Raw genomic sequence first — 81167 nt, forward strand, 5'->3', positions numbered from 1 at the left:
TTGAGCTCAATATAGCGGTGGCTTCTAACCATGGTGAAGCCTCGTAACGTTGCTCCTCCAAAGAATAGATGGTGTCATCAATGCGCCAAAATGACCCGTCAGAGATGATGAAATTTTTGAAGAACTCGACGCCGATGTCTTCCGTTAGCATGATATAGGCAGTTTTTGCGCCTCCAAATGAATGTCCAGCCAGTGTGCGTTCATTTGGATCAATATCGTATTCGGCTTCAACAATTGGGATGAGTTCTTGGGTTAAGAAAAGGTAGAAGTCATCGACGCCTGGTGGCAAATAATCAATGTTTCTGCGTCCAGGAGGACCTTCATGAATGGCGATTAGGATGACATCGAGTTCGGCATTGGCGATGAGGTTACCAAACCCCTGACCTGTCCCATTACCGTCGGAAACGTAGATGACGGGCAAAGATGTCGTGCGCTCTTCATAGTTTTCTGGCAAGTAGATGTCGTGCGCTCTTCATAGTTTTCTGGCAAGTAGATGTCGTAGGGATAACTAACGCCAGTGATATTGGAAAAAATATTGTCTTGTATTTTTTCCGCAGGAACATATGCGGAGCTGCTGTCTACAGAGGAGCCATCACCACCTCCGCATGCCGATAACACTAGCCCTAAAGAAAGGGCGATGAACCAACGCTTCAAAACTTCCATGTTTTACCTTTATTTTTGATTTAAAGAACAAAAATAACTGTATAAGATTTGAGCAATCAAAAAGCCCCGCGTTATCAACAAATGAAAAGGCGGGGCGGATGGATTTGTAACTCTTCGAGTCAATTATCGAATGCGGTGGTACGTTATTGTTTTACCTGTCATTAATTACTGTTTTACTTGTTATTAATTAATGCTTTTCAGACCAGACCGCGAACTCATTGCCACTTGGTTCGGTAAAATGGAAACGACAACCTCCCGGGAATTCGAAGATAGGGTGGATTATTTGCCCCCCGAACTGTTCGACTTTGGCTAAAGTTGCGTGAATATCTGAGCTATAGAACACCAATAATGCTGCCCCATTTGTTGTTTGGCTGACTTGCTCTGCTGCATAAAAGCCACCGTCCAAACCTTGACCTGAAAAGGCGCTGTACTCAGGACCATAATCAACGAAACTCCATCCAAAGGCTTGCTCGAAAAACTGTTTAGTCGCATTGATGTCTCGCGTGCCAAACTCAACGTAATTTAACTTTTCATGTTGGTGCATTCTGGTGTCCTTTTCATCGCTGTGCTTTTCTGTCAGTGTATTAACTCTTCGGTCTAGTTTCTCAGCCCGAGTCTAGGTTTTATTAATCAAACTGATAAAACCTCAAAAATTTCATTGGTTATCCCTATTAAATCTATCGTTATTTCCCATTAAACAAATGTAATCATTGAAGATATATTCTTCGTGGGCAGAAAAGAGCTTTTGAGTATCCATTGACCACTCGACTGGTTAAATGGTTAGCACGCATTGGAGAGCAACCATGCAGATGTCAAAAAGCTTTTTATTAATTACAGTTGGCTTAGCCAGCACATCTCTACAGGCGCAAACCCTGACAAGAGACAACGGTGCACCAGTCGGTGACAACCAGAATTCAATCACAGCAGGTGAAAACGGCAGCGTATTACTGCAAGACGTTCACCTGATTCAAAAATTGCAGCGTTTTGCCAGAGAGCGAATTCCTGAGCGTGTGGTACATGCTCGTGGTACGGGTGCTCATGGTGAGTTTGTTGCATCGGGTGATTTTAGTGACTTAACGGTTTCCGCTCCTTTTACTAACAAAGGAAAGGTAACCCCTGTTTTTGTTCGTTTTTCGACCGTTATTCACTCAAAAGGATCACCTGAGACACTTCGCGATCCTCGTGGTTTCGCCACTAAATTTTATACTGAACAGGGTAACTGGGATCTGGTAGGGAACAACCTGCCTGTGTTCTTCATCCGCGATTCAATTAAGTTTCCGGATATGGTGCACTCTCTAAAACCGTCTCCTGTTACCAACGTTCAGGACCCAAACCGATTCTTTGATTTCTTCAGTCATGAGCCGAGTGCGACCAACATGCTGACTTGGGTTTATAGCAACCTAGGTACGCCAGCAAGCTATCGCACGATGGACGGCTTTGGTGTGCACGCTTATAAGTGGATTAATAAGCAAGGCGATGTGAACTATGTGAAGTTCCAATGGAAGAGCCAACAAGGTATCGAAAGCCTGCGTCCTGATGAAGTAACCGCAATGCAGGGTAAAGATTTCAATCATTTAACCAATGATCTGTATAAAGAAATTGGGCGTGGTAACTACCCTAAGTGGGATCTCTACGTGAAGGTGCTGTCACCAGAAGCTCTGAGCAAACTGGATTACAACGGGTTGGATGCGACCAAAGTATGGCTGAATGTACCGGATCAAAAAGTCGGCACTATGACGTTGAACCGCCTACCAGAAAATTTCTTTTTAGACACTGAACAGTCGGCATTTGCGCCTTCGAATTTGATTCCTGGTATCGAGCCATCGGAAGACCGTTTGCTACAAGGCCGTTTGTTCGCTTATGCAGATACACAGCTGTACCGCGTGGGTGTGAACTTGTTCCAGCTGCCAGTAAACCGTCCTCTAGCATCAGTGAACAACCATAACCAAGATGGATTGAGCAACAACGCGAAGCAAGGCAATGGTGATGTGAACTACGAACCAAGCCGTAAACTGGCACTGGCAGAAGACACGCAATTTAAAGCGGTTGAAACCAAGTTGGTTGGTACTGTTCAACAAAAAGCGATCAGCAATCCTCGTAACTTCTACCAAGCGGGTGTGTTGTTCCGCAGCATGAACGAGCAAGACCAGAGTGATTTGATTGCCAACTTAGCGGGTGACCTGAACAAGGTGATGGATAAAGACGTTAAGGAAACCATGGTGAGCTATTTCTACCGCGCAGACAAAGAGTACGGTACGCGTCTGGCTGAGGCGACAGATACCAATCTCAAGCAAGTGAAAAACAAAGCGATGATGTAAGCAATAAGTTTTGACCTGCGGGAGATTTATCTGCTCTTTTCTGCCCGAAAATCAGGGCTCCCGTGGGTCATTCTCCAATTTTGTTAATGAGGGTGAGTAAATGAAAACCGTGTTTTTGCTCAGTGCCGTTCTGTTCTCTTTGAGCTTTTCGCTGAGCTTATTGGCCGCCGAAGACAAGCTGGAAGAGGAATACCAATCTCTGGTTGAACTGTTCTTCGATGCTGCGCGAATTGGTAATAACGAAGTGGTCGATACATTTGTTTCTCAAGGCTTCCCGATCGACCAACGCAATAACCAAAGTTATACCGCATTGATGGTGGCCGCATATCAAGGACATAGAGAAACCGTTCGCTTGCTGCTCGACTCCGGAGCCAACGCCTGCCTACAAGATAAGCGTGGTAACACTGCATTAATGGGGGCACTCATCAAACGTGAAATAGGCATAGCTAAAGACCTGTATCAAGCGGATTGTTCACCAGAGCTGCGCAATAAAGCTGGGCTAAATTTGAAAGAATTTGCCGAGATCTATGGTCAATCCAATGTGTTGAAATCGCTTCAACACTGATAAATAACAATAAATAGGACCCACAGTATGAATAAAACAACATGGCTTGCTGCACTAACGCTTCTCTCTTCCCCAACTTTTGCCGAGACAGTAAGCGTAGAAATGATTGACCTTGGCTCTGGGCAATCAACTGGTACCGTGATGATCAGCGACAGTGATTACGGCACCGTTTTTACACCGAAACTACAGGGTTTACCCGCTGGTACGCATGGCTTCCATTTACACGCTAACGGCTCGTGTGACAGCATTACCAAAGAAGGTAAAACCATTCTTGGCGGTGCTGCTGGAGGGCATTATGACCCAGAAAAAACAGGCAAGCATGGCTTCCCTTGGACGGACGACAATCATCTTGGCGATTTACCGGCGCTTTACGTGAATGCTCATGGAATGGCGGATCAGCCAGTATTGGCACCACGAGTGAAACTTGATGACGTAAAAGGTCGTGCTTTGATGGTTCATGCTGGTAGTGATAACCACTCTGACCATCCGGCGAAACTTGGCGGCGGCGGTGCTCGCATTGTGTGTGGTGTGATTAAGTAATCCCCTTCTTAGACGCCACAAACAAAAAACGGTCCAGATAAGCTGGACCGTTTTCTTTTTAAGCAAAAGCTGATGGGCTTAGATTTAAATCGACATATATTACGCGAAGTTCTCAACGATGATGTCATCCGCCTTGTCGACAAATATCGCACCTTTCTCTTTCATCTCTGCAATTACCGCATCGACGGTATCTGGCAAGACCGCACGGCTAGAAGCTAGGTTCACAATTACTTTGAAGCCTAAGTCGAGTGCTTGAGTGACGGATTTTTTTACACAAAAATCGAGCGCTAAGCCGCCGACAACAACTGTATCGATGTTGTTGAACTTGAGGAACTCATTCGCACCTGTGGTTTTGGTATCAGCCACGTCGTGGAAAAAGATACCGTAAGGATGTGCGTCTGGGTCCATGCCTTTGTTCACTTGGAAATCGTACTCCAGAACAGGAGGTAGGCCGTCCAACAGTTCAACGCCCGTAGTGCCAAGCACACAATGGCGGTTCCACTTAATATCCACGTTAGGTAAGCCTACTGGTTCAAGCATATTCGCTGGCGTTTCTGCGTCCCACGCCGCTTTTGGTGGATGCAAATCACGGCTGACGAGCTTTAAGCGACCTTTCGCGTGGTTCTTTAGTAGTTCTGGAACGATTTCTAATGCGCCAGTGACTGGCAGTTCGTCAGGGCAAAGTTCGGTGAAACCTTTCTCAGGATCCACGTCGATCACTGCTGTGGTTTGGTAATTAACTCGAACTGTCATGGCAGACTCCTTGTCTGTCTTTATGCTTGCGTTAGCCACGCAAACAGTTTTGGAAAAAGGTTACTTCGTCGCTTGCTAGGGTGTAGACCATCGCTGGTTTGCCGCCTTTACCTTTGTTAGTGGAAGCGACTTTGTTGGTTGGCTTGAGTACACCTGAATCAATCAAGCGTCGTTTGATCGTCATGCGACTGATGTCGATACCGAACTCTTGATAGGCGGCAATGATGTCGGCAACCAGAAACTCTTTATCAAGTGCGAACAATAGGACCGAGGTGTATTCGATAGAGGCGCGCAACTTCTGCCATGCCTTTTCAATCATCTTTTGGTGATCAAAAGCGAGGGTCTCTTCGCCATCAAGGATTGCTTGTAGTGGGAACCACTTTAGATGACATTCTGGAACGCCAGCGTTGTCGATTTGCTCTTTGTTGTTACGGTCAACCAAGGCGTAGTGAGTGATGTTCAGACTCCAATCTTCAGGATCGCGTTTTGGGTCGCCATCGACAAAGGCTTCACTAAAGTGACGAGGGTAGGTATGGATTTTTTCGCGGCAGATACGGCGTCGTGCTGCTTCAAAGTTCTCGTCTGCCGGGCGTCCACCTTCGTGGGTCATGTCTTTATCAAACACAAAACCGCCGGGTAGGGCCCATACACCGTGGTACGGACGTTCCGGGTTCGAACGCTTGATCAGCAACACTTCCAACCCCTTATCGGCGCAGCCAGATAGTCTGAATGGAATAATGTCGACGGTTACGATCATGATTTGGTCCTGAGAATAATTTGTAAGTAATCTAGCGCATAACAAGTAGTCAATCAATGGGTAAGTAACCGATTGTTAGAAACGTGTTCATTGTTGTCTAGCGTTCCTCTTTAAGCAAAGGTGTGCTTATCTGCTCAGGTTATCCACAATAACTGTCCGAATTTTGTGCGTAAAAACCTTATAAAAATGAGTGGTTAGTAACAAAAGTTGACAAACCCTAAGTGGGTGTTTATTGTTTACGCAATTAAGTTAGTAACAACAAGTTATATACCCAAGTTTGCCTTGTTGAGAACTTTCCCCCAACTTTGTCGGGAAAACAATAAGATGCGGTTTGTACCGTGCTGAGGGAATTTGGGTATAAACGAAAAAGGGCGTGTAGAAGGGCTCCGAATGACCACCAATTTATTTTCGTCTCGCATCATCCAAAGTGCGTTAGATTTTGACGTATACAAAGTGAACATGATGAGTGCTGTTGCAGCGCTTTATCCCGATGCGATGGTGTCTTATAAATTCATCGTGCGCAGTGAAGAAGACCTATCTGAATTGCTGCCAGAGGTGAAAGCTGAAGTACTTAAACTGCAAGATATTACCTTCTCTGCAGAAGAAATTGAGTACATGAAAGGTGTTGCGCCTTATCTAAGTCCTGAATTCGTTAATTCACTGCATGCGTTTCGTTTTAACCCTCAACGCGATGTTTCTTTCAATACGAAAACCATGGCTGATGGCACAAGCCAATTACGCATTACCATCAATGGTCTTTGGAAAGAAACCATTCTTTACGAAACCATCATCATGAGTATTGTGTCCGAAGTGCGTAGCCGTGCACGTTGGGCAGAGATCCCAGTCGAGCAGTTCCAATCGGTTTTAGAAGAGAAGGTTCGTCTCCTTAAAGCAGAGCTGAAACGTCGTAATATCACCAACTTTAAGTTTGCTGATATGTCGACTCGTCGTCGTTTCTCGTTCCAAGCTCAGCGATCAATGTTGCAGTATCTGAGCGAAGAGTTGCCTGACAGTCTAACTGGAACCAGTAACTACCATTTGGCGAAAGAGCTCGATCTCACGCCAATCGGTACAGTGGCACACGAATGGTTTATGGGGCACCAAGCGCTCGTGAATGTTCGTGATTCACAAAAGGTAGCACTGCAGCGTTGGCAAAAGATGTTTAATGGCGCGTTAGGCATTGCATTAACGGACACCATTGGTATTGATGCGTTCTTAAAAGACTTTGATGAAGAACTCAGTAATGCTTATGTGGGAGTGCGTCATGATAGTGGCTGCCCTTACACATGGGGCGAAAAGATGATTATGCATTATCAATCGCTTGGCATCGATCCAATGACGAAAACCTTGGTGTTTACCGATGGTTTGAACTTCGATCAAGCGCTAGATATTTGTGAGCACTTCCAAGGTCGTGTTCAAGTGAGTTTTGGCATTGGTACGTCGCTTGCGAACGATATGGGTGATTACGTGAACGCACAAGGTGTTGCGTACAAACCTTTGTCTATCGTTATTAAAATGGTGTCATGCAACGGCTCACCTGTTGCGAAAATCAGCGATGAGCCAGAGAAAGCGATGTGCGAAGACATCTTCTTTTTGATGAATTTGAAGCGTCGTTTTGAGCAGCCGCTTGATCTCGATGAGTGTCGCGTACTGATCGATCGCCTAGAAAACGAAGGCGATAACTACCTTATTGACGCGTAGTCCGGTAAGAACGGTGTTTATCGGCGGTAAAGTTGAAATACTGAGAAAAGGGTGGTGCAGAATCATCACTCTTTTTGACTGTCGCACACTTCGTTGTACTTGATTTCACACAGTGCGCCACACTTCGTTCGATATGGGAGTCTCTTACTGCCTGTATTCGCTCGTATTCTTTTAACAATAAGCCCTTCTAAGTTGGCACTCTTTAAGTGCTTTTCACGAACCTTCTTCCAATAGTCATCAAAAGCCATACGTCACCTTATTGTTGTCGTTATTTTTATAAATATGACGCCATTCTATGCAACAGAAGTTGTTTTATATTGTCAGAAAAATCCTAAAATTAGTTAAGGAAAAGGCGAATTGTTGTAAAGCTCCCGTTTCTTGATTTTTATCTTCTATGGTTTCGACAAATTAAAATCGGCAAACCGAGAAGGCGATTTGGTTATAGTACAAACAAAGGTCAACTCGGGAATGAGCGATGAATTTGGTTGTGCATTTACAGAAAAAAGCGATTAACAAACACGGTTATGAGTGGGCAACGCGCCAAGCATGGAAGTGCGGAATAAAAGCGAACCTTGTTAAACGTGTAATTGGCATTTTTAAAGGGCAAATCGTCTGTGTAGTTGAAGGATGCCGCGCTGAATTGTCGACACCAATCAATAACCCTTTGCATGATGATGAAAAGCAAGGCCGCTACGTTTTCGTGGGTGGCATCTTCTGGGAGCCAAACAACGTCATTGCTCCAGGTTTTCCTGACTTTATGTTTATGCACTTACGCAGTCTAAGCCATCGTCATAAATATCTGACAGATGATGAGCTGTTTTTGAGTTTAGCTTAGACGGTTTGATAGATATTGATGACCAGTCTTTTTCTCAAATCGTTACTCGGTGCGGTGGCAGTACTCGTCATTGCCATGCTCTCTAAATCAAAAAGCTTCTATATTGCAGGTTTGGTGCCTTTGTTTCCGACCTTCGCATTGATTGCGCACTTTATTGTGGGCAGCGAGCGAGATATGGAGGCACTGCGCCAAACCGCACTGTTCGGTATCTACTCTCTAATACCTTATGCGGCGTATCTGATCTCCGTCTTTTACTTTAGCTACCGCTTGAGCTTGGTGGGTACACTGACAGCCGCGACGCTGGTTTGGGTCATGTTTGCATCGATTTTGCTCGCCTTTTGGACTCGATGGATGGTGGTTGCTTAAAGTTTGCTCAATCTGACTTAGTAGTTGCTGGGCGATTCATAGTCAGTATTGATGTGATCTGGCTCCGATTGACCTTTTCAAGATTACCTCCTGACATTCCGTTTATAAAACGCCGTTTTTTAACCTGCTAATGACCTCGGGCTTGTTTTTACCTGATGTGAATTACAGTTCACGATTTACTATACCGCCAATCAAAGATAACTGTACTGGGAAGTAATCCATGAATATGAAATCTATCGCAATCGCGACGGCAGTTGTTGCTGTACTGGCAGGCTGTAAAGACAAAACGCCACCTGCACCAACTGAAGCAAACATTACGCTTGTTGAAGCGGTAACTGAAACCGTGAAGAACCCACATCAAGTGTGTAAAGATGTCGTAGTGACGCATCAAGTTGCACCTAAAGACAACAACAAGATCCTTGGCACGGTTGGCGGTGCGGCGGCGGGTGCTGCATTAGGTAACCAAATCGGTGGTGGTTCAGGTAAAGTGATTGCAACGGCGGCAGGAACCATCGCCGGTGCAATGGCGGGGCGTGAAATTCAAGACAATGTGCAGAAGGGCGATGTTGTGACTTCAACAGAGAAACAATGCCACACTGAATACACCACTTCAGAAAAAGTAGTAGGTTACGATGTCACTTATGAAGTTGCAGGTGCACCAACGACTGTGCGCATGAAGAGCAAACCTGCAGGCAAAACTTTCCCAATTCAAGATGGTAAAGTGGTTCTACCGCAATAATCGCCAACTAGATTGAATACATAAGCCCTTTTGTTCATTGAACTTAAGGGCTTTTTTCGTTTTAGAAGATAGTGGTGAATACTACTTGTCTGCGAAATAGTCGACCAACGTTTTACGCCACTTTCGTGATTCACGGATTTGTAACAGCGCGCGGTTAATCTCTTCCTCATAACGGTTGTTCTCTGTGATGATGAAGCCGTAGTTCTGTTTTTCTAGTTGGTACGGCAACACTTCTAAATCCTCAAATTGCCCAGATAGTCTGCTACTGCCAATCATGTATTTGAGCACAACATCATCCGCGACAATCGCCTCGACTTCACCTTTGTCTAAGGCAGTTAAAAGCGCCGTCATGTCTGCATAGTCTTTGTGGCGAATGCCAAAGCTAGTGAGTAACAAGGAAGAGGTGGTAGCCGTTTTGGTACCGACTTCAACATTGGCAAGATCATTGATACCTTTGATTTGGGAATAACCTTGGCTAAGGGTGAGTTTGCTAGCCAAAACTGCAGTAATACTGGCGATAAAAAGCATGCTGAAAACACCAATGAATACCGTCACAATTCGCCCAGTTAAGCTTTTAAATTCAAAGTAGTTAAACGGTCCTCGGGTAATAAACAGCAAGCCAAGAATAAAGCTTTCAACCCAGCGACCGCTTCTGTTTTTCATTGAATATAACTTTTCGTTTTTCCCTTCTTCTAACGCATAGAAAAATGCTCCGACTAAGCCAGCTACCAATATGATGGCACCAACGATGAGCCACAAAGCTGGGTTCAAAAAGATAGATTGCAAGGTATGCAGGTAGCCTTGGTTTTTTACCGCAATCGCGAGATGGGTTTCGTAGAAAGAATGAGAAAAATCAGCGAACAGTTCGCGTTCTGGAGTGATAGAAATACATGAAACACCTATATCTATTTGTTCTGTTTCTATCGCGTTGAGTAGATCGTCTAAAGGTTGGTTTTCAAAACGAAACTCGACGCTCATTTCTTTGGCAATTTGCTCCCATAATTCAATGCTGAGACCGTTCAAATCACGGTCAACAGAACCAATAACAAAAGGAGGACATGGGTAAGTCCCGACCTTAAGCGGAGAAGCGTTAGAGGAACTAGTCAGTAAAAAAAGAAGCAAAAATGTTGTAATTACAAGGAATTGAAGTGTGGTTTTCAAACCAATTTGCATGCGCAGACCCTCAAAAAAGTGGCAGCGCTGAATTGAATCAAGAGCGATTTCTTGCACAAAAAAGCCCGAGTGTTGAGAGTTTCCGAGAGGTAATGATGAATTCAATGCGACCTTAATTTTGTTATTTACTGTTTTAACTATAGCAGGCAACGCTTCATTGAATTTCAAGTTCGATGACGTTAACAGCGAGACGAGCGTTGGGAGAGTCTGTAAGCGTATGTAAGCATCGATAGAAGAGGCTGTTTTTTTGTTTAAAATTTGTCTCTTTATTGAATGATGTTTTATTGGAGTAGTGATGAAGAAACAAACATTGACGATGATTATTTTGATTGCGTTGACAGGCTGTGGTATCGAGGGACAAAGCCATTCTTCTACTCCAGCTAATGCACCTAATTTGTTTGTATCACAATGTGGAGATCAACTGTTTCCAGATGAACCTAGTCTATCCTTTGCAGTTAAGGGGGATGTGGCAGAATTACAAGGGGTCGTTTGTAAAGGGTCACCTGCTGCATTTGAACGTATGATGAAAAAGCACCCAGAGATTAAACTACTTAAGTTTATTAGTATTGATGGCTCTGCTGATGATGATGCAAACCTAGAGCTCGCTTACCAAGTACGTGCAAGCCATTTAGATTCTTACATTGCTGCTGATGGAGAAATAGCCTCTGGTGGTACAGATTTGTTTGTAGCTGGCGTGAATAGAACGATAGAAAGTGGGGCAACGATCGGAGTGCATTCTTGGGGAGCTGGGGATGACGTTGCCACAGACTTTCCTGTTGGTCACGAATATCATCAGCCATACATTGATTACTACAGAAAAATGGGATTACCCGACCCAGAAGGCTTTTACTACTTCACTATAAACGCAGCATCGGCTGACAATATCTACAATATGAATGAGCGAGAAATCACGCTGTACGGGCTAGGTAAGCTCACCTCTTCTACAAGTAATTAAGGGCAACGACAATTCGGGTGTTGTGTTGATGTCTGTGCATAGACCGAATTTCAGAAGCGAGCATGAATATCGGATACTAAAATACAAAAGCCGAGCGATGAACGCTCGGCTTTTTAAATACTTACGCTGCAGGGGCTCGGTGATGTTGCTCTTCTGCAAGTTTGGCGGCTTGTGCTTGCTTTTGTTTGCGGCGTTCTCGTTTTGATAGCCAAATCAGAGGCACGACAATCATTACTGTACCAATTGCCATAAAAATATCTGGCACTTCACCGAACCAAATCAAACCAACGATCACGGCACCAATCAAGCCGCTGTATTCTGCGCTAGCAATTTTGTTGCTATCGATAGAGCGATAAGCCAACACGCAGGTTGCTGCATAAATCATGATGAATAAGCTTGAACCTGCTGCTACAGGGAATGAGCTCCAATCCCATGCTTCGCCCTCGATAAACACCAACAAGAGTGATACAGGCATACCGGCTAGATTCGTCATCAAAAGTGTGTGTGGTACGGATTGGTTCTTCGGTAACTTCCGAATTAGCAGGTTGTTGATCGCCAAAGTGACTGCGACAACCAATGCCGATAGCGCCGCCCAATCAATCTGATCAGGACGAATAATCACAAGTACACCTGCAAAGCCCATCACTGCCGCTGCAATAGATTGTGCAGAAAGCTTCTCTCCAAAGAAGATCGCTGCCAGTGGCAACATGATCAAAGGAGCTGCATAAAAGATCGCATTTGCCGTAGCGAGTGGCATTGATGAGATGGCAAACACCATAAAAATCGCACCAGTTAACCAAACGTGCGCACGAACCGCATGCCATTTAAAGCCTTCCATTAATGGGGCTTGTTTAGTGAGTAGGTACACGGGTAATAACATCATCACAGCTGACAATTGTCGGTAAAACACAAACTGAAAAACCGGCACCTCATTACCGACGCTTTTGATCAAAGCGTCTGAGAGCACCGCAATTAGGTTACCAACAATTAATAGTAGCATGGCTGCGCCGACAGATGTGACTTTCACGTTATTCCTCTCCTCATTCTTTGCCAAAGAGTAGGTGATGTCATAGGATGAAGTGAAATGATATTTATTAGTTTAAGTATGAGATTTTTAGATAATGAAATTGCCACCTCTTAGAGCGGTTCACTGTTTCGAATCCGTTGCTCGTAATTTGAGCTTTTCCCTTGCAGCAGAGGAGCTCAACGTGACGCAAAGTGCGGTGAGTCATCAGATTCGCATATTAGAAGACTACCTTGGTGAAGCCCTGTTCATTCGTCAGGGGCGTAAGTTATCGCTCTCGGATACTGGCTTTCGTTATCTTGAAGATATCAGTCCTGCTATTAGTGCCATTGCGATGGCGAGCCAAAAAGTGCGTGAAGGCGAAAAGGGCAGTCTACGCTTGGCAATTTACAGCTCGCTGGCGGTGAAATGGTTAATCCCACGATTGGCGGACTTCAAGCGTCAGCATCCGGAAATTGATCTTACGCTCAACATGGTTGCAGGAGATCCAGAACAAACCGACAGCGTTGGTGACTGTTTTATCACAGTGCAGAAGCCTAAGCGTAATTACATGGCTGTGCGTTTATATGATGAGACTTTGTATCCGGTATGTAGCCTCAATATCTGGAAAGAAATTCAAGACCAACCAATGCCGAATGCACTCTGGCACTATCCGATTCTTTCGACTGATTCTATCTATCGTGAGCGCGGTAAGGATTGGTCAGAGTGGTGCAAAGCCGGTGGGTTTGAGTTGCCAAAAGATATTGATATGCAGCACTTCAGTCACATGCTGCTGGCTATCGAAGCTGCTCGCTATGACCAAGGCATTACGTTTGCCAATGACTTTATGTTGAATGAACGGGATAAGGCTCAAGACTTGGTTTATATCCCCTCTCACGGCTTAGAAACTGGGGATAGCTTTTACTTTGTACATAAGAAGAATCGTGCTCGCCAGCCTGAAATCATCAAGTTGACTAACTGGCTTAAACAGCAGTGTTTGTAAGTATTGAATTATGAAAAGTAGAAAAAAAGCGGGTAATTATTTCGTGTTTTATTGATTTTTTATTCACTAATATCGACTTGGTTTTCAAACCTAACGAAATGGATAGCATAATTTGCTTAAGGAAGGGCTGAACATAATCTACATAATTAAACAGGCAGTGAAGTAAAATGTTAAAAAAAACATGGTTAATGACCGCTCTCCTTGCAACATGTTCTGTTGCAAACGCAGCTTCATACATTGGTGCATCAGTAGGTCAAGCATCATTTGGTGATGTTCATGGATCAATCAGTGAGGGAGGACAGAATGCCAGCATGAAGCTTAAACCGGAAGATGATAGTAGTCTTTCGGGTAAGGTATTTGGCGGATACAAGTTCAACGAATACATCTCTCTGGAAGGGGCTATTGGTGGTTATGACGCATTAGACGGTAAGGTTGTGACAGTTGGTGATATGAAGTTTTTATCTATCCAACCAAAAGCGACATTACCAATTGGAGATCGTTTCAACCTTTTTGCTAAAGCGGGCCTTTCTTATTTTAACGCAGAGCTTAAAGTAAGTAATTCTGTTATTAATGGTAGCTCAGGGTACACTACCTTATCTGATAGTACTGTCACTGGTATGTATGGCTTAGGGGCTGAGTTTGCGATTACGAAAAATTTCGCATTACAGGTTGAATGGGAGTACATGAGACCAGAGCTTGAAATTGCAAAAGCTGGAAACGATAAAGCCACCGTTGAGGCCGACATTAGTGTTTTCTCTGTAGGTATGAACTACCGTTTTTAATAGTGCTTATTGTTATCGCCATTAGCGTAATGGTTAGTAATTCTAATTTTAGAAATGCATTAGCTTAGACCTAGCGTAGGAAGTTTTCTGGTTAAACTTCCTACGCTATTTTTATTTATTTTGAATAACGTTTCGGGAAGCCTTGTGGTCGATGTAAATCTTAGATATTTAGAGCTGCTTTTAAAACACTTTGAGCCATATCAACAGTATCGAGTTACGTTGGCTGAGTTGGAAGTTGTGATTTTTACCTCCAGACGCAATGTTTCAATTGTGATGAAAAAACTTGCAATGTACGGTTGGGTTGAGTGGCAGCCTGCGATTGGAAGAGGCAATCAGAATAGCTTAAATATCATTGTTTCACTTCAACAAGCAATCACCGAATTTTTGGTTGAGGAGCTTGGTAAGGGGAAGGTGAGCTCCATAACCAAACTCATTGATTGGTTTGGTCAGACTGCAGTTAGAGCGTTAACCATAGCATCTGAAAAAGTGAACCAACTAAATGAGTCAAAGAATGCAGTTCTTATCTCTTCATACCCTTGGGTTTCAACCATCGATCCTACTCGCACATATAGACACACTGAATTGCACATCGTTAAGAGTGTTTATGATGTTTTGTTGACGCAAGACTCCGACGGTGTTGTTGAGCCTTCCTTAGCACATGCCTGGAAAATGGAAGGCACGGTGATGACGCTATGGCTGAGACCTGGTATCTATCGTCATGACGGTGAGCTTCTTAATATCCAAGATGTCGTTTGGAGCTTGAATAGGCTTAAGGAAGCCGATGGACCAGTTAAAGAACTTTGGCAATGCATTGACCGCGTGGTCGCGGAGACATCAAGTTGTTTAAAAATACACCTAAAATATCCAAACAAGCTATTTCCTTACATGCTTACCACCCCTCATGCTTCCATATTGTGTCGAGATGTTTCTTTTTTCGAGTCTGGTAAAAGTTATCACATTGGTACAGGAAGGTTTAATATCAGTGCTTGGAATAAGCAAAGTATCACTCTCCAAGTTCATAAAGAATATTTCTCAGTTCGAGCACTTTTGGATCAAATTACATTATCTCATGGTGATTCTAATACATGGAATATGTTGAGTTTTAACCAAACCTCTGATCTTGTTGAAGTTGAGAAGATCAATGCATTTTCATATTTAACTTACCGTAAGCGAGCTGATTCTAAACTCACGCAAAAAGATTGGCATCAACTCGCTGATTATATTGGCATGCAAAAGCGAATTTATGATCCTGATAGCTCTGTTGGTAGCATTTGCTTAGATGTTGAAGAGCATGAACCGATATCAAGCTCTGTAATTACACCGCCGTTGCTACAAGGAAAAGTAGTGCTTGCTGAACCGGTGTGGACAATACCCAGCTTGATTCAACATTCTAGATGGCTACACAAGGTTATTCAAACGACAGGCTTAGAGTTGGAGGTTATTGTTATCGATGATATTAGCTTTCCGGAATCAGTTTCTCACCGAGCTGATTTGCTGCTTATTGAAGAAGTTATAGAAGCGCCGTTTGAATATGGTGTATTTGAGTGGCTTTTGATAGCAACAGGTCTACGTTTTAGTTTTGATGAAAGTCAAATGTGTAGTTTGAGGAGTAAAGTTAATGAGGCTATAGCCAGTGAACAAGTTTTACAATCTCTACTAAACGTAGAAAAAGAGTTGCGCGAGCAATATGTTTGTTTGCCTCTATTTGTTGGCTACGAAGAAGTGACGAAAACGCAACAAGTGCACGGTGTGCAAGTAAAAAATACTGGTTATAGCGACTTACACAGGCTTTGGATTACTCATAGTAGCTAGCTGATAATATTAATAGTTGTTCTGAAATTAGCGAGTCATAGTGTCAATATTCTGCTGATTTAACGTGGCGTGCGTTAACAATTTCAGTCATCAATGGTAGCTTTAAAAAACAAAATCCGAGCGGGGGATGCTCGGATTTGGTCTTTATCAGGACTAGATTAAATGGTTATACCGTATTAAGGCATCTTGCTCAGGTTGTAAAATGAAGCCAGTTCGCCAGTCGCTTTTTCGCCGTTCATATCCAACTTCATTAGCATGTTTTCACCAACGAAGTACTGGTTTGGACCAGACTCATCAACCAATGTAATGGTGTTGCCTGATTCATTCCAAGTGAACTTACCTTCTGATTTGATTGGGTCGCCTTCTTTGCCTTCATACAGCTCTACTAATGTATAAGTGCCGTCTTCGTTAAGGGTTAACGTTGTATCGATACCCGCGCAATCTGCACAAGGAAGTTTGCCTTTGTAAATGCCGTTCCAATCCAACGAATTTTGCGCATTGTGACCAGAATCTACAAAGGTATCTGTCGTGATCATTTGCTCTTCTTCAATCGGTGTTGCATCAACGGTGCTTTCAACTTCTGAGGCCTGAGGAATGTCAACCGCAGTTGTCTCTGCTGGTTTCTCATCCTGACAGCCTGCTAGAATAACGACCGCACCAGTGAGTGCTAATAGTGTCTTTTTCATTTTATTCCTCTCTAAATCAACAAGTTGATATACCAAAGTAATCTCGTTGCATGTATGCTAAGGTCACTTAGGTATACCGTGATAATAATAGACTTGTTTCCTAAACCTGCGTCAGAACAAAGCAAACCATTGAACGACCTCTGTAAGAAAAAATCTTTAACGTCAGTGATTTGCAAATAAAAGGGATAGGAGAAGAAAATGGAAGAATTGGTTACAGTCGTTCTTCGAGCAATTGTTCGTTCTATTATTATCGAAATTTTCCTGTGGAGATTGAGTTATTGCACCGGTTATATCGGGCTGTCGATTATCACTTTAGGCAAGCGTCCGCACAAACCAATGTCGAAAGCGATGCGAATACGCATCAGCTATTTTGGTATTTTTCTGTTGGTTGTGTTCCTTGTGTTTATGTTTTGACTTTCGTAGCGCAATTTTTAAACCGCCACCAGATAAAAAAGGCTCATCAGATGATGAGCCTTTTGCGTATTAGGATGCTTTATCCATTGCGGGTGGTGTTTTGACCTCCTTTGACGGAGACTCCTCTTCGGTATTATCAGTAAAGATTTCAGCCACGGCGCTACGTTCTAGTTCACCTTGCAGATTACCTTCGTCATCCACAACCGGCAGTGAGTAGTCACAAGACATGGTGTCTGGAAGTACTTCTTCAATTACGGAATCAGGAGAGACAACAGGCACTTCTTCGTAGATCTCTTCTGCCAGCTCTTGTGCTGCATCGGTTTTCGCAGCATCTAGCAAGCTCTCTTTGGTAACCACTCCTTGATAGCCATCATCGGTCACGTGGTACGCGTAGTCTTGTTTCACGCGTTTCATCTCAACAAGGGCTTCTTCAATGGTTGTTGCTGCAATGCGATACGCTGGTGGCTGCATCACGGTTTCAACCGTCAGAGCGCGTGCTCGGTTTACGTCCTTCACGAAGGCCTCTACATATTCATCGGCAGGGTGTAGCAGAATCTCGTCTGGAGAACCTTGTTGTACTAACTCGCCATCTTTCAAAATAGCGATACGGTCACCCAAGCGAAGCGCTTCATCCAAATCGTGAGTGATAAAGATAATGGTCTTATGTAGCTTCTCTTGCAGTTCAATCAGCTGATCTTGCATTTCGCTACGGATCAGAGGATCGAGTGCCGAGAACGCTTCATCCATCAATAGGATCTCGGCGTCAGTCGCCAGTGCACGAGCCAAGCCTACACGTTGTTGCTGACCACCAGAAAGCTGCGCAGGGTATTGGTTCTCGTAACCTTTCAGACCAACTGTCTCCAACCATTCATTGGCTTTCGCAAGACGCGCTTCTTTTTTGATGCCTTGGATTTCCAAGCCGTAAGCTACGTTGTCAACCACAGTACGATGGGGCAAAAGACCGAAGCGTTGAAATACCATCGACATTTTATGGCGGCGAAACTCTTCTAGCTCTTTTGGTGACAGCTGCATTACGTCGACGCCTTCAACTAAGATTTGCCCCATGGTTGGGTCAATTAAACGGTTGAAGTGGCGAATCATGGTCGACTTACCAGAGCCAGATAGCCCCATAATAACGAAGATTTCGCCTTTGTTAATTTGCAGATTGATGTCTTTTAAACCAACGGTATGACCCGTATCAGCCAGAATTTGGTCTTTGCTCTGGCCTTGTTTTACTCGCTCAATCACTGTTTTTGGCTTTGGTCCGAAGATCTTATACAGCCCGCTAATTTCAATAAGTGGCTTAGTCATGTTTCAGATCTCCTAAGTGTGCTTGGGTTCGCTTCGCGTAAGCTTGCGACGCTCGGTCAAACAAAATCGCCAGTGCCACAATTGCTAGGCCGTTAAGCAGACCAAGGGTGAAATACTGGTTGGTGATTGATTTTAATACTGGCTGACCTAAGCCTTTAACGCCAATCATAGAAGCGATAACAACCATAGAAAGTGCCATCATGATGGTTTGGTTGATACCAGCCATAATGGTTGGCATTGCCAAAGGTAATTGTACGCCGATTAAGCGTTGCTTGTTACTTGCACCAAAGGCGGTGGCGGCTTCAAGAACTTCCTTATCTACGAGTCGAATGCCTAAGTTGGTTAAACGAATGACTGGTGGAATCGCGTAGATCACAACAGCAATCAAACCTGGGATCTTACCGATACCAAGGAGCATAACGACCGGAATCAGATAGACGAACGCGGGCATGGTTTGCATCACGTCGAGCAGTGGTGTCACGACGGATTGCACGCGATTGGAGCGTGCCATGGCAATACCGATAGGAATGCCGAGCGCAATGGCGAGCATGGTACACACCGTGATGATGCTGAGCGTCCGCATCGTGTCTTCCCACATGCCAAAGTACCCAATCAGGATTAATGACACGAAACACGCGACAGCCAGTTTCCACGATCGGCTTGCGGCATAAACCAACGCGGTACATACACCAAGGATGATCATCCATGGTGTAGAAATGAGGAGTTTTTCGAACCAAACGAGAAATGAGAGAAGAGGATCGAAGAATGATTCAATAAGGTCGCCGTATTCGCGAGAGAAATCGCGGTAGGCACCATCTAGGGTTTTGCGGATAGCTCTGAGATCTGAGCGATCCATTTCTGGGAATTCGCTAAGCCAATTCGAGTCAGACATGTTTACTTCCTTTTCTTGCCGAGACCCAAGTGAGCCTCGGCATACAACAATTTTGGTATTCCTATACCATTTACGAAACGTCTAAGTCTTACAGTGCACCTTGCACTTTTTTAGCTACGTCTTGAGGAACCCATGCGGTCCAGATCTGTGGGTAGTTTTCTAGGAAATGGAACATGGTTTCTTCACCGTCCGCTTGGTTGTCTTCCATCCAAGCCAGCAATTGGTTCATGTCTGCATTGGTGAAACCACGTTTAGTGAAGTAGTTGTATGCAGCCGGAGAGCGTGAAGCAAACTCTTCAGTCGTAATGGTGTGAACCGGTGAAGGTGGGTACATGGTTGGTTTTGGATTTTCGCAATCAGCTTGTGTCGTACAGCTGACAAATTCTTTCTCATCAACGCCGCTACCGAAATCCACTTTCACCATATCGTACTTACCGAGAACTGCAGTTGGTGCCCAGTAGTAACCAAACCAGGCTTCTTCACGTTCGTAGGCTTTTGCTATTGAACCAGACAGACCTGCACTTGACCCTGGGTCGATAATATCAAAGCCTGATCCGGCAAGGTCCATCGCTTTGAAAAGGTTACCGGCGCTGATTTGACAGTTCCAACCAGCTGGGCAGCTGTAAAATGCCGATTTTGCTTTGTCTTCTGGATGAGAGAACAGCTTCGCGTGTTTTTTCACACCTTCGATGGTTTTCATTTCAGGGTATTGTTTAACAAGGTAGGCAGGGATCCAGAAACCTTCTTCACCGCCATCGACGAGTGCTTTACCAGCATAGCGTAGGCGCTTTTCTTCAACACCTTTATCTAGTGCATCTTTAAGGCTGTTACTCCAAAGCTCTGGTGCCACATCGGGCTGTCCTTTTTCGATCATTGAGGTGCCAGTTGGCATGGTGTCGCCAGGGATGAGTTCGGCATCACAGCCGTAGCCGTGCTCAAGAATAAAACGGTCCACGTTGGCAATCAGTGTTGCAGAGTTCCAGTTCATATCTGCAATGGTAACCGTTCCACACTCACTTGCGTTTGCGTTGGTCGCTGCTAGCGCACCAATCGCTAGTAGTAAGGGAGTTTTGTACGTCATATTGAGTTTCCTTTCTCTAAATTGCTCACTTAGGGTAACTAATTAATCATTAGTGTTCAAACTAATGTGTTAGGTGAATTATAGCTTTGTTTGTTAATGAGCGTGAAAGTGTTGGTGAATTTTTGATGAAAATAGCCACAGAAATGAAAGGTTTTTTATCGACTCATGTCAATGAATCGTATGGTGGTTTGTATGTGCTGTTGCATTATTATTAGATGTCTAACGAATATTTCGCTATGAATACGATTTTTGCAAACTAAGATATTGGTATATGCTAAAAACTATAATTGGCATATGCCATAAACGAGCGTAAGGTTAAGGCGTTTTGTAGAGAGGATGTGATGGCGAGACCAAAAATAGAAAGACGCATATGTGGACGTGCAGCACACCATTGTTTTAAGCCCAATGGCGTACCGTTTTATGAGCTGGAGAAAGTCAACATATTGCCAGAAGAACTAGAGGCATTGCGATTAGCCGATCTGGAAGGATTGAGCCAGCAGCAAGCTGCCGACCAAATGGGAGTCTCTCGCCAGACCTTTGGTAATACGGTTAAAAGCGCGCGTTTTAAAGTCGCGAAAAGCCTAGTTGAGGGTCATGCACTTGTTTTTCCTGACCAGGAGTCAAACTCATGATTTACGCTATTCCGAATGACGGCGAACGCGTCGCCAATCATTTTGTTAAAGCCCCATACATTGCGATTTATTCCGACACGGAAGGGCTGTTGAAAAACCTAGCTAATATTGCTTCTATGCCACAAGCTGGCTGTAAAGCAAAATCTCAACTTATTCAATCTTTGCAAGAATATCATGTGGATGCAGTGTTGGTTCGCAACATTGGGGAACGTGTGCTTGGTAAGCTTTTGAGCAGTGGTAAACAAGTCTTTAAGCTATCGACTCGCAGCTCACTGGATGATGTAATGGGTGTGCCTCGATCGCCATTAACGGTTGCGACGCAAGGTCGCCCTTCGACCAATCACGTCAAAAAAGGTGGTTGCGGTGGCTGTGGTAGCAAAAAAGCGCCTTCGCTATTGATCAATCCTCAATCTCAATCAAAAAACACACTCATGACGTTGCGCCCAACTAAACTTAAAGCATTGGTTTCTTCTTACGTGAAAGAGGTGAAGTAATGGTTTGGTTGTTCACTTTTCTTGGGTTCTTAGCCATCATTTTGTTGATGTCACTGGGCGTGATCTTTCACAATAAACGTATTCAAGGCAGTTGCGGTGGCTTGAATAACGTCGGCGTTGACAAAGTGTGTAACTGTGAGACTACTTGCGCAGAGAATGAACGCCGCCTCTATCAGATCCAAGAGCCAAGTTCGAAAGGTCAATAGATCCTAATATTGTCTAGAAGATCAAATTTTTAATGATGAGTTTTTGCGCATTTTTTGTTCAGTTCTACGTTTAAGATTCGTCTTAATAAAGGAGAACCAAAATGGCATTTATGAAGCAGGATATCCCAAACCGTGTAACGGTGTACCATGACAATGTCGATCAGGAACAAGAACTCAAGAACGCGATGTTGCCAGAAAAGCCGCGCTATTTTAACGGTTCTCCTACCTATAAAGCCGACAGTGTTGAACAGTTCCAATCCAAGCTTGAACATATTGGTATGTCGTTAGACAAATAGACCTCAACTGAATACAACAACGCCCTCAAGTTTCGAGGGCGTTTTTTGTTGGTGAGGTTAAACGTATTAAGCCTTAGCTTTGCTGCGTCGCTTCGTTGCAGACCTGTTTTTGCACAGCTGGTGGCGCTGGTTCGTAGTGGCTGAGTGTCATGTTAAAGCTACCTTCACCGCCAGTAATTGAGCGCAGACGACGAGCATAATCTTGCAGTTCGTTGACTGGAGACTTGGCTCTTAACATTGTGAAGTTTGCGTCGATAGGCTCTGTTCCTTCAATTAGCCCGCGATTACCGGATAAGTCGCCGGATACATCACCCACGTTTGCGGTTGGAATATGAAGCTCCATTTGTACAATCGGTTCGAGCACTATCGGGTCTGCATTGTTGATCGCATCTAAGAAGGCTTTCTTACCTGCGATGACAAACGCGATTTCTTTCGAGTCAACCGAGTGGTATTTACCATCGTAAACGGTCACTTCGACATCTTTGATTGGGTTGCCAGAAATCGCCCCTTCTTCCAATGCCTGAACAATGCCTTTTTCCACTGCAGGGATGAGTGCAGTAGGAATCGCGCCGCCAACCACTTTATTAATGAACTTGAAGCCCGCACCGCGTTCGAGTGGGCGTACTTTTAATTGCACCTCACCAAATTGACCCGCGCCGCCGCTTTGTTTCTTATGACGATAGTGGCCTTCTGCTGGTTTGGTTATGGTCTCAAAGTATTCGACGCTTGGCTGGCTGGTTTCCACTTCCAGTTTGTAGACTGCAGACATTTTCTCAAGCGCTACTTTGAGGTGGAATTCACCCTGACCGCTGATGATGGTTTCATTGGTGCGTGCACGATGTTCGATTCGAAGAGAAGGATCTTCGCTGGCGATTTTATTCAGCACATCCCCAAGCTTTTGCTCGTCGCCACGCTTAACGGGCTTGAGGCACAGTGAGTACATCGAATCTGGGAAGTTGAGGGTTTTGAGTTGTACGCCATCTTCTTCATGAGAGTCATGAACAATGGAATCAAATTCCAACTCATCCACTTTGGCGAGCACACAGAAATCGCCGGCAAGCGCCCTTGGGATCTCCGTTCTGTCTTTGCCTTGCAACTGGTAAAGATGACCAACTTTGAACGCTTTGTTGCTTTCACCAATGTAGAGTTGGCTGCCTGCGTTGATTTCACCTTGGTAAACACGCAAATAGGCGAGTTTACCCATGTAAGGATCGACGCTGATCTTGTACACATGCGCCACGCTGTGCTCAAGTGCTTCACAGTTTACTTTGACCTTCTTGCCGTTTTTCTCCAACAGCGGTGGGTTGCCTTCATTTGGCATCGGCATGATTTCCGCAAGAGTTCTCAGCAGCAGTTCTACCCCCGCGCCTGTTTCGGACGACACAAAGCAGATTGGAATTACGTGTCCGGTTCTCAATGCTTCTTCAAACGGATCATGCAGCTGTTCTGCTGCCAGTTCTGAGCCTTGTTCGAGATACAGTTCCATCAGCTCTTCATCGACTTCAATCACTTGGTCTATCAAGGTTTCATGCGCTTCTTCGACTTTAGCGAGCAAAGTGTCGCGTTCGATCTCTGGTTCGAAATAGCAATCCACCACCGATTGAGCATCGGCTGAAGGTAAGTTGATTGGTAAGCAATTATCACCAAAGTGCTCGATGATATTTTCCATCACGGCTTCAAGTTGGTTGCCGTGATTGTCGAGCTTGTTGATGATGATCATCTGGCACTTTTGCTGCTCTTTAGCAAAGGCGAACAAGCGGTCAGAAGTTTGGTTGATAGGCATTTGTGGGTCGATGATCAACGCGGAAGTTTCAACGGCAGGGAACACGCTGAGTGTGCGTCCGAGTAATTCACTTTGTCCGGGGGTGTCGATGATATTGAGGCGGTGTTTGTTCCAACTTAGTGCGACTGGTGTGGCTTCGATACTGTGTTGATATTGGATGGATTGTTGGTCGAAATCGGTCACCGTATCGCCTTTTTCCACACTCCCTAAATGGCTAGTGGCTTGGCAGGTGTAGAGCAGTTTTTCTATCAGTGTGGTTTTGCCGGTACCCGTTTGACCGACAAAGGCGACGTTGCGGATCTTATTGATAGGCATAGAGCCTCCTTGCAAATGACGTGCGAAACCGAGTGAGCCGTTATCGGCAAATCAACGGTTCCAAAGCAAACCTGATATCAGGTACGAACTGCATTGGAGTAGGGCGGGTTTACCGCCTGTTCGTCTTCCATGTCATTTTTCGGATGACTCTATACATACAACCACCACCTTGCTGAAAAAGCGCATTAGAGGTTACTACCGTGTTAGCATGCCGTAATAACCTCGTAATTTATGTGACTTATTTCATGCTGATGGTGATTGTTTTTTAATCTAGGTCATGAAATCGGTGATGGAGTTATCATCGCTTCTTTACAGAACGATTTCACCTTCTCGATATACCAAAGCGGGCTCAATATCCTGACCCAGTAAAATCGGACCATCTAAATCAACCACTTTCGATTGGACCGCGATGGGTAGCGCTGCACGCATCGCCAATGAAGTGCCTAACATGCAACCGGACATCAAGGTAAAACCAAGGTGTTTCGCTTCTTCTGCAAGCAATAAGGCTTCGGTAAGACCACCCGTCTTGTCGAGTTTGATGTTGACCATTTCGTATTTGCCTACCAATTCATGCAATTGTTGGCGTGTATGGCAACTTTCATCGGCACAAAGTGGAATTGGGTGCGAAATGTCTTTTAGCTTGTCATCGTCATTCGAGGGTAAAGGCTGCTCAATCATCGCAATATTCAGTGGCGCTAGCGCGGCAAAGGTGGCGTCTAAGTCCAGTTCTTGCCATGCTTCGTTCGCATCCAGCACGATCATCGCATCGCCTGCCGCTTCACGAACAGCGCGAACGCGTTCAATCACTTGTTCGCCATCGAGCTTCACTTTAAGTAGTTTTGCGCCTTGTTCGATGTAACTACGGGTCTGGTTTGCCATTGCCTCTGGCGTGTTAATCGACACGGTCATCGCAGTGACAATCGATGCCGGCAATTCAAATAGATCTTGGGCATGTTGCTTGCCTGCGAGTTTGGCTTGTAAGTTCCACATCGCGCAGTCGAGCGCATTACGTGCCGCACCGGCAGGGAGAAGAGTTTGTAGTTTTTCTCTGAGGGAGACTATGTTCGCGTCACCTTTGGCAAACAAACTTTGCAGTTCATGAGCGGCTTGAGAAATGGCTTTGATTACCGATTCCACCGACTCGCCGTAACGAGGGTAAGGCGTACATTCACCTTGGGCACTGATGCCACTTTGTTCTACGGTTACGCGCACCACGTGACATTCGGTTCGGCTGCCACGGGATATACGAAAAGGCGTCGCCATCGCAATGGTGACGGGCTCTACATGGATTTTCATCGCATCTACAATCCTTAAATCGCAATAATCTGTTGAGCAATTTGCTCTACGCCAAAACGCACAGGATCGGTTACGGACACTTGGTATTTCTCCGTCCATTCTTGGCAAAGCTGTGCGGCATCATCTTCACTGATTGCAGAGGTATTCAAGCAGATTCCAACAAGTTGTGTGTCAGGGTTTGTTAAACGTGCTGCTTGTAAATTTGCCTCGATGGTTTGTTCAATCGTTGGCAATTTCGCATGGGGAAGGTTGCGAATGTGTGGGCGACCGATCTCGTGACACAATACCAAAGCGTCCGCTTGTGCGCCGTGAAGCAAGCCTAAACTTACGCCCGCAAAAGAAGGATTGAACAACGAGCCTTGTCCTTCAATGATGTCCCATTCATGGTCTGTGAACTCAGGGCTGATGGCTTCCACCGCACCAGAGATAAAGTCCGCGACAACAGCATCAATCGAAATACCACTGCCCGCGACTAAGATGCCCGTTTGACCTGTGGCTTTGAACTCAGCGTTACAACCAGATTGCTGTAAAGCTTTCTCAATCGCGAGGGCAGAGAACATCTTGCCAACCGAGCAGTCGGTGCCAACCGTTAGTAAGCGTTTCCCCGAGCGCGCTTTACCATTACCCACTTTGAGCGAGGCATCGTAATGGCGTACATCGTGTAACTTGGTTAAGCCACGTTGTTGTAAGTCATCTAAAGGAGCGAATTCAGAAAGACGTTGGTGCATACCTGAGGCTATTTCAAACCCCATTTCCGCCGCTTCTAGTAACGTCGCTTGCCATGATTCAGGAATAACACCACCAGGGTTTGCTGTGCCGATGACGAGCGTTTTTGCGCCTTGCTGCTGAGCCTGTTGCAGCGTCATATCGGTTAAACCTAATGAAACGGTTTCTGACGTAAGACGAAGCTGCCCTAAGCAAATCTCTGGGCGCCATTGATGGATACCGCGCGCAGTTTTTGCGGCTAATGGATCGGTGACGTCACCAAGAAAAAGTAAGTAAGGTTGAGCAATTTGCATGATGGTTCCCTCTGTCATTCTGTATGTTTTTAAACAGTACGTTTTCAAACAAGACGTTTTTAACCAATACGTTCAAGTAATGGCGTTTTCAAACAATGTAGCCAGTTTGAAGAGGGAAGCCGAATGCCTATTTGTTGTGCGTCTATAACTTGAGGTTATAGGGTAAGGTGAGTACTAACTTACTGATTCACATGTCGCTTAAGTGAATCAATAAAAAGCTTGGTCGAAATGGATTGCGGTGTATGTTCCGCAAACATGATAGAGATTGAAAATGACAGCGCAGGAGAAAGTGAGCACACGCTTACCGATTCATCATCTTGATACTGTTTTGATGTCCATGGGTCGACAATCGCAAAGCCGGCATGGTGTTTGACCAGTTCAGCAGCAGCGGCGTAACTGCGTACTGAGATAGCGTGGTGATAATGTTCGTCGCGTGCCGAGAGTGTTTGATGAAGCAACAAACCGAGTGGGTCTCGACTGTCCAAGCCGATGATTGGCAATTCGTGCTGAATCAAATCATCAAACGATACCGAGTCCTCAGTTGAACTGAGCGCTTCTTTTGGCGCAATCAGAACAAGTTGTTGCTTGAGTAACACCTCACTCAAAATTGCGGGTGGCGCTTCTTCACCGAAGGCAATCGCCACATCCAATTCGTGCTTAAGTAAGCCTGAACACAGCTCATCACGGTTTGCCGTTAATAGTTCAAATGAGATGCCTTGTTGCTTCGACAGTGCAGCAACCGTTGGAGCAAGCAGTTGGGAAGCTAAGACAGGAGGTGCTCCGACTCTCAAGTGCTGAGTGCCTTGTTTCACTTTACTGGTGAGGGAACGAAATTGCCCAAGCTGTTGGTAGACTTTCTCGGCTTCTGGTAATAGGGCTTTGGCTTCTTGGGTCGGTACTAAGCGGCCTTTGACGCGCTCAAACAGGGCAAAGCTAAGTTGTTGTTCCGTGTGGGCAAGTACCCGAGTGACATTGGGTTGCGATACATGCAATAAGCGCGCGGCACCAGAAACGGTTCCGGTTTGCATGATGGCGTAAAAGACTTCCAATTGTCTTAAATTCACTGCGCTGTCCTGTTCATTCGTTTGAGCTTGAAGCTAGCTTATCCAATTCCTACGCTTTTTAACAATAGTTGCTCGAACTTGTCCTATAGATAAAAAGAAAGCCCCAGCATAACGTCCGGGGCTTGGTCCTTATTCGATAAGCCATCGTTAGATGACGGCAGTCTGCATCGCTAGTAGCCTTGCTCTTCTTGAGCTTGTGCTTTCGCCATTTGAATTGGATCGAGTTTGAGCGTTTGAGTTGGGAATGCGATGTCCGCTTCGTGTTCTTTAATGATCGCCATTACTTGCAGTAACACATCTTGCTTCACTTCATGGTAACGCACCCAGTTCACCGTTTTAGTGAAGGTGTAAATGAAGAAGTTTAGTGAGGAAGCTCCAAACGAATCAAAGTTCACAATCAGAGTTTGGCGCGTATCAATATCTTTGTGGTTTTGTAGCATTTCACGTACTGCATCGATGATGACGGGTACTTTTTCTGCATCATCATAACGTAATCCTATCGTTTCAAAGATGCGTCGGTTTAGCATTCGCGATGGGTTTTCTACGACGATATTGCTGAACACTGAGTTTGGTACATAGAGCGGTCTTTTATCGAAAGTACGGATACTGGTCATGCGCCATCCAATACGTTCAACAGTGCCTTCGATTTTACGATCTGGCGAGCGAATCCAATCGCCAACTTTAAATGGGCGATCGAAGTAAATCATTAAGCCGCCAAAGAAGTTGGACAGTAAGTCTTTTGCTGCTAAACCGACAATCAAACCACCGACGCCACCAAAGGTTAGCAAACCAGAAAGGCTAAGCCCGAATGCTTGCATGACGGTAAGCACACCAATCACGATGAAGAACAGGCGTGCGACTTTGGCGATCGCTTGCACCGTGGTTTCATCACGAGTTTTCTGTTCCAGCACATAGTCCTCAACATTAGTGATAAGACGCATCACTATCCAAACTAATATGCTGATCACTAGGATGAGTTTGAGTGTGCTAAGCCAGTTGAACTCGTTGCCTAACTCACTTTGCAAAACAATGCCGATTGATACCGTAGCGGGCCAACACCAAATGAGTGTGCTGACGGGGGTTTTTAACGCTTCTAATAAAAGGTCATCCCAATGGAAGGGGGTTTTCTCTACAAGAATCGCGAGGCGCGAATGCAAGACACGCCAAGCAATCCAAGCAAAGAAGCTGGCTATCGTGATAAATAAAACGCTGCTGCTCCAATCTTGGTGGTTAGCCATGACGTAAGTTTGAAGTTCTGTAAACCACTGTGGCATAAGTAAAGTTTCTTTTTATAGAACAATGGGGGAAAGGTAGCAGAATTTACCAATTCGCCCTAGAAAAATGATGAGGCGGAACGAAAGTGACAAAGTCTCGTTGTGTTGTAACAGGGATGTTTTGCTGTTTACATTGCCATTAATGACTTTTATATTAATTCAAGATGATGATAGGTATGACGAAATGTAAAGTATGAGTAAATCAACCTATGAGATGTGATAGAACTCGTAGATTGAAAGATAAGCACTACCATACGAACCATCAATTGTAGGTTCTTTGACTCATCGCTAACATTTATCACATTTAAATATGAGACTTTAAGGTCACTTTGAAATGCGGAGATGAACCATGGAATTTACAGAGCTAGACCGAAATGCGCTCTACGACATTTGGATGTCGCAAAAAGCAAAAATGCACCTTACCCAAATGGAGATGGCAAAACGTCTAGGTTTAAGTCTACATGAGTTCTCTTCGTTGTTACGCGGTAACGCACCGTTGACTTTGGGCTTTGTTAAGCAGTTATGTGAGCAATTGCACGTTCGTCCCGGACAAGTTATCCCATCAATGACCGAACGCGATGTATCGGGTTCTGGTTCGGTTTACTTACAAAACAGAGTGACCGTAGACGGCGACATTCGTAACGTTTTTATTGAAGGCAACCAAGTGGTGATTGAATACGAACATCACGTCCGCTAATTCAAATTTCAAAAAAAAGCGAGCTCATTGAGCTCGCTTTTTTGTTAGGGGGAGAGTCGGCAAGGTCTATGGAATCTTCACCAAAGAATCACGCGACAGATCGGCGATAGTTTTTGCGCCAGTGAGTGTCATCGCTACGCGCATCTCTTTGTCATACAAATCAAGCAAGTTTTCAACACCCGCACCGCCTTGTGCCGCTAGAGCGTAAACAAAAGAGCGACCAAGCAATGTACAGTCAGCACCAAGCGCCAACATACGAACGACATCCAGACCAGTGCGGATACCGGAGTCGACGAAAATCTTTAGGTCACCTTTTACTGCATCTGCGATGCTAGGCAGAGCTTTCGCTGTCGAAAGGACACCGTCAAGTTGACGCCCACCGTGGTTGGATACAACGATACCGTCTGCACCGAAGCGAACTGCGTCTTTTGCATCTTCTTCGTCTAGGATGCCTTTGATGACCATTGGTCCGTCCCAAAAGTCACGAATCCACTCTAGATCTTTCCAAGAAATCGAAGGATCAAAGTTTGCACCGAGCCAGCCAATGTAATCTTCCAGCTTCGTTGGTTCGCCACGGTAAGTAGAAATGTTCCCTAAGTCGTGAGGTTTACCTAATACACCGACATCCAGTGCCCAGCTTGGATGGCGCATGGCTTGGAATACTCGGCGCATCGCTGCATTTGGACCACTCATACCAGAGTGCATGTCACGGTAACGAGCACCTGGAACTGGCATATCTACGGTGAAAACCAGTGTCGTTACACCTGCCGCTTTCGCGCGCTCAAGTACGTTCTTCATAAAGCCTCGGTCTTTTAGAACATACAGTTGGAACCACATTGGGCGTTCGATCGCAGGTGCGACTTCTTCAATAGGACAAACGGATACCGTTGACATGGTGAAAGGAATGCCTTTCTTTTCTGCGGCTTTCGCGGCTTGTACTTCGCCACGTCTTGCGTACATACCAGTAAGACCAACAGGAGCAAGTGCGATTGGCATAGCAAGTTTCTCACCGAAGATCTCCGTCTCTAGGCTTAGATCGCTCATGTCACGCAGAACACGTTGTCGCAACGCAACATCACCTAAATCATCGGTGTTGCGTTTCAGCGTGCGCTCGTCGTATGAACCACCATCAATGTAATGGAAAAGAAATGGAGGCAGCTTGGCTTTAGCAGCAGCGCGGTAATCTGTAGAAGCAGAGATAATCATAATAGTGTGTCCTGGCTGTTATTCTAAGATTGCGTCCTGAGTCAATGAGCACCTGCTCTGTCAGTGTTCCACTGACTGCCATCCTTTCGGCAGTCGACGTCAGAATAGAGTATAGATAAGTGATTGAGCTGTGGTGGATTCCATACACTGAACAATCAATTATCTGCACTGAAAAAGACTGGTACACCGGTCGGGGGATTGATGCAGCAAGCCACACCAAAAGTGTCGGGGTAGTAGTGCAGACCGATGTACCAGAGAAAGAGCAGGGCGGGGGAAGCCCTGCATTTATTATTAATTCATTAAAGCGTCGGTGATTTGGAAACCGTAAATTAGAATCAGACCGATGATGCCAGTTACCACGAGGTAGTAGAACGTTGGAATTACCGTCTTACGTAGCGTTGCACCTTCGCGTCCTAACAGGCCAACGGTTGCGGATGCAGCAACCACGTTGTGGATAGCAATCATGTTACCCGCAGCTGCGCCTACCGCTTGTAGAGCCACGACAATGGCACTTGAGATGGTCAGTGTCTGTGCTACTTCGAACTGGAATTGGCTGAACATCATGTTCGACACTGTGTTAGAGCCGGCGATGAATGCACCAAGGGCACCAACGGTAGCACTCAACGCCGGGAATGCTGAGCCAACTAGGTCTGCTGCGAAGTTTGCCGTGGTTACTGGCATACTTGCGAGATCTGCACCGTTGACACCTGAGTTAATGAAGATGCGAACCATAGGAATGGTGAACACAAGAACAAAACCTGCACCAATTAACGTCTTACTCGATTCGCCAAACGCTTTACCCAATGATTTCGCACCACCACCTTGTAGAAGAACCGCAAGCAATGCTACGAAGACTAGGATGCCACCAGGAAGGTATAGAGGTTGAATCGCTGTGCTGATGCCTGTCTCGCCAAGAATATTACCAAACGAAAGGCTTACGCTCTTAAGTAGACCTTTGAACTCAGGGCTAACACGGCTTGCAACAAGGATAATCGCTAGTAGTACGTATGGAGCCCATGCTTTGGTCAGACTCATTGGTTTGCCTGGGTTGTCATCCAGATTGATCTTTAGAGAGCCGAGCCATTCTGCTGGCCATTTATCTTCGCTTTCGAAATCCCATTTTGTTTTTGGAACAAGGAAGCCTTTCTTCGCCGCGGTAACCACAATGGCTAGACCCACTAGACCACCAATGAGTGATGGGAACTCTGCACCCAAGAACACGCCTGTAAGTGCGTAAGGAACGGTGAAAGCAACACCAGCAAATAGTGCAAATGGCAGAATGTCTAGACCTTCGCTCCAGCTCTTGTTTTTACCGAAGAAGCGAGTCAGCATCATTGCCATTAGTACAGGAATTAGCGTGCCAACGGTCGCGTGAATCATTGCCACACTTGCGGTGATTTGTTGCAGGTAGGCATCCCACGTTGAACCGTGTGCGACAAGTGCTTCACCAATGTTGTGTGTATCTAGACCTTTATTCACACCCACGATGATTGGTGTACCAACTGCGCCAAATGATACTGGTGTTGATTGGATCATCATGCCCATCAGGACCGCTGCAAGAGCAGGGAAACCAATCGCAACCAATAGTGGTGCTGCGATAGCTGCAGGTGTACCGAACCCCGATGCACCCTCAATGAATGAACCAAAACACCAAGCGATGATGATGGCTTGCACTCGACGGTCTGCCGAAATATCAGTAAATCCATTGCGGATAGTCGTGATCGCTCCGGTATGTTTTAAAGTGTTGAGCAAGAAGATGGCACCGAACACGATCCATAGAACAGAGACAGTAATTCCTAACCCTTGGAATACAGAGGCCAGTACGCGAGTAGCTGACATATCCCAAAACATTAGGGCGATAGCGACGGTTAGACCGAACGCAACAGGCATAGCTTTTTTAGCAGGCCAGTTGAGACCAACCAATAATATGGCGGCGACAACAATTGGCGAAAACGCCACAAGGGCAAGTAGGGTTTCACTCATTGGTACATCCTCGTACGCTGACTTCTCGAACGGCTTTATGCTGTAGAGATGATTTTTGTTGTAATGGTTTTGTTAATTTGGCGTGAATTTACCCCTTTATTTTTTATAGATATAGGGAAATAATGAAATTAATTTATTCCAAAAGTGACATAATCGATGCGTGCAGACGACCTAATCCTATTCTCTCAGGTAGTAGAAATGGGCAGCTTTAGTAAGGTGGCTGAAGAAAATAACCTTACAAATTCGGTAGTTAGTAAAAGAATTGCTCGATTGGAAGAAGAAATTGGCGCTCAGCTATTATATCGAACAACGCGTAAATTGACCCTGACCGAAGCGGGAAAGGTTTTGTTACATAGTGCTAAAAATGTGAAGCAAGCCACTCAGGAGGCTATGGATGCAGTTTCAGGCTTTGGTGAGAATGTCAGTGGTCATATTAAAATGTCGGTGCCGACTATCTCCGGTGATTTGATTCTAGCGGATGCAGTTGCAGAGTTTTGTAATATGCATCCTGGTTTAACAGTGGATATGTCGCTTGATAACCGCTTTGTCGACTTGGTTGCTGGTGGTTTTGACTTGGTAATTCGTACCGGCTACTTGGAAGATTCCAGTCTGATTGCGAGGCATATTCTGGACTCTCAATGGGTAGTATGCGCTTCTCCTTCTTACATTGCTAAACATGGTAAACCGATCGAACCGATCGATCTGACGACGCACAACTGCTTGCAATACGCTTATCAAACCACGGGGGCAACGGATTGGCAGTTCAAAGGCAAAGATGGCGATTACATCGTTAGAGTCTCTGGATGTTTCTCGACAGATAACGCTACCGCATTACGAAAAGCAGCTTTGGGTGGGCACGGCATTGCCTACGTACCGCGTTGCTTGGTTTATCATGACATTCGTAGTGGAGAGTTGGTGGATATCTTCCCAGAATTGGTTGGTAAAAAGCTAGGTATCTACGCGGTTTACCCTTTTACTCGTCAACCGCCTAACAAAGTGAAGCTTTTAATAGAACACATTCGAGAGCGATATCTCACTATCTCACATTACTTTTAGTCGGTTCATAAATATAAGAAATGTTTCAATCTATTGGTTGAAATTCTGTACCTGAACCCTAAGGTAGGTATTGAGAATAAATCTCAATAAAATAATAAAACTAAACACTTAACTTCAAATGGAGTAACACGGACGTTATGCATTACCCAAAAACTCGTAAAGATTCTGTCGTCGACACTTATTTTGGTCACTACATCGCAGACCCATATCGTTGGCTGGAAGACGATTTGAGCCAAGAAACCGCAGAGTGGGTTTCAGGACAAAACTCAATCACCTTCGATTACTTAGGTCAGATTCCTTTCCGTCAGCAAATTCGTGAACTAGTGGCGAACAGTCAGAACTATGAAAAGTATTCTCAACCTTTTGTTCATGGCGACTATACCTACTTCTATAAAAATGACGGTTTGCAGAACCAGAGCGTTTTATACCGCCGTAAAGAGGATGAAGAAGCGGAAATCTTTCTCGATCCAAACACGTTTTCAGAGGAAGGAACGACATCGCTTGGGGAAGTGAAGTTCTCTAATGACGACACTCTTGTCGCCTATTCAATTTCTGAGGGTGGTAGTGATTGGCGTAAGATCTTTGTCATTGACGTCGAAACGAAAGAGCAACTTGAGCCTGAAATCGTAGATGCTAAGTTCACTACGATTTCTTGGCTTGGCAACAAAGGCTTTTATTATGCAAGTTATGACAAACCAAAAGGCAGTGAGCTTTCAGCGCGCACTGAGCAGCACAAGCTTTACTACCATGAGCTAGGCACATCACAATCTGAAGACAAAGTGATCTTTGGTGCATTGGAGTCACAAAAGCACCGTTATGTAGGGGGAGTGACAACCAAAGATGATCGTTTCTTGATTATCACTGGTGCGGAATCGACATCAGGAAACAGACTGTTTTATGTCGATCTTACTTCAGAAGAGCAAGCAGTGAGTACGCTTCAAGATACTGTCGAAGGTGACACTTATCTTATCGATAACCAAGATGACACATTGATCTTTTACACCAATTTGGATGCGCCAAACGGCAAGGTGGTTGGCTACAACACTCAATCTCAACAATGGACAGAGATCATAGCCGAGCAGGAACAACCACTGGATATCAGCAAAGGTGGTGGTTATTTGTTTGCCACTTACATGGTTGATGTTCTCTCCAAGGTTCAGCAGTTTACTTATCAGGGGGAGTTGGTACGCGAAGTCACTCTACCCGATCAAGGCACCGTATATGGCTTACAAGGCAAAGCAGAAGACAAGACGCTTTATTATACTTTTACTAACTACGTGACCCCTCCAACCATCTTCTCTTTTGATGTAGAAAGTGGTGGTTCAGCGCTTTACCAAGAATCAAAAGCGCCGTTTGACCGTCAAGAATACGAATCTCAACAAGTGTTCTATACCTCGAAAGATGGCACGCAAGTACCGATGATCATCTCTTACAAAAAAGGCACCAAACTCGATGGTAGCGCACCAACCATGCTGTATGGCTACGGTGGTTTTAATATCAGTTTGACGCCGATGTTCTCGGGAAATGTTGCGAACTGGCTAGAACTGGGCGGCATCTACGCGGTGGCAAACATGCGTGGTGGCGGTGAGTATGGCAAAGCTTGGCACAATGCAGGTACTCAACAACAAAAGCAAAATGTGTTTGATGACTTTATTGCCGCAGCGGAATATTTGATTGAGAAGAACTACACCAGTTCAGAGCGTCTTGCGATTCGTGGGGGCTCAAATGGCGGCTTGTTAGTTGGTGCGTGTATGACTCAACGTCCAGAGCTGTTTAAAGTCGCGATTCCTGCGGTTGGTGTATTGGATATGCTTCGCTACCACACCTTTACGTCTGGTGAAGGCTGGAAGTACGACTACGGCACGTCAGAGCAAACTGAGGCTATGTTCAAGTATCTACTCGGTTATTCACCCGTACACAACGTGAAAGAGGGCGAGTCGTACCCTGCGACGCTTGTCACGACCGCAGACCACGATGACCGTGTGGTACCTGCACACTCATACAAATTCATCGCAGAGTTGCAAGACAAGCATCAGGGAGACAATCCAGTATTGATTCGTATTGATGTTAACGCAGGACATGGCGCGGGTATGCCTTTGAGTAAACAAATCGATCTGACCACGGATGTTTACGCGTTTGCGTTACATAACATGGGCATTACAGCACTCGATATTTAAAGGCTAACGACCTGACGCTAAGTTGTTTTCCTTGGCGTCAGAGGCTAGCAGCCAGTCAGGTGCGAGATACCATCTGAAACACAATAAAAAATGCCGCGAAATCATTCGCGGCATTTTTCATGGTTGGGGGAACTCAATTTGATAGTTAGGGTGACTAAGCCTAACTTTGAACCAACCAGTCTCGGCGGCCAAACCGAATGGCAGCTATACCATTTTCGTAGTTATGGCGAAAATTTCACCATACTTTAATCCTAGTGTATGAATATGAAACTGTGATTAATCTAAGCAGCATCATGTTGATTTTCATTGTTTTCAAGATCAAATGAGGCATCAATCAGCTTTCTAGTGTAATCACTTTTCGGGTTATGGAAGATCTCTTCCGCAGTCCCTTGCTCCATTACCTCACCCTTTTGCATGACCAATACACGATCAGAGAGTGCTTTAACGACAGAAAGGTCATGGCTGATAAAGAGGTAGCCAATATTGTGCTTTTTCTGCAGATCTTTTAGCAAATCAATGACGGTTAACTGAACAGAGCGGTCGAGAGCTGAGGTTGGCTCATCAAGCAAAATGAAAGAAGGCTCAAGAATCAACGCGCGCGCAATCGCAATACGTTGACGCTGACCGCCAGAAAACTCGTGTGGGTAACGGTTAATAGATGCTGGATCTAGACGCACTTCACGCAGCACATCACGCGCCTTTTGCATTCGTTCCGCTTTGTTCATTTGAGGTTGATGAACGGTTAGTCCTTCAGTAATGATTTCGCCAACGGTCATACGAGGCGAAAGCGAACCGTATGGGTCTTGGAAAACCATTTGCACGTCTTTCTTCAGCGCAAAGCGTTCTTTGTCCGTCAGAAGCGCTAGGTCTTGCCCTTTGAACTGAATTTTACCCGTTGACGGCAGTAAGCCAATCAATGCACGACCAAGGGTCGATTTGCCGGAGCCTGACTCGCCAACGATGCCTAGGGTCTCTCCTTGTTTTAACGCTAAGGAGATGCCTTTCACGGCTTCAAAGTATTCATTTTTACTCGCAATGAAGTGAGGTTTAACAAGAAACTTAACGCGGATGTCATCGGCTTTTAGCAGTTCAGTCGCATCTTCTTCAATTGGGTCTTTGCTGCCTTTTGGAATCGAATTAATCAACATCTTAGTGTAATCATGTTGCGGGTCTGAGAAGAGCGCTTCAGTGATGCCCTCTTCGACGACTTCACCTTTACACATGACTAATACTCGGTCTGCAAAGTGCTTCACAACGCCTAAGTCATGAGTGATAAATAGGATCGCCATGCCCATCTTGGATTGAATCTCTTTAATCAGATAAAGCACTTCTGCTTGGACGGTGACATCGAGCGCAGTGGTTGGCTCATCAGCAATCAGGATATCTGGTTCGTTGATCAATGCCATGGCAATCATGATGCGTTGCAACTGGCCGCCTGAAAATTCGTGCGGGTACTTATCATAAGCTTGTTGAGGATTTGGTAGATGCACCAAATCGAACAGTTCAAGTACTTTTGCTTTGGCTTGTTTTTTACTTACAGGACGATGACACATAATGGCTTCAGCCACTTGAATACCAACGCGCATGTAAGGGTTGAGTGAAGTCATCGGCTCTTGGAAGATCATGCCAATACGATCGCCGCGGATACTCTGCATCTGACGTTCGGTTTTATCCAGTATGGACTCGCCTTCGAAGAAGATAGAAGAATCTGAGTGCAAAATGGCATTGTCTGGCAGCAGTTTCATCAACGCATTGGTTGATACTGATTTTCCTGAGCCGGATTCGCCTACGATAGACAGTGTTTCACCAGCTTTGAGATCAAAGCTCACCTTCTTTACTGCATCGACGATACCATCGTTTGTCGTAAAACTGACAGATAGGTTACTCACCGAAAGAATGGTTTGTGTGGACATCACGTTTCCTTGTGTATCGAGTTGTTATTACTTTTATGCTGTCGCCTTGCAGTGGCAAATTCCTATGCCTTATCGCTCAAATGATCAATTATCTTGAACGATCAATTATATAGCTGAGTCGCTCCGGTTTCTGCAGAACTCATGGTTTGTAAATACAAGAACTGCTCATGAGCACGAGTGACATGATCGAGTTCTATCATCCACTCTGCATTTCTCTGAGCAGAGCAAAACGCTGCCATATGAGCCAACAAATCTTCACTGTGTTTGCTGAGCATCTGGCTCACTCGACCAATTAAATCGTGGCTTTCTAGCTGTAAAAACTGGAGTAGCGCATAAGATTGATTAAGAGCCGAGAACGCTTCTTGCTGCATTCCTAGTTTGTTTAGGATTTCAGATTGCGCCACGCTGGCATCGCGTAAACCACTCACTAAACATACGAACTGGCATGGCTTAGTTTGTTCATTTTCAAGAGCGGAGTGAATGTGATTTGGCAAATGGTTGAGCACATCTTCGTACAGACGATGGGCTTCAGGCCAGTGACCTTGCTCCATCAATTGCTCTGCTTTCAAGTAGCGCATCCAGCATTGCTCAATATTCATCTTCGTCTCCACAAAATTCGATTTGGATAGATATTAAATGAAATTAATTATCAATTGCAAGTGCGACTTATTAGCATTTTAAACTTAGAACAGCTGCTCGTAAAATGTGCAAACGAACCGGGGTGGAAGATAAATCACTTAAATTTAAACAAATAATCTCTACACTGAGGTAAAGACAATAAGAAAAGGAGGCAAGTATGGCAGTACAAAGATTGGAAGCTAAACAGCTGTATTCTGTAGCTGAGTTAGAGAATATGCCATGTAAGTCGACCAAGGAATTACCTCCGATTGACGAAATTGTTGGACAAGAGCGCGCACAAAAAGCGGTTGAGTTTGCTATGTCAATCAAGGAGAAAGGGTACAACATCTACGCCATAGGTCAGAATGGTCTAGGTAAGCGCACGATGATCCTGCGCTATTTAAACCGTCATCAACATGATGCTGCGGCACTGTTTGATTGGTGTTACGTTGCGAACTTTGAAGATACGCGTATACCGAAAGTGCTTAAGCTGCCTTGTGGCATTGGTAATAAGCTGAAAGTGGATATTGAAAAGCTGATGGGCAAATTGCTTAACGCATTGCCACTCGCCTTCGATAACGAGATGTACTATAGCCGTGCCGATCGCCTAAAAAACCAATTGGCGAATAAGCAGCAATCAGAGTTAGACAGTATCAGTAAAGAAGCCAAAGAGAAGGGCATTAGTCTAACGATTACGGCACAAGGCGATTACCAATTTGTGGCGATGAACGGTGAAGATCTGCACACCGAAGAATCTTTTGATGAGCTAAGTAAGAAAGAACAAGAGTATTTCGGCAGCAGCATTGATGAATTGGAAATCAGCCTGCGCAACATGGTTCGCGAGTTGACCGAGTGGGAAGACACGTTCAGTGAGAAGATCAAAAAGCTCAACGATGACGTGACTCTGGATGTGATCACCCATTTCATTAAGCAATTGAAATTGGATTATGCAGAGTACCCAGAAATCAAAACGTACCTGACCGATCTGCAAAAAGACATTGTTGAAAATGCAGAGATCTTCTTGGAGCAGAGCGGAGAGCAAGGTGAGATTGCAACAGCATCTTTAGATAAGAAGCTCCCACGCCGCTACAAAGTAAACGTGTTGGTGAGTCGCAAAGATTGTGAATTCCCTATTGTGGTGGAAGAAAACCCAAACTATCACTCACTTTTTGGCTCAATTGAAACGGCGACGTTCAAAGGTACCGTGTTCACGGACTTTTCTTTGATTCGAGCTGGTAGCTTACACAAAGCGAACGGTGGTGTGCTGCTGATGGATGCACAAAAGGTGCTTGAGCAACCTTATGTGTGGGATGGGTTGAAGCGCGCATTGCGTTCTCGTCAATTGAGCTTCACTTCGCTAGAGAAAGAGGTGACGTTGACTGGGGCGGTTTCGCTCGATCCTGAACCGATTCCATTGGATATCAAGATCATCTTGTTTGGTGATTACCGCACTTACCAATTGCTACAGCACTACGATCCAGAATTTGGTGAACTATTCCGTGTTACGGCTGATTTCGAAGATGAGATGAAGCGTACACCGGATTCAGAACTACAATATGCACGCTTTATTTCAAGCGTGGTGAATGACAATAATATGCTGCATTGCGATAAGAAAGCCATCGCACGCATCATTGAATACAGCTCTCGTTTGTCTGGTGACCAGACGAAGATTTCACTGCACTCTGCCAACATTGCAAACCTATTACGTGAGTCTAACTACGTGGCTCGCCAAGCGAACTCCAATATGATTCGTATCGGGCACGTAGAAGAGGCGCTGAGTAATCAGGAAATGCGAGTGAGTCGTTTGCAAGACAGCGTGATGGAAACCTTTGTCAACGGCACGACTTTGATCCATACCGAAGGTTCTGCGGTAGGGCAGGTAAATGCATTGTCAGTGCTGAGCACCAGCGATCACATGTTCGGTGCACCTAACCGAATTACAGCGACCACTTGTTACGGTGATGGCGACGTGATTGATATCGAGCGAAGCGTTGATCTTGGCGGCAGCATTCACTCGAAAGGTGTGATGATTCTGTCGGCTTATCTATCGTCTGTATTTGGTAAGACGGCACGTGTTCCACTGACAACCACGATTACTTTCGAGCAATCATATGGTGGCGTTGACGGTGACAGTGCGAGTATGGCGGAGTTCTGTGCGGTAGTATCGGCATTCTCGAAGCAGCCAAACCGTCAGGACATTGCTATCACAGGTTCGATGAACCAATTTGGTGAAGCACAGCCTATCGGTGGGGTAAATGAGAAGATCGAAGGTTTCTACGATGTGTGCGAAATTAAAGGTCGTCACGATGGACAAGGGGTGATTATTCCGCGCTCAAACGTACATAACCTGATGCTTCGTTCTGACATTGTTAAAGCGGTAGAGAAAGGGGACTTTCATATCTGGGCAATCGACCATGTTACTGAGGCTGTTGAGCTGTTCACTGGCAAAGCGGCGGGCGAAGCAACAGATGAAGGCACATACCCAATCGATACTATTTTTGGTTTGGCACAAGCTAAGCTCAATGCGTTGAGAAAATAGGCGCTTATTAACATAAAAATTGATAGAAAAGCGTACAAATTTTCATAACTTGTCATAACGACAATATCCCGTCGCACTTGACGGGATATTGTCGATAAAGTTATGAAATTGATGGCTTTTCGTTCTGGACAAAAGTGTGATCTACCTCTAGTATTTGCCTCCTTGTTTATTCGTCTGGGAATAATCCCATCGCAAGGAAGCCAACACTCAAATACCTGAGGTTACTCATGCAGCTATCACTGAAAAACTTGTCGGTACGTACGCAAGTTTTGGTTCCAGTTTTATTCACCGCGATCACTCTGTTTATTACATTGTGGATCACTCAAAACAACCTAGAAGCAGAGCAAGAATTGGTTGCTTCTAACTCCGATTCTCTTGTGTTCTATAAAGACACATTAGCGAAAATCGATGACCAAGTTTACCCATTGCGCATAAGCGCGGTTTACGCGATCTACGATGCTTCTCGTCGTGATGCATTCCTTGCTGATCTAAAGTCAGGCGCGAAAGCGATTGATATCGATCTTGATCTTGTTGATGAGCGCGGCACGTTCAGTAAAGAAGCGCAAAAAGTACGTCAAAGCATCGATGCATACATTGATTACTCAACACGTGCTGTAGAGTTCTTCAACCGTCATGATCGTGGTCTGGTTTCTGATAGCGAATACACAAACTTCATCTCAGGTTACCGCCGTGTTGGTAACGAAATGGTGGCAACCATCAACGCACTATCTCAACGTGTGAATGAGATTGCGACTGAGGCAACTGCAGCAAGCGCTCGTGAGCATACTCGCGTACAAAACAACGCAATGATCTCTGTGATTGCGGTATTTGCGTTCTCTTTGCTGGGTGCTTGGTTCCTATCTGGCATGATTGTTACGCCAATCCAAAAACTGCAAGAAGTGATGCGTAAGCTAGCAGGTGGTGACCTGTCAGTGCGTGCAGACATTGATGGTGACAACGAAATTTCTCAGCTAAGCAAAGACGTAAACCAAACAGCGAAACAGCTTCACGATACGGTTGATCAATTGATGCGCATCAGTGAAGAAGTGGCGTCTGCTTCAACAGAACTTGCAGCGGTAATGACGCAAGCTGAAGCGAATGCACAACAAGAATTGGCTGAAATCGAGCAAGTTGCATCAGCGGTTAACGAGCTAGCAAGCACAGCAAACAATGTGAGTGATAACGCGACATCTGCAGACGCGACTGCGCGTGAAGCTGATGGGCTAGCACAGTCTGGCTTGTCGATCTTCCAAGAGAGCGCTCAAGCAAGCGAGCAGATGTCTCAAGCACTGAACGATGCAGCACAAGTGGTATTGCGCCTAAAAGAGCAGTCTGTTCAAATCAACGATGTGATTGAAGTGATTCGTGGCGTATCTGAGCAAACTAACCTTCTCGCACTGAACGCAGCGATCGAAGCTGCACGTGCTGGTGAATCTGGTCGTGGTTTTGCTGTCGTAGCAGACGAAGTTCGTATGCTGGCAGCGCGCACTCAAGACTCAACGCAAGAAATCTCATCAATTATTGAAGAGCTTCAAGCGCAGTCTGGTCTTGCAAACGACAGCATGCAGGTGAGCCTAGAAATGCTTAACCGTAATAACGAGCTGACACAACAAGCGAACGATGCGTTGATTGGCATTACAGAGTCTGTTGCAAACATTAACGATTCAAACACGCAAGTGGCGACAGCCGCAGAAGAGCAATCTCAAGTAACTCAAGACATCAACCGTAACGTGGTTAACATGTCTGAACTGGTAAACCAAAACGTAGCAGGCATCAGCCAAAGCGCGAGCGCAAGTACAGAGCTTTCTCACCTTGCTGAGAAACAGAAAGAGCAATTGAGCTTCTTTAAACTATAAGCAATCCGCGCCAATCGATATTACGAGAATCCCTAAGCGAAGGCTTGGGGATTTTTTTATCCATAATTCCAGCATTTTATTGAGCTTGCTTATCAATACGATAAACATAATTTGTTGGCTGAAAGTTACTGATATCTATAACATTCCCGCCCATTTTACAAAACTTGACGTGCCCCCACGTCTTTTATTTTTTTATTGGTTCGGAAATGCAGAAATTATTAAAAAACCTGTCAGTCAGAATGCAGGTACTTTTGCCAGTTTTGGCAACGGCGTTAGCAGTGGTTATTGCTCTGTGGTTCACACGTAATGAGCTACAAGTAGAGTTAAAACGCAGTACGGAGAATAGCGAGTCTGTCATTCTGTACAAAGACCTATTGTCAGAAATCGACAACTTGGTTTATCCCCTTCGAATTAACGGCATTTACGCCATGTACATCCCTGAGCGTCGCACAAATTACATCAATGAGCTCAACAACATCGCAAAAGAGATAGACAATAAGGTAAGTCAAATTGGTGCGAACCCAACTTACCATTCGCAAACTAACGATGTGCGTGAGAAAGTAAGCGCATATATCGAGCAAGCTCATCGAGTGATTGATGCTGTGACAAAATACGATCAAGGTTTACTCAGCGCAGATCAGCGTGAGGAGATGATCACTCAATACCGCCGTGCAGGTAACGACATGGTGACAGTAATGAATGCGTTGTCTAAGCGTGTTAATGAAGTTGCTGCAGAAAGCATGGCAGAAAGTGAACGTCAAAACCTACGTGTACAAGACAATGCGACGTTCACGGTTCTGTCAGTGTTTGCCCTAACGCTTATCGGTGCATGGTTACTGTCTGGCAAGATTGTGACACCAATCATCAATCTACAAGGTGTGATGCGTCAGCTTGCCCAGGGTAATCTGAACGTGCGTGCGGAAGCGGATGGTGAAAACGAAATGGCGAAACTAAGCCAAGATGTAAACCTAACCGCAGAACAATTGCGTAGCACCGTAGATCAATTGATGCGTATCAGTGAAGAGGTTGCTTCGGCGTCAACCGAACTTGCTGCTGTGATGACTCAAGCAGAAGCTAACGCGCAACAAGAGTTGATCGAGATTGAACAAGTCGCGTCGGCAGTCAATGAATTGGCAAGTACCGCAGACAATGTAAGCAGTAATGCAACAGCAGCAGACTCCACGGCACGTGAAGCTGATGGCTTGGCGAAGTCGGGCTTGTCCATTTTCAAAGAGAGTACACACGCTAGTGAACAGATGTCAGAAGCACTGAACGACGCAGCTCAGGTGGTTCAGCGTCTTCAAACTCAGTCTGAGCAAATCAGCAACGTGGTTGAGGTGATTCGCGGTGTATCAGAACAAACGAATTTGTTAGCGCTGAATGCTGCGATTGAAGCCGCTCGTGCAGGTGAATCCGGACGTGGTTTTGCGGTCGTAGCGGATGAGGTTCGTATGCTGGCTGCTCGCACTCAGAAATCAACACAAGAGATCCAATCCATCATTGAAGAACTGCAAGCGCAATCGGGTTTGGCGAATGACAGCATGCAAGTGAGCTTAGATATGTTGTCTCGCAACAACGAGTTGGCTCATCAAGCGAACCAAGCGTTGGTGGGAATTACAGAGTCTGTTGCAGACATCAACGACTCAAATACACAAGTTGCAACGGCGGCAGAACAACAATCTCAGGTGACTCAAGACATCAACCGTAATGTGGTCAATATGTCTGAACTGGTCAACCAGAACGTTGCTGGTATTAGCCAAAGTGCAAGTGCAAGCTGCGAGCTGTCTAAATTGGCGGAAAAGCAAAAAGAGCAATTAAGCTTCTTCAAATTGTAATTTGAGCAGAAAAGCAAAAGGCACCGACTATCGGTGCCTTTTTGTTTTGGGTGCTGAGGAGGGTTATCCCTTCAGCTTCAGTTTCGTGCCATCAAATTTAAGATGGCTCAATAGGTTCTTTGCATTTGCTTTGCCGAAGTCATCAAACTCCATGCCATATCGCGCATAATGTGTGGATTTCTGTAAGTTGCAGATTCGCCCTTTGAGTGGTGCGAGCATACGCCCATTCCCGGGCATCGCGATATCCAACGTGACAAGATCACCAACTTGAAGTGTTCGGCTCATCGGTGAAGTCACAAAGCGACAACCGCTTTTTGATAGATCTCGAATTTCGCACTCTGCACGGAATTGTTCAAACTGGAGTCGAGAGCGTAAGTTCACTTCATATCGCACTTCTTTTCTCAATTGGTAGACCTGCATGGTATTTGGCAAGCCTAAAACTAAGAGTGGATATGGGTCTCCAAGGCGATGTTGAAGTTGTGCTCGAAAAGGAATAACAGCGCCTTCACCACGGTGTGAATAAGCTTTCACGTTAATCCAAAATCCCTCTTGAAAATAAAACTTTAAATCGTCATCGGAGATATTTGGGATCTCAATTAGCGCGGTATTGTTGGAATGACAGCCCATAAAGGTGCTGGTGGTGATGAACTTAGTCCCCACGGGCGTCGTAACATTCAATGTCACTTCACTACCGTGCTCCACCATTGCCATTGCATCAGTGCTGTTTAATGTTGTTGCCTGACGTTCAGGTGCATTTTTGCTTGGCTGAGACGAACGATTGTCCCTTGCACTCGTCATCATATTTCTCATTATTATTGTCGTACCTAATGTGAGAAGACGTTTCGCGCTATGTTATGGTAATACTAAATTACTAGACTATTGCGTGGATATCATTCTATGCAGTCGCATAGCGAGTTTCAATAAAGCACAAGTGAAAAGTGGGGCACGGATAATGCAGAAAGTGACACAAGACACAACAAGCCAAATTTTTTGGGTCGATTTGGAGGAAAACCACAAAGCGAAAGTGGTTTATAAGCTCGATGGGCAAGAGATGCATATCATTTCAACGCTTATTCCTGAAGAAGTAAGAGGGAAGGGGTATGGCAAAGTGATGATGGAAGCTGTTTTACCAGAGATCGAAGCGCAAGGTTATCGCATTGTACCCGTTTGCCCATACGTGATTAAATACATGGCAACGCACCCTGAATGGGCACATTTACTCGCATAATGGAGCCAATGAATAATCCGCTTTATCAGAACATCGGTGACGAGCTAGCGCTTGGCACTTTAGAGCACATCGATGTGATTCAATCTTTATGGGGCGGTTATGGGGAGTTAGTTCGACTGACTTTTCCAGACCGTTCCGTTATCGTAAAACACGTCAAATTACCAAGACCGTCACAACATCCGAGAGGGTGGAATACAGACCGCTCGCATCAACGTAAACTGCATTCTTATCAAGTTGAAGTGAGTTGGTATCAGCACTTCAGCCAGCCTGTTGATGCACGTTGTCGAATTCCACAAGGATTGAAGTGCTTTCAGAATGAAACAGAGTGGTTGATTGTGATGGAAGATCTGGCTCTGGCGGGTTATCCAAACGTCGTCAAAGACGCGACCAAAGGTCAGTTAAAAGCTTGCTTGACGTGGTTAGCCAACTTTCATGCGCGCCATATTGGGGTTCGCCATGATGAACTTTGGCAAACCGGAACCTACTGGCATTTGCAAACGCGACCGGATGAATTGGTTGCGTTACAAGATAATAGGCTCAAGCAACGCGCGGAGAGCATTGACCAAACGTTGCGTCAGGCTCGGTTTCAAACCTTAGTGCATGGTGATGCCAAGCTGGCAAACTTTTGCTTTAACGAACAAGGCTCAGCGGCGGCAGCGGTAGATTTCCAGTACGTGGGGCATGGCTGTGCGATGAAAGATGTTGCGTTGTTTATGAGCAGTGCAATCGAGCCGAGTCAGTGTACTGAGATGGAGTCTTGGGTGTTAGATAACTATTTTTCTGCGTTAACGAATGCGCTGAATCACTACCAGCCCGACCTTGATAGCAAAGTTGTCGAGCAAGAATGGCGACCATTGTTCGCACTTGCTTGGGCTGATTTTCAACGATTTGTGAAAGGATGGAGCCCAGAGCACTGGAAAATTAATCCCTATACGGAATCACTCACCAAACGCGCCCTCGATGAGCTCGATTTAGGTTCTCACCAGTAAATAAAAACTCCCAGGAAATTGCTGCGTTATACCCAAGCACCTTTAGGTTACTTGGGTATTGGTGCTTTGGGAGGTTTATCGTTAGTGTTGGTTAGTTTTTCGGTTTTTTGATGCGAGCCATACTGTAAGTATTTATAAACTCACCATCACGAAAAGATGCATCGACAAACTCGCCTTCTATCTCGAAGCCATGTTTTTTGTACAAGCCAATGGCTGCCTCATTGTCTGAGTTTACTTCAATATGTATGCGTCTTACATTCAACCAATTATCCGCCAACTCGGTGACCGTGCTGATCAATGCGCTGCCAACCCCTAAACCGTGGTACTTATCATGAACACCAATACCAAATGATGCGGTATGTGATGTTCTTGGACGCTGTGAGTGATGAAAGCCTATATTTCCGACTACTTTGCCATCGATCTCTGCGACATAGCTATACACACCTGCTGGTATCTTCGATAACCGTTCGACCCACATAGCGACAGATGGCTTAGGGAGTTGCAGGGTTTCACGTTGTGCTTTTGGTTGTGAATAAATTTCGACTAGCGCAGCAGCGTCTTCAACAGTGGTTGGACGAACGATAATTTCCATGCTTCTCTCCTTTGTAGTTTTTTGGAATTAACTTCAATCTAACGAGAGAATTCTATTTTGAATAGCATTTTTTGAACTTTATAGGCTAAATCGCTTTTAATTTAGTGGGTTATCGAGTGCTTATTTCAATTTTTTTATAGTGAATTATCATTGAAAACACCAATGAGAGTGATTTTGTGTTGAATTTTTATACTAAATAACTTCACCTTTATGGGGAATAATGGTGAAGTTGCATACCCAAGTAACCTTGAGATGCTTGGTTCCGCGAGAATGACTTGGTTTGTAGATGCTGCGGCGATTTAAAGGTCTAGTGGGTCTAAATCAAGAATCAACAACAAATATATAAGCCAAGGTCCTTACTATTTGCAAAGAGTACCCTTAGGGAGGGGGTCATTGACTCGATCTCTGCTTCAAACAACTTGGAAAGAGCTCGCCGTTCCAAGTTGTTTTCCTTGACCTCGAATTAATGACAACGCTCTGAGTCCAGCATCTTGAAGTTGCTTGGGTATATTGATCGAAATAAAGCCATTTCACCAAAATGTGAACTGGGTATCTGCAACGAGTTGATTTTAATCAAGACAGGTTGGAGTTACCTCTTATGGGGTATGGGGAGACCGCCTTTTTAACGCTATTTATGCTTAACTTATTTAAGAGCAATTAGAGCGTAGTTGAGGAATATAATAATGAAATCCTCTCAATCAAAAGTCTCGCAAAGTCGGCGACGATTCCTGCGTGACACCGCACGCACTGCGGCTGGTGTTGGTGCTGCGGCTTGTGTTCTTGGCTTGCAGTCAATGCAAAGCCAAGCGCGAGAAACTAAAGGCGTACCGATTCGACCTCCTGGCGCGTTACCTGAAGGTGAATTTGAATCGGCTTGCATCCGTTGCGGGTTGTGCGTTCAAGCATGCCCTTACGACACGTTAAAGCTTGCTAGTTTACTGTCTCCTGTCGCAACAGGTTCTCCTTACTTCACTGCGCGTGATATTCCATGCGAAATGTGCGAAGACATCCCTTGCGTCGTCGCTTGCCCAAGCGGGGCTTTAGACCATGATTTAACGGACATTGACGATGCAAGAATGGGAACGGCTGTGCTTATTGACCATGAAACCTGCCTCAACTGGCAAGGTTTACGCTGTGATGTTTGCTACCGCGTATGCCCGCTGATTGATGAAGCGATAACGCTAGAAAACATCCGAAATGATCGAACGGGTTATCACGCTAAATTGATTCCAACGGTTAATTCTGATGTGTGCACTGGTTGTGGTAAGTGTGAGCAAGCATGTGTGCTAGATGTTGCGGCGATTAAAGTTGTTCCAACAGATTTAGCCAAGGGCAAAGTTGGTAGTCACTACAATTTTGGCTGGCAAGAAATCGACAAGCCGCTCGAAAACGTATTGCCTGAAGAAACACCTGTGCCTAGTGGTGCTCTAGAGTCGCTTAAAGGAGGTCAGTGATGGCCAAGAATTTAGCGCAAGATGCTGGCAAAGAAGCTGTCGAGAAGCTTGGCTGGTGGCAAGCGCATCGTTTTCTTATTGTTCGCCGATTGTGCCAATTGACGATCATTGCTCTGTTTATGGCCGGTCCCACATGGGGCATTCTGCAAGGTAACTTATCTTCGAGTATGTTGCTTAATACAGTGCCGTTAAGCGATCCTCTGATTGTTCTCCAATCGCTGGCGACAGGCCATATCCCAGAGTTTAATGCTCTGCTAGGGGTTGTGATTGTCTTAGTTTTTTACGCGATTCTTGCCCCGAGAGCGTTTTGTGCTTGGGTGTGCCCTTTGAACATTGTCACAGACTTTGCGGCGTGGTTGCGCAGAAAGCTTAACCTTAAAGCGAGCTACCGTTGGTCGCCGAACATCCGTTATTGGTTGATCCCTGCTCTAATGCTTGGCAGTGCGATATCAGGTTCTGTGCTTTGGACATGGTTGAACCCCGTCGCCGCCCTTCATCGAGGCTTAGTCTTTGGCATGGGTGCTGGATGGGTATTGATACTACTTGTGTTTGTGCTGGATTTACTCTTGGTTGAGCATGGTTGGTGTGGTCACTTGTGCCCTCTGGGAGCAACGTATGGCGTAATTGGTAGTAAGAGTTTGTTGCGAGTGACGGCTGTTCGTCGAGAAGATTGTACCAAATGCATGGACTGTTTTTATGTATGTCCTGAACCAGATATTTTGCGCCAACCCCTCAAAGAAGGTGACCGACGAGTCATGGATCAAACTTGTATGAGTTGCGGTCGATGCTTAGACGTGTGCCCTGAAAAAGTGTTTGAATTCCAAAACCGACTCAAGGTGAAGAACATTGATTAGTGGTCCAGTTAAGCTGACGCTAGGAAAGATGGACCACTAAAAGAAGTGAAATCACTCTGGATTCTGGAGTGATTTCAGACGTGTTTTTTCAATATTGATGATACCAGGATTACCGACACGCACCGTTTGCAACAGATGCTTAATCCACATTGGTAGCGATGGTGAGAGACGATAATGAATCCAAAGCCCATGGCGTGTGTCTTTTAAAAACGTGGTATCACGCAGTAATGCCAAGTGGCGAGATACCTTTGGTTGGCTCTCATTTAGTGCGTTTTTAAGATCAGTCACCGTCAGATCTTGCTCATCTTCCAGCAACATCAAAATTTTCAGACGCAAGGGATCGCTCATCAGTTTGAAGAAACTGCTTGGGTCCACATGACTGGTGTTTTCTTCGCTATTTAACAACAAAAACAAGCTAATACGTTCGACCAACTCTATTGCCGTATTCTGGAATGGTTGAATACCATCAAGCGGTTTTGGGTCGGTAAGATTCCAGTGCAGTTGGTCGATATCTTGTTCGAAGATGACACATTCGTCTTTTGCGTTATCGCACAGTGTGATAACGAAGTCGTAGTGATTGTCTTCGACTTCTGCGTAATCTTTTGAGCGTAAACCTTTGCCACTCATTCCATGGCTTTGTAATACCTCAAATACTCTTTCATCGACCTCACTAGGATGAAGACCTGCGCTGTCCGCATGAAACAACTCCCCCGCCATGTGATTGAAAATTGCCTCGGCAAGTTGCGAGCGCGCGGAGTTACCTGTGCAAAGGAACAAAACTTGTTTTTTCATCATATCAAATTAGGAATTGCAGAGACTTACGTCAAAATGAACGTTGATTGGCACAGTATAACCCTGCCGGTGTGTAACAAGAAGCACGTATCTTTCCTTTATCTCATCACCTATCTCTTCATCACGATGTTGCGGTTCAATGTTGGTGTCTAGAAATACGGAATAATTTTGTAAAATATACTTTAAAAATAGTCACATAAAATCGTTTGATAAACGAGGGTATGAATCTGCTTCTTAAGCTAACATGATGAAATAAAAAAGAAAGCCAAGCAAACGAGGAAATAATAATGATATTGCGAATTTGTTACATTTGGCGGTATGATGGCGGCTTCATATTCTAAGGACACATCATGAGCACGTCACCGAAAAGCTGGAGAACACCACAAAACTTTCTTCTGCTGATTTCTATTATCGTTCCTATCGCCTTCTCGACTTGGATGGCGCTGTTAAATAACTTTGTCATTGAAAAAGCTAACTTTGATGGCGCAGATATCGGGTTACTACAGAGCGTGCGAGAGATCCCTGGCTTTCTAGCCTTTACCGTCGTATTTGTATTGCTGTTTATTCGTGAGCAGCGCTTTATGTTGGTCTCGTTGGCAATGCTGACGTTAGGGACGGCAATAACAGGTTACTTCCCCTCTTTATTTGGACTTCTTTTTACTACTCTGTTGATGTCGACGGGCTTCCACTATTTTGAAACATTAAAGCAATCTTTGTCGCTGCAGTGGCTCTCTAAAGAAGAGGCGCCAGAGATGCTGGGTAAATTCATCTCGGTTGGTGCGTTGGCTTCACTCTTTACTTACGGTGCGATTTGGGTGCTGTTAGAGCAACTTAAGTTCGATTTCAAAACCGTTTACTTACTTGCTGGGGGGATTGGTTTTGTCTTGATTATCGTGATGGCGTTTGCTTTCCCTGAGTTTAAAACCGAAGTACCACAAAATAAGAAGCTGGTTTTACGTAAGCGTTACTGGTTGTATTACGCTCTGACTTTTATGAGCGGGGCGCGTCGCCAAATTTTCACCGTATTTGCTGGCTTTTTGATGGTAGAGAAGTTCGGTTATTCGGCTGCGGACATTACGTTACTTTTCCTTATTAACTACGTCTTTAACTTTTTGTTTGCTAAACGTATTGGACGTTTTATCGGCGCTGTTGGTGAGCGTAAGGCTTTGATGTTCGAATACGTTGGTTTGATTTTTGTTTTTGTTGGCTATGGTTTGGTTCAAACAGCGGAATGGGCAGCTGCGCTTTACGTTATTGATCATCTGTTCTTCGCGTTAGCATTGGCGATCAAAACGTATTTTCAAAAGATTGCCGATCCTGCCGATATGGCTTCAACTGCCGGCGTGGCGTTTACGATTAACCACATTGCAGCTGTCGTCATCCCAGTTACTTTCGGGGTGATTTGGTTGGTATCGCCATCAAGCGTATTTTATATAGGCGCAGGCATGGCGGCGGTGAGCCTGTTGCTTTCGTTGAACATCCCAGCTAAGCCGCAAGAGGGTAATGAAACACGCGTGTTGAGATGGAACTGAGTTAGTGCTCACTTCTCAATAAATGAGATGTTAGATACAAAAATGGGATGCTGCGGCATCCCATTTTTTATTGTTAGTGTTGCGGTATTACAGCGGATACCAGAACAGTTGAGCGTCTAACACTCGTTTAGCGATTGCTGCCGCAACAATAACAGCGATGCCCGCCATACACAGCATGTCTGCTTTAGTTAGCGGTTTTAAGCTATACCAAGTGCGAGATGAGTGACGACCAAAACCACGTAATGTCATTGCATTGGAGATTTGGTCTGCGCGATCTAGGCTAGAGAAAATCAACGGCCCCAGAATCTTGGCGACATTCTTCATTCGAGTAAACAACGGTGCTTTCTTACTAAGTTCTACGCCACGGGCTTGTTGTGCATGCATGATATTTACAAAGTCTTTCTTCACCTCAGGTAAGTATCGTAAGGTCAAACTGACGGCATAAGCGATTTTGTAAGGCACTCCCAAACGGTTCAAACTTGCCGCAAACTCAGTAGGATGTGTCGTAAACACAAACACCAAAGCGATAGGGAACATACTGAAGTATTTCAGCGTTACCGTTACAAGGTAAAACAAGGTTTCCTGAGTCAGGGAGTAGTTACCTGGCAATGAGAATAAAACGGTCGTTGACCCCATGTACTCAGTGCCTTGTTGTGGGGCTAATGCAAACATAAACAATGCGTTGATAAGCAATACACTACCTGTACCAATTAACAATGGCTTGTATACGTGGAATGGCACCTTAGTCATTTTGAGCAGGGCAAGACCGACAATGATCAATAATGCGATGATGCGTAAATCGAATGTCGTCAGCACTACTGTCACCCAAGCGATAAACATCAAGAACTTAGTGATGCCGTTCAGCTTGTGCAGTGGCGACTGTGTATCAATATAGTTGATACCAAACTTCATTTTGTTGTCTTTCATGCCACTACTTTCTCAACGTTTTCTCGTGCTTGAACGGTAATCTCAGCTTCGGTTTTGTTTGCTCGCCTCGCTTTCTCGACATCGATAAAGTGCTGCATAAAGCCGTTCGTATTCTCAATATTCAACTTGGTTGCGAGTTCATACAAACTGGTGGTCGTTAAGTTTGCTTGATCTAACAGTGCAGGGTCGCTGAAAACCGCCGTCATCGGCGCATCAGCAATGAGTTTGCTGTCGGCAATCACGATGGAACGAGTGGTGTACTCCAAGACTAAATGCATGTCATGAGAGATTATCATCACGGTGATGCCGAGTTCTCTGTTGAGTTTCTCGATAAAGCTCAGCATCGATGTGTAGTTGCGGTAATCTTGACCAGCTGTAGGCTCATCAAGAATCAATAGCTCAGGTTCTAGCACCAAAATAGAAGCAATGGTTACGCGTTTTTTCTGACCGTAGCTAAGAGCTTCAATTGGCCAATGACGGTATTTACTGAGACCGCATAACTCTAAGACTTCGAGTACTTTCGCTTCGACTTGTTTTTCTTCACCACCACGGTTGCGCAGACCAAATGCCACTTCATCAAAAATCATGTGATGTGAAATCATATGATTTGGGTTTTGCATGACTACGCCAACCTTTTGGCTGCGTTCGAAGATGGAGAGTTCACTAAGGTCTTGACCATTTAGCGACATCGAGCCTTGATCAGCTTCGATAACGCCCATCACCAACTTTGTTATCGTCGATTTACCAGAACCATTTTTTCCCAAAACAGAAACGAACTCGCCACGTTTAACATCAAAGCTGACGTTTTCGAGGGCATTTTTCTCGCCGTCATAAGAATAGGTTAAGTTACGCACTTCTAGCAGTGAGTCGAGTGGGGCGGCTATTGAAGTCTCTTGTGAAGTGTTAAACCAAGAGTCGACAGCTGCTTGGTACTGAGCCAGTGGCAACGTATCTAGGCTTGATGGTTTCGCGTCACCTTCAATCGCGCAGCCCGCTTCTTTCAATGCAGAAAGATACAGAGGTTCACGAATGCCATATTCTTCCAGCAATGGGGACGCCAAAATTGCATCAGGTGTTGTATCGGCGATGATCTCACCACTTTCCATCAAAATAACGCGATCGACAGAACGGTGCAGCACATCCTCAAGACGATGCTCGATAATGATGATGGTTTTCCCTGTTTCACGGTGCAAGTCATCGATGATTTCAATGGTCTTTTTACCGGTTTTCGGGTCGAGTGCCGCTAGAGGCTCGTCAAACAGTAGGATATCGACATCGTCCACCAAAATACCAGCCAAAGAAACGCGCTGCTTCTGACCACCAGATAGATCATGAGGGGAGCGGCTTAGCATTTGTTCTAGGTCGACCATTTTCGCCGTTGCTTTGACTAACGGGTACATGTCGATGTTAGAAGTGAGCTGGTTTTCTAGTGCAAACGCGATGTCTTCGCCGATGCTTAATCCAACAAATTGGCTATCTGTATCTTGTAAAACGGTGCCAACTTGCTCGGTGTATTGGTGCATGTCAAAAGGGGTTGTGTCTTGACCATTGATGGTCAGTTTGCCACTGATCTCCCCTTTGATTGCGTGTGGGATTAGTCCGTTAAGACATTGGCCAAGGGTAGATTTACCACTACCACTTGGACCGATAATGACGATTTTCTCTCCTTTCTCTATCCTTAGATTGATATTTTTTAGCGTCGGTTTGTCCAGCGACTCATATCTAAAAGAGAAGTTAGAAAATTCGATTGTCATTCGACATTAAGCCTCTGTTAAGTTGCGGCTTTGCTTGTTACGTTTTGCGACAGACTTAAGAATGAAGAAGCCCACAATAGCAATAAGAATGGTGTTACCAGCTGCAATGATAGATAGCTGAGTAAATACCTTAGTGAACGGTTCTGCGTACAAGATGGTGTCTAGGAAGGCTGAGCAACCGTAACCAAATACGTTACCCAATAGAGCAAGTACCACGAACAACACAAAGTCTTTCATATTGAAATCACCTTTCTCCAAGCGGTTGCGCGTCAGAGAAGGGAAAAGACCGATAATTAAACCGACAATACCTGAACCAAGTACCCAAGTAAGCCATACCCCCCAACCTGCGAACAGGTCAGTGACCCAGTGGCCAATAAAGCCAACCAAGAAGCCCACAAGAGGACCGAATAGTACTGAGAACAATGCTAATACCGCCATTGCTGGTTTTAGCGTCGTGTTTGCAAATACTGGAATACCGAACATTGGCAGACCACCGATGCCGTACAATGCAGCACCGATTGCAATAACCACAACGGTTTTAGCGGAAAGATTCATAGATAACCTCAGTTCAATTGTCGATTTTAAAGAACGTTCACTTGCTTTTTTGTATAGCGCTGATTGTGTAACAAAGTTAAGAAACAACCAAGCTGCTTATTGTTTGCTCTGTTTTTCTTCAAGAAATGTGTGATTGGATTCACGCACTCTATTGACTGGCTTAGTTTTTCAGCAAGCATCAAAAATAAGGCGCGCATTATACAGAATATTGATAAAAGTGGGAATGCTATCTGTCTGGATGGCTAGAATGAAATCAGGGGCTAACTGTCAGCCCCTGATTACACTTTTTAATGCGATTTTTATCGATAAATTAATGGTCTAAGTATAGGTAGTTTTGCCAGCTCTTCATTCGAATGAGAACCTTACGCATGATGGAGACATGAGTGAAGCTGTCAGAATAAACGGCAACCTCTACCGCCGTACCCATAGGCAGGTGATATTCAGCAAGGTCATCGGTAATTTTCAGCGTCACGAATACACGACCGCTGGTACGCAATGCCTCTGTACCAAGCAGGGAGCCACGAGCTTGGAATTGGCTTTCGCCGATGGCTGGCAATACATCAACAACCTCACCTTTAAAGACTTTGCCCGGTAGCGCGCGGAACATAAATTCCGCTTCAAATCCCGGTTCTAAACGCTGTAGTGAGTTTTGGCGAAACGCGGCGGTATAGAGTTTATCTTCGGTATGAACAAAGGTCATCACTGGAGCAAGAGGCAATGGTACTGCCATAACACCAGGACGCAGTGCGAGCTGGGTAACATAGCCATCAGTAGGAGCTGTAACGACGGTCTGTTCTAGGTTGAACTCTGCTTGGCGAAGTTCTGCAAGCAATGAAGCGACTTGGGTGTTTTCACCACCCACTTCAGAATCCAGCGCGATTTGCGCTTGTTGTTGCTTAGATTGTGCGACTTCCAATGCGGCTTGTGCGGCTTTGTATGCTTGGCGTCGAGTATCCAATTGCTGCTCAGTGAATGCTCCGCGATCAAAACCGCGTTGATAACGGTCAAATTCTCGCTGTGCTTTGTCACGCTCGGCAAGCGCTTTGATAACCGCTGCTTCCGCTTCTTGCACACCAGACTCAAGCCCAAGTGCACCTTGGCTTGCCTCTTTCACTTTTGCACGTAACTTATCGACTTCTGCTTGGAATGGAATCGGGTCGATACGGAAAAGAACGTCGCCTTTTTGTAGAGGTTGGTTTGGTTGTACAGGCACTTCAATGACGCGCCCACGAACGCCTGACACCACTGGTGTGGTAGAGAATACTTGATTACCAATTTGTGTGAACGGGTGGTTATAGTTCATCAACAAGATTAGTGTGCCGACCAATACAACGCCGCCAAGCACAGCGGTTGGCACTGTCCATTTGTTAAGCGGAATGTTAAAGATTTTGAAAATGGCGATACATAATGCGGCGTAAGTCAGAACCAGTAGTAAATCCATTATTGCTCCTCCTTACCTTGTTCTTTTTGTGCAGGAACACTTTGTGCAGGTTTTTGACCTTTGAGTGTTGAGACTTCTTTTTTCAATTCATTGACTTCGTCAATTAGCTCTTCGAGGCGATGATGGATATCATGCGTTTCTTGCTCAAGTTGTTTGAAACCCCATCCGCGTTCTTTGCGCCATAAGGTTGCCCAGATCCACAGAAATGGCCAAAGAGCATGAAGTGTGAAAAGACTGACCCAGCCTGCATAGTGAATGGCGTCTTGATGAGGGTGTTCACGTTCCTTCGCTATTTCATAAGGAATATCGTGAATGACAATGATCCCGTAGAAGATAACCAGAGCAACGAAAATGAGTAACCCAAGTGCAAAATAGTCTAGAAACATCTTACTTCCCTGTGCTTGTTGCTAAATAGAAAAACTTACGTAAATTAACTGTTTAAGTATTTGATAGAACAATAGGTGGATCAAGTAATTTATAATTTGATACACAGTTATTGAGAGATACGGCATGGAATACGAAGGAGTGAGTAGTGCATTATTCTGGTGAACTTGCCGCGATAAGTGCAGCCATCGTTTGGGCGGTTGCGACTTGGATTTACAGCCAATTCAGCCACCGATTTTCAGCAATGCAGTTGAACATAGTAAAAGGTGTGATCGCCTCAATGATGATGGTGGTTGTTATTCCTTTTCTACCTCAAGGTATACCTGCGTACATTGAGCCGTTACATCTCGCGGTGTTGGCAATTTCTGGTGTGATTGGTATTGCTGTTGGTGACAGTGCCTATTTTGCTGCATTAAAGCGCATTGGTCCGAACAAAACATTACTCTTAGAATCCCTTGCACCGCCTTTATCCGGCGTGCTTGCCATGGTTTTTCTTGGGTCTGAACTCACACTACAAAGTTGGCTGGGCGTGGTAGTGACCACGGTTGCGGTTACGTATGTGGTATTTCAACCATCAACCTCGGGAGCGGCAACAAACTGGAGCGGTATCGGATTTGGGTTACTCGCGAGTGTGTGCCAAGCCTCAGGTGTGGTGATCTCTCACTATGCGTTGGTTGCGGGCGATCTTCCACCGCTGCTCGGTGCTCTCATTCGTCTTAGTATTGGCGTGTTGGCAGTGTGTCTGGTGGTGAAAATTGTCGAACCGGCGCCGTTTAGCAGCATTAAACAGCACCTAAAAGCAATGGGCAACAAAGCGCTAGTTTGGCTGTTGTTGGCAATTTTCGTGGGGACATTTCTGGCATTATGGCTACAACAAATCGCGTTGAAATACGCTAACCCCGCCATTGCTCAGACGTTAATTGCAACCAGCCCCCTGTTTATTTTGGTGATTTATGCTCTGCGAGGAGAAAAGGTCGGCGTGAAGAGTATGCTTGGTACATTAGTCGCACTTGGCGGTATTTCTTTGTTTTTTCTTTAAGCTTGTCATTCGGCTTATAAAAACGCCCCAGTTGTTGCTGGGGCGTTTTTATAGTTCAGTGCAGACTTGGTTTCGGCCATTGGCTTTGGCGCGGTATAGGGCTTTGTCGGCGCGATAGAAGGTACGTTGCGTATTCTCTCCCTCCCGATGCAAAGTAATGCCTATCGACACGGTCAGACCGCGTTCACCAAGAATCTCATGCCACCCAAATTGGTAAATACGTTCTCGGTAGTTTTCTGCGTGCATTTCAGCCTTAGCGACTTCGGTGTTTTCAAGAATAACCAAGAACTCTTCTCCACCGAAGCGCACACACGATGAACCGCGGAACTTGAAGTAACCTGAGAGTTCTTTCGACACATTGACGATCGCCTTGTCACCAACAAGGTGGCTGAGTTCGTCATTAATCGATTTGAAGTGGTCAATGTCGATCACCATAAGTGCAAATGGCGTGTCGTGCAGCAGCAGATCTTTTAGTTTCACTTCCAACCAACGTCGGTTATGTAAAGAAGTCAGCGGATCGGTGAATACATCTTGTTGAAGCTGAGCTACGGTATTTTTGTGTTGCTTGGTGGTCTCTTTGAGTTCTTTGTTTTCAATCTCAGACAGAATGAGTTTTAGTTGCAGCTCAAAGCGAGTGAGGCGGCGCAACTGTGCTGGTCCCAACTCACTAATCGGAATATGTTTGACTAAGTCGGACTCAACTCGAAAAGCTTTCTTCTCGTAGTTTAACGCTTCTTTGAACAAGCCTTGCGACGCGCATACTTGGCTCATTGCATTGTAGAATCGGTTCGCAATAAGTGGTGAGGAGTGCTCATTAATGCGTTTGCCCGTTGATGCCAGCAGCAAGTTCGCTAAAGATTGATGACCGACCTCATTTAAGCAGTAAGCCGTTTCAATTTTTACCATGGTTGAGAGCCAGTAAGTATGTTGCTTGCCTGTCGCATACTGGATTTGCGAAATTGCAAGTAAGGCTTGTTCATATTCCTTTTGGAGACGATATAACTTGGCACGATATAAATGAATTTGCCCAGTTAAGTTCTTATCACTTACTAGGATACTCAGTTCTTCGCATTCACTTAGTAGCTCGGTTGCTGCGCCGATGCGTTGCAGGCTGATGTAGCACGCTAGCATGTAGAGTTTGTAACGCAGTCTTAGTGAACGGCTACCGATTGCATGGTCAATCGCGTCGATTTTCTGGTAATAACGTAGGGCACGATTATGATCCCCATACGCATCACAAAGATTGCCCATACCAATGATGGCGAGAACATATTCATCGATATAGCCGTACTCAACGGCGATGTTGGTTGAGGCGATGTATTCGGTCAGTGCTGCGTTATAGTCCCCTTTTTCTACCAAGCGATCACTTAAACTCGCTTTTACCGATAGGATATCTTCTACATCCTCTGGGAGTTTTAGTAGATCAAGTGCGAGGCGTAGTTCTTCAATACTCTCGGTTAACTGTTTAATCTTGCTACGATATTCAGCACTAATGATGTAGCAATGCGCTTTTTCTTTGTTGGTCGAGGCGATATGAAGGCGAATGTGCTCCCACAGAATCAATGCCTCTTCACCGGCGACAGAAGAGGGATCCATTCCCGCATCAGTGACCTTACTAAGCAGTTGTTCCATTCTTCAATACCTCAATATGGCTTTCTTCCAACTGCTCTAAGGTGAACGGGAAGGTTAGGATGTCCTGTAGATAAAGTGTCGGTTTTGGACCATCAAGACCACGACGCTTCCAAGGATAGATGTCTAACATCGAACACACGGTTTGATACAGATCTTCTGCCGCTTGGTCTTTTTCTGCGATAAGCATGGCTAAGCGATCGCTGCTTAGGCGGGAAATTAAATCACTGGAAGTGGTCAATGAGTGAACCAGTTCGGTACAAATATCGAGAAATGCGGGCTCAGCGTGGCGGATCATGATGATCGCATGATTAGAGCGTTTTAATTCGGTCTTAAACAGAACCAGTTGTTCCCACCAGTAAGTTTCTGATACTACATTTGAGAACTGCTTTTCTGGGTCATATTCATGTTGAGCACGGATACGATTGATGAGCTTTCGTGCTCGCTGTTCTAACTGGCGTTTTGAGCCTCGTGCTTTGTCCATGCTCACCCGATGCGTTTGCTCTTTCAGCATTTTGAGTGCGTGTTTGCGGTATTTCTGGAACGCTTGGAAAGCACCTTGATAGTCACCTTGCTCTTCCGCTACGCGCGATTGTTGGAAACAAATTTGACTGAGCAATTCGCCGTTATCAAACGCGAGGGCGGATTGTTCTGCTGATTGCAGTAGCTCAGATGCACTTTCGGTATTTTTACGTAGTAATTCGAGTCTTGCTCGGCTGATGAAAGAATGCGCTTTCATCCACGTAAGATCTTGTTCAATTGCGAGCTGGTGGGCTTTTTGAGTAGCTTCTTCCGCTGCGTCTAAACGTTCTAAACCCAGTAGAGCGAGACCTTTGAAATCCCAGATTTCTGCGTGCCAAGTGCTGTCTTCGTGATCTCGAAGTACTTCGGTCGCACCGTCGAGCACTGTTAGCATTTCGACAAAGTTATTCAGCAAGTAGTAATCCCAAGCAAGCAGGATTCTGGCTTTCCCTTCTAGCCAAGCTATGCGAACGTTGTTTGCCACTTTTACCGCGAGCTCATGGGTTGAGGCGGCAAGTTTGTGTTCATTGGTGATTCGCCAAACATTACCAAGACCAATCAAAGCTTCGATTTGAATCTCGATATCGTCGACTAGCGCAGACTGCTCTAGGGCATTAATCCAGTATTGCTGAGCAGAGTAGTACTTAGCTTGTCCCCAGTATTGTAGGGCAAATAAGTGAAGTATTTCAGGTAAGTGGTCGTCAGTGTCGAGTTGAATTTGAAGGTTATAGGCGTCTTTAACCAGCTTTAAGCCGTGTCGATAATCCATGCTACACCAGCAGGCATGGGACATAACAATAAGCGCACGAATCTCACCGTCAACAAACAGAATTTGTTCTGCGCGTATCCGGCATTGTTCTGCAATTCGAAATGCGCGCTCAGGATCAGTTTTTATCTGACCTTCAAGCGCAGTTAGCTCAGTTTCGAGCTGAATTTGGCTTTTATCCAACGTTCACATCCATGACTATAGAACTGGAATTTACACCTAAAAACAAGTGGTTAGATGCGTTTATCATTTCGGTGTGGAAAATCGCCACACCAATAAGGGATCGGATACTGTAATGTATACCGTGTTCAGCGCTTACTTACCACTTCTAAATGAGTAAACTGTTAAATAGTCATGACAACAATTGTTTGATCGTTAGTGGTGCGTCGGTGACTTTCAGTCTCTGAGCGGCAGTGAGTCCTTGCTTATCCTGATAGCACAAATTATGCCAAGCTCTGAATATATCTAAAAGAGGCAATATACCAGCAGGTCTTAATTTGCGACGTGGCTCGTTGATGAAGCTCTCAAACAGCAGTTGGAAACGGTTTTGATAGAATTGGATGTGGCGAGTTGTTGCTACATTGAACCAAGCTTCAGGTTCATTTTTATCACCAGCTAGATAACAAATACCTTTGTTACATTCGTATTGACTAGAAATCGCCCAGCGATCTCGCCACCAACTCATATAAGCGATATCTACCTTACCAAACGGGGCATTCATATCCCAAATTGCGTCTTCTTCTACGTACATAAGATCGACGTTTTTCTCTTGAATACGAGACAAACAGACGCTCAACGCCGCTGAGCGGAGCAGGGGATCTTGTGGCATGTAGATCGATACGCGTTTCTCTGGGCAACACATATCCAATACATGAAGATAGTGTGCGTAAGAGGTATAAGGTGGACGAATTAAGGCACCTTTAGACGGATAGTGGAAAACAGAGAGATTTCCCATTGGATCTTCGACGTTACCACGGGCCAAAATCGTTTGGTATTTCTGATCGATGCGCTCACGCAGCTTTTTTGATGGCTCTGGTGGTGGTTCACTTGCTTCAGCTGTGTATTCTTGTGATACAAAGCGAGAAACTTCATCGTATGGATTGTGATCCAATGACGCCACTGGCTCATCATCAGATGAATAGTTCACATGCTGACAAAGAATGTAGCCCGAATGTGCCTCACCAGAAGCAATCCAATACACGCCATTATTACTATGGGGTTGCAATGCAACGTAGCTAGAAGCGAGTTCATAATGCTGCGCGTGGTTTACCCAGCGTGCATCAATGGTTGCAAGCTTACGGCGGCAACGACTAGCAATGTGATCAACATGATCGTAAAAGGTTTTTGGATTGATGCTCAGTTTACGGCAGATTTCTCGGACGGAATATCCCGTGAACAGCAAGCCCATCAAGTTCTCTTGAAATTGAAGCTTTTTGTTGGCACCAGACCATTTATCGACAAAAGTACTTTGACACACTTTACAGCGGTAACGTTGGCGATCGCCACTGTAACCAAAAGCGTGATAGAGGTGTTTATGAGTATGGACAGAAAGTCCGAAGTTGTCGCAGTCATCATTGCGACAAGCAGGTAGTCCATCACTGTGGACGTGTCTCAAACGATGAAGTTCGTTGACCACATCGCGGTTGTTAAGTAAGGGGGGGAAAGCTCCACATTCACGGCACACCATCGCCGGACGTTTAGGGTTAGCATGCTGCAAGACGTAACGCTTTGCATCACTCAATCCAAAGTTGTCACACGCCAATGTTTTACAAAAGTTGAGTTGTAACCCATCTGCGTCCTTTGGCAGTTCGCCGTTAGACACAATCGCCCCCTCGGGATAATTCAGGCAGCCGGTCAGGCTCCGGCTGCAAATTACTGCTTAAGTATTTCTTAGATGTTGATTGCTGTTTCTAGAGCAACTTTCATCATGTCGTTGAACGACTTTTGACGCTCTTCAGAGCTTAGTTTTTCACCACGGATGATGTGATCAGAAACTGTCAGGATAGTTAGAGCTTTCGCGCCTAGGTCTGCAGCTACGCCGTAGATACCTGCCGCTTCCATATCTACACCTAGGATGCCTAGTTTTTCCATCTTCTCAAAGATGTCAGCTTCTGGTGTGTAGAATAGGTCTGCAGAGAATACGTTACCTACTTTAACTGGTACTTCTTGAGCACGCGCTTGGTTAACCGCTTCTTCTAGAAGACCGTAATCAGCGATTGCTGCGAAATCGTGGTTGTTGAAACGGATACGGTTAACTTTAGAGTCTGTAGAAGCACCCATACCGATAACAACGTCCATTAGTTTCACGTCGTCACGTACTGCACCACAGCTACCTACGCGGATAACGTTTTTCACGCCGTATTCAGCGATTAGCTCGTGTACGTAGATACAGCAAGATGGGATACCCATACCGTGACCCATAACAGACACTTTCTTACCTTTGTATGTGCCAGTAAAGCCGAACATGTTGCGAACGTCACAAACTTGTTTCACATCTTCTAGGAAAGTTTCTGCGATGTATTTTGCACGCAACGGGTCGCCTGGCATTAGTACTGTTTCAGCGAAATCACCTGGTTGTGCGTTGATGTGTGGGGTTGCCATAAGTGCTCTCCAAAGTTTTGTTCAGGTAAAACGCATCAATTATAGAATGCTATTACCAATTCTGTTGAACTTGTTCGTTTTCGTTGAGGCAATAATATCGGGACAGGGTAAGGGGGCATGAGAGTTGAGTCACAAAATGGTCGGTTTTATTGTTTAAATAATCTGTTGATAACTAAATCTGTTGAAAGCAAAAAGGCAATCGATTTGCTTTTGAGCAGTTTGTCGATTGCGCGCACAAAATCTCGTCTTTCAGCACAAAATTTTTTCTTAAAAGTTTCTGATCGATATTCGAAGAGAGTGAGTAAAACGATTAAATTGTACAATTTATTTTCTTGTACAATGTCATTTGACTTGCTATAAGTTATACAACAAAACATTTTGTATAGGACGCTTCGTTATGGAATCTTCAATCAAAGTTGGTATCAGTTCTTGTGTACTAGGCGAACGAGTTCGTTTCGATTCGGGACATAAAATCAGTAACTTCGTAACGAAAGAGCTCGACGGCTATTTTAGCTTTGTTCCCGTATGTCCAGAAGTCGGTGTTGGTATGTCTGTACCACGCCCTACCATTCGTTTGGTAAGCAATGAGGAGCGAATCGCGCTGGTAGAAACGAAAAATCCAGAAAACGACCACACTGACAACATGCTTGCGTACTCAGAAAATAAAGTGAACGAATTAGAGGGTGAAGAGCTGTGTGGTTACATCGTATGTGCGAAGTCACCAACGTGTGGCATGGAGCGAGTGAAGGTATACAGCAAAAATAGTGCGGCGAAAGAAGGTATCGGTTTGTATACCAGAACATTAATGGAAAAAATGCCGTGGTTGCCTGTAGAAGAAGACGGTCGTCTAAACGATCCGGTTTTAAAAGAAAATTTCATTACGCGTGTTTACTGTTTGAATGACTTTTATGAGTCGATGGGCGGCGAGCCCACACGCGGCAAAATTATTGACTTTCACTCTCGCTATAAGCTGACTTTAATGGCGCACCATCCAGAGTCTTATCGTTCGCTAGGACGCTTGGTTGCAGATGTATCAAGTTACGAAATGGAACAGTTTTACAACGAATATCGTCTAGGTCTGATGAAAGCGTTACAGAATCGCGCCAGTCGAAAAAACAACACGAACGTCCTGATGCATTTGCAAGGCTATTTTAAACGCTCTTTAACCGCTAATGAAAAAGCGGAGCTGGCGACGGTGATCAGTGATTATCGTACGGGCTTGTTACCATTACTTGCCCCGTTAACGTTAATTAAGCACTATCTCAATACGTACCCAGACGAGTACTTGCAAAAGCAAAAATACTTAGAACCGTATCCACAGGAGATGAGATTACGTTATGGATTGTAGCCAAGAAGAAAAATTTTACGCGATAAGAGACATCTCTGAGCTGACGGGCGTAAAGCCCGTTACTCTGCGCGCTTGGCAAAGACGTTATAACTTGATTCAACCACAAAGAACAGAAAAGGGGCATCGCCTGTACCGACAACAGGATTTGGATACCATTCGTGAAATACAAGGCTGGCTTGCGAAAGGCGTTGCCATCGGTAAAGTTAAAGGGTTATTAGGTCAAGACTCTGAAGTACTGGTTTCACCAGAGCAGCAAAAACTTGATGAAGTAGAAGAGATGTTAAAAGCGTTATCGGATCTAAATCGTGGCAAAACCGAAACGCTGTTATCAAACGTGTTAAAAGAGTACCCACTCAACATTGTCATCGAGCAACTGATCAATCCTGTGTTTGAAGCGTTAGATTTGGTGAAAGTATCGCTACGTTCTTTACAGCTTGGTTTGTTCCAAACTTGCTTGATTACTCGATTAGCCTTGGTTGTCGATTCGGAAAATAAGGCATCTTCCAAGGGAAAATGTTTGCTTTTGAGTTTTGAACAAGTTCGTGACTCAGAGAGCTGGATTCAGGCGGCAAAGCTGTGTGAACAGGGGTATCACATTACTCTGATTGATAAAGTCGAAGACATCTCGGGTTTAGTTGAGCATGATGTGATGTCACGTTACCAATACGTACATTTCTTCTCGAATAAAGCGCTGCCTATCAAGCAAGTTGAAGCTTTGGCGACGTTATTAGAGCAAGCTCCGAAGCAAGTGCAGCTATCTGAAGTCATCGAAAAACTGCATTTCCCGCAATAAATCCATCCTCGTAAGGAGGCGACATGATTCTTGTATGGTTTCGACGTGACCTAAGAACGTTAGACCACACAGCACTTAAGGCTGCATTGGATACTGGGCTTCCGGTTGTTGCTTGTTTTGTTTCGACCCCTGAGCAGTGGCGAGAGCACCATATGGCACCGATGCAAGCTGATTTGATTGCTCGACGTTTATCTCACCTTAATGAAGAGCTCGCCAAACTCAACATCCCATTTTTATACAAAGAGGTGCCCGAGTTTGCCGATGTAACAGATGTCATAAATGACTGGGCTACTTCTTTAAGCGCTCAACGTGTCATGGCGAACATCCATTACGAGGTGAATGAACAAGTACTAGATAGAGAGGTTTCTCACGCACTTTCAAGTCGAGGCATTGCCTTTGATACTTTTCACGATAAGTGCGTTCATGCTCCGACTACCGTTTTAAATAAACAGGGGGAGTACTTTAAAGTGTTCACTCCGTTTAAACGTGCTTGGTTGGCAAAATTTCAAATGCCAGTTGTATCGAAACCTGAGCCGCAAGCCGAGCTGTCACCGTCTACCCTCCAGCCGATTCAGCCAGATCGCTACCATGATGGTGTCGCATTCTCTTATCCTAGAGAATCTAGCAAGCGATGGTTCGCAGCAACCAGTGATATTGTTCAGCATTTGCGAGAATTTGCTCGAGACCGTAGTGATGCCTACCAAGCTGAAAGGGATATCCCTTCTGTTGATGGTACGAGTCAATTGTCTCCGTATTTGGCTATCGGCGCTCTGTCACCAAGGCAGTGCATCGCTAGGTTGTATGCTGAAAGCCCTATGGTTGACCTATCAGATGGTAAAGCGACGTGGCTGAGCGAAATCATTTGGCGAGAATTTTATCAACACTTATTGGTATTCGAGCCAAAGTTGGTCAAGGGCAGAGGCTTCATTGCTTGGGAAGACAAGATTCAGTGGTCGTACGATGAGCAAGCCTTCGAACGCTGGAAAGCAGGAAATACTGGGTACCCTATCGTGGATGCGGCAATGCGCCAACTTAATACAACAGGTTGGATGCACAATCGACTACGTATGATAGTGGCAAGCTTCTTAACCAAAGATCTTCATATCGATTGGCGGTGGGGTGAAGCTTATTTTATGAGTAAGCTGGTGGATGGAGACTTTGCCGCCAACAATGGTGGGTGGCAATGGTCGGCATCAACAGGGTGCGACGGGCAGCCTTACTTCCGCATATTCAATCCGATCAGCCAAGGCGAGAAATTTGACTCTGACGGAACCTTTGTTCGCCATTGGGTGCCGGAAATAAAACAAGTACCAAACAAATTCATTCATAACCCTTGGCTATGGAGTGGCTTTAATTTACTGGATTATCACAAGCCGATGGTTGATCACAAGGTGGAAAGAGAGATAACCTTACGGCTCTTCAAAAATGCCAAGGAATAGAGAGAGATGCCTAGCAAGAAGCGTCCAATGAGTATCGCTAAAAGAACCCTGTTGTCTATATCGTTGTCTTTAGTGAGTAGTTTGTCATTCGCTAAAATGTACCAACTACCAGAGGACGGAGCTCGCGTTATAGGTCGCATGGAAAACCATGTGGTTGAACAAGGCGAAACTATGGCGAATATTGCGAAGCGATATGATGTTGGCATGCTCGCGCTAATGGCTGCAAACAAAGGGGTTGACCCGTTTCTCCCTCAAGATGGTCACGTTTTAACGATCCCTACTCAGCTTATTCTTCCTGATGTCCCTCATAAAGGTATTGTCATTAACCTTGCCGAATTGCGACTTTACTATTTCCCAGAAAACGAAAACGTGGTTCATGTTTTTCCTGTAGGTATAGGTCGAATTGGTCGAGACACTCCAGAAATGACTACAAGCATCAGTCAAAAGCGTCCTAATCCGACTTGGACGCCACCTGCCTCTATTCGTGCAGAGTACAAAGCAAAGGGGATTGACCTACCTGCTGTCGTTCCTGCTGGACCAGATAACCCACTAGGTATGTTTGCACTTCGTTTGGCATATGGGCATGGTGAATACTTGATCCACGGCACCAATAAAGATTTTGGTATTGGTATGCGTGTGAGTGCGGGTTGTATTCGTATGGACCCAAGAGACATCGAATGGTTATTTGATAAAGTACGTCGTGGCGAAAAAGTAAAAATCATCAATCAACCGGTTAAAGTCGCATTAGAACCAGATCGTAGTGTGTTTGTTGAAGCCCACGAGCCGTTAACTCGCAGCAATGGCGAGAAGGATCACTTAGTCATTCCAAAAGAATTGGACTGGTGGCTTGATGAGTTTGGTATGACGAATGCTAAAGCGAAAGCAGCGATTGCTGCGCAGAATGGTGTCCCAGTTGAAATAACCGCGCCTTAACGAGCGTTAAAGCGCGGAATCAAATCTTACTTAGTGTAAGACTGAGCGATGTTGTCGATACGCTCGTTAGCACGTGCAGCTTCTTCTTGAGCTGCCATAGCCGCGTCGTTAGACTTTTGAACGTCAGATTGTAGAGACTGTACGTCTTGGCTTAGTTGGCTAACTTGGTTGCTTAGTTCGTCTAGTTTAGTAGCTGTTGCTGCTTCGTCAGAAGAAGCACAACCTGCTAGTAGAAGTACTGAAGTTGCTGCAGCTGCGATCAACGTTTTGTTCATATTAGAACTCCTTGCATATAGTGAAATTCCTACGCTATAAATTCTGTGTCATATAGTCATAGGGTCAAATGTGAATACATTCTATCAGAACATGATGTAGCAAAAGTCAAAAAAATCCAAGGATTTCATAGAGTACCTGATACGGATGCTAACTTTCTTCTTACAAATGTAAGTGATTACTCACTTGCTAACGCCAGTATCAGGTAGTACAGCAGCTCTTTTGCTACTACCTGATATCAATAATTTAGACGATATTGACACAAATGAAAGTTTCTAAGCGGAAACTTTATTTTTTCTATTGGAATTAGTTTGTGTGATCTCTATCTATACTCCTATGATTTGCGGTATTATATCGAGCTTTTATTTTTTGCTGCGTTAGAGCGGAAACGACACTGAAAAAGCGCTCAACACGCTGACTATTTATTGGAGAATACTTTGCAATTTAAAGATCTAGGCCTAGACAACCGATTGTTGAAGAACCTAAAACACTACGATTTCAAAAAAGCGACTGACATTCAGCAGCAGGCGATTCCTGTTGCGATTGCAGGCAAGGATCTATTGGCATCTTCGAAAACGGGTTCGGGTAAGACTTTGGCGTTTGTATTGCCAATGCTACATAAGTCACTAAAGAATAAGTCGTTTTCTGCAAAAGACCCACGAGCTGTGATTCTTGCGCCAACGCGTGAGCTAGCAAAACAAGTATATGGTGAGCTTCGCTCAATGCTTGGTGGTTTGTCCTACGACGCTGCATTGATTCTTGGTGGTGAAAACTTTAACGATCAGGTTAAAGCACTGCGTCGCTACCCTAAGTTTATCGTTGCCACTCCAGGTCGTTTGGCTGATCATCTGGAGCACCGTTCTTTGTTCCTTGATGGTCTGGAAACATTGGTTCTAGATGAAGCTGACCGTATGTTGGATCTGGGCTTTGCTCCGGAGTTGCGTCGCATTCATAAAGCGGCAAAACACCGTCGTCGTCAAACTTTGATGTTCTCTGCAACACTTGATCACGCAGAAGTGAATGACATCGCAGCAGAAATGCTGAATGCGCCAAAACGTATTGCAATTGGTGTTTCGAACGAAGAACACAAAGACATTACTCAGAAATTCTACCTATGTGATCACTTAGATCACAAAGAAGCGATTCTTGAACGAGTTCTAGAAGAAGCTGAATACCGTCAGGTGATCATCTTTACTGCGACTCGCGATGATACTGAGCGTCTAACAGCGAAGTTGAACGAGAAGAAACTGAAAGCTATCGCACTAAGCGGTAACTTGAACCAGACTCAACGTAATACCATCATGAGCCAGTTTGAGCGTGCGGTATTTAAGATTCTGGTGACAACTGACGTTGCTTCTCGTGGTCTTGATATCGCGACTGTGACACACGTAATTAACTTCGATATGCCTAAGCATACAGAAGAATACGTTCACCGTGTTGGTCGTACTGGCCGTGCGGGTAACAAAGGTGATGCAGTTTCATTGGTCGGCCCTAAAGATTGGGATAGCTTCAAGCGTGTAGAAACTTACTTACAGCAAGATTTGAGCTTCTCTGTGTTTGAAGATCTAAAAGGTAAATTCAAAGGTCTGAAGCCACGTAAGCCAGATTTCCGCAACAAGAAAGTGGCTCCTAAGAAAGCACGTCCTCAAGCTAAGAAAACGCCGAAGAAACCAACTCAGCGCGACAAAGGTTTCTATCAAAACGTGGCAGTGGGTGATAACGTGTTTATCCCTAAAAAGAAGCCAGCAGCACCAAGTTCTGAAGATTAATCTTTAGCGAAAGTGACAAAACTGATAGACGAAAACCGAGCTTAAGAGCTCGGTTTTTTTTATGCCTTATGCTTTCAAACAAACGATACAGATATACCTAAGTGACTTCAAGATGCAGAGTTCAGAGCGTTGTTATTGATTTGACTTCAAGGAAAACGACGCAGCGTAATAGCCAGCTCTTTCCAAGTTGGTTTGACGTAGCCATTTGTTTGACTAAAAAAGCGAGTCAATGACACGCTCCCGAAGGGCACTCTTTGTAAATAGTAAGGGCCTTGGCTTGTATACTTTGTTGTCGATTTTTGATTTAGACCCACCAAGCCTTTAAATCGCCGCCGCGTCTACAAACCAAGTCATCCTCGCTGAACCAAGCATCTTGAGGTTACTTGGGTATAAGCTTTACGTTTATTTATTCTAAACGTGGGTTAAAGACACTTTGATTTTTCTGAACGGATTTTTTGCTTAGCATGAGCGGGGTGTGAAGAGGAGAATACGACATGCAGCAACAAGATCTTCAGCAGCAAAAAGAGCAATGGTTAGAAGAAATAGACATGACCCTTACCGAGCAACAATGTCGAGAACTAGGGTGGGAACAAACAACTTTGTTCGTTGAGATGTTTTCGTTTCTCTGTATGGCAGTAATAAGCTGTGCTTTGGTTATGTATCGTGGAGGAACTCATGATTACTGAGAAATCACAGATGGGAGAGTTGATAAAATCCATTGTTGTTTCCTCACTTTATTTTGTTGGCTTCCTCGCTCTAATTTGGGTTGTAACGACACATCTTCTCTAATTGAGTCTTGCTTTCCTGTGACCTGATATTTGAATCGTTTTGTTGTTTATAAAAAGCTCCGCGATTGCGGAGCTTTTTGTTTTCTCGTGTGTAAATTATGCGTTGAGTCGAACGCTTAGATTTGGAACTGCTTAAGCTGGTGTTTCTGATTTTCTGCCAAACCAGACAACTCTTGCGCTGCAGCGGCTGATTGGGTGATACCCGTTACGTTCTGGCTGACCAACTCATAAATAGTGCTTAAGTTGTTGTTGATGTCAGAGGTGACTTGTTTCTGTTCTTCTGAAGCGGTCGCGACTTGAGTATTGATCGCGTTCAAGTCAGAAATCGCGCTGTTGATGTCGCTCAGAGAACGGCTTACTTCTGCAGCAAGCGCCTGGTTGTCTTCTAGCATGGCTAAGCTTGAATGCATGCTTTCGTTTGCCTGACCAGACTGTTGTTGCAGCTCTTCAATGATGGTTTGGATCTCTTTGGTCGATTCTTGAGTTCTTGCTGCAAGCATACGTACTTCATCTGCAACTACGGCAAATCCACGACCACTTTCACCTGCGCGTGCTGCCTCAATAGCGGCATTGAGTGCCAACAGGTTGGTTTGTTCAGAGATACTTTCAATAACCTCAATCACTTTACCAATCTGTTCCGACTGGTCTTTTAGTGATGTCACTACGTGGGCAGCTTCGTTGAGTTGATCTGCCATCTTAGTACTTGCACGCGTGCTTTCCTCAAACATGCTCAAACTTTGTGAAGTTAATTTCGTCGCTTCATTAGATGCGCTATCCGCTTGCTGTGCGTTAGTTGACACTTCCGCAGCGGTAGATTCAAGTTGATTAATTGCAGAAGCGACTTGTTCTACTTCTTGTTTTTCTTGATCAGAGTTTGCGCTGCTTTGTGTCATGACTGTCGCAAGCTCAGTAGACGCCGAAGCGACATCTTCACTGATTCGTACTAGAGAATCGACGGTGCCACGAAGCTGATGGATCGTTTGGTTAACGTCACTCGCCAATTCGGATACTTCGTTTTTACCTACTTCTTCTGCTTCTACAAGCAAGTTGCCTTTTGCTACTTCTTTCATGGTTTGTTGCAGATTACGAATAGGCGCAACAATATAGCTTGCCAGCAGCCAACTGATAAATGAAGCAATAGAAAGGATGATGACCAGCGAGATGGTGCTGTAGGTTAGCGTATTAGAGTGCAATACTCCGTTTTCTTCTACTTCATCCGTTACGATTTGATTGAGCTTTTTAGACAAGCTGTCAATGGCATTGATCATTGCCTCACCAGCGAGGCGGTATTTGCCCATTGCGGTTTCGTATTCTTGGTCAAAATCCGATGTTGTGTCGTCCGATGAATGCTTGGTATTTAACAGAGGTGTCATGGTGACTCGAGTGAAATCCACATAGTGGTTCATCGCCTCACGCATGGCATTTACCTCTGCATGAATACCTTCAATTTGATCGATTGAGTTTAAAAATTCTTGGTTTGTCGCCTGACGTCGTTGTAATTCTTGGTTAAGTGTTTTGACATCTTCAGCCCTGAAAAGACTGTAGATAGCCTTAATGCGCATGGCATAAGTGTTGTCTACGATTGAGCTCAGTTCTTCTTTGTGCACGATAAGGTTATTTGTTGAAACCGTAACTTTATCGAACGCTTGCTCTAATTTTCCTATGCCTACGCTCAAACCTACGATGAGAAGTATGACAGTGAAAAGTACGGGCACGAAAACCTGTAGCTTAATAGACAGCGCACTAAGTAATTGACGCATGATTGACCCTCTAAAGATTGTAACTATTATCATTTTTGTAAGTAAAGCGTAACGATTCTAATCATTAGTCTCGATATATCAATCATTTAACAATGTTTATTTGTTATGAAATATATTAAAAGCGATGTAGTTGGCATTTTGCTATTACAAAAAGCAGTCAAAGTATTTTGAGCTCGAAAGTAAATAAAGTTTGATTGCTGATTTATTAAGCAGAAATGACAACGTGTCATAGAGGCTTCAACTAAGTGAAACACAACTGTCACATTTGGATTCTAAAGTGAGCACCGTTCAAGTGAAACACAACGGCAATAAGGCCACTTAAAGGAAATTGTGATGAAAAAGACAGTAATCGGTGCAATCGCACTTCTAGGCGCAATGGCAGTGACTCCTGTTTCTGCTAAAGAAACTATCTCTGCAGTGGGTTCTAGCAGCGTAACTCCACTGATGGAAGTTTTCTCTGAAACATACATGAAGACAAACCCGAACGTATTTATCGAAGTTCAAGGTCCTGGTTCATCTGCTGGTGTTAAAGCAGCGAAAAACGGTTCTGCAGACTTAGGTATGTCTTCTCGTAACCTAAAAGACTCTGAGAAAGAGCCTGCTCTAAAAGAAGAGACAGTTGCTCTAGACGGTATCGCAGTTGTTGTAAACCCACAAAACAAACTATCAGGTCTAACGGCTGAGCAAGTTACTGCTATCTACAAAGGCGAAGTGACAAACTGGAAAGATGTTGGCGGTGCAGATAAGCCAATCGTAGCAATCACTCGTGATACGGCTTCTGGTACTCGTGGCGCATTCGAAGACATCATGTCTCTAAAAATGAAAATTTCTGGTAAGAAAGTATCTGCAATCTCTCAACGCGCTCAAGTTGCTAACGGTAACGGTGCACTGAAGACTATGGTTGCTTCTAACCCATACGCAATCGGCTACATTTCTCTTGGTACTGTTGATGGCTCTGTAAACGCGCTTCCAATCGATGGTATCGAAGCATCGGTAGACAATGTGAAGAACGGTTCTTACAAAGTTGCTCGTCCTTTCCTTGTCCTTTACAAAGATGGCAAGCCATCTGCTGAAACTCAAAAATTCCTAGACTGGATGCTAACTGACGAAGCGCAAGCGCTAGTTGACCAAAAAGGTTACATCTCAGTTAACTAATCCTATCGGGACTCTAAAGTTTGCTCAGCCCAACATTTCGGGCTGAGCCTTTTCTATCCATTGTGTTCAACGGCATTGCCAAGAACCGTGAGATTTTTATGACCATCGCAACAAATAGTGAAAAGCTTATGACTACTGACGCTAAAGCGATCAGCAAGCCAGGTTTACGCGAAAAACGCCGCGTCGATTGGAGAGAACGCATCTTCCACGGCTTGTTCCTAACGAGTGCTGTTATCGGCATCGTATCATTAGCAGTTATCGCATACTTCATCGTTCGAGAGAGTATCCCAGCATTCCAAGAAGCGGGCGTCTCGGGCATTGTCCTAGGTCAAAACTGGTTACCACCTGCATTATACGGTGTTGCCACTATGATCGTCGCTTCTATCGTATCGACAGCTGGCGCGGTTTTAGTGGGTGTTCCAATTGGTGTTTTGACTGCTATCTTTATCGCGGAAATCGCACCAAAGCGCTTGGCGGACATTATTCGCCCGGCAGTAGAACTGCTCGCAGGTATCCCTTCCGTCGTTTACGGTTTCTTTGGTCTAGTTATTATCGTTCCACTGATTCAAAACGTTTTTGATGTGCCAGCGGGTAACACTATCCTTGCAGGTATCATCGTTCTTGGTGTGATGATTCTACCAACGGTAATTACGGTTTCTGAAACGTCTATCCGCGCGGTTCCTCGTACTTACAAAGAAGGTTCTTTGGCGTTAGGCGCATCTAAAATCTACACCATCTTTAAATTGCTCGTTCCAGCGGCTCGCTCAGGCATCATGACAGGTGTGATTCTGGGTATCGGTCGTGCGTTGGGTGAGACCATGGCGATCATTATGGTTATGGGTAACGCGCCAGCTATGCCAGAAGGCATCTTGGATTCGGCTCGTACGCTAACGGCAAACATCGCTATTGAAATGTCTTACGCAAGTGGTGTTCACGCAAACGCACTTTACGCTACAGGTGTGGTACTTCTGGTTTTCATCATGTCGTTGAACGCTGTACTACTTTACCTAAACCGAGAAAAAGCGAAGTAATCGCTCGTTAAAGGTGACTATTATGGATCGCGCAAAACTTAAAAAAGCACGCCAGTTCAAAGATAATGTCTTTAACGCATTTGTCTGGATCTCGGCAGCACTGACGGTAGGTTTTTTGTTCTGGATTATCTGGTACATCCTATCAAACGGTCTACAACACGTAGATTGGAACTTCATTACTGATAACTATACGCGTACAGGTGAAGAGCAGGGCATCTTCCCAATGATTGTGGCGACAATTTACATGGTTATCGCATCTATCGCAGTGGCTGCTCCACTCGGTATCATGACAGCAATCTACTTGACCGAATACGCGAAAGTAGGCAGTCGTTTAGTGAAGATTATCCGATTTTGTACTGAGTCATTGGCGGGTATCCCGTCGATCATCTTCGGTCTATTCGGTATGACTTTCTTTGTGGCAATTCTTGGTCTTGGCTTCTCGATTCTATCAGGTGCCCTAACGCTAAGTATCCTTATCCTGCCAGTGATCATCCGTACTACGGAAGAAGCGTTGATGGCAGTACCGCAAACATACCGTGAAGGTTCTTACGGTCTGGGTGCTTCTAAGATTTACACTATCTGGCGTTTAATTCTTCCAAGCGCAATGCCAGGTATCTTAACCTCGGTCATTCTAAGTATTGGTCGTGTCATTGGTGAGTCTGCTCCAGTATTCCTGACAGCAGGTATGGTTGCACGTATTCCGGATTCTCTATTGGATTCAGGTCGTACGTTAACCGTTCACCTATACAAACTGACTACCGAACTGTTTACCATTGAAGAATGGAATCAGGCTTACGGTACCGCGACAGTTCTGATTGTTGTTGTTCTACTGATCAACATGTTTACAAAACTTATCGCACGACGTTTTAACACCGCAACTTACTAACAAAACGAATTAAGAACGCACGTTAAAAGACACGAATTCAAGATTTAAGAGATTAAGAAAATGAACAAGTTTGATATTGAAAACCTAGATCTGTTTTACGGTGACAACCAAGCACTGAAATCAATCAACTTACCAATCCCAGTACGCCAAGTGACGGCGCTAATCGGTCCTTCAGGTTGTGGTAAATCAACATTGCTACGTTGCTTGAACCGCATGAATGACCTGATTGAAGGCGTGAAGATCACGGGTAAGTTGGCAATGGACGGTGAAGATATTTACGGCAATATCGATGTTGCTGATCTTCGTATTAAGGTTGGTATGGTATTCCAGAAGCCAAACCCATTCCCAATGAGTATCTATGAAAACGTGGCGTACGGTCTGCGAGCTCAAGGCATCAAAGACAAAAAGCACATCGATGAAGTCGTGGAACGATCCCTGCGTGGTGCAGCACTTTGGGATGAAGTAAAAGACCGTCTTAAGTCTCACGCGTTTGGTCTGTCTGGCGGTCAGCAGCAGCGTCTATGTATAGCACGTACAATCGCAATGGAGCCTGATGTGATTCTAATGGATGAGCCAACATCAGCACTTGACCCGATTGCGACCCACAAAATCGAAGAATTGATGGAAGAGTTGAAGAAGAACTACACCATCGTGATCGTAACGCACTCAATGCAGCAGGCGCGTCGTATCTCAGATCGTACTGCGTTCTTCCTAATGGGCGAATTGGTTGAGCATGACGATACACAAGTTATCTTTAGCGATCCAAAAGACGACCGCACCCAAGGTTATGTAAACGGTGACTTTGGTTAATTACAGTATTTACAAGCATATACGTTAATAACTATAAGCGATGGTACTCTTGCCCCTCCTAGTGAGGGGCTTTTTTTATTTTGGGTGTGACTGCCTATCATTATTAGCAATGCTCATGTTGATTCATTTTTGCTCATTTTTTTGCAGTATGTAATTCTGATGAAACACCTGTCTAAAAATGTTGAAAGGTTCTCGAATGTGAAATTAAGTTAATATTTTTTGCGAAAGACTTAACAGCTCAACTTGGATTCCATTGATTGCATATCTACACCTAAGTAGTTTTTTATCGAAAATAAAAAAGTAGATTAGGTTGGTCAGGTGAGTTTAAAAAGTTTTACAAGAACAGTCTCTTCGACGAGAGATCATAGGCTCTTGGCGGAAGCCATCTTCGAGCATCTAGAACAGCACTTTTCCCCCAGCGCGATAGCGATTTTCGACGATCCGCTGACTAATCCAGCCGGGACCATTCCTTTTTCCCGTGGTGACTTATTTCCAATTCGTCAGTATCCAGAAGCTTTTTGGGATTGGGCAAGCCAGTTTGATACCTCAGAAAGTATTATTCCCCTTGCGATCAATACCTGCAATTGGGAACACATTCAAGATCTGGGTGGCGACAGCTACATCATGATGCTCGATAACACACCGATTAAGCGCACCTATCTACTAGTACAAAACGTTCAAGCCCGATCGGCTCACAATATTTACGAAGAAAGCTACGACGCTATGCAGCTCGCTGCTGCTCGTTGGCAGTGCATTCGAGCTGAAAAACACGCGTCGCTTGAGATGAAGCACCGCGATGTACGAGAAGCCCAATATGTTGATGAACTCAGCCAACGTGAACGGTTCATCGAAAATATGAAGCTCGTACAACAAGTCGCTTTAGAAATTTCCAACCCAGACTCTTTGAAAGATCTGTATTTAAAAGCAGTAGAGGCACTGCGTGAGCGTCTAGGCTTTGATCGCTCAACCTTGATGTTGCTTGATATGAAAAAGCGCAGTTTCAGTGGCACGTACGGTACAGATGAGTCGGGTACTACTATTGACGAGTTCCACACTCAGTATGATCTTCACCAATTGAGTGAAGAGTATATCGCCGCTTTGTCGAGCATAGAGCGCAATCTGGTCATCGTTGAAGATGCCCCTATATATACCGCAGGCAAAGTTGTCGGGCAGGGATGGAACGCGATGTTGATTTTACGCGATGGGAATGAGCCATTTGGCTGGTTTGCGCTGGACAACTTTATTCACCGTAAACCGATTACCGCTTACCAAAAGCAAATGCTGGAGTCTTTTGGTTCGCTTTTCTCTCAAATTTTTATCCGAAAACGCCAAGAGCAAAATGTGCGTATGCTGCACTCCAGTATGGTTGAATTATCACGTTGTACGACCGTGAGTGATGTCTGTAAATCTGCGGTGACGTTTGCAATTAAGAACCTTGGCATTGACCGTATGGCCGTGTTCTTAACCGATGAAAATTGCTCTTATATGCAAGGAACGTGGGGAACCGACATTCAAGGGAATGTGGTTGATGAATCTTACTTTTTTGGTGAGACGCAAGACTTCTCTTTGATCAATCTAGCCCGCTCGATGCCAAATGAGGTCGCCTTTGAAGAATCGGTACCTATTTACCATGACTGTAACATTGTAGGGTTCGGTTGGGCTGCCATGACAGTGCTGACATCGAATAGCAGCGGTCCTATCGCTTTTATCGCCGTGGATAACCTTCTTACCCGTGCACCGTTGACATCTCAGCTACGTGAAGTGATTCGAATGTTTGCTTCAAGCCTTGCTGAAGTGTTGCAAAGAACTCAAGCGCAGGAAGCGATTAGAGAGCTGAATGAAAACCTAGAGCTTGAAGTCAAGAATCGAACAAAAGAGCTGGAAGAAGCGAATCGACAATTGGAGGTTTTGTCCAAACTTGATCCGCTAACACGTTTGGGCAACCGCCGCATGTTAGAGCATGTGATGCAAAAGTACTGTTATATCGAACATAATGAGGTGATGCCTTTCGGTCTTATTCTGATCGATATTGACCATTTTGGTTTGTTTAACAACCATTATGGGCACTTAGAAGGGGATATTGCCTTAATGCGAATTGGCAATATTCTTGAGCATCATACCAAAGATGAAGACGAAGTGTTTTGTCGCATTGGTGGTGAGGAGTTTGTCCTTCTGATGATCGGGTCTGACCAAGAAGAGGTTAGGCTACGTGCGGAGTGTATTCGACGTTGTATCGAGGATGAAGGAATCAAGCATTGTCACAACCCAGAAGGTGAATTGCTTACGGTTTCTGTCGGTTATTCCTGTTATCAAACTCAAGGAAAAGATTTTAATTTTGATCACCTTTATCAACTTTCAGATAAAGCGCTTTATCAGGCGAAAAATAGCGGTCGAAATTGTGTTCGTATGTTCGACACGCCGGATCAAATCGTTGCTTAAGATCACCAAAATACAAAAATGGCAGCTCTGATTGAGCGGCCATTTTGCGTTAGTAAGATGAAGGAGATTACAACTTTTCTAGCTGGTGGCTAGATTTAGTGTGCTTCTCTTTCGCCAGTTGTTTAAGTTTGACGAGTAGAGTTTCTGCTTTCCACACTTGTTGTGTCGCACTAAAGCGAGATTGGTTCATAACGGCTAACTCCTCTTTCACCGCTCTTACTGCGTCAGATTCGCTGCTGCTATGATGGGTGTTTAGGTAGTCATTAACTGCTCTTTCAATCATCACGCTGTCACCTTGTTTGATGGTGCGCTCTAAATCTTGAATTGGCGAACCATGACGCGCGCTTACTGCCTTTTCTGTTTGTTGAGTCGCGCGTGTTTTCCATAGTCCAAACGCGATAGCAGAAGTGACAAGCCACAATACGCCGAATACGAAAGTGAGTGTTTGCCAAATTGAATCTACACCACTTGGCGCAGTGGGTGCCGAAGTAGCTGCAGGTTGCGTTGGTAACGCACTTTCTGGCAAGGCAATTAAACCACTATCACTTTTTTCGACATTCAATTTGAGCTGGGTGATCTCTGCTTTTCTCTCTTGATCTCGATTGCTATCCCACCAATTTACAGAATACCCCGGGAGTGTCAGGCTGCCTGCCTCGGTAGGGATTAGCACTTGTTTGACGGTCATCGTCACTGTGCCATCGCGCGAGGTTTCAAACTGTGGTTGTTCAGGGTAAACACGTAATGTACTTGGGTAAATGATACCAATACGTGGCAAGTATTCCGCTTGAGTACCATGTGCTCGAATGCGAATCGTACGAGTGATAGAAGAACCCTGCTTCACAGTGTTTATCTTATTCACAGACAGAGGATTACCCTGATCATCTTGCCAGCTCTGTGTCATTTCTAACGCACTTGCAGGCAGCCAGTTTCCTTTGAAGTCTTTTGGAATTGGCTTGACGGTAATTGTCATTTGCTCTGTTTTTGTGTTGATTGGCATGATCTTGGTTGAGCCAGTTAAGCTGTCCCCATAGATATATGAACCAGTCAGCTTAGGGCCGTTAAGCGTGTACGTGCCTGGTTGATCCGCAGTAATGTGGAATGACTGTTCTAACACCGTAACTTCAAGTCCATCTATAACGCGACGACCTTGTTTGGCATCGCTTGCTGGCTCGATTTTCATCCCTTCAATACTTGGTGGGAGGATTTGAGGGTTATCAAGGCGACGAGGATCTGCCTTTATGACTAACTGCATTCGCACCGTCGTAGACTGCTGGGGATAAAGCGTATGGTTATCCACGTCCATGTTGAAACTAAACAGTTCATCCATGTCCGGTTCTGTTTGATCTTTGGTGACGCGCAGTTTGATAGGCTCTGTTGTCATTCCATCAGCAGAGAAGCTAGGGATGGTCACGACACCTTCTTTCATTGGAGCAATTGAAATACTCCATTCAGTGCGAACGGTTTTATGACCATTGATGTTATTACTCGAGCGACCATAACGCGGCTGACCCAAAAAGAAATCATCTTTCAGAGCATCAAAGTTAATCGCATCTGAGCCTAGCTCTGTGTCTGCCATGATCCTAAGGTTGATCACTTCGTTTTTAGCCACCTGAGTCTTATTTACGCTGGCTTGAAGGCTTTGAGCAAAAACCGAAAAGCTAGTTAGTAGGCTGGCCATTAGAACAAAGACCAGTTTTGCGCCTTTTTTCATCATGGACTTACCACTCCTTATTTGATTGTTGTGGAGGTTGTTTTTGTTGAGCTTGCAACTGCATTTGAGCACGAATCAGGAAGCTTGGGTCACGAGCACTTTCCACCGCTTCTAAGCGTCGGAACTCAGGGTCATCCTGATGTGTTTTCTCTGGTTGAGCTTGAGCCTGCATTGGCTGACCTTTCTGCTCATCCAGTTTCTCTTTTCCTTGTTTAGCGCGTTGCTGCTCGGCTTTCTGCTTTTCTTTTTTATTTTCAGATTCTTGCTGATTTTGTGACTGTTGTCCTTGCTCTTTCTTAGCCTCATTTTGAGACTTTTGTTGCTGTTGCTGTTGCTGTTGCTGTTGCTGTTGCTGTTGCTGTTGC

74 protein-coding genes and 1 pseudogene (1 of these 75 only partly in view) are annotated in these 81167 nt (G+C 44.8%); 39 read left to right on the top strand and 36 right to left on the bottom strand.

Going from position 1 to position 81167, the window contains the following annotated elements; translation table 11 throughout:
- Both AACR11_RS00695 and AACR11_RS00700 read right to left on the bottom strand, forming a co-directional pair.
- A protein-coding gene (locus AACR11_RS00695; RefSeq protein ID WP_009701274.1) for an alpha/beta hydrolase crosses the window boundary here: on the bottom strand, nt 1-454 show its 5' portion. 176 nt of this gene lie to the left of the window's left edge; only the first 454 of its 630 coding nucleotides appear in the window; the start codon lies at nt 452-454; the stop codon falls past the left edge of the window.
- 396 nt (nt 455-850) lie between these two features.
- Nucleotides 851-1207, bottom strand: coding sequence for a VOC family protein (locus AACR11_RS00700; RefSeq protein WP_079325458.1), 357 nt, complete (start codon nt 1205-1207; stop codon nt 851-853).
- A gap of 259 nt (nt 1208-1466) precedes the next feature.
- Here AACR11_RS00700 and AACR11_RS00705 point away from each other — a divergent pair, with 259 nt between their 5' ends.
- From AACR11_RS00705 to sodC, 3 genes are all read left to right on the top strand, one after another.
- Nucleotides 1467-2981 carry a catalase gene (locus tag AACR11_RS00705; protein WP_020196118.1) on the top strand — a complete coding sequence of 505 codons (1515 nt, stop codon included), beginning with the start codon at nt 1467-1469 and terminating at the stop codon, nt 2979-2981.
- A gap of 100 nt (nt 2982-3081) precedes the next feature.
- A complete protein-coding gene (locus AACR11_RS00710) occupies nt 3082-3546 on the top strand; it encodes an ankyrin repeat domain-containing protein (RefSeq protein ID WP_009697911.1) in 465 nt (154 codons plus the stop codon).
- 27 nt (nt 3547-3573) lie between these two features.
- On the top strand, nt 3574-4086 hold the full coding sequence (gene sodC, locus AACR11_RS00715; protein ID WP_029788256.1) for a superoxide dismutase family protein: 513 nt from the start codon (nt 3574-3576) through the stop codon (nt 4084-4086).
- A gap of 99 nt (nt 4087-4185) precedes the next feature.
- On the opposite strand, the gene AACR11_RS00720 is transcribed toward sodC, so the two are convergent.
- Together AACR11_RS00720 and AACR11_RS00725 are read right to left on the bottom strand one after the other, a co-directional pair.
- Nucleotides 4186-4839: a nicotinamidase gene (locus tag AACR11_RS00720; protein ID WP_005452981.1), complete on the bottom strand. Its 654-nt coding sequence runs from the start codon at nt 4837-4839 to the stop codon at nt 4186-4188.
- Between the two features lie 31 nt (nt 4840-4870).
- Nucleotides 4871-5596 carry an NUDIX domain-containing protein gene (locus AACR11_RS00725; protein ID WP_009697909.1) on the bottom strand — a complete coding sequence of 242 codons (726 nt, stop codon included), beginning with the start codon at nt 5594-5596 and terminating at the stop codon, nt 4871-4873.
- Nucleotides 5597-5986: 390 nt separating this feature from the next.
- On the opposite strand from AACR11_RS00725, the gene pncB reads away from it, so the two are divergent.
- On the top strand, nt 5987-7297 hold the full coding sequence (gene pncB, locus AACR11_RS00730; protein WP_029788255.1) for a nicotinate phosphoribosyltransferase: 1311 nt from the start codon (nt 5987-5989) through the stop codon (nt 7295-7297).
- 65 nt (nt 7298-7362) lie between these two features.
- On the opposite strand, the gene AACR11_RS00735 is transcribed toward pncB, so the two are convergent.
- The gene (locus AACR11_RS00735; RefSeq protein ID WP_005452974.1) at nt 7363-7545 is read right to left on the bottom strand and encodes a hypothetical protein; all 183 of its coding nucleotides are present in this window, start codon (nt 7543-7545) and stop codon (nt 7363-7365) included.
- Between the two features lie 227 nt (nt 7546-7772).
- Between AACR11_RS00735 and AACR11_RS00740 the strand changes: the two genes are divergently transcribed.
- The 3 genes from AACR11_RS00740 (at nt 7773) to AACR11_RS00750 (ending at nt 9237) form a co-directional block, all read left to right on the top strand.
- Nucleotides 7773-8132, top strand: a complete 360-nt coding sequence (locus AACR11_RS00740; RefSeq protein WP_005452972.1) for a hypothetical protein — start codon at nt 7773-7775, stop codon at nt 8130-8132.
- Between the two features lie 18 nt (nt 8133-8150).
- The gene (locus tag AACR11_RS00745) at nt 8151-8498 is read left to right on the top strand and encodes a GlpM family protein (RefSeq protein WP_005452970.1); all 348 of its coding nucleotides are present in this window, start codon (nt 8151-8153) and stop codon (nt 8496-8498) included.
- Between the two features lie 220 nt (nt 8499-8718).
- The gene (locus tag AACR11_RS00750) at nt 8719-9237 is read left to right on the top strand and encodes a glycine zipper 2TM domain-containing protein (RefSeq protein ID WP_005452967.1); all 519 of its coding nucleotides are present in this window, start codon (nt 8719-8721) and stop codon (nt 9235-9237) included.
- A gap of 81 nt (nt 9238-9318) precedes the next feature.
- Here AACR11_RS00750 and AACR11_RS00755 read toward each other — a convergent pair whose 3' ends face one another.
- Nucleotides 9319-10410 (bottom strand): transporter substrate-binding domain-containing protein, encoded by a 1092-nt coding sequence (locus AACR11_RS00755; protein WP_079325462.1) that lies wholly within the window; start codon nt 10408-10410, stop codon nt 9319-9321.
- 295 nt (nt 10411-10705) lie between these two features.
- Between AACR11_RS00755 and AACR11_RS00760 the strand changes: the two genes are divergently transcribed.
- Nucleotides 10706-11365, top strand: a complete 660-nt coding sequence (locus tag AACR11_RS00760) for an alpha/beta hydrolase (protein WP_029788252.1) — start codon at nt 10706-10708, stop codon at nt 11363-11365.
- A gap of 121 nt (nt 11366-11486) precedes the next feature.
- On the opposite strand, the gene AACR11_RS00765 is transcribed toward AACR11_RS00760, so the two are convergent.
- Nucleotides 11487-12392 carry a DMT family transporter gene (locus AACR11_RS00765; RefSeq protein WP_009697902.1) on the bottom strand — a complete coding sequence of 302 codons (906 nt, stop codon included), beginning with the start codon at nt 12390-12392 and terminating at the stop codon, nt 11487-11489.
- A gap of 94 nt (nt 12393-12486) precedes the next feature.
- Between AACR11_RS00765 and AACR11_RS00770 the strand changes: the two genes are divergently transcribed.
- From AACR11_RS00770 to AACR11_RS00780, 3 genes are all read left to right on the top strand, one after another.
- Nucleotides 12487-13371, top strand: coding sequence for a LysR substrate-binding domain-containing protein (locus tag AACR11_RS00770; RefSeq protein WP_005452955.1), 885 nt, complete (start codon nt 12487-12489; stop codon nt 13369-13371).
- Between the two features lie 167 nt (nt 13372-13538).
- Entirely contained in the window at nt 13539-14153 is a 615-nt protein-coding gene (locus tag AACR11_RS00775; RefSeq protein ID WP_029788251.1) for an outer membrane beta-barrel protein, read from the top strand.
- Nucleotides 14154-14297: 144 nt separating this feature from the next.
- Nucleotides 14298-15965 (top strand): ABC transporter substrate-binding protein, encoded by a 1668-nt coding sequence (locus tag AACR11_RS00780; protein ID WP_029788250.1) that lies wholly within the window; start codon nt 14298-14300, stop codon nt 15963-15965.
- Nucleotides 15966-16141: 176 nt separating this feature from the next.
- On the opposite strand, the gene AACR11_RS00785 is transcribed toward AACR11_RS00780, so the two are convergent.
- Nucleotides 16142-16651 (bottom strand): copper resistance protein NlpE, encoded by a 510-nt coding sequence (locus AACR11_RS00785; RefSeq protein ID WP_029788249.1) that lies wholly within the window; start codon nt 16649-16651, stop codon nt 16142-16144.
- A 198-nt stretch (nt 16652-16849) separates the two neighbouring features.
- On the opposite strand from AACR11_RS00785, the gene AACR11_RS00790 reads away from it, so the two are divergent.
- The gene (locus AACR11_RS00790; RefSeq protein WP_005452947.1) at nt 16850-17065 is read left to right on the top strand and encodes a hypothetical protein; all 216 of its coding nucleotides are present in this window, start codon (nt 16850-16852) and stop codon (nt 17063-17065) included.
- A gap of 69 nt (nt 17066-17134) precedes the next feature.
- On the opposite strand, the gene AACR11_RS00795 is transcribed toward AACR11_RS00790, so the two are convergent.
- The 3 genes from AACR11_RS00795 to AACR11_RS00805 form a co-directional block, all read right to left on the bottom strand.
- Nucleotides 17135-18376: a quaternary amine ABC transporter ATP-binding protein gene (locus AACR11_RS00795; protein WP_029788248.1), complete on the bottom strand. Its 1242-nt coding sequence runs from the start codon at nt 18374-18376 to the stop codon at nt 17135-17137.
- Complete coding sequence (locus AACR11_RS00800) at nt 18369-19268, bottom strand: ABC transporter permease (RefSeq protein ID WP_029788247.1); 900 nt, start codon at nt 19266-19268, stop codon at nt 18369-18371. Before AACR11_RS00800 ends, AACR11_RS00795 begins: the two co-directional genes overlap by 8 nt.
- 88 nt (nt 19269-19356) lie before the next feature.
- Entirely contained in the window at nt 19357-20349 is a 993-nt protein-coding gene (locus tag AACR11_RS00805) for an ABC transporter substrate-binding protein (protein WP_005452943.1), read from the bottom strand.
- A 341-nt stretch (nt 20350-20690) separates the two neighbouring features.
- On the opposite strand from AACR11_RS00805, the gene AACR11_RS00810 reads away from it, so the two are divergent.
- From AACR11_RS00810 to AACR11_RS00825, 4 genes are all read left to right on the top strand, one after another.
- Complete coding sequence (locus AACR11_RS00810) at nt 20691-20981, top strand: DUF134 domain-containing protein (protein ID WP_005452940.1); 291 nt, start codon at nt 20691-20693, stop codon at nt 20979-20981.
- Nucleotides 20978-21475 (top strand): NifB/NifX family molybdenum-iron cluster-binding protein, encoded by a 498-nt coding sequence (locus AACR11_RS00815; protein ID WP_029788246.1) that lies wholly within the window; start codon nt 20978-20980, stop codon nt 21473-21475. Before AACR11_RS00810 ends, AACR11_RS00815 begins: the two co-directional genes overlap by 4 nt.
- Entirely contained in the window at nt 21475-21681 is a 207-nt protein-coding gene (nqrM, locus tag AACR11_RS00820; RefSeq protein WP_005452936.1) for a (Na+)-NQR maturation NqrM, read from the top strand. The genes AACR11_RS00815 and nqrM overlap by 1 nt, the downstream gene beginning before the upstream one ends.
- A gap of 101 nt (nt 21682-21782) precedes the next feature.
- A complete protein-coding gene (locus tag AACR11_RS00825; protein WP_009697894.1) occupies nt 21783-21977 on the top strand; it encodes a hypothetical protein in 195 nt (64 codons plus the stop codon).
- A gap of 73 nt (nt 21978-22050) precedes the next feature.
- Here AACR11_RS00825 and fusA read toward each other — a convergent pair whose 3' ends face one another.
- The 5 genes from fusA to AACR11_RS00850 all read right to left on the bottom strand — a co-directional run bounded on the left by fusA (nt 22051) and on the right by AACR11_RS00850 (nt 28728).
- A complete protein-coding gene (gene fusA, locus AACR11_RS00830; protein ID WP_029788244.1) occupies nt 22051-24075 on the bottom strand; it encodes an elongation factor G in 2025 nt (674 codons plus the stop codon).
- Nucleotides 24076-24384: 309 nt separating this feature from the next.
- Nucleotides 24385-25371 carry an N-acetyl-D-Glu racemase DgcA gene (gene dgcA, locus AACR11_RS00835; protein WP_029788243.1) on the bottom strand — a complete coding sequence of 329 codons (987 nt, stop codon included), beginning with the start codon at nt 25369-25371 and terminating at the stop codon, nt 24385-24387.
- A gap of 14 nt (nt 25372-25385) precedes the next feature.
- Nucleotides 25386-26390, bottom strand: coding sequence for an N-acetyltransferase DgcN (gene dgcN / locus AACR11_RS00840; protein ID WP_009703551.1), 1005 nt, complete (start codon nt 26388-26390; stop codon nt 25386-25388).
- 179 nt (nt 26391-26569) lie between these two features.
- Nucleotides 26570-27454, bottom strand: a complete 885-nt coding sequence (locus AACR11_RS00845; RefSeq protein ID WP_029788242.1) for a LysR family transcriptional regulator — start codon at nt 27452-27454, stop codon at nt 26570-26572.
- Between the two features lie 170 nt (nt 27455-27624).
- Complete coding sequence (locus AACR11_RS00850; RefSeq protein WP_029788240.1) at nt 27625-28728, bottom strand: mechanosensitive ion channel family protein; 1104 nt, start codon at nt 28726-28728, stop codon at nt 27625-27627.
- Between the two features lie 349 nt (nt 28729-29077).
- Between AACR11_RS00850 and AACR11_RS00855 the strand changes: the two genes are divergently transcribed.
- A complete protein-coding gene (locus AACR11_RS00855; RefSeq protein ID WP_005452917.1) occupies nt 29078-29425 on the top strand; it encodes a helix-turn-helix domain-containing protein in 348 nt (115 codons plus the stop codon).
- A 66-nt stretch (nt 29426-29491) separates the two neighbouring features.
- Here AACR11_RS00855 and lldD read toward each other — a convergent pair whose 3' ends face one another.
- Both lldD and AACR11_RS00865 read right to left on the bottom strand, forming a co-directional pair.
- Nucleotides 29492-30631 (bottom strand): FMN-dependent L-lactate dehydrogenase LldD, encoded by a 1140-nt coding sequence (gene lldD, locus AACR11_RS00860; protein WP_005452916.1) that lies wholly within the window; start codon nt 30629-30631, stop codon nt 29492-29494.
- A 291-nt stretch (nt 30632-30922) separates the two neighbouring features.
- Complete coding sequence (locus AACR11_RS00865) at nt 30923-32614, bottom strand: L-lactate permease (RefSeq protein ID WP_005452915.1); 1692 nt, start codon at nt 32612-32614, stop codon at nt 30923-30925.
- Nucleotides 32615-32770: 156 nt separating this feature from the next.
- Between AACR11_RS00865 and AACR11_RS00870 the strand changes: the two genes are divergently transcribed.
- Nucleotides 32771-33670, top strand: a complete 900-nt coding sequence (locus AACR11_RS00870; protein ID WP_005452914.1) for a LysR family transcriptional regulator — start codon at nt 32771-32773, stop codon at nt 33668-33670.
- A gap of 137 nt (nt 33671-33807) precedes the next feature.
- On the top strand, nt 33808-35847 hold the full coding sequence (locus AACR11_RS00875; protein WP_029788239.1) for a prolyl oligopeptidase family serine peptidase: 2040 nt from the start codon (nt 33808-33810) through the stop codon (nt 35845-35847).
- A 281-nt stretch (nt 35848-36128) separates the two neighbouring features.
- On the opposite strand, the gene AACR11_RS00880 is transcribed toward AACR11_RS00875, so the two are convergent.
- Both AACR11_RS00880 and AACR11_RS00885 read right to left on the bottom strand, forming a co-directional pair.
- Nucleotides 36129-37760: an ABC transporter ATP-binding protein gene (locus tag AACR11_RS00880; protein ID WP_029788238.1), complete on the bottom strand. Its 1632-nt coding sequence runs from the start codon at nt 37758-37760 to the stop codon at nt 36129-36131.
- Nucleotides 37761-37861: 101 nt separating this feature from the next.
- The gene (locus tag AACR11_RS00885) at nt 37862-38359 is read right to left on the bottom strand and encodes a hypothetical protein (protein ID WP_005452911.1); all 498 of its coding nucleotides are present in this window, start codon (nt 38357-38359) and stop codon (nt 37862-37864) included.
- A gap of 197 nt (nt 38360-38556) precedes the next feature.
- Between AACR11_RS00885 and AACR11_RS00890 the strand changes: the two genes are divergently transcribed.
- From AACR11_RS00890 to AACR11_RS00900, 3 genes are all read left to right on the top strand, one after another.
- Nucleotides 38557-40917, top strand: a complete 2361-nt coding sequence (locus tag AACR11_RS00890; protein WP_005452910.1) for a Lon protease family protein — start codon at nt 38557-38559, stop codon at nt 40915-40917.
- 227 nt (nt 40918-41144) lie between these two features.
- Complete coding sequence (locus AACR11_RS00895; protein WP_005452908.1) at nt 41145-42773, top strand: methyl-accepting chemotaxis protein; 1629 nt, start codon at nt 41145-41147, stop codon at nt 42771-42773.
- A gap of 206 nt (nt 42774-42979) precedes the next feature.
- The gene (locus AACR11_RS00900; RefSeq protein WP_029788236.1) at nt 42980-44608 is read left to right on the top strand and encodes a methyl-accepting chemotaxis protein; all 1629 of its coding nucleotides are present in this window, start codon (nt 42980-42982) and stop codon (nt 44606-44608) included.
- 63 nt (nt 44609-44671) lie between these two features.
- Here the strand turns inward: AACR11_RS00900 and AACR11_RS00905 are convergent, their stop codons facing one another.
- Nucleotides 44672-45418, bottom strand: coding sequence for a flagellar brake protein (locus AACR11_RS00905; protein WP_017189597.1), 747 nt, complete (start codon nt 45416-45418; stop codon nt 44672-44674).
- A 142-nt stretch (nt 45419-45560) separates the two neighbouring features.
- On the opposite strand from AACR11_RS00905, the gene AACR11_RS00910 reads away from it, so the two are divergent.
- Entirely contained in the window at nt 45561-45836 is a 276-nt protein-coding gene (locus AACR11_RS00910) for a GNAT family N-acetyltransferase (RefSeq protein WP_009701951.1), read from the top strand.
- Entirely contained in the window at nt 45836-46825 is a 990-nt protein-coding gene (locus AACR11_RS00915) for a phosphotransferase (protein WP_029788235.1), read from the top strand. The genes AACR11_RS00910 and AACR11_RS00915 overlap by 1 nt, the downstream gene beginning before the upstream one ends.
- 91 nt (nt 46826-46916) lie before the next feature.
- Here AACR11_RS00915 and AACR11_RS00920 read toward each other — a convergent pair whose 3' ends face one another.
- On the bottom strand, nt 46917-47417 hold the full coding sequence (locus tag AACR11_RS00920) for a GNAT family N-acetyltransferase (protein WP_005452898.1): 501 nt from the start codon (nt 47415-47417) through the stop codon (nt 46917-46919).
- 683 nt (nt 47418-48100) lie between these two features.
- Between AACR11_RS00920 and napG the strand changes: the two genes are divergently transcribed.
- Both napG and napH read left to right on the top strand, forming a co-directional pair.
- Complete coding sequence (napG, locus tag AACR11_RS00925) at nt 48101-48871, top strand: ferredoxin-type protein NapG (protein WP_005452896.1); 771 nt, start codon at nt 48101-48103, stop codon at nt 48869-48871.
- Entirely contained in the window at nt 48871-49725 is an 855-nt protein-coding gene (gene napH, locus AACR11_RS00930) for a quinol dehydrogenase ferredoxin subunit NapH (protein ID WP_079325460.1), read from the top strand. The genes napG and napH overlap by 1 nt, the downstream gene beginning before the upstream one ends.
- Nucleotides 49726-49776: 51 nt before the next feature.
- On the opposite strand, the gene AACR11_RS00935 is transcribed toward napH, so the two are convergent.
- Nucleotides 49777-50520, bottom strand: a complete 744-nt coding sequence (locus AACR11_RS00935) for a metalloregulator ArsR/SmtB family transcription factor (protein WP_029788231.1) — start codon at nt 50518-50520, stop codon at nt 49777-49779.
- A gap of 347 nt (nt 50521-50867) precedes the next feature.
- Here AACR11_RS00935 and AACR11_RS00940 point away from each other — a divergent pair, with 347 nt between their 5' ends.
- Nucleotides 50868-52049 carry an MFS transporter gene (locus tag AACR11_RS00940; RefSeq protein ID WP_009697882.1) on the top strand — a complete coding sequence of 394 codons (1182 nt, stop codon included), beginning with the start codon at nt 50868-50870 and terminating at the stop codon, nt 52047-52049.
- A gap of 87 nt (nt 52050-52136) precedes the next feature.
- On the opposite strand, the gene AACR11_RS00945 is transcribed toward AACR11_RS00940, so the two are convergent.
- The 5 genes from AACR11_RS00945 to AACR11_RS00965 form a co-directional block, all read right to left on the bottom strand.
- The gene (locus tag AACR11_RS00945) at nt 52137-52976 is read right to left on the bottom strand and encodes an energy-coupling factor transporter transmembrane component T family protein (RefSeq protein WP_005452891.1); all 840 of its coding nucleotides are present in this window, start codon (nt 52974-52976) and stop codon (nt 52137-52139) included.
- Entirely contained in the window at nt 52973-54730 is a 1758-nt protein-coding gene (locus tag AACR11_RS00950; protein ID WP_029788230.1) for an ABC transporter ATP-binding protein, read from the bottom strand. Before AACR11_RS00950 ends, AACR11_RS00945 begins: the two co-directional genes overlap by 4 nt.
- A gap of 6 nt (nt 54731-54736) precedes the next feature.
- A complete protein-coding gene (locus AACR11_RS00955; protein WP_005452889.1) occupies nt 54737-55285 on the bottom strand; it encodes an ECF-type riboflavin transporter substrate-binding protein in 549 nt (182 codons plus the stop codon).
- Nucleotides 55286-55595: 310 nt separating this feature from the next.
- Complete coding sequence (locus tag AACR11_RS00960) at nt 55596-56726, bottom strand: HlyD family secretion protein (RefSeq protein WP_005452888.1); 1131 nt, start codon at nt 56724-56726, stop codon at nt 55596-55598.
- Entirely contained in the window at nt 56726-57112 is a 387-nt protein-coding gene (locus tag AACR11_RS00965) for a DUF3302 domain-containing protein (protein ID WP_009697879.1), read from the bottom strand. The genes AACR11_RS00960 and AACR11_RS00965 overlap by 1 nt, the downstream gene beginning before the upstream one ends.
- A gap of 146 nt (nt 57113-57258) precedes the next feature.
- Here AACR11_RS00965 and AACR11_RS00970 point away from each other — a divergent pair, with 146 nt between their 5' ends.
- Nucleotides 57259-58149 (top strand): DMT family transporter, encoded by an 891-nt coding sequence (locus tag AACR11_RS00970; RefSeq protein ID WP_029788229.1) that lies wholly within the window; start codon nt 57259-57261, stop codon nt 58147-58149.
- Nucleotides 58150-58197: 48 nt separating this feature from the next.
- On the opposite strand, the gene AACR11_RS00975 is transcribed toward AACR11_RS00970, so the two are convergent.
- The 4 genes from AACR11_RS00975 to deoD form a co-directional block, all read right to left on the bottom strand.
- Nucleotides 58198-59781, bottom strand: coding sequence for a GGDEF domain-containing protein (locus AACR11_RS00975; RefSeq protein ID WP_017818508.1), 1584 nt, complete (start codon nt 59779-59781; stop codon nt 58198-58200).
- Nucleotides 59765-61249 carry a hypothetical protein gene (locus AACR11_RS00980; RefSeq protein ID WP_017818509.1) on the bottom strand — a complete coding sequence of 495 codons (1485 nt, stop codon included), beginning with the start codon at nt 61247-61249 and terminating at the stop codon, nt 59765-59767. The genes AACR11_RS00975 and AACR11_RS00980 overlap by 17 nt, the downstream gene beginning before the upstream one ends.
- A gap of 169 nt (nt 61250-61418) precedes the next feature.
- The gene (locus AACR11_RS00985) at nt 61419-62888 is read right to left on the bottom strand and encodes a hypothetical protein (protein ID WP_005452883.1); all 1470 of its coding nucleotides are present in this window, start codon (nt 62886-62888) and stop codon (nt 61419-61421) included.
- Between the two features lie 68 nt (nt 62889-62956).
- On the bottom strand, nt 62957-63667 hold the full coding sequence (gene deoD / locus AACR11_RS00990) for a purine-nucleoside phosphorylase (RefSeq protein ID WP_005375140.1): 711 nt from the start codon (nt 63665-63667) through the stop codon (nt 62957-62959).
- A gap of 397 nt (nt 63668-64064) precedes the next feature.
- Here deoD and AACR11_RS00995 point away from each other — a divergent pair, with 397 nt between their 5' ends.
- Genes AACR11_RS00995 through AACR11_RS01010 form a run of 4 tightly spaced genes read left to right on the top strand, consistent with a single transcriptional unit; the run spans nt 64065 to nt 68180 of the window.
- Nucleotides 64065-65015 carry a YbgA family protein gene (locus AACR11_RS00995; protein WP_029788227.1) on the top strand — a complete coding sequence of 317 codons (951 nt, stop codon included), beginning with the start codon at nt 64065-64067 and terminating at the stop codon, nt 65013-65015.
- Entirely contained in the window at nt 65005-65808 is an 804-nt protein-coding gene (locus AACR11_RS01000; RefSeq protein ID WP_029788226.1) for a MerR family transcriptional regulator, read from the top strand. The genes AACR11_RS00995 and AACR11_RS01000 overlap by 11 nt, the downstream gene beginning before the upstream one ends.
- 23 nt (nt 65809-65831) lie before the next feature.
- The gene (phrB, locus tag AACR11_RS01005) at nt 65832-67247 is read left to right on the top strand and encodes a deoxyribodipyrimidine photo-lyase (RefSeq protein WP_029788225.1); all 1416 of its coding nucleotides are present in this window, start codon (nt 65832-65834) and stop codon (nt 67245-67247) included.
- Between the two features lie 6 nt (nt 67248-67253).
- Nucleotides 67254-68180 carry a L,D-transpeptidase family protein gene (locus AACR11_RS01010; protein ID WP_005452874.1) on the top strand — a complete coding sequence of 309 codons (927 nt, stop codon included), beginning with the start codon at nt 67254-67256 and terminating at the stop codon, nt 68178-68180.
- A gap of 26 nt (nt 68181-68206) precedes the next feature.
- Here AACR11_RS01010 and AACR11_RS01015 read toward each other — a convergent pair whose 3' ends face one another.
- Nucleotides 68207-68455, bottom strand: a complete 249-nt coding sequence (locus AACR11_RS01015; protein WP_005441096.1) for an Lpp/OprI family alanine-zipper lipoprotein — start codon at nt 68453-68455, stop codon at nt 68207-68209.
- A gap of 423 nt (nt 68456-68878) precedes the next feature.
- Here AACR11_RS01015 and AACR11_RS01020 point away from each other — a divergent pair, with 423 nt between their 5' ends.
- Both AACR11_RS01020 and AACR11_RS01025 read left to right on the top strand, forming a co-directional pair.
- Nucleotides 68879-70222 carry a DEAD/DEAH box helicase gene (locus tag AACR11_RS01020; RefSeq protein WP_017189586.1) on the top strand — a complete coding sequence of 448 codons (1344 nt, stop codon included), beginning with the start codon at nt 68879-68881 and terminating at the stop codon, nt 70220-70222.
- Between the two features lie 494 nt (nt 70223-70716).
- A complete protein-coding gene (locus AACR11_RS01025) occupies nt 70717-70908 on the top strand; it encodes a hypothetical protein (protein ID WP_029788223.1) in 192 nt (63 codons plus the stop codon).
- Nucleotides 70909-71126: 218 nt separating this feature from the next.
- Here the strand turns inward: AACR11_RS01025 and AACR11_RS01030 are convergent, their stop codons facing one another.
- Complete coding sequence (locus AACR11_RS01030) at nt 71127-72770, bottom strand: methyl-accepting chemotaxis protein (RefSeq protein WP_029788222.1); 1644 nt, start codon at nt 72768-72770, stop codon at nt 71127-71129.
- A gap of 333 nt (nt 72771-73103) precedes the next feature.
- On the opposite strand from AACR11_RS01030, the gene AACR11_RS01035 reads away from it, so the two are divergent.
- The 5 genes from AACR11_RS01035 to AACR11_RS01055 all read left to right on the top strand — a co-directional run bounded on the left by AACR11_RS01035 (nt 73104) and on the right by AACR11_RS01055 (nt 79091).
- Nucleotides 73104-73925, top strand: a complete 822-nt coding sequence (locus tag AACR11_RS01035) for a phosphate ABC transporter substrate-binding protein (RefSeq protein ID WP_005452857.1) — start codon at nt 73104-73106, stop codon at nt 73923-73925.
- Nucleotides 73926-74023: 98 nt separating this feature from the next.
- Nucleotides 74024-74956: a phosphate ABC transporter permease subunit PstC gene (gene pstC, locus AACR11_RS01040; protein WP_005452855.1), complete on the top strand. Its 933-nt coding sequence runs from the start codon at nt 74024-74026 to the stop codon at nt 74954-74956.
- 22 nt (nt 74957-74978) lie between these two features.
- Nucleotides 74979-75842: a phosphate ABC transporter permease PstA gene (pstA, locus tag AACR11_RS01045; RefSeq protein ID WP_005452853.1), complete on the top strand. Its 864-nt coding sequence runs from the start codon at nt 74979-74981 to the stop codon at nt 75840-75842.
- A 60-nt stretch (nt 75843-75902) separates the two neighbouring features.
- On the top strand, nt 75903-76652 hold the full coding sequence (gene pstB / locus AACR11_RS01050) for a phosphate ABC transporter ATP-binding protein PstB (RefSeq protein ID WP_005452851.1): 750 nt from the start codon (nt 75903-75905) through the stop codon (nt 76650-76652).
- A gap of 372 nt (nt 76653-77024) precedes the next feature.
- A complete protein-coding gene (locus tag AACR11_RS01055; RefSeq protein WP_029788221.1) occupies nt 77025-79091 on the top strand; it encodes a sensor domain-containing diguanylate cyclase in 2067 nt (688 codons plus the stop codon).
- A gap of 67 nt (nt 79092-79158) precedes the next feature.
- On the opposite strand, the gene AACR11_RS01060 is transcribed toward AACR11_RS01055, so the two are convergent.
- On the bottom strand, nt 79159-80805 hold the full coding sequence (locus AACR11_RS01060; protein ID WP_029788220.1) for a BatD family protein: 1647 nt from the start codon (nt 80803-80805) through the stop codon (nt 79159-79161).
- A gap of 4 nt (nt 80806-80809) precedes the next feature.
- Nucleotides 80810-81167 (bottom strand): annotated as a pseudogene (locus AACR11_RS01065) (hypothetical protein); the annotation flags it as partial.

The organism is Vibrio sp. L85, assembly GCF_963871815.1.
Lineage (GTDB): Bacteria > Pseudomonadota > Gammaproteobacteria > Enterobacterales > Vibrionaceae > Vibrio > Vibrio harveyi.

Excerpts from the sequence above, each read along its gene's own strand:
- AACR11_RS00700 (WP_079325458.1), bottom strand. The coding sequence starts at position 1,207 with ATGCACCAACATGAAAAGTTAAATTACGTTGAGTTTGGCACGCGAGAC.
- AACR11_RS00705 (WP_020196118.1), top strand. The coding sequence starts at position 1,467 with ATGCAGATGTCAAAAAGCTTTTTATTAATTACAGTTGGCTTAGCCAGC.
- AACR11_RS00710 (WP_009697911.1), top strand. The coding sequence starts at position 3,082 with ATGAAAACCGTGTTTTTGCTCAGTGCCGTTCTGTTCTCTTTGAGCTTT.
- sodC (WP_029788256.1), top strand. The coding sequence starts at position 3,574 with ATGAATAAAACAACATGGCTTGCTGCACTAACGCTTCTCTCTTCCCCA.
- AACR11_RS00720 (WP_005452981.1), bottom strand. The coding sequence starts at position 4,839 with ATGACAGTTCGAGTTAATTACCAAACCACAGCAGTGATCGACGTGGAT.
- AACR11_RS00725 (WP_009697909.1), bottom strand. The coding sequence starts at position 5,596 with ATGATCGTAACCGTCGACATTATTCCATTCAGACTATCTGGCTGCGCC.
- pncB (WP_029788255.1), top strand. The coding sequence starts at position 5,987 with ATGACCACCAATTTATTTTCGTCTCGCATCATCCAAAGTGCGTTAGAT.
- AACR11_RS00735 (WP_005452974.1), bottom strand. The coding sequence starts at position 7,545 with ATGGCTTTTGATGACTATTGGAAGAAGGTTCGTGAAAAGCACTTAAAG.
- AACR11_RS00740 (WP_005452972.1), top strand. The coding sequence starts at position 7,773 with ATGAATTTGGTTGTGCATTTACAGAAAAAAGCGATTAACAAACACGGT.
- AACR11_RS00745 (WP_005452970.1), top strand. The coding sequence starts at position 8,151 with ATGACCAGTCTTTTTCTCAAATCGTTACTCGGTGCGGTGGCAGTACTC.
- AACR11_RS00750 (WP_005452967.1), top strand. The coding sequence starts at position 8,719 with ATGAATATGAAATCTATCGCAATCGCGACGGCAGTTGTTGCTGTACTG.
- AACR11_RS00755 (WP_079325462.1), bottom strand. The coding sequence starts at position 10,410 with ATGCAAATTGGTTTGAAAACCACACTTCAATTCCTTGTAATTACAACA.
- AACR11_RS00760 (WP_029788252.1), top strand. The coding sequence starts at position 10,706 with ATGAAGAAACAAACATTGACGATGATTATTTTGATTGCGTTGACAGGC.
- AACR11_RS00770 (WP_005452955.1), top strand. The coding sequence starts at position 12,487 with ATGAAATTGCCACCTCTTAGAGCGGTTCACTGTTTCGAATCCGTTGCT.
- AACR11_RS00775 (WP_029788251.1), top strand. The coding sequence starts at position 13,539 with ATGTTAAAAAAAACATGGTTAATGACCGCTCTCCTTGCAACATGTTCT.
- AACR11_RS00785 (WP_029788249.1), bottom strand. The coding sequence starts at position 16,651 with ATGAAAAAGACACTATTAGCACTCACTGGTGCGGTCGTTATTCTAGCA.
- AACR11_RS00790 (WP_005452947.1), top strand. The coding sequence starts at position 16,850 with ATGGAAGAATTGGTTACAGTCGTTCTTCGAGCAATTGTTCGTTCTATT.
- AACR11_RS00795 (WP_029788248.1), bottom strand. The coding sequence starts at position 18,376 with ATGACTAAGCCACTTATTGAAATTAGCGGGCTGTATAAGATCTTCGGA.
- AACR11_RS00800 (WP_029788247.1), bottom strand. The coding sequence starts at position 19,268 with ATGTCTGACTCGAATTGGCTTAGCGAATTCCCAGAAATGGATCGCTCA.
- AACR11_RS00805 (WP_005452943.1), bottom strand. The coding sequence starts at position 20,349 with ATGACGTACAAAACTCCCTTACTACTAGCGATTGGTGCGCTAGCAGCG.
- AACR11_RS00810 (WP_005452940.1), top strand. The coding sequence starts at position 20,691 with ATGGCGAGACCAAAAATAGAAAGACGCATATGTGGACGTGCAGCACAC.
- AACR11_RS00815 (WP_029788246.1), top strand. The coding sequence starts at position 20,978 with ATGATTTACGCTATTCCGAATGACGGCGAACGCGTCGCCAATCATTTT.
- nqrM (WP_005452936.1), top strand. The coding sequence starts at position 21,475 with ATGGTTTGGTTGTTCACTTTTCTTGGGTTCTTAGCCATCATTTTGTTG.
- AACR11_RS00825 (WP_009697894.1), top strand. The coding sequence starts at position 21,783 with ATGGCATTTATGAAGCAGGATATCCCAAACCGTGTAACGGTGTACCAT.
- fusA (WP_029788244.1), bottom strand. The coding sequence starts at position 24,075 with ATGCCTATCAATAAGATCCGCAACGTCGCCTTTGTCGGTCAAACGGGT.
- dgcA (WP_029788243.1), bottom strand. The coding sequence starts at position 25,371 with ATGAAAATCCATGTAGAGCCCGTCACCATTGCGATGGCGACGCCTTTT.
- dgcN (WP_009703551.1), bottom strand. The coding sequence starts at position 26,390 with ATGCAAATTGCTCAACCTTACTTACTTTTTCTTGGTGACGTCACCGAT.
- AACR11_RS00850 (WP_029788240.1), bottom strand. The coding sequence starts at position 28,728 with ATGCCACAGTGGTTTACAGAACTTCAAACTTACGTCATGGCTAACCAC.
- AACR11_RS00855 (WP_005452917.1), top strand. The coding sequence starts at position 29,078 with ATGGAATTTACAGAGCTAGACCGAAATGCGCTCTACGACATTTGGATG.
- lldD (WP_005452916.1), bottom strand. The coding sequence starts at position 30,631 with ATGATTATCTCTGCTTCTACAGATTACCGCGCTGCTGCTAAAGCCAAG.
- AACR11_RS00865 (WP_005452915.1), bottom strand. The coding sequence starts at position 32,614 with ATGAGTGAAACCCTACTTGCCCTTGTGGCGTTTTCGCCAATTGTTGTC.
- AACR11_RS00870 (WP_005452914.1), top strand. The coding sequence starts at position 32,771 with ATGCGTGCAGACGACCTAATCCTATTCTCTCAGGTAGTAGAAATGGGC.
- AACR11_RS00875 (WP_029788239.1), top strand. The coding sequence starts at position 33,808 with ATGCATTACCCAAAAACTCGTAAAGATTCTGTCGTCGACACTTATTTT.
- AACR11_RS00880 (WP_029788238.1), bottom strand. The coding sequence starts at position 37,760 with ATGTCCACACAAACCATTCTTTCGGTGAGTAACCTATCTGTCAGTTTT.
- AACR11_RS00885 (WP_005452911.1), bottom strand. The coding sequence starts at position 38,359 with ATGAATATTGAGCAATGCTGGATGCGCTACTTGAAAGCAGAGCAATTG.
- AACR11_RS00890 (WP_005452910.1), top strand. The coding sequence starts at position 38,557 with ATGGCAGTACAAAGATTGGAAGCTAAACAGCTGTATTCTGTAGCTGAG.
- AACR11_RS00895 (WP_005452908.1), top strand. The coding sequence starts at position 41,145 with ATGCAGCTATCACTGAAAAACTTGTCGGTACGTACGCAAGTTTTGGTT.
- AACR11_RS00900 (WP_029788236.1), top strand. The coding sequence starts at position 42,980 with ATGCAGAAATTATTAAAAAACCTGTCAGTCAGAATGCAGGTACTTTTG.
- AACR11_RS00905 (WP_017189597.1), bottom strand. The coding sequence starts at position 45,418 with ATGAGAAATATGATGACGAGTGCAAGGGACAATCGTTCGTCTCAGCCA.
- AACR11_RS00910 (WP_009701951.1), top strand. The coding sequence starts at position 45,561 with ATGCAGAAAGTGACACAAGACACAACAAGCCAAATTTTTTGGGTCGAT.
- AACR11_RS00915 (WP_029788235.1), top strand. The coding sequence starts at position 45,836 with ATGGAGCCAATGAATAATCCGCTTTATCAGAACATCGGTGACGAGCTA.
- AACR11_RS00920 (WP_005452898.1), bottom strand. The coding sequence starts at position 47,417 with ATGGAAATTATCGTTCGTCCAACCACTGTTGAAGACGCTGCTGCGCTA.
- napG (WP_005452896.1), top strand. The coding sequence starts at position 48,101 with ATGAAATCCTCTCAATCAAAAGTCTCGCAAAGTCGGCGACGATTCCTG.
- napH (WP_079325460.1), top strand. The coding sequence starts at position 48,871 with ATGGCCAAGAATTTAGCGCAAGATGCTGGCAAAGAAGCTGTCGAGAAG.
- AACR11_RS00935 (WP_029788231.1), bottom strand. The coding sequence starts at position 50,520 with ATGATGAAAAAACAAGTTTTGTTCCTTTGCACAGGTAACTCCGCGCGC.
- AACR11_RS00940 (WP_009697882.1), top strand. The coding sequence starts at position 50,868 with ATGAGCACGTCACCGAAAAGCTGGAGAACACCACAAAACTTTCTTCTG.
- AACR11_RS00945 (WP_005452891.1), bottom strand. The coding sequence starts at position 52,976 with ATGAAAGACAACAAAATGAAGTTTGGTATCAACTATATTGATACACAG.
- AACR11_RS00950 (WP_029788230.1), bottom strand. The coding sequence starts at position 54,730 with ATGACAATCGAATTTTCTAACTTCTCTTTTAGATATGAGTCGCTGGAC.
- AACR11_RS00955 (WP_005452889.1), bottom strand. The coding sequence starts at position 55,285 with ATGAATCTTTCCGCTAAAACCGTTGTGGTTATTGCAATCGGTGCTGCA.
- AACR11_RS00960 (WP_005452888.1), bottom strand. The coding sequence starts at position 56,726 with ATGGATTTACTACTGGTTCTGACTTACGCCGCATTATGTATCGCCATT.
- AACR11_RS00965 (WP_009697879.1), bottom strand. The coding sequence starts at position 57,112 with ATGTTTCTAGACTATTTTGCACTTGGGTTACTCATTTTCGTTGCTCTG.
- AACR11_RS00975 (WP_017818508.1), bottom strand. The coding sequence starts at position 59,781 with ATGGAACAACTGCTTAGTAAGGTCACTGATGCGGGAATGGATCCCTCT.
- deoD (WP_005375140.1), bottom strand. The coding sequence starts at position 63,667 with ATGGCAACCCCACACATCAACGCACAACCAGGTGATTTCGCTGAAACA.
- AACR11_RS00995 (WP_029788227.1), top strand. The coding sequence starts at position 64,065 with ATGGAATCTTCAATCAAAGTTGGTATCAGTTCTTGTGTACTAGGCGAA.
- AACR11_RS01000 (WP_029788226.1), top strand. The coding sequence starts at position 65,005 with ATGGATTGTAGCCAAGAAGAAAAATTTTACGCGATAAGAGACATCTCT.
- phrB (WP_029788225.1), top strand. The coding sequence starts at position 65,832 with ATGATTCTTGTATGGTTTCGACGTGACCTAAGAACGTTAGACCACACA.
- AACR11_RS01010 (WP_005452874.1), top strand. The coding sequence starts at position 67,254 with ATGCCTAGCAAGAAGCGTCCAATGAGTATCGCTAAAAGAACCCTGTTG.
- AACR11_RS01015 (WP_005441096.1), bottom strand. The coding sequence starts at position 68,455 with ATGAACAAAACGTTGATCGCAGCTGCAGCAACTTCAGTACTTCTACTA.
- AACR11_RS01025 (WP_029788223.1), top strand. The coding sequence starts at position 70,717 with ATGCAGCAACAAGATCTTCAGCAGCAAAAAGAGCAATGGTTAGAAGAA.
- AACR11_RS01030 (WP_029788222.1), bottom strand. The coding sequence starts at position 72,770 with ATGCGTCAATTACTTAGTGCGCTGTCTATTAAGCTACAGGTTTTCGTG.
- AACR11_RS01035 (WP_005452857.1), top strand. The coding sequence starts at position 73,104 with ATGAAAAAGACAGTAATCGGTGCAATCGCACTTCTAGGCGCAATGGCA.
- pstC (WP_005452855.1), top strand. The coding sequence starts at position 74,024 with ATGACCATCGCAACAAATAGTGAAAAGCTTATGACTACTGACGCTAAA.
- pstA (WP_005452853.1), top strand. The coding sequence starts at position 74,979 with ATGGATCGCGCAAAACTTAAAAAAGCACGCCAGTTCAAAGATAATGTC.
- pstB (WP_005452851.1), top strand. The coding sequence starts at position 75,903 with ATGAACAAGTTTGATATTGAAAACCTAGATCTGTTTTACGGTGACAAC.
- AACR11_RS01060 (WP_029788220.1), bottom strand. The coding sequence starts at position 80,805 with ATGATGAAAAAAGGCGCAAAACTGGTCTTTGTTCTAATGGCCAGCCTA.